Origin of the sequence: Rhodococcus sp. NPDC058639, assembly GCF_042717545.1 — a bacterium.
Taxonomy (GTDB): Bacteria; Actinomycetota; Actinomycetes; order Mycobacteriales; family Mycobacteriaceae; genus Rhodococcus.
On sequence record NZ_JBHXRF010000010.1, the window covers coordinates 1 to 115343 of the forward strand.

Here is a 115343-nt window from a genome sequence, read left to right on the forward strand (position 1 = left end):
CGGGGCAACTGTTCCAGCCTAGATCCATCACCACACAGACGCAAATCCGTGCCGCTTCCGAACCCAGGGGCAGTACGAAACCTTACCAGAAGATTCCGAACCAGATATTCAGGCGCTCTCGTCCAACCTCGTTTTCCCAGTCCCTCAGGTCCGGGTCGGTGTCCGTGTCGCTCTGACCTGGATTAAGTTACGCGAGCACCCCCACAAACACCAAATCGCCAGGTCAACGCAGATTCGGCCACGTTCAGGGCACCCAGTACTTCGCAGCGAGGCTCTGGACTACCTCGTCGTCCTCGCCGGCCTGGGCGAGCAACGCGAGATCGCCGTCGATATCCGTCAGGCGCGGGTCGTCGGCTTCCGCGGCGTCGACCGGCCGGCCTCCGTCCTCCGCACGCTGACGCATGATCTTCTCGCGGATCCGGTCCTTCAGAGAGTCACCCATACACCGAGCATGAGTGCGCCGGTTGTGGTTGTCGAGCGCTGCGGGGGTGTGTCACCGGTCGTCGCGATCGCGGAACACGCGGATCGCCATGGGGACCACCACGACGAGCGCACCGATGATCAGGATCAGGGAGAAGATTTCCATCAACATGACTCCATGGTCCATGTCCGCACGACATCGCGCGAGGACGACCGAGCCGTGGAACCAGAAGAGCCCCTCACCGGTGGGGTGAGGGGCTCTTCGTGGAGCTGCCTGTCGGAATCGAACCGACGACCTTTTCATTACGAGTGAAATGCTCTACCGACTGAGCTAAGGCAGCATGCCGTTCGGCGTCCGAAGTCTAGCGGACTACCCCCACCGTGATGCAAACCGGCACTTCAGTCACCGGAATGCGGCGCTCAAGCGCGCCGCCATGGCTGCCAGCGCGAACTTCGGCTTGACGTTCTGCGCGAGAGCCTCGCGGCACTCGAGGATTGCTTCGATGCAGTCGAGCAGGGCCTCCGGCCGGGTACGGGAGGCGAGATCGGCTGCGCGTTCGGTCATGTCCGGATGGTTGGGCGTCGCGGTGGAACCGAAGGCATGGGCGAGGGCATCCCGATACAGCCCCGCGAGGTCGATGAGTGCGCGGTCCATGATGTCGCGTTCGGTCCGGGTCTTGCGAGACTTCTGCGTGCGCTCGAGTTCTTTCAGCACGCCGGCCGAACCGCGAAGCGCGCCCGCGGCTCCCTTACCCGTACCGCCTGCACCGAGTGCCGTCCTCAGCTCTTCTGTCTCACGCTCGTCGCGTTCGACACTGATCTCTTTGGCTTCGGCCTCGGCGCTGCGTCCGAGTTCCTCGGCTGCGGAGTACGTCGTCGCAGGCCGGAGAACGGCCCCGGCGAACTCGAGTGCGCGGTTGCGGTTTTCCCGGGCGATCGTGTCGGTGGCCAGACGGCGGGCCCTGCCGACGTGGCCCGCACTCACCGACGCGGCCCACCGCGCAGTCTTCTCGTCGATGCCGTCGCTGAGCTGCAGGACCTCCGCGATCGACGCGGCGCTGGGCGTGACGAGACCGACGTGCCGGCAGCGGGACCGGAGCGTCACCGAGATGTCCTCGGGATCGGTCGACGGGGCGCACAGCAGGAACACGGTGCGTTTCGGCGGTTCTTCCACCACCTTCAACAGCGCGTTGGCCGCTCCCTCGGTGAGACGGTCTGCATCCTCGATCACCACGACCTGCCATCGGCCGGTGCTGGGCCGGCGGGAGGCGACCTGCACGATGGCGCGCATCGCCTTGACGCTGATGGTCAGGCCCTCGGGGATCACCCGCCGCACGTCGGCGTGGGTACCGGCCATCGTGGTGGTGCACGCGTGGCAGTACCCGCATCCCGGGGTCTGCTCGTCGGTGCACTGCAGCGCGGCCGCGAAGCACAACGCCGCGACGGACCTACCCGATCCGGGAGGTCCGGTGAACAGCCACGAATGCGTCATCGCCGAGCCGGTATCGCCGTTGCGCGCAGCGACTGCAGCCGCGACGAGATCGGTCTCGACATCGTGCTGGCCGACGAGACGATCGAAGACACCGGACATGCCGACCAGCGTAACCACCGGCACCGACCTGTTCCGTCCGGCTGTCCGAAACGTTCAAGACCTTCGTGCCCGGCCCGCCCTACGGTCGGGTCATGACCATTCGATTCTCTGCCATCGGTCTTGTCGTCGAGGACTTCGGGCGCTCTTTCGAGTGTTACCGCAAACTCGGCCTCGACCTGCCCACCGAAGCGCCCGGCGCGCCGCACTTCGAGGTGACGGCGGCCGACGGTGTCTGTCTCATGTGGGACACGATCGACTCCGTGAAGTCGTTCGATCCCGGTTTCGAGCCGGGGACGGGAGGGCCGAGCCTCGCATTCGAGTGCGGTTCACCGAGCGAGGTCGACGAGACGTACGCGTCACTGGTTGCCGCCGGATGCACCTCGGCGATGAAGCCGTGGGACGCGGCGTGGGGGCAGCGTTACGCGAGCCTGCTCGATCCGGACGGCCACGGCATCGACCTGTTCGCTGCCCTTTCCCAGTAGTTACGGCCCGGACGACGGACGGACGAGGTCACCGAGCGTCGATCCCGACAGTGCGCGCACCTCTCGCGCGAGGTGCGGCTGGTCGCTGTAACCGCACTCGGCCGCAATCCTGGCCGGATCTTCGCCCGCACGAGCGCGTTCGACCGCCCGCCGGAATCGCAGGACGCGGGACAATGTCTTCGGCCCGAAGCCGAACGCGTGGTGCGCGCGCCGACGGAGGGTTCGTTCACTCCAGCCGACAGCCGTCGCGGCATCGGCGACCGTCATACCGGATGCGAAAGCACGCGCGAGCCCGGACAGAGGACTTCGAGGTGCTTCGTCCAGATCGCGGCGAGCCGCATCGACGAGGCCGGACACCGGGTCGCCTTCGACGGCCGCCATGATGTCGCGGACCCGACGAGGCGCCCACATCTGGTCGAGGGAGATGCGCCGGTCGCGCAATTCGGAGGCGTCGACACCCAAGAACACGGGCCCGAGGCCCGGTGCGAACCGCACCGCGGTCAGTTTTCGCCGCGCCGCGAGGTCCGAGAACTGTGCGCGCGTGTCAGGGCCCGCAACGAGAAGACCGTCTTCGTGCCAGATCAGATCCATGCATCCGTCGGGCAGAACGGTGTTCCCGCCCGATCCGGCGGGATCGGGCGTCGACACCCAGGCGATGACCCCGGGTATCCCGGACGCCCATTCGCGGTACACACCGCAAGGGTAGGCGTCCGGGCCGGGATCAGTCTGCTGCCTTCTTCGCCGCGGCTTTCTTGGCCGGGGCCTTCTTCGCTGCAGGCTTCTTCGCGGTCTTCTTGGCGGGCGACTTCTTCGCAGCGGCCTTCTTTGTGGCCTTCTTCACCGGACCGCGCGCGCGCCGGTCGGCGAGCAACTCGGAAGCCCGCTCGTCGGTGATCGTCGGGACCTCGTCGCCCTTACGCAGGCTCGCGTTGGTCTCGCCGTCGGTGACGTACGGACCGAACCGCCCGTCCTTGATCACCATGGGCTTTTCGCTCACCGGGTCCACTCCGAGTTCGCGGAGAGGCGGCGTGGCTGCTGCCTGCCGGCCACGGCGCTTCGGCTCGGCGTAGATCTTCAGTGCCTCGTCGAGCGTGACGGTGAACATCTGCTCTTCGTTCGCCAGGGACCTCGAGTCGGTGCCCTTCTTCAGGTACGGACCGTATCGGCCGTTCTGGGCCGTGATCTCTTCACCCGACTCGGGATCGACACCCACCACGCGCGGGAGGGAGAGCAGTCGCAGTGCGTCCTCCAACGTGACCGTCGACAGATCCATCGTCTTGAGCAGCGACGCGGTGCGCGGCTTCGGACCGGTGGCCTTCTTGGCCGCCTTTTTCGCGGGTGCCTTCTTCGCAGCCTTCTTGGCGACAGCCTTCTTCGTCGCGGTCTTCGTGCCACCGCCGGTGGCCTCGACCTCCTCGACGGGGATCGGTGTCACGTCCGGTTCGGGTTCCGGCTCCGGCGTCGGCTCGGGCAGCAACTCGGTGACGTACGGACCGAAGCGGCCTTCCCGCGCGACGACCTCGTGGCCGGTTGCGGGATCGACGCCGAGCACGCGCCCTTCCTGGGGCGTGGAGAACAGCTTCTCCGCGTACTCGAGGGTCAGCTCGTCCGGCGGCAGGTCGTCGGGCAGATTCGCGCGCTGGGAAATCGGGTCGCCGTCCGGGTCGTCCGGGTTGACCACCATCCGCTCGAGATACGGGCCGAACCGCCCGACCCGCACGTGGACCTCACGGCCCTCCGCGTCGTCGAACAGGCGGATCGAGTTGATCTCCCGGGCATCGATGTCCTCGAGGTTCTCGCTGACGAGCTTCTTCAGCCCGCCCTGTCGTGCGACCGACTGCTCGCCGCCGTGCTCGCCGCCGAAGTAGAACCTCGTCAGCCAGTCGGTCCGGTGTTCGTGGCCGGAGGCGATCTCGTCGAGGTCGTCTTCCATACCCGCGGTGAAGTCGTAGTTCACGAGCTGCGAGAAGTGGGATTCGAGCAGGCCGATCACGGCGAACGCCACCCAGGACGGGACGAGCGCGCTGCCTCGCTTGTAGACGTATCCGCGATCGAGGATCGTCTTGATGATCGAGGCGTACGTCGACGGCCGGCCGATGCCGAGTTCTTCGAGCGTCTTGATGAGGCTCGCCTCGGTGTACCGCGCCGGCGGGTTCGTGGAGTGGCCGTCGGGATCGAGCTTCGTCGCGGTGACCGCGGACCCTTCGCTGAGGTTGGGCAGGCGCGACTCGGCGTCGTCGGACTGGCCGCCTGCCTCTTCGTCGACGCTCTCGACGTAGGCCTTGAGGAATCCGGCGAACGTGATGGTGCGGCCCGACGACGAGAACGTGCACTCCTCCCCCGTACCGGCGGTGCCGGTGATCCGGAGGGTGAGGGTGGTTCCGCGGACATCAGCCATCTGCGACGCGACGGTGCGCTGCCAAATCAGCTCGTAGAGCCGGAACTCGTCCGCATCGAGACGCGCATGCAACTCACCCGGCGTGGCGAACACGTCGCCGGCGGGGCGGATCGCCTCGTGCGCTTCCTGCGCGTTCTTGACCTTACGGGTGTACTGACGCGGGGTCGGGTGCACGAATTCGGCACCGTACAGCTGGGTGGCCTGAGCGCGCGCCGCACTGATCGCCGATTCCGACAGCGTCGTGGAGTCCGTACGCATGTACGTGATGTAGCCGTTCTCGTACAGACGCTGCGCGATGCGCATGGTGCGTTCCGACGAGAACCTGAGCTTGCGCCCGGCTTCCTGCTGCAGCGTCGAGGTCATGAACGGCGCATACGGCTTGCGGGTGTACGGCTTGCTCTCGGCCGACGACACCATCAGCGCGGTACCGGCAAGAGCTTCGGCCAGACGACGCGCGTAGGTCTCGTCGAGAACCACGACGCCGGTGGACTTCAGCTTGCCGTCGGCACCGAAGTCACGGCCGGAAGCGACGCGGGAGCCGTCCACTCCCACCAGACGCGCACCGAACGAGCGGGGGCTCGCAGTTTCGCCTGCGTCCATGGTCGCCGCGATGTCCCAGTATTCGGCAGACCTGAACGCCATCCGCTCGCGTTCGCGCTGCACGATGATTCGGGTCGCGACGGACTGCACGCGCCCGGCCGACAAGCGCGGCATGACCTTCTTCCACAACACCGGGCTGACTTCGTAGCCGTACAGCCGGTCGAGGATGCGCCGGGTTTCCTGCGCGTCGACAAGGTCGGTGTCGAGTTCGCGGGTGTTCTCCGCGGCCGCACGAATGGCGGATTCGGTGATCTCGTGGAACACCATGCGCCGGACCGGAACCTTGGGCTTGAGCGTCTCGAGCAGATGCCAGGCGATCGCCTCGCCCTCACGGTCGGGGTCGGTGGCGAGATAGAGCTCGTCGGCGTCCTTGAGGAGACTCTTCAGTTCGGAGACCTTGGACTTCTTCTCCGGGCTGACGACGTAGAGCGGCTCGAAATCGTGATCGACGTCGACGCCGAGGCGGGCCCACGACTCACCCTTGAATTTGGCAGGAACATCCGCGGCGCCGCGCGGCAGATCCCTGATATGGCCGACCGACGCCTCGACGACGTAGTCGCGCCCCAGGTAGGGGGCGATTTTTTTCGCCTTGGTCGGGGATTCGACGATGACCAGCCGACGTGTACCCGAGGAGCCGTCCGAAGTGCTCTTGTCTGCTGCCACCGTGCCGCCTGTGCCTTCCCTCTACCGACATGTCGCGCTTCTCGAAGACATGTATACCGACCACGTCCCCCCGACGTAGCCACACACAGGGTCGCACATCCTCGGCGAACGCCTCATCTCGTGTGGTGGTCCCACGGCCCGGCGTGAGGCCAGACCTCCCACGCCCCGGGGTCGTCGGGTGGTGCCCCGATGTTCTCGACGAGCCTGGTCAAGCGCTTGCGGCCGGTCACTCGCAAGCCCGGTGACGACCCGCGTGTCCCGATGAGAGTCGGTGCGATACCGGCCCGCAGGAATGCCTCGGCGAGGGGAGCGTGGGTCTCGGGTGTCTGCGGATCGAGGCCGAGGACGTATCGCTCCCCGTCCACTTCTTTCGTACCCGCGGCGAGAAACCACGCGCGCTGAGCGCGCGAACTCGGCACCCACTCGAAGGGCACCGTCTTCACCGTGCCGCGCATCCACAGCGAGGCCAGTGGCACCGTCTCTGCGACGAACGCCGTGCACACCGTCGTGCGGCCGTCGTCGGTGGTGCCGATCTCCGGTTCCAGCCCCGCCTCGGACATCAGGTGTGCGATCCCGGTGGCGCGCCAGGGGGCATCGACGACCGCGGAGATCCGAGCCCGGTCTCCGCGAATCGCGACTCCGCCCTGGGCTGCCAGCAGCCCGCTCAGGTCTGCGACCGCGGGCGGCCCGAGTTCCGCGCCGAAGAACGACAGCTGGCTCACGCGGTCCTCCTTCCGGTCGATCGATGCCCGAAAATGCATCGTCCCCCATCACCGGAGGTAACGGGGGACGATTCAGATGAGGAGTCGAGCCTCACCTTGCGCTCATCGGAGCAATCTCTCAGACAGCGCGCACGCCGGTGGCCTGCGGGCCCTTGGTGCCCTGACCGACCTCGAACTCCACGCGCTGGTTCTCCTCGAGGGTCCGGAAACCGGCGCCCTGGATCTCGGAGTAGTGAACGAACACGTCTGCAGAACCGTCCTCGGGAGCGATGAAGCCGAAGCCCTTCTCCGCGTTGAACCACTTCACAGTGCCCTGTGCCATGCTTTTCCTTCTCTTTCTTACCACCGGATTCGACAGACCGCCGGAAACGCGGCCCGCCCGGCCCCGGTTCCGACCGCTGTACTTCCGAACCCCCGTGGGAAGAGCAAAGCACCGCGCCCGCAACCATCGATCCTGCGAGCGTTCACTCTCTCAAGTCCACGAACACAGAAGCTGCGACCGCGTGCCAGTCAACCATGCCCGGGGCGGTCGCGACAGTAGTAATGGGCACAAACGTCCCAGAAAAATCGAAGGTCGCCGACCGTCGGTACGATTACCGATCGGTAGTTGTTTCTGCCTGCCCGCAGACGGCAGAACCGCCGCCCCTGTTCGACCCCGCAACCCCCCGGAGCGCTCCGTGCCCAGCTCACCCCCGTTCGATCCGGGTAACGGCACGGCTGCGACCTACGGACGCGAACTTCTCGACCGCCTCCTGGCCGGAACGCCCGCCGGCGAGTCCCCGCTCACCCACGTCGCCGCGCTGCCCGCCCGGCCGGCGCAACACACCGACTGGCCTCGCTGGGCGGCCGAACCGGTGGTCCGGGCCCTGCGCGACCACGGGGTACCGCAACTGTGGAGCCATCAGGCCGACGCCGCCGATCTCGCCGCCGCCGGGCAGAACGTGGTCGTCGCCACCGGAACCGCGTCCGGCAAGTCGGTGGCGTATCAACTTCCCGTGCTCACTGCCATGGCGACCGACCCCCAGGCCACCGCTCTGTATCTCTCCCCCACCAAGGCATTGGGGGCCGATCAGCTTCGCGCGGTCACCGAACTGACCATGATGGAGCCCGCACTGTCGACCGTGGCGGCGTGCGCGTACGACGGCGACACCAGCACGGAGATGCGGCAATGGGCGCGCCGGCACTCACGGTGGATCTTCACCAATCCCGACATGCTGCACGTGTCGCTGCTGCCCGGGCACGCACGGTGGGCGCGGATGCTGCGTCGGCTGAAATACGTGGTGATCGACGAATGCCACTCGTACCGAGGGGTTTTCGGCTCACACGTCGCGCTGATCCTGCGCCGGCTCCAGCGGCTGGCTCGACACTACGGTGCCGACCCCGTGTTCATCCTGGCCTCCGCGACCACCGCCGAGCCGGCCGATGCGGCGTCCAGGCTCATCGGCGCGCCGTGCCGTGCGGTGACCGAAGACGGATCACCCCACGGACCGAGGACCGTCGCGATGTGGGAACCGCCGCTGCTGCGCGAGGTCACCGGAGAACACGGGGCTCCCGTGCGACGCGCGGCCGGGACCGAAGCGGCCCGGTTGCTCGCCGACCTCGTCGTCGAAGGTGCACGGACGCTGACGTTCGTGCGGTCCCGGCACGGTGCGGAACTCACGGCCATGGGCGCGCGACGGTTGCTCGCCGCGGCAGCGCCCGACCTCGTCGACCGCGTTGCCGCCTACCGCGCCGGTTACCTCGCGGAAGATCGCCGCGACCTCGAAGCGGCGATCTCCGACGGACGTCTGCTCGGCGTGGCGAGTACGAACGCACTCGAACTCGGAGTGGACATCGCCGGTCTCGACGCGGTGGTCGTCGCGGGATTCCCCGGCACAGTGGCCTCGTTCTGGCAGCAGGGCGGCCGCGCCGGGCGGCGCGGGCAGGGGTCGCTGGTGGTGCTGGTCGCCCGCGACGACCCCCTCGACACGTATCTGGTGCACCATCCGCAGGCGTTGCTGGGCAGGCCGGTCGAGTCGACCGTGACCGACCCGGCGAACCCGTACGTCCTGGGGCCGCAGTTGCTCTGCGCGGCGTCCGAAAAGCCGCTGAGCGACACCGAAGTCGAGGAATACGAGGCGTGGGAAGTCCTCACTCGCCTCGCAGCGGACGGCCTCATACGCAGGCGTCCGCACGGCTGGTTCGTCACTCCCGGTACGCATCCGCACGCGGAGATCGACATCCGCGGCGGCATCGGCGGGCAGGTCGCGATCGTGGAGGCGGAGACCGGGCGGATGCTCGGCACCGTCGAAGGAAGCCGCGCGCCCGCGACGATGCATCCGGGTGCCGTACACCTGCATCGGGGGGAATCCTTCGTCGTCGACGAACTGCACCTCGACGACGGAATCGCACTCGTTCACGCCGAGGACCCCGAATGGTCCACCAGCGCACGCGAAATCACGGAGATCTGCTGCACGTCGATCGACGAGCATCGGGACCACGGCCCCGTCACCGTCGCGGCGGTGGGTGTCGAGGTGACCCATCAGGTGGTCGGATACCTCCGACGCCTGCCCTCCGGCGAGATCCTCGATCAGATCCCGTTGGAGATGCCCGAGCAGACCCTTGCGACCCGCGCTGTGATGTACACCGTCGATCCCGGACTGCTCTCGCAGATCGGCCTCACGGCCGAGCGGATCCCGGGTGCGCTCCATGCCGCCGAGCACGCGGCGATCGGTTTGCTCCCCCTCGTCGCGACGTGCGACCGCGGGGATATCGGCGGCGTCTCCACCGACCTGCACCCCGACACCGGTCTTCCCACGGTCTTCGTCTATGACGGCCAGCCCGGCGGTGCCGGATTCGCGGAGCGAGGATACCGCCGGATTTTCCGGTGGCTCGAGGCAACCCGAGACGCCGTCGCGGCGTGCGAGTGCGCCACGGGCTGCCCCTCCTGCGTGTACTCCCCGAAATGCGGCAACGGCAATGATCCACTCGACAAGTCGGGCGCCGTGCTCGTCCTGACCGCCGTGCTCGACGCGATCGGTAGCCAGGACTGACACCGCACTACAGCCGTCAGGCCACCGGCATGCGCTCGTCCTCGGCGCGTTCGGCGGCTAGCAGCGCCGCACGCTCTTCACGCCGCAGCGCCTGCTGTGCCGGGTCCGGAACCGGGACAGCCGCCAGCAACCGCTTGGTGTACGGATCGGACGGCGACCGCAGAATACGATCGGTCCGGTCGAACTCCACGAGTTTGCCGGCCCGCATCACGGCGATGCGACGTGCAAGCACCTCCACGACGGCAAGGTCGTGGCTGATGAACAGGCATGCGAAGCCGTATTCGCGCTGCAGTTCCTGGAACAGCTCGAGTACCTTGGCCTGCACGGAGACGTCGAGTGCCGACGTCGGTTCGTCCGCCACCAGCAGTGTCGGTTCGAGAGCCAGCGCCCGGGCGATACCCACGCGCTGACGCTGCCCGCCGGAAAGCTGATGCGGGTAGCGGTTGCGCATGTCTCGCGGCAGCTGAACCTGGTCGAGCAGTTCCTCGACCTTCTTGTCGCGCTGGGTGCGGTCCATTTCGGTGTGCAGCAGCATCGGCTCGCCGATGGACTGTCCGATGGGCCAGCGCGGGTTCAGCGACGAACCCGGATCCTGGAACACGATGCCGACCTTGCGGCGGACCGGGCGCAGATCGCGTGTCGACATCTTCGTGATGTCGGTGCCTGCCACGGACAGCGAGCCGGAGTGCAACTTGAGCAATCCCACTACGGCCTTGCCGATCGTCGACTTGCCCGAACCGGACTCTCCGACGAGTCCCACGACCTCACCGGGCTCGATGTTGAGGCTGACGCCGTCGACCGCCCGGAAGCCGCTGTTGCGACGCGCACCGGGGTACTCGATCACGCCATCGACGATTTCGAGTGCGTACCGCACGTCCGGAGTGTCATCGGTTCCGGCCTCGCCGACTCGCGAGCCGAGGTGGGGCACCGACGCCAGCAGTTCACGGGTGTAGGCGTGCTCCGGCTTGTTGAAGACCTTGTCCGACGTCCCGTGCTCGACGATGGCACCGTTGCGCATGACGAGGATGCGGTCGGCCATGTCGGCGACGACACCCATGTCGTGCGTGATGAGCACGATCGCCGCGTCCACGCGCTCGCGCAGATCCCGCATCAGCTGCAGGATCTCGGCCTGCACCGTGACGTCGAGCGCGGTGGTGGGCTCGTCGGCGATGAGCACCGCGGGTTCGGAGGCCAGGGCCTGGGCGATCATCGCTCGCTGGCGCTGACCACCGGAAAGCTGGTGTGGGTAGTACTTGACCCGCTTCTCCGGCTCCGGCATGTCGACGAGGCGAAGCAACTCGATCACGCGTTCCTTGGCTTGCGCCTTGGTCATGTCCGAGTGCGAACGAATAGCCTCGGTGATCTGCCACCCGATGGTGTACACCGGATTCAGAGCCGTCATGGGCTCCTGGAAGATCACGGCAATGTCCTTGCCGCGCACCGAGTTCAGTTCACGTTCCGACAGACCGACGAGTTCACGACCGTCGAGAGTGATGCTGCCGCGGACACGGCTGTTGTCGGCGAGCAGACCCGGTACGGCCATGGCCGTCGTCGATTTACCCGATCCGGATTCGCCGACGATCGCCAGGATCTCGCCCCGCGCCACCTCGAACGAGACGTCACGTACGGCTGTTCTCCAGGTCTTGTCCACCTCGAAGTCGATGGTCAGACCGGAGACTCCGAGGATTGCGCGGTCGGTCGTGGTCTCGTCGATCGTGTCGACACTCATTGCGTCAGCTCCGTTTCGGGTCGAGCGCATCTCGCAGCGCATCACCCATGAGAATGAAGGCCAGCACGGTCACCGACAGGAACGCGGCCGGGAACAGCACCAGGTGCGGCGACGTCGAGATGTAGTTCTGGCCCAGGTTGATCTGCAGGCCCCACGACATGGCGGGCATTTGCAGGCCGATACCGAGGTACGACAGTGCTGATTCCGCGGCAATGAACGTACCGACGGCGATGGTGGCGTAGACCAGAACAGGGGTCAGCGCGTTCGGCAGAATGTGCCGGACCAGGATGCGGAAGGTCGAGGCTCCCAGCACCTGGGCGGCCTGAACGTACTCGCTCTCCTTGATGGCGATGACCGACGAGCGCACCAGGCGCATCGCTGTCATCCAGCCGAAGGTGATCAGTGCCAGCGCCACGGTCCAGATGGTCCGCTCGGACGTCACCGTCAGCAGCACCAGCGCGCCGAGCAACAGCGGGATGCCGAAGAAGATGTCGGTGAAACGGGCGAGCACGCTGTCGAGGGCGCCACCGAAATAGCCGGCGAGCGCACCGATCAGCACACCGACGATCAGCACACCGATCACGGCGAGGAGGCCGATACTCAGGGAGACGCGGGCACCGTAGATCACGTTGGCGTAGTAATCGCACCCTTGAAGATCCGTCCCGAACCAGTGCTGCGCACTCGGTGACAGGCGGCTGTCCGACAGGTCGCATGACCGAGGGTCGATGCCACGGGCGAACAGCTGCGGCATCAGCGCCATCATCACCAGGACGATGGTGATGATCCCGCCGAACCAGAAGAACACGCTGCGGCGCAACTTCTTCCACGCGTTGCCCCACAAGCTCGCCTGGCCCACCAGTTGGACGGCTTCGCCCGTCATGACATTGCCCGGCTCGCCCTCCTCCACGGCATGTGTACGGGCGGCCTCGGCATTTTTGGAATCCATACCACTACTCGTATCTGATCCGGGGGTCGAGGAATGCGTACAGCACGTCCACGACGAGGTTGAAGAAGATGTAGAAGAAGACCATCAGCGTGACGATGCCGACGACCACCGCACCTTCCTGGTTCTGTACAGCGTCGAAGATTGCGCGGCCCAGTCCGGGAATGTTGAACACCGATTCGGTGATGATCGCGCCGCCCAGCAGTGCGCCGATATCGGCGCCGATGAAGGTCACCACGGGTATCAAGCTGTTACGCAGCGCATGCCGGACCACGATACGGCGATACCCGACGCCCTTGGCCCGCGCGGTGCGAATGTAATCGGCGGCCATCGACTCCGACACCGCGGTGCGAGTCAGCCGGGCAACGTATGCCATCGACAGCGACGCGAGCACCAGGCCCGGGAGCAGGAAGCTGTACCAGCCGTTGTTGATACCGGCGATCGGGAACAGACCCAGCTTGTATCCGAGGACGTACTGGGAGACGAAGCCGAGGACGAACACCGGCACCGACACCAGCAGTGTCGACGAGACGAGCACCAGGTTGTCGAAGAAGGAGTTGCGACGCAGGGCTGCGAGCACGCCGGCGGTGATACCGATTACGACTTCGAAGGCGACGGCCACCGCCGTCAGCTGCATGGTCACCGGCATCCGTTGCGCGATGGTGTCCAGCACCGGCCTTCCGGAGAAGTCGGAACCGAAGTCGCCCTGCAGAAGTCCGCCGACGTACTTGATGTACTGGACGAAGAACGGATCGTCGAGGTTGTACTGGGCGCGAAGCTGCGCCATGACCGCGGGCGCGAGCGGACGATCACCCGCGAGGGCACGAATGGGGTCGCCCGGGAGGGCGTAGACCATCGCAAAGATCAGAAAAGAGGCGCCGATCAGGACCGGAATGGTCAGCAGCAATCGGCGCGTGATGAAGCGACCCACTGGGTTCTCCTATACGGAACAGAACGTCCTACACAGTGGTGGGGTGCCTCGCTTGTGCGAAACACCCCACCACTTGTCACTCAGTTGACCGTGACGTCTTCGACCACGACGTCGCCGAACGCGTCGATCTTCACGTTGTCGACCCGGTCGCTGTACACGGCCTGGTTGAGGCCGTAGAACAGCGGTGCGGAAGGCATGTCGCGGAACAGGATGTCCTCGGCCTTCTGGTACTCCACCGTGGCAGCCTCGAGCGAGTCGGCGTTGTTACCGGCGGACAGGGCCGCGTCGAACTCGGGGTTGCTGTAGAAGGTGTTGTTCGAGCCCGCGGGCGGCAGTGCGCTGGTGCTGTAGATCGGTGCGAGGAAGTTGTACAGCGACGGGTAGTCCATGATCCAGGCGAAGCGGAACGGGCCGGTCATGCCCTTCTCGTCCTGCAACGGCAGGTACTGCGCGAACTGCAGATCGCCGCGGAGCACGTACTCGATACCGAGGTTGCTGCGGATCTGGTTACCGATCGCGGTCATCCACGGGTCGTGCCCGGCTCCGGCGTTGAACCACAGATCAACCGGCTGGCTGCGATCGAAGCCGGCCTCGTCGAGAAGCTTGTTGGCCTGCTCGACGTTCAGCTCGCACTTGGCGCCACAGGCGTCTTCGCGGTAACCCTCGACGACCGGGGACCCGAAGGACTTGGCCGGCGTACGAGTGTTGGTGAAGATGGCCTCGGTGATGGCCCCACGATCGATGGCCATCGAGAAGGCTTCACGGACACGCGGATCCGAGAAACGCGGATCGTAGGTGGGGAAGCTGAGCGAGGTGATGTCCGGGCGAGGACGCTCGACATAACGATCACCGAACTGATCGCGAGCGGTGGCCCACGCGTCCGGCGGCAGGTCCAGCATCACGTCGAGGCCGCCGGCCTGGACGTCCGTGTAACCGGTGGCCAGTTCGGTGTAGACCTTGAACTGCACGCCGTTCGACTGCGCGGGGTTCTCACCGGCGTAGTCCTCGTACTTGGTCACGGTGAAGCCCTGACCGTCGACGAAGTCCTCGTCGGCCTTGAACGGGCCGTTGCCGATCGGACGACGGCCGAAGGCGTCGGGATCGGAGAAGAAAGCTTCCGGCAGGGGCGAGAACGCCGAGTACCCGAGGGTGATCGGGTAGATCGCGAACGGCTCCTTCAGTTCGACCGAGATGGTGGTGTCGTCCACTGCCTCGAGGCCGGACATGGTGGTCGCGGCCGGCTCGCCGCCCTCGGCGGCCTGCAGGTCGTCGTAACCGTTCACGTTCTCGAAGAAGTACGACGCGCCGTATGCGTTGGTGCTCAGCGCGGTGTAGTTCCAGGCGTCGACGTAGGACTTGGCGGTGACGGGAGTCCCGTCGTGGAAGGTCCAGCCCGACTTCAGCTTGATCGTCCAGTTGACCTGGTCCTCGGACTCGACCGACTCTGCGACGCCGGTGTACTCGACGTCGTTGGTCTCGTCGTTGTAGTTCACCAAGGGCGTGAACAGCGCCTTGAGGACCTGATTGCCCTCACTCTCGGTGGTGTTGCCGGGAACCAGGGGGTTCTCGGGCTGTGCGATGTACAGGCTGTACGTGCCCTCACTACTGCCGGCAGAACTACTGCCGCCACATGCCGCAAGCATGCCGACGGCTACGAAGCCCACCGACACGACCGCGATCGTGCGCTTGATCCTCAAAATCAATCCTTCCTCAGCCCCAACGGGACAGCGCCGCTGTCCACGAAGTCCGCGATGATCCACGGTGTCGGTGTGAGCCACAAGAACAAGACCGTGCGGCCCGGAACGTCGGTTGACTCTAGACACACGCCTAGCGACGGAAGTGCACGCCCCGCCGGAAAGAAACCCCGGCGAACCCGACGAAATGCGTCCTTAACGCGACGAGCGGGGGTCGCACGGGCCGGGCGCGCCGAGCGAATCCACGTTCCCATCCACCGGAAGCGTTATCGCAGCACTACACCGAGTGCCGAGGCACCGTGAATCTGTCCGTCACGGAGAGCGCCGGGGCCTCCCGGAGTTGTGTGACACCCATCACATGTGATGGGTGTCACACAAGTCCCGGTGTGCCGGTCCGTACCTCATTCGGTGCCTGTTGCCGTGGCCGGACCCGCCCGCGCGACCGCCTTCGCTTCGTCCCCTCCGAAGACCGACGACACCGGAGCGGTCACCTCGAGTAGCGCGTACCAGTCGTCGATCTCGCATCGTCTCACCCGCACATGCATGCGATGTGCGATGGGTTCGGCCGCCTCGCATGCCGCCACGACGCCGCGATCGAGCGCCGACGCGACGGCCACCGCGGCGAGGTCGGCAGCGCCCTGCGCGCGGTGCCGTGCGACGACGACCGATCCGACGTGAAGCAGCGTCGCGGTGACGGCGATCAGGGCCGCCATCACGGCGCAGCCGATCACGCTCGCGCTTCCGCGATCACCTGCGTCCGAGATCACCGCAGCCCCTCCGGTTCCCGCACCGAGACGGCTTCGGCCGTCAAGGTCACCAAGGGAAACAGGGGACTCTCGGCCGTCACGACAGCCACGATCAGGTCTCCCTCCTCCCGCAGCGTGATTCCGGCGCCGGGGGGCGCGACACGGTCGGCCACCTCGACCGCCCGTGTGTGATCACCTCGTGCGGCGAGTCGCGCCGCCTCCCGCGCCGCGTCGTGACACCGCACCTGATACGCGATGCTCAGCACCGCACCGAGGCACAAGACCAGCACGGTCACCAGACTCGCGATCGCAAGCGCCGCTTCGACGGTGACGCCGCCGGGATCCGCGGCCGTGAATCCCCGGATCGCCTCGCGCCGGTCGACGCTGGATCTCCGGCGTCTCACACCGCGGTGTTGAGCGCGCGCTCGACGATGCCGGTCAACGCCGACACGATCGAGTCGCCGGTCACCACCGCGTACAGGACCGCACCGAACGCCGCTGCCGCGATGGTTCCGATCGCGTACTCCGCCGTACTCATTCCGTCGTCGTCCACGACAAGATCCGACACACGACTCCGGAGACCCCGAATATCGATGGTGCGCATAATTCCCCCTCCCTGCGGCGCGGACGGTCCGCGCCGACGTTTCACAACAGCCCTCCCCCGAGCACGTCCCTGGCCAGGCCGATCACTACCGGCACGATGCCCAGACACACGAACGCAGGCAGAAAGCACAACCCGAGCGGGCCGCTGACGAGCACACCCGCCCGCTCGATATCGGCAGCCACGCGGTCCTCCGCCTCCGTCCGGTACCGGACGGCCAGTTCGGCCACGGTCTCCGACAGGGGTGCACCGGATTTCGCCGATCGCCGCGCGGCCCTCGCAAAGTCCTGAAGGAGGTCGTCACCCGGGCCGTCCCATGCCTCGGCCGGATCGGCACCGAGAGCGAGCCTGTCGGCACCCCTGCGCAGCGCCGCGGCGAAATCCGGTGGAGCCGACTCCGCAACAGCACGGGCCGCCGACGCCGCCGGCATTCCGGCGCGCAGGCATGCGGCGAACAGGTCGAACGCAGCCGGCACAGCATTCGGGTCGGGGCGTCCGGCCGATATCGGAAGGCCAGGAACAGCTTTCGCATCTTTGAGGCGAGCGCTGCCGTCCGCGATCGGAAAGATCAGCAGGGCCGCGGCAGCGAGCGCGGCAGCGACGGACCCCGTCATGCGCTCACCCTGTCGGCGATACGGTCGGTCCACAACAACCCGGCGCATGCCAGCACCGTGCCCGCGACCAGAAGCATGCCGCCGAGGCCGTCGGAAAGCAGAATCCCCACCGGTGCCGCACCCATGAGTTGCCCGAGCCCGACTCCGAGCAACGGGAGGGCTGCGAGGACGGATGCGGTTGCGCGCGCCCCTGCCAGGCCCGCGTCCGTGCGAGAGCGAATCCGCATCCTGGCGGAGAGGTCTGTCCGGGCCGCAGCCAGGAGTTCGGCGAGCGCCAGACCGTGCCGATCCGACACGGCCCATGCGTCGGCTACCCGTGCGAGACTTCCGGCCAGTCCGTCGCGGTCCCCGGACGGAGCCGAGGAACGCAATCCGTCCGCTGCGGAGCCCCCGAGCCGCGAGCGTGCAGCCGCGACCCGGAACGCATCTGCGGCAGGTCCGGTGGTTTCGCGCGCTGCGGTATCGCAGGCATCGGCCGGATGCGCACCCACTCGCATATCGGCGATGACCGCCTCCAGGCCGGACAACAACATCCGCCGATGTGCCTCGAGCTGCGCTGAGCGGCGTTTCCGGCGGATCCGCCACAGCGTCGTCGCCGCCACTGTGGCTGCGGCCACGGCAGGCGCGACGCCGACAAGCATGGTGAGTGCGACACCGGCAGCTGCGGCGAGCACCCCCGGGTGACCGACAACGGGAAAACGATACGGAACGTGGACCCGGATTCGGTGTGCCCCCGATGAACCCGGGACGAGGAGCAACGCGGTGGCAAGGCACAGTGCCGCCCCGATCACACGACATCCCGTCGACGAAGAGCACGTTCGAGCGACGCCATTCCCGCGACCGCACCGTGGTCGTACGTCCAGGCCGGCGACACGACGACGCCGGAGACGGGATCGCGTTCGACGATGCCGATCTCGACGAGGCGGCGGGCACCACCGGGGCTGCGGTGAACATGAAGGACCACCTGGACCGCAGCAACGAGCTGACTGTGGAGGGCCGCTCGGTCGAGGCCGCCGAGCGCCGCGAGTGCCTCGAGCCGTGCCGGTACTTCGTCCGGTGAATTGGCGTGCACGGTGCCGGCGCCCCCGTCGTGGCCGGTGTTCAACGCCGTCAGGAGATCGACCACCTCCGCCCCACGAACCTCCCCGACGACGATCCGATCGGGTCTCATGCGCAACGCCTGGCGGACGAGGTCCCGCACCGTGACCTCCCCGACCCCCTCGACGTTGGGCGCACGCGCGACCAGCCGGACGACGTGGGGATGTGCGGGCACCAGTTCGGCAGCGTCTTCGACGCAGACGATCCGCTCCCGGTGGTCCACCGCTCCCAGCAGCGCCGCGAGCAGGGTGGTCTTCCCCGCACCGGTGCCGCCGACCACCAGGAAAGCGAGTCGCGCACGGATGATGCGGTGCAGCAGACGGTAGGCGTCGTCGTGCACCGCGCCGCGCTCCCGCAGGGCATCAAGCCCTTGGGTGGCGGGTCGAAGCACCCGCAGCGACAGGCACGTTCCGCCCTGCGCAACCGGCGAGAGCACCGCGTGCAGCCGGACTCCGAACTCACCGTGGCCGGGCAGCCTGCCGTCCACCCACATCTGCGCGTCGTCGAGCCTGCGTCCGGCGAACAGCGCCAGACGCTGCGCGAGGCGGCGTACCGCCGTCTCGTCGGCGAAGGTCACGTCGGTCAGGTGCAGTCCGGAGCCCCGGTCGACCCACACCCGATCGGGTGCGGTGACGAGTACGTCTGTGACCGCGGGATCACCGAGCAGCACTTCGAGCGGTCCGGCTCCGGTGAGTTCGGTCTGGAGGTGCCGAAGGGCGGAGAGAAGATCGGAGTCGCCGAGCACACCGCCGGCTTCTGCGCGTAGCGCCGCGGCTACCCGCGCGGGGGTGAGATCCCCCGGTTCGTCCGCGAGGCGGTCGCGAACCCGCTCGAGCAGGTCGGCGGCGACGGGTCCGGTCACGCGATCCACCGCGTTCGCGGGCGAGCCGGATCGACGCCGTCGAGCACGGCTTCCGCCGCGCCGACGAGCGGTGACCGCGACCGCAACCGGATACCCCCGCGTTCGAGCGTCTCGGCAAGGCCGGGTTCGGGGCGCATCGAGGCGAGCAGCGGTAGCCCGGTGACCTCCGCGACGTCGTCGGGTGTGAGCCCACCCGGGGCCGGTCCCCGGACGACGAGGCCGGCCGGCGCCCCGCGTTCGACGAGCCGATCCGCGATCCGCGCCGACGACAGCGCTGCACCGACGCGGGCCGGCACGACGACCACGGTGAGATCTGCGAGGGACACGAGTGCCTCGGTCACAGGCCCGAAGGCCCGCCCGATGTCGGCGATCACGGTCGTCCCGGACCGGTGCACCGCCTCCACGACCGCCGTCGCTGCGCCGGCGGTGAGTTGCGGCAGGGACTCCCGATCCGTGGACAGGACCCCGAGCCCCTGAGTCCAGGCGGGGACGGCGTCGCGGAGCGCGCGCGCAGAGATACGTCCGCTCTCGACGGTGAGCCCGGACCATCGCACTCCGGGCCGTTCCTCGAGTCCGGTGAGCACGTCGATACCGCACCCGTAGGGATCGGCGTCCACGAGCAGGACGTCGCGGCCGGCGTCCCGTCGCGCCGACGACCACGCCATGGCGGCAGCGAACGTCGACGCTCCTGCACCACCACAGCCTCCGACGACGGCAATCACCGTGCCGCCGGCCGCGTCGGGCTCGGCGGTCGCACCGATCACGGCGAGCAGTTCCACCTCGCTGTCGGGCAACCCGAGGACGTGTTCGGCTCCCACGACCGCAGCGGCCTGCCATTCCCGCAGGTCGGCGGCACCCGGACAGACGAGTACGACACCGGGCCGCCGCGGAAGATCGGCGGCACACGCCAGCGCCGACGCGTGGTCCACCACGACGACGGCGGCGTCGGTCCAGGAACGCCGGGACGGCGGCGCGACGGCTTCGTGGAGTTCGCGATCGGCGGCCGCAGCGACACGGCGCAACGCCGCGATCAGAGTGGGATCGTCGGTCAGCCCGAGGACGTGGGTCATGTACAGAGCGTGCGGGGTGAACGCTCCTGCGGGACCGCCGAACTGCGCGCGACGCCGAATCTGGGGATCGTCGGAATGGCTGTGGACAAACCCCGTCACCTGCGGGCTTTCGCCGGAGGGAACGAAGCAGCGACGACCGGCGGGGACCCCCGGAACGAGGACGACCCTCGCCAGGGGGGAGGAGGCGAGGGTCGTCTGTGTTCAGCCCCGGGGGGTCGGGCTGAACACAACCCGGACGGATCCGGGCATTCGCGATAGTACACCGAACGTGCACGCTGTTTGCAACTGAGAGGACCGGCGTGGCGAGGCCACGCGCGACCCCCACAGTCCGCCCTCGGGCACCTATTGTGGTGCTCGTGACTGACGCGTCCGGGAACACGAACACCGGCATCTCGACAGTGGATCATCCGGCCGGCAGCGGCCGCATCGCCGCTTTCTTCGACCTCGACAAGACCGTCATCGCGAAGTCGAGCGTTCTCGCCTTCACGCGCCCGTTCTTCAACGAAGGACTGCTCAGCCGCCGTGCCGTGCTCGAGAGCAGTTACGCCCAGTTGCTGTACGTGCTGTCCGCCGCGGATCAGGACCGAATCGAGCGGATGCGCGAGCACATCGCGCACATGTGTGAGGGCTGGGACGTCGAGCAGATCAAATCGATCGTCGACGAGACCCTTCAGGAAGTGGTCACTCCCCTCGTCTACGCGGAAGCGAAGGATCTCATCGCCGATCACCGGGCGCGTGGTCACGACGTGATCATCGTGTCGGCCTCGGGCGAGGAGGTCGTCACGCCGATCGCGCAGGCACTCGGTGCCTCCCACAGTGTCGGCAGCCGCATGCGGATCGTCGACGGACGGTACGCCGGTGAACTCGAGTTCTATTGCTTCGGGGAGGCCAAGGCCGTCGCGCTCCGGGAACTGTCGGACCGTTACGGGTACGACCTGGCACAGAGCTATGCCTATTCCGACTCGGCAACCGACCTGCCGATGCTCCTGGCAGTGGGCAATCCCCGCGTCGTCAACCCCGGTCGGGCGTTGCGCCGTGTCGCGACCGAGAACCATTGGCCGATACTGCGTTTCACTCTTCCCGTACCGCTGAAACGACGTATTCCGACATCGCCTCGCGCACTCTGGGTCGCGGGCGGGATCGCCGGCGCAGTCGCCCTGATCATCGGTATTTCGAGCAGTCTCGCGCGCCGGTCGCACGCTTCGCTGCGGTACTGATTCCGGGCGCCCCGCCGCGGATGGCGCACACCGCGTCTGCGACCCTCCGTGCCACCCGAATATCGCACTGCAGCAACGCGATTTCGCCTAACGGCACAGATGCGACGCGAAGCCGGCATGGGGCTTGCCTACCCCACGGCAAGGGGGGTAGAAAGGAACTACGGAACGACGGAAGGCCAAGAGCGAATCAGAAGAGAAGATTCGATCTCCCGACCGGAGTTCCCAGCACGGAAGCCGAGTACCCACGCGGAGCCGGTGCCACTATAAGGGCAGAAGCGTTGTGGGCTTGCGAGATGTGACTCTTCGAAGGTAAAGACCCCGCACCCGTTGCGAGGCCGAGCCGGAGATAATCGCACCGTCGCCGAGGCCGTTGAGACACAACCCATTTCAGCACGCATGGTAACGCGGTTCACCGTGTCAGCGGGTGGTACGCCGATTCCATATCGACGCGTCACCCGCTTTTCCTGTGTCCAGCGCTTGTCCGCTGCGGCCCAGCGGCATCCGTCGAATCCCCCGAATGCCGGGCCGATCAGCCGGCGAACGCCTCGGCAATCGAGGCGGCTTCGCGCGCTCCCGCCTCGAGCGACCCGCAGCAGAAGATCACCCACCCGCCGACGCCCTCGGCGGTACCACCGGCGAACCCGTCGATCCCGCTGCGGTACGCATCCAGCCGGCGCATCCAGTGGACCTCGGGCACTCCGAGGTTCCGGGTGTCGAGACCGGTCGCCACGCACACGAGCCGCGACGCCGCCCGCGCGACCACACCGTCCGCGACGCCGAACGGCTTCAATGCCTGCAGTTCGCCGTGCACGATCGCCGCGAGAACCGGCGCAGGTGCGTTCGACCCGCCTGTCACGAGTTGAGCCAAGGCGTCCAGCCGTTCTCCGACGCCGCTCCCGGTACGGGGTCGCCCGAGCTGACCCGCGTCCTCGACGAGGTCCGCCGCCGCGAGGAGATGCAATCGGGCGAGGGCCTGCAGAGGCGCGCGACGCCACGTCGACACCATGTTGCCCAGCGCGTCACCGTCGAGCGTCTGCGCGACACGCAGCGCACCGGCGAGGATCGGGTCACCGGCTTCACCGGGCTGCGGCAGTTCCATCGACCCGCCGTCGATCGCGGCAGAGGCTCGTGCCGCGCGCACCGACGCTTCGGCTGCGGTGTTCGCCCAGCCCCGCCGGTTCGTGCGATGGCGATGGACCTCCGCGAGCGCGTCACGCGCGCGGTCGGCGGCGTCGCGCACGCCGGGAAGGTCGAGGAGCGGTGCAAGCGGGTCGGTCACAGTCTCCGACGGTACCGCCGATGTTCCCGAGGACCGCCGGTGGGACCAGGCGTGCGACGCCACCGCACCACTCGTCCTGGCCGCAGACCACCCGTCGCTCGAAACCGACCGATGGGCGACTGTGGCCTGACCATATGCAGATGCAACGGTGCGATGTGCGTCACAGATGATTACGCTCTCAGGAGCCCGACGATAGACGACCCGAAAGGTGCCCCGCATCATGACGAGCGCAGCTCCGGACCACGAACAGCAGGCCTTTCCACCGAGTGCCGAGTTCACAGCCACCGCCAACGCCGGTCCGGAGTTGCAGGCTGCTGCCGACGCCGATCACCTCGGATTCTGGGCAACCCAGGCCGACCGACTCGAGTGGGCCTCCCCGTGGACCGAGGTGCTGGACTGGTCGGACGCACCCTTCGCGAAGTGGTTCGTCGGCGGGCAGCTCAACGTCGCATACAACTGCGTGGACCGGCACGTACTCGCCGGCAACGGTGACCGCGTCGCCATTCATTTCGAAGGTGAACCCGGTGACACGAGAGCGCTGACGTACAACGACCTGCTGGCAGAGGTCTCCCGCGCCGCGAACACCTTCACCGACCTGGGCCTGGTCGCCGGCGATCGCGTCGCGATCTACATGCCGATGATTCCCGAGGCGATCGTCACGATGCTCGCCTGCGCTCGTCTGGGCCTGACGCACTCCGTGGTGTTCGCAGGTTTCTCCGCGACCGCGCTCCGCTCACGAATCGACGATGCCGAGGCGAAGCTGCTGGTTACCGTGGACGGTCAGTGGCGCCGTGGCGCCGCGGCGCCGCTCAAGGCGTCGGCCGACGAGGCGACCGCCGGTGCCGCGTCGATCGAGCACGTCCTTGTCGTGCGGCGCACCGGCATCGACGTGGAGTGGACCGAGGGGCGGGATCTGTGGTGGCACGACACCGTCGAGCAGGCATCGCCCGAGCACGAGGCGCAGCCGTTCGACGCCGAGCACCCGCTGTTCATCCTCTACACCTCCGGCACCACGGGTAAGCCGAAGGGAATCGTCCACACATCGGGTGGCTACCTCACCCAGGCGTCGTACACCCACCACAACGTGTTCGACCACAAAGCGGGCGAGGACGTGTACTGGTGCACCGCCGATATCGGCTGGGTCACCGGGCACACCTACATCGTGTACGGGCCGCTGTCGAACGGCGTGACGCAGGTCGTCTACGAAGGCACCCCGAACTCGCCGACCCAGCACCGGCACTTCGAGATCATCGAGAAGTACGGGGTGAGCATCTACTACACCGCCCCCACGCTGATCCGCACCTTCATGAAGTGGGGACGTGCGATCCCCGACGCGCACGACCTCTCGTCGATCCGCCTGCTCGGCAGTGTCGGCGAGCCGATCAACCCCGAGGCGTGGCGTTGGTATCGCGACGTCATCGGCGCGGGCAAGGCTCCGATCGTGGACACGTGGTGGCAGACCGAGACGGGCGCGATCATGATTTCCCCGCTGCCCGGGATCACCGCGACCAAGCCGGGATCGGCGATGGCGCCGCTGCCGGGCATCTCCGCGAAGATCGTCGACGACGAAGCCCGTCCGCTCGGTCCCGGCGGGAACGGCTACCTGGTGCTCGACAAGCCGTGGCCTGCCATGTTGCGCGGCATCTGGGGTGATCCGCAGCGGTACCGCGAAACGTACTGGTCACGCTACGAAGACCAGGGTTGGTACTTCGCCGGCGACGGTGCACGCTACGACGAGGACGGGGATCTCTGGGTGCTCGGACGCGTCGACGACGTCATGAACGTCTCCGGCCACCGCATCTCGACCTCCGAGGTGGAGTCGGCACTGGTGAGCCACCAGACCGTCGCCGAAGCCGCCGTCGTCGGCGCGGCCGACGAGACCACCGGACAAGGCATCGTCGCCTTCGTGATTCTGCGTGAGAACGTGGAGAACACCGGTGACGCGCTGATCAAGGAACTCCGCGAGCACGTGGCGGTGGAGATCTCCCCGATCGCGAAGCCGCGTCAGATCACGGTCGTACCCGAATTGCCGAAGACTCGTTCCGGCAAGATCATGCGACGGTTGTTGCGCGACATCGCCGAAGGCCGCGAGCTCGGTGACACCTCTACCCTCGTCGATCCCGCGGTGTTCGACGCGATCCGGGGCAAGTAGCTCCACAGAGGGTGCGGCCCCTTCCGGACTTCGTGTCCCGGAGGGGCCGCACTCGTCTCCGGGCCGCGAGGGTTTCCCGTCGCGACGGATCGGTCATTCAGGGGCGGGCACTCCGGCGGGTCTACAATTTTCGACGGTGTGCCGGGAAGTCTGGTCGGCGAGCGCTCGACCCTACCGGAATCCGCCGACCCGAAAGCCGCCCGTTGTCCAACCCCGCCTGGAGCACCTCGCTCGCCCGTTTCCTCCGTACCGAAACCGTGGGCGGATCCCTTCTCCTCGTTGCCGCCGCGCTGGCCCTGATCTGGGTCAATTCCCCACTCGGCGACTCCTATGCCGCCCTCCGCGACTTCGAGATCGGCCCGGAGTCGCTGCACCTGCATCTGTCGCTGGGCACGTGGGCCAAGGACGGACTTCTGGCGGTGTTCTTCTTCGTCGCCGGACTCGAACTCAAACGCGAACTCGTGGTCGGCGAACTCGCAGACCGCAAGAAGGCCCTGCTGCCGGTGATCGCGGCATGCGGAGGCGTCGTCCTGCCCGCTGTCATTGCCGCGACTGTCGGCTGGGGCACGCCCGGAATGGATCGCGGCTGGGCGATTCCTGTCGCCACCGACATCGCCTTCGCACTGGGCGTCCTGGCTCTCACGGGTTCCCGCATTCCCACCAGTGCGCGAGTATTCCTGCTCAGTCTCGCGGTGGTCGACGACCTGATCGGTATCGCACTGATCGCGGTGTTGTTCACCTCGGGGCTCGCGTTGACGTGGCTGGTCGCCACCGTTGCCCTCGCCGCGGCGTACTGGGTTGCCCAGCAGCGCCGTATCACCACGGCATGGCTGTATGTGCCGCTCGCGCTGCTCACCTGGTACGCAATGCACCAAGCCGGGATTCACGCGACGGTCGCCGGCGTCGTTCTGGGCCTGCTCACACGCGTCCGCGCCGATCCGGGCGAGGACTATGCACCCTCCGAGCGCCTCGAGCACCGGATCCAACCCTGGTCGGCAGGATTCTGCGTTCCCGTCTTCGCGCTCTTCGCCTCCGGGGTGCCGCTCGGCGCAGAGATGATCGGGAACGTCTTCACCGACCCGGTCGGTCTTGCCATCGTCCTGGGTCTGCTCGTCGGCAAAACGGTGGGCATCTTCAGCAGTGCCTGGCTCGCGATCCGGGTGGGTATCGCGACCCGCCCGACCGGTCTGATGTGGGGAGATCTGTTCGCACTGGCGGTGCTCGGCGCGATCGGGTTCACCGTCAGCCTGCTCATCGTGGAACTTTCGCTCGGGGGTGTCGACGGTGGCGCTGCCGCCGAGATCGCCAAAGCCGCCGTCCTGGTTACCTCGTTGATCGCGTCGATACTCGGTTCGGCGCTACTGTTACGGCGTGGGCGAGCCCACCGCAAGCGGAACGAACCAACCAAAGGGGTCGACTAGTGAGCGTGACGAACGGGAACCGTCCCGGGGACGGTGTGCCGACGAGTATCTCGGGCATTCCGCTGACGAAGGTGGACGCTCCGACGCCGCGGGATGCCAGCGTCGGTGATCTTGTCCGTGACGTGGCCACTCAGGTGTCGACGCTCTTCCGCGCCGAAGTGCAGCTCGCGAAGGCCGAAGTGACCGGTGAGGTCAAGAAGGGCCTGCAGGGCAGCCTGTTCTTCGTCCTGGCGCTCGCTGTCCTCACCTTCAGCTCCTTCTTCTTTTTCTTCTTCCTCGCCGAACTCCTCGACGTCTGGGTTCCGCGCTGGCTCGCCTTCCTCATCGTCTTCCTGATCATGGTCGTGGTGACCGCGCTCCTCGCGTTGATCGGATATATGCGCGTGCGCAAGGTGCGCGCACCGAGCAAGACGATCGACTCGCTCAAGCAGACGAAGTCGATCCTGCCGAGCCACCAGGACGACCAGGCTTCCGCCGGTCGTCATCACGCAGCGCGCTGATGCGCCGAGCGATATAGAGGTGGCTCCACCCGACCCGTCCACGGCCCGCTATCCCGGGCCGTGGACGCATCGTGACATCCATGCGAACGGAATCCGATTCCACGCGGTCGAAACCGGCCCGCACGATTCGGACACCCCGCTCGTACTCTTCGTGCACGGTTTCGCGGACCTGTGGTGGTCCTGGCGTCACCAGCTCACCGCCTTCGCCGAGTCGGGCTACCGGGCCGTATCGGTGGACCTGCGAGGGTACGGCGATTCGGACAAACCCCCGCGCGGATACGACGGCTGGACCCTGTCCGACGACATCGCGGGTCTCGTCCGCGCACTCGGGCACAGCGAGGCGATCCTCGTCGGGCACGCCGACGGCGGCCTGGTCTGCTGGGCGACGGCGGTTCTGCATCCTCGGCTCGTCCGTGCGATCGCCGTCGTCGATTCACCCCACCCGATCTCTCTGCGCGACGGGGCACTGCGCGACAAGGCGCAGCGCAAGGCGCTGCTGCCGACGTTCCTGTCGTATCAGGTGCCGTGGCGTCCCGAACGTCGGCTGGTTCGCGACGAGAGTCGCGAGATCGAACGGCTCGCGCGCCTGCGTTCGGGACCGGAGTGGCAGGCCACGCCGGAATTCGCCGACGTCGTCGAGCGTCTCCGCTCGGCAATCCGCATCCCCGGGGTCGCGCACTGCACGCTGGAATACCAGCGGTGGGCGTTCCGGAGTCAGTGGCGGCCCGACGGGCGACGTTTCATGAAGGCGATGGACGTCACCCTCTCGCTGCCGGTCCTCCAGTTGCACGGCGTGCTCGATCCCTACGTACTGGCGGCGACGCTGCGCCGCTGCAAGCGGCACGCACCCGGACGCCTCCTGAGGTTCGTCGACGGCGCGGGTCACTACGCGCATCAGGAAAAGCCCGAGGTCGTGACGTCGCAATTGCTCGCCTTCGTGCGGGGTCTCTGACTCGACGGCGGGGAGACGCCGCCTGCCAACCGCACGGGCCGGGTGCCGGCGTCAGACGATGCAGACGCCGGTTTCCACGGGGTCGAACACCGACCCGGCCAGTGCGAGTTGCCGGCTGATCTCCCCGGCCGTGAGCACGAATCCCGTGTCGGAGTCGTCGATGGCCGCGCCGAACACCATGCCGAGGACGAGCCCCTGCGCATCGACGAGTGGTCCACCGGAGTTGCCCTGCTGGATCAGGCCGCGCACCGTGTAGACCTCGCGTTCGACCGTTCCACTGCGATAGATGTCGGGCCCCTGCAGATCCAGCGTTTCGCGGACCCGTGCGGCGCTCGCCGTGTACGGCCCGCCACCCGGATAGCCGAGGACGATCGCATTCTCGCCCGAATCTGCGGGCACGGGAGCGAATGCCAGCGGTGCGGCCGTGAGCCCGGGCACCGAAAGGATCGCGACGTCCACGGCCGGGTCGAACAGCACCACGGAGGCGTCGAGTGCACCCTGTTCGGTGTCGACGGTCACGGCGGCGGTTCCCGCCACGACGTGCGCGTTCGTCATGACCCGTTCCGGCGCCACGACGAAGCCCGACCCCTCGAGTGCCTTCTGGCAACTCGGCGCGAGCCCGTTGATGCGGAGCACGCTCGGATGGAGTTCTGCGGCCACGGGGCTGTCGAGCAACGAGGCGTCGGGGATTGCGACCTCGGCGATCGGGGTCCTGCCGAACGGTCCGATCACCTCGGGTAGCCCTGAGGTGTCGAGCAGAGCCGAGAATTCGTTGGGTATCGCCCGCATCCAGTCGGGGGCGAATTCGTCGACGGTGCCGAGAACCTGAGAACCCCGCACCGCTGCGGACACCGCGGGCTGAGTGGTGGCCGTCAACGGAATGGCGAGAAGCCAGGCGGCGACGAGCACCGCGACTGCCTGCAGACCTGCGCCGACAACGCTGTCGACGGCCCGGACGCCGGGGCTGTGGATGCCGCTGCGGGCAGCCCGGCCGAGGACCATCCCGGCCACCTCGCCGATCACGACGAGCACCACGATCAACGCGATGCCTGCCAGGATCCGCATACGCCCCTCTTCGACGTGCACGAGCACGTGCGGCGCGATGAGAATGCCGGCGACCGCCCCGAGCAGCACACCCAGGAACGCGAGGGCCGACGCGACCGCGCCCTGCCTCAGTCCCGACGATGCCGCGATGACGACGATCAGCACGATGATCAGGTCGAGCCAGCCGGATCCGGTCACGGTTCGACCACCTCGGTCTCCATTTCGGCGAGTACGACATCGAGGTCACGAATGTCGTGGTGATCCCATTCGATTTCCCATCCGGAGACGGCGAACAGGCCTGCGAGCACTCCCGCGGTGAAACCCCACACGAGCATCCCCTCGACCCGGAAGGCCGGGCCGCGATACCCGAGGGCGTGCCTTACCTGGAAGCGGTTCCGCGGGTCGAGCAAATCGTGCAGCGACACCCGGACCACACGGGAGGCCTCGGCGGGATTCACCACACCGACGGGGCTCGGACGCTCCCAGTACGCGATCACCGGTGTCACGTCGAAGCCCGAGGGCGGGATGAACAGTTCGGGGAGCACAGCGAGCGGACGTACGCCGGCGGGGTCCAGCCCCGTTTCCTCCTGCGCTTCGCGCAGAGCGGTGTGTTCGGGACCCTCGTCGTCGGGATCGGCGGCGCCACCGGGAAACGCAACCTGTCCGCTGTGTTGGCGCAGGCTCGCCGCACGCTGGGTGAGCAGCACATCCGCGTCGGCCGGCAGGCCGCCGCGGGCGAGCGGATCAGGCGTCGGCGAACCACCGAACAGCACCAGGACCGCCGCTTGCCGGACCGGGAGTCCGGAGGGCGCGCGCCGGTTGATGATCGGATTGTCGTCGTGTGGATCTTTAGGCTCGAGGGTCGTGACCTTCCGCAACCAGTACGGCGTCATGCCGCCACCCCCAGGTATTCGTCGACCACGGCGGCGACCTCGTCGGCGGAGCGGAAGGGCTGGGGCAGCACTTTGGCCACCGAGCCGTCGGCTCGCAGCAGGATCGTCACGGGCAGCACCGCCGGGGCTCCGACCGCGGCCTGGACTCGTCCGGAGCCGTCCTGCACTCCGGGCAGGTGCACGTCGTAGTCCGTCAGCTTGCTCAGCGCGTTGGCCTCGTTGGGATCGGTGTGCACCGTCACCACGTTCACGGCATCTCCGGCTCGTTCTGCGAACTCCTCGAGCACGGGCAGTTCCTCGGCGCACGGGCCGCACCACCACGCCCACAGATTCACCACGGCCGGCTTGCCCGCGAGTGCGGCGGCCAGATCCACCGTGGAACCGTCGCCGACGCACTCGAACGTCAACCCCGCGAGCGGGCCCTGCGCCATCGTTCCCGCTGCCGACGTTGCCCCTGCCGAAGGGCAGGGATCCAGAGCGGCGGTTTCCCGGAGGGGTGCGAGAGCCTGCGGGTTGTCCTGCGCTCGCCGGTCGACGGGTGCGGCCGAGGTCGCAGCGCCTGTCGCCGAGGGAGCCGGTGCGTCATCGTTGCCGCGCGGCCAGATGGCGACGATCAGGGCGATCACGACGACCAGTGCTGCCAGGCTCCAACGGCCTGCTGACGAAGGGTGCACCGGCGTCACCTACCGGCCAGCTCGAGCAGGTGCTCGGTCTCCGGTCCCTTCACCAGCGCGGCGGCGGTCGGCGGGTCGGTGGGTCCGATCCCGTAGGACGGGCAATCCTTGGCGAGCACGCACACTCCGCAGGCGGGTTTGCGCGCGTGGCAGACCCGACGGCCGTGGAAGATCACCCGGTGGGACAGCAGCGTCCACTCCTTGCGTTCGATGAGCGCTCCGACCGCGTGCTCGATCTTCACGGGGTCGGTTTCCGTGGTCCACTTCCAGCGTCCGACGAGCCGCGCGAGGTGCGTATCGACGGTGATTCCCGGCACATCGAAGGCATTGCCGAGAATGACGTTCGCGGTCTTGCGGCCGATGCCGGGCAGCTTCACGAGGTCGTCGAGCCGAGCCGGCACCTCGCCGTCGTACTGCTCGAGCAGAGCCTGGCCCAGACCGATGAGTGCGTTCGCCTTGTTGCGGAAGAAGCCGGTGGATCGGATGAACTCCTCGAGTTCCGTCCGATCCGCCTCGGCGTAGGCGCGGGCGTCGGGGTACCGGGCGAACAACGCGGGAGTCACCTGGTTGACGCGCACGTCCGTGCACTGAGCCGACAGGATCGTCGCGACCGCGAGTTCGAGCGGGGTCGTGAAATCGAGTTCGCAATACACGTGGGGAAAAGCCTCGGCGAGCCGCCGATTCATCCGTCGCGCCCGACGCACCAGAGCGAGCCGGGATTCGGAGCGGGGGGCCGCGCCCGAGTCGCGACGGGGAGCCTGATCGGAGCTCTCGGACGGGGTCGCATGCACCTGGACCACTGTACGTAAACCCCTCCGCGTCAATCCGCCCCCGTGTCTCATCTGAGACCTAACCCGTGTTTACTTCCCCGTATGCAAGCTCTCGCTGTGGTGCTTTTCCCAGTGCTGCTGACGCTGTTCGCACTCGCCATGGAGCGTGTCGAGTCCCGCCTGAGTCGGCTTTCCGTCCGTGAGGACGAGGTCGAGGAATTCCTCGACCAAGCCGACCAAGGCGATGTCGCCGCGCTCGCTCGCGAAGGTTTCCCCGGGGCTCTCGCCCGGTTCCACCGCCGGCGGCGCCGGGGGTCGACCGAGACGGAAGGCAGCACCTCACATCACGGTCTGGGGACGCGTCGCGCCAGCTGACCCACATACTCACCGGTAGCCTGCGAGAAGGTTTTCGGAAGCAAAACACCCGATCCGTGGTGTCAATCACTCACGCCCGACGTCGGCACAGTAGACTGGGGAGTCGTACGCCTGACAGGTGACCTCCGTCGGATGCCCGTGGACGTGCAGACGAAGCAGCAACGACGTTTTTTTCATTTCCCAAAAGGAGCGCACGTGGACGAGGTCCTGGCCAGAGCAGGCATCTTCCAAGGAGTCGAGCCCTCTGCGGTTGCGGCGCTGGTCAAAGAGCTTCAGCCGGTCGATTTCCCCCGTGGCCATGTCATCTTCAACGAAGGTGAGCCCGGTGACCGTCTGTACATCATCGTCTCCGGCAAGGTGAAGCTCGGTCGGCGTTCGCCCGACGGTCGCGAGAACCTGCTGACCATCATGGGCCCGTCCGACATGTTCGGCGAGTTGTCCATCTTCGACCCGGGCCCCCGTACGTCCACCGCGACGACCGTCACCGAGGTGCGTGCCGTGAGCATGGACCGCGAGGCACTCAAGGCGTGGATCGATCAGCGTCCCGAGATCGCCGAGCAGTTGCTCCGCGTGCTGGCCCGCCGGCTCCGCCGCACGAACAACAGCCTCGCCGACCTCATCTTCACCGATGTTCCCGGTCGCGTCGCCAAGGCTCTGCTGCAGCTCGCGCAGCGTTTCGGCACGCAGGAGGCGGGCGCGCTGCGCGTCACGCACGACCTGACGCAGGAAGAGATCGCGCAGCTCGTCGGTGCGTCGCGCGAGACCGTGAACAAGGCTCTCGCCGACTTCGCGCACCGCGGTTGGCTGCGCCTCGAAGGCAAGAGCGTCCTGATCTCCGACTCGGAGCGTCTGGCGCGTCGCGCCCGCTGACACGCGGCATCACGACACACGGGCGAGCCCGGGACGCGATACGCGTCCCGGGCTCGTCCGTTTACGGGTCGTGAGTTCCCGCCGTCAGGCGAAGCTCCTCAGGTATTCGAGTTGCACGTTCACCGACTTTTCCGCCGCGTCCCACAACGACCGGTCGACGTCCGCATACACGTGCTCGACGACGAGGCGCGCCGTCGCGTCCTCACCGAGGGTGCGCACCGCGGCACGCACCTGTTCGAGACGCTGCTCGCGATGGGCGAGGTAGCCCCGCGCGATCGTCTCCAGGTCGTCCAGTTCGGGGCCGTGCCCGGGCAACACCGTGTACCCCGGCCCCAACCCGATCAGTGCACGCAGCGAGCGGAGATAGTCGCCCAGATCGCCGTCGGTGTCGTCGAGCACCGTGGTGCCGCGTCCGAGGATGGTGTCCGCGGTCAGGACGCTGCTGTCGTCCTCCACCACGAAGGACAGCGAATCGGCGGTATGGCCCGGTGTCGCGAGTACGCGAATGCGAAGCCCGGCGGCCTCGACGACGTCACCGTCGGCAAGTTCGTTCCCGCCGCCGTGCCGGTGGTCGGCCGACGACGCATGCACGGGGCAGTGTGCGAGTTCGGCGAACCGGCCCGCACCTTCGGTGTGGTCGAAGTGCCGGTGACTGATGAGGGTCGCGGCGACGGGAACCTGCGCGACGCGCGCGAGATGCGCTTCGTCGAGCGGGCCCGGATCCACCACGACGCATTCGTCTGCACCGGGCGCACGGAGGATCCACGTGTTGGTGCCCTCCAAGGACATGACCGAGGGGTTCTCTGCCAGAACCACGGCAGCGTTCTCCGTGACCTGCCGCAGCCGGCCGTACGCGGGGTGGACCAGCGCCATGTTCTTGCCTCTCCTGACAGGGACGTCGTGGTCGATCCCACTCTACGAGGGCCGCGGATCGATGTCCCGGGCCACGACCCCCGTAGATCGGGTCACCACCGTAGGTCAGCTCACCTCGACGATGAGTTCGACCTCGACGGGAGCCCCAAGCGGCAGTTCCGCGACGCCCACGGCCGAGCGGGCGTGCGCACCGACGGCACCGAACACCTCGCCGAGGAATTCCGACGCGCCGTTGATCACGCCGGGCTGGCCGGTGAAACCCTCGGCCGAGGCCACGAATCCCACCACCTTGACGATGCTGGCGATGTTGTTCAGGCCGACGAGCCCATCGATCGCCGCCAGCGCATTGAGCGCGGCGGTACGTGCCGCCTGCTTCGCGTCCTCGGGCGAGACCTCGGCACCGACCTTGCCGGTGTGGGTGAGGGTGCCGCCGACGAGCGGCAGCTGACCCGAGGTGTAGACGATGTCACCGGAACGGACGGCGGGCACATACGCCGCCACCGGCTTGGCGATCGGCGGCAAGCTGATCCCCAACTCGGCGAGGCGTGAGGTCCACTGTTGCGCCACCGCGTCAGCCCTTCGGACGCTTGAGGTAGGCGACGTGCTGTTCGCCGGTGGGGCCCTGCAGGACGGTGACGAGTTCCCACCCGTCGGCACCCCAGGTGTCGAGAATCTGCTTGGTCGCGTGTGTGAGCAGGGGCACGGTCGCGTACTCCCACGTAGTCGTTTCACTCATGTCATGACCCTATCCGCCGCCTCAACGAGCGCACGACTTATAGGCTCGTGGTCGTGGCAACACCGACATCTCATTCCGGCGAGTGGCCGGCCGGCGCCGCACAGGCGCGACTGCACTTCGTGTCCGGCAAGGGAGGTACCGGCAAATCGACGGTCGCGGGAGCGCTTGCGCTCGCGCTCGCCGCGGGCGGCCGCAAGGTCCTGCTGGTCGAGACGGAAGGCCGGCAGGGAATCGCGCAGCTGTTCGACGTTCCGCCGTTACCGCCGGTGGAGACGAAGATCGCCTCCGCCGAGGGCGGCGGAGTCGTGTCCGCGCTTGCCATCGACATCGAGGCGGCGTTCCTCGAATACCTCGACATGTTCTACAACCTGGGGTTCGCGGGCCGTGCGATGAGGCGGATCGGTGCCGTCGAGTTCGCGACAACCCTCGCGCCGGGCCTGCGTGACGTGATTCTCACCGGCAAGATCAAGGAAACCGTGGTGCGCACCGACGCGTCGGGACGCCGCGTGTACGACGCGGTGGTGGTCGACGCGCCGCCCACGGGACGAATCAGCAGTTTCCTGGATGTCACCAAGGCGATGGCCGACCTCGCGAAGTCCGGTCCGATCCGGTCCCAGAGCGAAGGCGTGGTGCGACTGCTGCATTCCGACGAGACGGTCGTGCACTTGGTCACTCTGCTCGAGGCGCTGCCCGTTCAGGAAACCGCGGATGCGGTCGAGGAATTGCAGGCAGCAGATCTGCGCCTGGGCACCGTGTTCGTCAACCGCACCGCGCCCGAACATCTCCCCGAAGATCTCGTTGATGAATTTGCCGGCGGGCGGGTACCCGGAGAAGCGATCCGCGCCGCGTTCGGCCGGGTCGGGGTGAAGCTCTCCGACGAAGATTTCGCCGGCCTGCTCACCGAAGCCATCGAGCACGCTGCAACCTTGCAGGCACAGCAGGTCAGCGCCGCTCAACTCGACGACGTGAAGGTGGCGCGCATGTCCTTGCCCTCCATGGCCGACGGCATCGACCTCGGCGGCTTGTACGAGCTTGCCCAGGCACTGACCGACCAGGGCGTCCGATGACCGGGAAGGCCCGCGTCGCCACTCCCCTCGATGTCGGCGGAATCCTGACCGATCCGTCGTCGCGGGTGATCGTGTGTTGCGGATCCGGAGGCGTCGGGAAAACCACCACCGCTGCCGCGCTGGCGTTGCGCGCGGCCGAGAAGGGGCGCAGCGTGGTGGTCCTGACGATCGACCCGGCGCGCCGGCTCGCGCAGGCCCTCGGGGTGCAGAGTCTCGACAATTCGCCGCAGAAGGTGGAGCTCCCTGCCGGATCCACCGGCGAATTGCACGCGATGATGCTCAACATGCGTCGCACGTTCGACGACATGGTCCTCGAGCATTCGACGCCCGACAAAGCTCAGCAGATTCTGGACAATCCCTTCTATCAGACCGTCGCGTCGTCGTTCTCCGGCACGCAGGAGTACATGGCGATGGAGAAACTCGGACAGCTCGCGCAGAGCGACGAGTGGGATCTGATCATCGTCGACACACCGCCGTCCCGGAACGCGCTCGACTTCCTCGACGCTCCGCAACGGCTCGGCGCGTTCCTCGACGGCCGGATGATCCGGATCTTCACGGCGCCCGGCCGGGGTATCGGTCGTCTCGTCACCGGAGCGATGGGCATCGCTCTCAAGGCCGTGTCGACGATCGTGGGCAGCCAGATGCTGTCGGATGCGTCCGCGTTCGTGCAGTCGCTCGATTCCATGTTCGGAGGGTTCCGCGAGCGCGCCAACCGGACGTATCAGCTGCTCCAGCAGCCCGGCACCCACTTCATGGTGGTGGCGTCTGCAGAACCGGACGCGCTCAGGGAGGCCTCCTACTTCGTCGAGCGGCTCGGCGAGGACCGGATGCCGCTCGCGGGCCTGGTGCTCAACCGAACGCATCCGACCCTGTCGAAGATGCCCGCGGACCATGCGCTGACCGCGGCCGATGCGCTTGCCGAGCGGGGCGGTGACGACGCGGAGGCTGCCGAAGCCGTTCTGCGTATCCACGCGCACCGCGCGGTCACGGCCAAGCGGGAACTACGTCTGCTGCGGAGTTTCACCGCCGCGAACCCTCGCGTGCCCGTGGTGGGCGTGCCCTCGTTGCCGTTCGAGGTGTCGGACCTCGAGGCGCTGAGGGCCGTGGCCGACCAGCTCACCCGCGAGGCCTGAACCTCTGCGGGTGGGTGGTGTCAGACCGCGTTCTGGTGGTGGCGCTGCGCTGCGAAGAAGTCCGCCCAGGATTCGACCTCGGGGTGCTGCTTGAGAAGGGCTCGGCGCTGGCGCTCGGTCATGCCTCCCCAGACACCGAACTCCACTCGATTGTCGAGTGCGTCAGCGCCGCACTGGAGCATCACGGGGCAATGTCGGCAGATGACTGCGGCTTTGCGCTGTGCAGCGCCTCGCACGAACAGTTCATCGGGATCGACCTCGCGGCACCGTGCCCGGGAAACCCAGGCAATGCGTGCTTCCGCTTGGTCGACGTCGAGCCGGGCCGTCGGGGTGGTCATGTGCATTCAGTTGCCCCTCTACTCTCCGAACACCGCTACGCGGTGTCCGATTGCGTAGGCGTCGCGCCGTGGCGCTTCCCCTATAACGCAATCTCCCCTGTCAAGGTGTTACCTGCATCACACTGATGTCTCAATCTAGGTAACCTGATGCCCGGGCGCAAGGCGAGGAAAACCTTTTCTGGTACGAACGTGCAAAGCTGCACGTCGCACGGCATGCCGCCGCCCTCAATACGACCGCAGAGCATGGCTGCACGTACTGTGTACTTCGTGTCGATCCGAAGCACAGTGGCGAAGCTCGTTGGTTGTACCGCCCTCGGCGGCGTTCTCGTGGCAGGGATGCTGTTCCCGGCCGCAGGAGGTTTCGGGTACGTCTCCAACCGCGCCGCCGACACCGTGGACAACAGTTCTGCCGAGCTCGTGGAGGGTGTCGTCCCCGCGGTGACGACGATGGTGGACAACGCGGGCAACCCCATCGCCTGGCTGTACGAGCAGCGCAGGTTCGAGGTGCCCAGCGACCAGATCTCCAACGAGATGAAACTCGCGATCGTCTCGATCGAGGACAAGCGCTTCCCGGAGCACCGGGGTGTCGACTGGCAGGGCACGATGCGCGCGTTCCTCACCAACACCACGAGCGGTCAGGTCGAGCAGGGCGCGTCGACGATCGACCAGCAGTACGTGAAGAACTACATGCTGCACGTCGTCGCCAAGACCGACGCCGAGCGGCGTGCCGCCATCGAAACCACTCCGGCTCGCAAGATCCGTGAGATCCGGATGGCGCTCACTCTCGACGAGAAGCTGACCAAGGACGAGATCCTCACCCGGTATCTCAACCTGGTGCCGTTCGGCAACGGTTCCTTCGGAATCCAGGACGCTGCGCAGACGTACTTCGGCATCGACGCCAAGGACCTGAACATCCCGCAGTCCGCGATGCTCGCCGGCATGGTGCAGTCCAGTTCCGCACTGAACCCGTACACCAACTCCGAGGGCGTCCTCGAGCGTCGCAACATCGTTCTCGACACCATGATCGAGAACATCCCCGAGCGTGCCGCGGAGATCCGCGAAGCCAAGCAACTCCCCCTCGGTGTCCTCCCCGAACCCAACACGTTGCCTCGCGGTTGCATCTCCGCAGGTGATCGTGGCTTCTTCTGTGAATACGCGCTGCAGTACCTCGAGAACGCCGGGATCTCGCGCGAGCAGATCGACAAGGGCGGTTACGTCATCCGCACCACGCTCGACCCCGAGGTCCAGTCGTCGGTGAAAGCGTCGCTCGACAAGTTCACCAGCCCCACTGTCGACGACGTCGCCTCCGTGATGAATGTGATCGAACCCGGCCAGGACACGCACAAGGTCCTCGCGATGGGCTCGAGCCGCACGTACGGCCTCAACGGCGACAACAAGGAAACCGTCCAGCCGCAGCCGTACTCGCTCACCGGTCACGGTGCCGGGTCGATTTTCAAGGTCTTCACCGTCGCCGCAGCGATGGAGCGCGGCCTCGGCACGTCGGCCGTACTCGACGTTCCCAACCGGTACAACGCTCGCGGGCTGGGCGACGGTGGTGCGCGCGGTTGCCCGCCGAACTACTACTGCGTCGAGAACGCCGCCCCCTACCCTGCGAGCCTGTCGGTGAGCGACGCACTCGCCCAGTCACCGAACACCGCGTTCGTGAAGCTGATCGAGGCCACCGGCGTCGAGTCCGTCGTCGACATCTCCGTGCGACTGGGCCTGCGCTCGTACCTGCAGCCCCGCACGTCCGGATTCGGCGACCAGTCGATGTCGGATATGCAGAAGAGTCAGCACCTCGGCTCGTACACACTCGGCCCGACCTGGGTCAATCCGCTCGAACTGTCGAACGTCGCGGCCACTCTCGCGTCGCACGGCAAGTGGTGCCCCCCGTCGCCCATCGAGGGCGTGTTCGACCGCGAGGGCAAGCCCGTTCCGATCACCCAGGAGGCCTGCGAGCAGGTCGTCGAGCCCGGTCTGGCCGATACGCTGGCCAACGCGCTGAGCAAGGACACCTCGGGCGGTGGCACCGCGGCGGGTGCCGCCGGTTCCGTGGGCTGGAACCTGCCCGTCTCCGCCAAGACCGGTACCACCGAGTCCCACATGTCGTCCGCCTTCCTCGGCTTCACCAACCGGTACGCGGGCGTCGTCTACACCTACGGCGACTCCCCCACGCCCGGCCAGATCTGCTCCGGTCCCGTCCGGCCCTGCTACGACGGCAACCTCTTCGGCGGCACCGAGCCTGCGCGAACCTGGTTCTCCGCGATGCTGCCGGTGGCAACACGATTCGGCTCGATCGAACTTCCTCCGGAAGACCCGCGTTACGTACGCGGTGCCGGAAACGCCCAGGTGCCCGACGTGGCGGGGCTCCCTCGTGAGCGCGCCATGCAGCAGCTTCAGGACGCCGGATTCTCGGTGACCGAGGCGACGGTGAAAGCCGAGCAGCGCTCCGGCACCGTGACGAGCAGTTCCCCGTCGGGTTCGGCAGTCCCGGGCAGCACGGTGACGATCTTCGTCAGTGACGGTTCGGTGCGCGCCGCGCCGTCGGCCAGTGCCACCCCTGCCCGGCCCGACGGCCGGGAGGTGCCCGACACCACCAGCCGTTCCACTCCGGCGCCGATTCCGGGCCGGGAACCGGAGCAATCCGAATCGTCACCGCCGCCGGATGAGGATTCGTCGGCGACCACCACTCCGAGCAGACCCGACAACTGACCGGTCCCGATAGATCAGGGCGCGACCTCCACGAGGTCGCGCCCTGATTTCTTCGGTGGAGTCGGCGAAACTACAGCCGCGAACGGACCGCCGCCGAGAGCCGCTTGCCGTCTGCCTTCCCCGCGGCGATCGCCGTCGCAACCTTCATGACCAGTCCCATGTTCTTGGGCCCGGGACGCTCACCGATCTCCTCCGCGACCTGTCCGATCGCGGTGTCGACGACGTCGACGAGTTCCGCGTCGGTCAACGGCGTCGGAAGGTATTCGTCGATGATCCGGCCCTCGGCATGCTCTTTGGCGGCGAGCTCACCGCGGCCGTTCTCCGTGTACACCTCGGCTGCTTCGCCGCGCTTCTTCGATTCGCGCGCCAGAACCTTGAGGATGTCCTCGTCGGAGAGTTCGCGAGCTTCCTTACCCGCCACCTCTTCGGTCTGGATTGCGGACAGCATCATGCGGATCGTCGCTGTGCGCAGCTTGTCCTTGTCCTTCATTGCTGCGGTGAGGTCCGCGCGCAGTGTGGATTTGAGCGAGGGAGTGGTGTCGGTCATGGAGGAAACGCTACGCCCGAGACCACGAACACGGTGCGCGGACCGATCGCGGCGGTACCCTGGACGAGTGCCTGATGTTTCTGCTCTTCGCCGCGTCGCAGTCGGCGCCGCCGGAGCTTCTGCCCTCGGCCTCGGCTACGCGACTCTGATCGAACGCAACGCCTTCACTTTGCGAGAGGTGACGGTCCCGGTGCTTGCACCGGGCGCATCGACCCTCCGCGTTCTCCAGATCAGCGACCTGCACATGATGCCCAACCAGCGTCTCAAGCAGAACTGGCTGCGCGAACTCGATTCGCTCGAGCCTGACCTGGTGGTCGACACCGGGGACAACCTGTCCCACCCGCGGTCGGTACCGGCCGTCGTCCAGGCGCTCGGTGGCCTGCTCGCACGTCCCGGCCTGTTCGTGTTCGGGAGCAACGACTACTTCGGGCCGGTTCCGAAGAACCCGTTCGCGTATTTCGACAAAGACCACGACCGCGTCTACGGGGCGCCGCTGCCGTGGGGCGATCTGCGTGCCGCGTTCACCGAACGTGGCTGGCACGACATGACGCATGTGCGTCGTGACATCGAGGTGGGCGGCGTCCGTATCGCTGTCGCAGGTGTCGACGACCCGCACCTCGAGCGCGACCGGTACGAGACCATCGCCGGCCCGGCAGATCCGTCCGCCGACCTTCGTCTCGGTTTGACGCACTCCCCCGAACCGCGCGTGCTGGATCGCTTCGCGGCCGACAACTACGACCTGGTGCTTGCCGGACACACGCACGGTGGTCAGCTGTGCCTGCCGTTCGTCGGCGCGCTGGTGACCAACTGCGGCATCGACCGGTCGCGGGTGAAGGGCCCGTCCCGGTGGGGCTCGCACATGCAGCTTCACGTGTCCGCCGGACTCGGCACGTCGCCGTTCGTCCCCGCACGGTTCTTCTGCCGTCCGGAGGCCACGCTGCTGACGCTCGTCCCGGCTCCGCGCGAGACCCGGCATCGGGATCTCGACACTGCGGCCGAAAGCGCCCGACTTCACCGCTGACCAGCGGATTTAAACTTCGATCGAGTCGTGATGTAAGCTAACCGAGGTTCATCACGGGGTGTGGCGCAGCTTGGTAGCGCGCTTCGTTCGGGACGAAGAGGTCGTGGGTTCGAATCCCGCCACCCCGACTCGTAGAAGGACTCATCAGGGCACCTTCTCCTCACGGAGAAGGTGCCCTGAGTGCATTCCGACCCCTTCAGCGACATACCCACAGTTTGTTTTGGGGGTCTTTCAAAACTTCTGTCCTGTAATCTCGGAGTCGGATTGCAGGTGCGAGGCGCCGCTCGTCGGGACGGGGCAGGAACGGAGTCGCCGAGTATGGCGCGGATACGGTTCCCGGTTCGGGGAAGAGCGGGCAGCACCCGGCAGGACACCGGCGCCGCGCCGGTTCCCCCGCCCTCCGGGACGCCGACACGCAGAACCCGTCGACGGCGACTCGCGCTGATTGCATGCGCGCTCGCCGTGTTCGTCGTCGCAGGAGTGCCCGTCTACGTCGCGCCTCAGGTCGAGATCATGGATCTGCATCCGCAGCGCCGCGCGGACGCGATTTTCGTGCTCGGCGGCGGGGCGTACGAACGCTATCCCTACGCCCTCGAACTCGCGCTCCTGGACTTCTCACCCCGCGTCGTGCTGTCGAACCCGCGTGGCGACAAGGATGTGTGGATGACGGACCTGTGCGACACCCAGCGCTACGACTTCCCGATCACGTGTTTCGAGCCCGACCCGTCGACCACCCGCGGCGAGGCGCAGGAACTCCGCCGGCTCGCAGATCTCCACGGCTGGAAGAGCGTCATCGTGGTCACTTCGATACCGCACATCTCGCGAGCCCGATTCATACTCGACCGTTGCTTCGACGGCGAACTCATCATGGCCGCCAGTCCCGAGAACATCTCTCTCTCGTACTGGGCGTGGACCTACAGCTACCAGACCGCCGGCTACGCCCGCGCCTTCTCGCACACGGGATGCTGAGCGGACGGCACAGAGAGCCGAGGAGGACCGTGAGGGTCAGGGCAGCAGACGGTCGAGGAAGTCGTTGCTGAACACGCGATGAGGGTCGTGGCGGTCGAACGCCTCCAGCGCGGCGTCCCAGCCCTCACCGGACGACAGTCCGTCGCGATACATGGCCGGGATGGTGTCGCCGAGGAAGCCGGGGTCGCGATATCCGTCCACGTCGTCGAATGCCCATCCCTTCGACCATTCGGATCGGAAGGTCGCGTAGTCGCCCGAATAACGGTCGACCATCCACTGCTCCATCTCCCGGAAGAACGCCGAAAGTCCGGCGGTGCCGGGAATGGACACAACGTTCATCCAGATCGCGGTGTCCCAGTCCGGACGGTCGGGACGAGGACGTACCGGCGACAGGTTCGGTGCCCCGGCAGAATCGGCGAGCACCTCCGACTGGTCGTCGATGCGGCACAACCGGACCTCGAAGGGCATGTTGACCGGATACTGCCCGAGCGACGCGTAGTACGTCATCCGCTCGTGCAGCCAGGTCGTGAATTCGTGGATCACCTGCGCGATGTTGTCCCGCCGTGTCACCACCACCCCACCGCCCGCGATGACCCGCAGGGTGGTGGCGCGGAGGTAGAACATCAGATCCTTCGACCATCCCCACAGATCGTCGGTGTCGGTTGCCGCGAGTCCTGCCGCGACCGCTCCGAACTGCGAGGCCCCGAACGCCGGGGTCACGGCCTGCGTGCCGCGTGCAACCTGGGCGAGCGTGTCGGTGACCTGCTCGGGAATGCTGTCGGAGAACACGTAGTTGTACGGCCCGTACACTTCGCGGGCGCCGGCGGGTTTCTCCGGACTGACCGACCAGGTCTTGAGCCACGGCGTCTCGGTGAAGGGAAACCAGATCGCTTCGACGCGTCCGTGTTGTTCGACGTAGCTCTCGAATGTGCGCCCCGGCGCACCCGGAGGGGCGAACAGTTCGCGCCACGGTATATCGGTGGAACTCTGGCACCGCACCCGGTAATTCGCACCGGCTTGCAGCGTCACCGACGTGACGAAGCTTCGTCCGACGTGTGCGAGCAGCGGGGTGATCTCGGGTTCGGAGCGCCGGAACTCGCGCAGTTCGTAGGCTCCCGCCGAGTCGTTCCATACGACGGCGGTCAGGGCGAGCACGAGATTCGACAGCGATCCGAACGATTGGCCCGGCACGACCGTCTCACCGGCGGCGGGGTAGGTGGAACCGTGCGCTCCGATCGACAGGGCACCGGCGATCGAGATGTCCCCGATGGCCGGAGAGTTCGCCCAGCCGAGCCCCTCTTGCTGGAGGGCGCTGAGTATGGCTTCGATGCTCGCGCCGGCGCCGGCGGTGACCGTCGCAGGGCGGCCGGTGGGATCCACCGATACGGAATTCAGTTGCGACATGGTGTCCACCAGGACGACCTTCTCGACGTTCTGGCCGGCTTCGAGGGTGAGGGGGCTCCAGCTGTGCATGGAGCCGCGCGGCCGGATCCGGAAGCCGTGGACCCGTGCCCAGTCGGCCAGCCGCACGATGTCGTGGGCATCACGGGCCGTCGCGGTCCACACTGCGTCGAATTCGATCGTCTTCGCCCAGTTGACGAATCGTTGCTGCGCGAGCGGAATGTCCGCCGGGAAGTTCGGGGGCGCCGCGATCGTTGCGGCCGGATCGCCGAGCGGCACGGCACCCGCGTGGCTCCACCCTGTTCCCATCAGGAGCGCTGCTCCGGCAGCACCACCGAGAAGGCCACGACGACTGAGGATGGGGCCTGAGGCGCGAGTGCTCACGGTGGCGAGCTCCGTTCTGTCGGGACGAGCCGGTACCGGCCTAAAAATAGAACAAGTTCTCTTTTTAGGCCATAGCCCGGCCGGCCGACAGTCCCCACGACGACCCGACTTCGGACCGAGAGTCCGGACCCGCCCGGATACGAGGCGGCGCTACCTCGTCGGAACGCGAGGCTAGAACGCGAGGCCGGAAGCCTCGAGGGTTTCCATGATGTACTCGGGAGCACCGTCGATGGACCACACGGCAAAAGCCACGGTCGCGAGTGTCAGTGCGGGCCCGAGGATCGCAACTTCGAACGGTCCTCCCGCCCTGATCGCAATCATCTTCGGGAGCTTGATCTCCCACCAGCGGGAACCGCCCCACGGAACGAACGGAGCGAGGAAGGGAATCCCCTCCTTCGTGATGGCGTCGCCGACACAGTGCGTCACGCACCCCAGCGCCACCGCGACACCGAGCCCGGTCGACCCCACCTCCCCCGGGAACCACCGCCACGTGAGGATCGACAGCACCGCTGCGACGACCGTGACGGTGAACCACCCGTTCTTCTTCGCCCAGTTACCGAACAATCCCCGCAGTGCCAGGCCCAGGGTCACGAACAGGACCGCGATGACTGCCGCCCGGTCGAATCGCGCGACGAGCAGGGACACCGCTGTACCGAGCAGAGCGGCGAACAGCGCAGTGTGGGTCATCGTGCGGTGGCCCCCACGACGTTTTCTGTCGCGCCGGCCCCTGGTGATCGAGTAGTACCCCACCGACACCTTGTCGATCCCTCGCGCCGCGACCTGACTGATCGGGCCGAACGAACGCGACACGGTGGATTGCGCCGTGTCGAGGTCGGGTAACAGTGCTGCGCCGGAACAGACGGCCGCGAACGCAAAGGCCTCGGCCGTCGAGGTCGGCCCGCCCCATTCGCGGGGAAGCACATCGGCGACGATGAGGCCGACGAGCGCCCCTGACACTGCATGGGTTGGGCCCATCACCATCTCGGACAACACCTTTCGACGCACGGAATCGAGTTCGGCCCCGGTGGACGAGCCACCGGGGCCGAACTATCAACCTAGCAATCACACCCGACCCACCCGTCACACGGATGTTCGAATGCGCCGAAAGGCAGACGGGGAGCGCTTATGCTCCCGCGCGCACGCCTTCCTCGACCTTCTTGCCGAGTTCTGCGTCGACGTTGCGCCAGTATTCGAAGATGCGCTCGTAGAGTGCCTCCGCGGTCCCGCCCAGCACGTGGCCGATGATGTTGTTCGCAAGCCGGTCGCGCGCCGCGTCGTCGAGAACCTCGCGGACGAGGATGCCGGCCTGAACGAAGTCACCGTCTTCCGGGTGTTCGATGTATCCGGCGCGCACCGCTTCGGTACCGAACGTCCACAGTCCGTCGTCGCCGGCACGCTCGGGATCGGCGTGCGGCCCACCGAAACTGTTCGGCGCGTACACCGGCGTGTCCGGGTCGTTGAACCGGTACGTCATGGTGCCGTCCTGGGAGTAGGAGTCGACGGTGTTCTTCGGTGCGTTCACCGGAAGCTGGGCGTGGTTGGCGCCGATCCGGTAGCGGTGCGCATCGGCATAGGAGAACACGCGGCCGAGCAGCATCTTGTCGGGCGACAACCCGATTCCGGGGACGACGTTCGACGGCGCGAACGCCGCCTGCTCGATCTCGGCAAAGAAGTTGCGCGGGTTGCGGTTCAAGGTCCAGGTGCCGACCTTGACGAGCGGGTAGTCCTTCTGCGACCAGACCTTGGTGACATCGAACGGGTTGAAACGGTAGGTCTCCGCCTCGGCGACCGGCATGATCTGCACGTGCAACGTCCAGCTGGGGAACTCGCCCCGCTCGATCGCGGTGTAGAGGTCGGCCCGGTGGAAGTCCGGATCGGTGCCGGCAAGTGTGTCGGCTTCCGCCTGGGTCAGGAACTCGATGCCCTGGTCGGTCTTGAAGTGGTACTTCACCCAAAAGCGCTCACCGGCGGCGTTGATCCACTGGTACGTGTGCGAACCGAAACCGTCCATGTTCCGCCACGAGCGCGGGATGCCACGGTCGCCCATGAGCCAGGTCACCTGATGTGCCGACTCCGGCCGCAGGGTCCAGAAGTCCCACTGCATCGTGTGGTCGCGAAGGCCCGAGCCCCGCAACCGCTTCTGGGAGTGGATGAAGTCCGGGAACTTGATCGGATCCTTGATGAAGAAGACCGGGGTGTTGTTGCCGACGATGTCGTAGTTGCCGTCTTCGGTGTAGAACTTCACGGCGAAACCGCGGGGGTCACGCCAGGTGTCGGGACTGCCCTGCTCACCCGCAACCGTTGAAAAGCGCACCAGAGACCCGGTTTTCGCGCCCGGCTGAAAGAGTGCGGCCTTGGTGTACGCGGAAACGTCTTCCGTGACCACCAGTTCGCCGAATGCTCCGCCACCCTTGGCGTGCACGACACGCTCCGGCACGCGCTCACGGTTGAAGTGTGCGAGCTTTTCGATCAGGTAGTGATCGTGCAGGAGAATCGGCCCTTGGGTTCCCGCAGTGAGCGATTCGTTGTCGCTCGCGACGGGAATACCGACGTCGTTGGTGGTGAACCGGGTGTTCGACATATCAGTGACCTCCGAATTCGCATGCCCGTATTTCGGGTATGCGTGATCGGCACGGGTCGCGAGAAGCGAGTCCGTGCGGATGAAGCGATGAAATGATGAGTGGGACTCAGGGAACGGCTAGCGGCAGTTCGCGCACAGCCCCCAGAAGGTGACCTCTGCTTCGTCGACGACGAAACCGTGGTCGTCGGATGGGGTCAGGCACGGCGCTTCGCCGACGACGCAGTCGATGTCGACCACCGAACCGCAATTCCTGCAGACGAGGTGATGGTGGTTGTCGCCGATACGTGTCTCGTAGCGGGCCGCTGATCCGGCAGGTTCGATTCGCCGGAGCAGTCCGGCACCCACGCACGCCTTGAGAACGTCGTATACAGCCTGGGTGGACACGGATCCGAGAGTCTCGCGCACTCGGGCGGCGATGTGGTCGGCATCCGAATGAGGATGCTCGGCAACCGTTCCCAGCACGGCAACTCGCGGAGCCGTCACCCGCAATCCCGCGGAACGCAGTTGTTCCGTGGGGTCGATGTGGTGCCCGTCCATTCGTTGCATGGGACCCAGTATGCCCCTTTTCTGGAATTAGTCAAGAAAAGGGGCATACTGGTCTATTTCGCAGGTCCGGTGCTCATCCGCCCGGAGGTGATGACGATGCCGTGGTGGGTGCCCGGACGCAGCCAGCGGCTCAGCGTCGGCCCTTCTGCCTCCACCCCGACACGTGCGTATCGGAACTTGCCCCGCAGTCGTGCGGTCGCGCGAGAGCTCGAACCGTCGTCACCGGGCTGAGCGAAGGGGAGGCCACCGATGATCGGCAGTTCCGGGCCACGCGGGCGAGCCGAGGTCGCGACCTTCCATCCTCCCCCGGCGGCGGAGAAGTCACCGAGCACATCGCCCGAGAACGTCGCCAGTACCTTCGGCAACCGCCAGTGCGCCCGGCCGCCGTGCACCGAAGGTTCGGAGTCGACCGCGATGAACGGCACCGCCATCGCCGGGATCAGTCCGCGTCGTAACACCGGGCTGGCCAGGATCTCGCGGTAGGGCCCCACCGGGGAGTCCAGGTAGTCGACCATCATCGCGAGCGTGATCGGGAGGGTCGGGCCGTCGGGCCCGTATTCCGCCGCGGCAGGCGTGCTGCGGTGCCACCACAACGTCGCCCGTACCGCTGCCGGCCACGGCGGCGGAGGCGACGTCGGCCATTCGGTGCGCTCGTCTGCGCTCTCAGGCACTTTCCACAGCACGGTCTGCGTCCTTTCGTCGAATCGGATGGATCGGGAGTCGGAGCGCAGCAGGAGCGCCGGCAGGGACCGTCGGCTTCACGGGAGGAACCGCCGTCACCGGTTCGTAGGGTGCGCCGAGTGGCGGCCGGGCGTCGTTCGCGCCCTTGTTCGGCCACAACGCCATCGCCCGCTCGGCCTGCGCGGTGATCGTCAGCGACGGGTTGACCCCGAGGTTGGCACTGACGACAGACCCGTCGACGACATGCAGACCGTCGTGCCCGTACACACGCAGGTAGGGGTCGACGACGCCACGCTCGGGAGAATCACCGATCGCACAGCCGCCGAGGAAGTGCGCCGTCATCGGGATGTTGACCAGGTCGACGATCGAACCGCCCGGGTCGCCGCCGATCTTCTGGGCGATACGGCGGATTGCCTCGTGCCCGATCGGAATCCACTCCGGCGGTGGCTCCCCCGGTCCCGGCTTGCTGGTCAGCCCGCGACCGAACGGGGTGCGCCTGGTCTTCAGTTCGAGGGAGTTGTCGTCCGTCTGCATCACCAGCGCGATCACGGTCCGTTCCGACCAGTTCCGCACGGACAGGTTCCGCAGGAACGCACCGGGATTCCGGGCCGCGACACCGAAGAACTTCACCAGGCGGGGCACCCGGCCGCCACCGTCGACGAGCATCGCCTGGATCATCCCGATGAGATTGCTTCCCTTGCCGTATCGCACCGGTTCGATATGGGTGTGATCGTCGGGATGGAACGACGACGTGATCGCCACACCGCCGGTGTAGTCCACGTCGCGATTCCGGGCGGTCGCCGCGAGTACTGCCTCGGAGTTGGTACGCACAACCGTTCCGAGAGTGCTCGACAGGTTGGGCAGATCCCCGGTCTCGCGACTCGCGAGCAGCAGGCGTGCGGTTCCGTAGGTACCCGCGGCGACGACCACGTGGTGGGCGGTGAATACGGTGCGGCGCTTACGGATGCCGTTGGTGCTCCGGGTGTGGACCTCGTAGCCACCACCGGGGCGGGGAACCACCCGGGTCACCGTGGTCAGCGCATGGATCACTGCGCCCGCGCGTTCCGCGAGGTACAGGTAGTTCTTCACCAGGGTGTTCTTTGCCCCGACTCGGCACCCGGTCATGCAGCTTCCGCATTCGGTGCAGCCGGTGCGTTCGGGTCCGGCACCTCCGAAGTAGGGATCCGGCACGGTCTTGCCGGGCTCGTCGAAGAAGACGCCCACCGGCGTGGTCACGAAGGTCTCGCCGGCGCCCATCTCCTCGGCGACCTCGCGCATCACCTTGTCGGCGGGAGAGGTGGTGGGGTTCGGGCGCACGCCCAGCATCCGGGCGGCCTGATCGTAGTACGGGGAGAGCTCCGCCTCCCAGTCGTCGATGTGCCCCCACTGGGGGTCCCGGAAGAAGGGCGTGGGTGGCTTGTACAGCGTGTTCGCATAGTTGAGCGAGCCGCCGCCGACACCTGCGCCGGCCATCACCAGGACGTCGGGAAGCAGGTGCATGCGCTGCACTCCGTAACACCCCAGTGCCGGGGCCCACAGGTACTTGCGCAGCCGCCAGCTGGTCTTCGGCAGATCCTCGTCCGAGAAGCGCCGGCCCGCTTCGAGAACGCCTACCTTGTAGCCCTTTTCGGTCAGCCGCAATGCGGCAACACTGCCTCCGAATCCGGAGCCGATCACGAGAACGTCGTAGTGGGTCATGCGGTTGCTCCTGCCGCAGCGGTCCGCTGCGTGTAGTTCTCGAGATCGAACTGCTTGGTGCGCGCACGGTAATGCCATGTGAACGTCGGCCACATCACGGAGTTGCGGCCCTTCGCGTCGATGTACCAGCTACTGCAGCCTCCGGCGTTCCAGACCGTCCCCTCGAGGATCGGATCGAGTTCGTCGGTGTAGCGGCGCTGCGCGTCACCGGTCACTTCGAGGGCGGTGATCCCGCGGGATCGCATGGTGCGCAACGCATCGGCGATGTACGCAGCCTGTGATTCCAGCATGTACACGATCGAGCTGTGCCCGAGGTTGGTGTTGGGTCCGTAGACGAGGAACAGGTTGGGGAACCCGTGTACCGAGATTCCCAGGTGGGCCGCGGGGCTGCCGTCCCACGTCTCGGCGAGTGTGCGGCCGTCGGTTCCGCGGATGTGGTGGGCGACCGGAGGTTCGGTCGGTGTGAAGCCGGTACCGAAGATGATGGTGTCCACCGGGTACTCGTTGCCGTCCTTGTCGACGACGCCGTTCTCCGTCACCGCGGTCAGCCCGGACGACACCACGTTCACATCGGACCGCGTGATAGTGGGGAACCACTCGTTGGACAACAGGATTCGCTTGCAGGTGATCGCGAAATCGGGCGTGAGCCGCTCACGCAGTGTCGGGTCCTGCACCTGCTTGCGGAGCACCTGCCGGGCGCGGCGCTCGAACAACGGCAGGAGGTATTTGCGGGCGAACGGCTTCGTCATGCCCACGACGTAGATTTCCTTCTGCCCGTATACGGCGCCCCGCATGAGCTTCTGGGTGAAGGGGAAGCGGCGGTACAGCGACCGGACCGAGCGCGCGATGGCGTGGTCGTGCTTGGGCATGACCCACGACGCGGTGCGCTGGAACAGGGTGAGGTGGGCGACGCGGTCGACGATGGCGGGAACGAACTGGATGGCCGATGCCCCGGTGCCGATCACCGCGACGCGTTCACCGGTGAGATCGTGATCGTGGTCCCATTCGGCGGAGTGGAAGGTCTTGCCCCGGAACATCTCGAGTCCGGGAACCTTCGGGTAGGTGGGCGTCGAGAGGGCGCCGGTTGCGGCGATGAGCACGTCTGCGGTGAGGTCACCGCGGGACGTCGACACCGACCACACTGCGCGGGCGGCATCCCACTGTGCCTCCCGTAGTTCACATCCGAACATCGTGCGCTGGGTGACACCCTCGTCACGGGCAACGCGCCGGAGGTAGGCGTAGATCTCCTCCTGGGTGCCGTGGGCACGCGACCAATCGGGTTCGGGCGCGAAGGAGAACGAGTACAGCGCGCTCGGGACGTCACATGCCGCACCCGGGTAGGTGTTGACCCGCCACGTACCGCCTACGTCGTCTCCCCTTTCGAGGACGAGAACATCTGCGGTCGGATCCTGGCGCAGCAAAGTAGCGGCCATTCCGATTCCGCCGAAGCCGGCGCCCACAACAAGGGTGTGCACGTGGTCGGGGAGCATCGCGAGACTCATTTCGACACCAGGGCCTTCCAGACCGGGAGGAGACGCTCCCGGAACTCTCGATCGGATTCAGGGGTACGCATCAGGGCGGAGACGGCGAAACCTCGCGCCAGTTCTATGGCGAGGTCGATGATGTCGGGACTGACCCGGTCGCCCATGATTTCGAGGCAACCGGTGCGCAGCGCGTCGGACACCTTACGTTCCAGCGGGATCATCGCCGCGTGGAGCGACGGATCGGTCCGGGCCGCGACCCACAGTTCGAGTGCCGCGTCGAACAACGGGCCGGAGAACGCGTCGAACAATGCCTCGAATCCGTACTCCGGGTCGGGGTCGGATTCGAGGATCTCTTGCAGTCGCTTTTCCACCAGATGCTCGACCGCCGCCACGACCAGCGATTCCTTGGTGGGAAAGTGGTGTAACTGTGCGCCACGGGAGACACCGGCACGGGTGGCGATGCCCTGTGTACTGATGCCCGCGTACCCCTGTTCGACGAGAGATTCCACGGCTGCGTCGAGCAGTTTCGCGCGGGTGGCCGCTGTTCGTTGCGCCTGAGTTCGTGTGGCGCCGGGCACAGTGTCGTGGATCACGCTACGGATCGTAACGGTAAACCAACAAACAGTCCAGACTGTATGTAAACCTTTTTACGGACGGTTCAGCGACCGTGTCGTCTCATGGGTAGGTGGTCGATACCCGCCTCGATGAAATTCGGGCCGGTGCGCTCGAAACCCAAGCGGCCGTACCAGTCTTCGAGATATGCCTGTGCCAGGATCTCGATGGGTTGCGGATGGTCGTCGATCACCGCCTCGATCAAGCGGGCAGCGAGACCCCTGCCCCGGGCCTGCTTCGCGGTCGCGACCCGTCCGATGTGGATGACCGGTCCGTCGGCGTCGAGGACCCGGAGGGTCGCCACCACATCGTCGCCCTCCTCGATCCAGTAGTGCGTCGTGCCGGGCTCGAGGTCGAGGCCGTCGAGTTCGGGCTCGGACACGATCCCCTGTTCGTACACGAACACTTCTGTGCGCAACCGCACGATGCGGTAGAGGGTCGCCGGTGCGATGCGGTCGAGGGTCGCGGAACGAATGGACGTCACACCGGCCATCCTAGGCGGGCGCTCGTAGCGAACCTCGGACGAAAAGCAGCGAGTGGACCACCCCTGCGGGATGATCCACTCGCTCGAGTACGGAGGTGGCGGAGCTCAGACGAGCAACTCCGCGATCTGAATCGTGTTGAGCGCAGCGCCCTTGCGCAGATTGTCGCCCGAGACGAACAACGCGAGTCCACGACCCTCGGGCGCGCCCGGGTCCTGGCGGATGCGTCCCACCAGCGAGACGTCGTCACCGGCTGCCGCGAGCGGGGTCGGCACGTCGACGAGCCGGACACCCGGAGCCGCGGCGAGGATCTCCTGCGCGCGCTCGACCGACAGGGGCCGCTCGAACTCCGCGTTGATCGACAGCGAGTGGCCCGTCACGACCGGCACGCGCACGCACGTTCCGGACACGAGCAGATCCGGAAGACCCAGAATCTTGCGGGACTCGTTGCGCAGCTTCTGGTCTTCGTCGGTCTCACCGGAACCGTCGTCGACGAGCGAACCGGCGAGCGGCAGCACGTTGAACGCAATCGGTGCGACGTACTTGTCGGGTGCCGGGAAATCGACCGCGCCGCCGTCGTGTACCAGCTTCTCCGCGTCGTCGATGACCGCGCGGGCCTGGCCGAGCAGTTCTTCGACACCGGCGATACCGCTGCCCGAGACCGCCTGGTAGCTCGAGACGATCAGACGCTGAAGGCCCGCCTCGTCGTGCAGCGCCTTGAGGACCGGCATCGCGGCCATCGTGGTGCAGTTGGGGTTCGCGATGATGCCCTTGGGCGGGTTCTTCGCCTGCTCGGGGTTGACCTCGCTCACGACGAGGGGAACGTCGGGGTCCTTGCGCCATGCCGACGAGTTGTCGACAACAGTCGCGCCTGCGGCAGCGAAGCGCGGAGCCTGCGCCCGGGACAACGTCGCACCGGCCGAGAACAGGGCGATGTCGATGCCCGCAAGGTCCTCGTCGGAAGTCGCGGCAGCGTCCTCGACGACGATTTCCTCACCCCGGAAGGGAAGCTTCTTGCCGGCCGAGCGAGCCGAGGCGAAGAAACGGACCTTGTCGGCCGGGAAGTTCCGCTCCTCGAGGAGCGTGCGCATGACGATGCCCACCTGTCCGGTGGCACCCACAACAGCAATGGTGGTCATGTCTATCGCCCCGTCCCTGCGTGCACGACCGCTTCCTCGGTGCCACCGAGATCGAACGCTGCGTGCAGGGCACGCACCGCCTCGTCGAGCTCGGTGTCGTTGACGAGAACCGAGATGCGGATCTCGGAGGTCGAAATGAGATCGATGTTGATGCCGGCGTCGGCGAGTGCCTCACAGAACTTGGCGGTGACGCCGGGATGGCTCCTCATGCCTGCGCCGACGAGGGAGACCTTGCCGATGTGGTCGTCGAAGAGGACCTGCGTGAAGCCGATCTCTTCCTGCCGCTTGGTGAGCAGTTCGACCGCGCGCGGAGCGTCGGAGGTGGGCAGGGTGAAGGTGATGTCGGTCTTGCCGGTCTCGACCTTCGAGATGTTCTGCAGCACCATGTCGATGTTGATGTCGGCGTCGGCGACCGCACGGAACACCTTGGCGGCGTAGCCGGGGGTGTCCGGCAGACCGACCACGGTGATCTTCGCTTCGCCGCGATCGTGCGCAACGCCGGTGATCAGTGCCTCTTCCACAGGGATGTCCTCCATCGATCCGGACACGATGGTGCCGGGCTTGGTGGTGTACGACGAACGAACGTGCACAGGCACGTTGTAGCGGCGGGCGTATTCGACGCACCGCAGCATCAGGACTTTGGCGCCACTCGCGGCGAGCTCGAGCATCTCCTCGAAGGACACCTTCTCGAGCCGCTGCGCGTCCTTGACGATGCGCGGGTCCGCGGTGAACACACCGTCGACGTCGGTGTAGATCTCGCACACGTCCGCCTCCAGTGCGGCGGCGAGTGCGACGGCGGTCGTGTCGGAGCCACCACGACCGAGGGTCGTGATGTCCTTGCTGTCCTGGCTCACACCCTGGAACCCGGCGACCAGCACGATGCTGCCCTCATCCAGGGCCGTGCGGACACGACCGGGCGTGACGTCGATGATCTTCGCGTTGCCATGGCTGCCCGTGGTGATCACGCCGGCCTGCGAGCCGGTGAACGAGCGGGCCTCGGCACCGAGAGAATGGATAGCCATCGCGACCAGGGAGTTCGAGATTCGCTCACCCGATGTGAGGAGCATGTCCATCTCTCGCGCCGGGGGCACCGGGCACACCTGATGAGCGAGGTCGAGCAGTTCGTCTGTGGTGTCACCCATTGCGGACACCACGACCACGACGTCGTTGCCCGCCTTCTTGGTCTCGACGATCCTTTCAGCGACGCGCCGGATCCGCTCGGCCGTCGCGACCGAGGATCCTCCGTACTTCTGGACGACGAGTGCCACGCTGTCGAACCTCCGGGTCTTGGGAACAAGTCCAGGGGCCAAGCTTACCGATGGCGATGTGGGGGTCGGTCGGGCCCATCGGGAAAGTGTCGTGCGCAACAACGCAAGGTCGCCGTCGGCGTCACGAACCATCCGCCCGAACGATCGACCGGCCGACTTCCTCGAGCCGTCGTCGCAGAAACCGGGCCGTTGCCTCGTTGCCCGTGGTCTCCAGTGCAGCGCGGTACGCGTCGGCGGCGTCGGCCCAACGCCCGGCGCGCCGCAACAGATCTGCGCGGACAGGCTCGATCAACCTGCGCAATCGCGGGTCGTCGGGCAGTGCCTCGAGTGCTGAGAGCCCGGCCTCCCACCCGTCCCGGAACCCGACGGCCACCGCACGGTTGACCGCCACCACCGGAGATCCCGACAACTCCAGCAGACGGTCGTACGCACCGACGATGGTGGCCCAGTCTGTCGAGTTCCAGGTCGGAGCGCAGGCGTGGACGGCGGCGATCACCGCCTGGGGCAGGTACGGCCCCGCGGAACCATCCGCGCGGTCGAGCGCGTCGAGGCCGTCCCGGATGCGGTCCCCGTCCCACCGCCCGCGATCCTGCTCCTCGAGCGGTCGCGCCGCTCCGTCGGTGCCGACTCGTTCGTGACGCCGACTGTCGTGCAGGAGCATCAGCGCGAGGAGTGCCCACGCCTCCCGCTGGCCGGGCATCAGGCCACACAGCAGCCGCCCGAGCCGAATCGCCTCCACGCACAGGTCCTCTCGGACCGATGCATCACCGGATGTCGCGGAATAACCCTCCGTGAAGACCAGGTAGATGCAGGCCGTGACTTGCGGAACACGTTCGGGCAGAAGGTGTTCCGGAGGTGATCGGAACGGTATCCCGGCATCGCGTATCTTCGCCTTCGCGCGGCTGAGGCGCCGCGTCACGGTCGACTCGGTCTGCAAGAACGCCCGGGCGATCTCGGCGGTCGTCAGCCCACACACCAAACGGAGCGTGAGAGCGACTTGGGCGTCGGGCGCGAGCGCCGGATGGCAGCACGTGAACAGCAATCGCAATTCGTCGTCACGCACCCACGGCACCTCGTCACCGAGCACCCCCGGCGCGTCGCCGCACCGCACGGCCGCGATCTCCTTTCCGTCGCGGGCCGTCTCCCGGCGGATCCTGTCCAGGGCACGCCGACGCGCAACAGCGGTGATCCACGCGCCGGGATTCGCGGGTTCGCCCCGTTCCGGCCAGGTCCGCAATGCTTCGACGAACGCGTCCTGGACAGCGTCCTCCGCAAGGGTGAGATCGCCGGCGAATCGCGTCACCGCTGCTACTGCGCGGCCGTGCTCCGCGCGAAACACCCGGGCAACGTCCATGCGGCCACTCCGCTACTCGTCGACCATGCGGCGTAGTTCGATGCATCCCCCCGGGCCCATCGGAATCTGCAGCGCGAGTTGCACAGCGGTGGCGCGATCCGGCGCGGACAACACGTACAGGCCGTTGGCGATCTCGGTGGATTCGGAGAACGGTCCGTCCGTCAGCATCACCTCGCCGCTCTTCGTGCGAACCGTGGTCGCCGACGCCGGGGGGCGGAGTGCCCCTCCCGCGCGCACCGCCGAGCCGGCCGCTTCCGTGAACCGGGCGTGCGCGGCCGCACCCTCGTCCCACTCCGTGGTACCCGGATCGTCCGCGCCGCCGGCGGGTTCGCGCAGCAGTGCGAGCCAGCATCCGGCGGTGTGCGGCGTGGAGAACCACTCCACCATCGGCCACAACTCGATATAGCCGTTGTCCATGTCGGGGATCCGGCGCACGAGGTCGAGGGCGGCATCGAAATCGTCGGCCTCGAAGATGTAGAACCCTCCGACGACCTCGTTCGACTCGGCGAACGGACCGTCCGTCACCAGCGGGGTGCCACCGATGTTTCTCGCGGTCACCGCTTCGGCCACCGGATACAGCGCACCGCCGCCGACGATCGCCGGACCGGCGTACGCGTCGAAGACCGCATGGTGCGCCACCGATTCCTCGAACTCCGGGGTGCCCGGGATGGAGGCGGGACCGCTTTCCGGTTCCGCCAGCAACGCCAAGTACTTCATCTCGCTATCCTCTCGCCTCGGAAAGAGGCGGGAAGCCCCTTTGCAAAGACGACGAACAATCGGAGCCCTTTCGGACAAAGCGGGGGCCTGCGGTGCAATGGAGCGTCGTGGCGTTACACTGCTTGGCATGCAGCGCGCGCTTCTCCTCGGCCGCCGCGGCGGGATCTGACCAGACCGGCTTCCCGTCGCGGGGTTTCTACGCGCCGGTCGATATCCTGATCTGGACCCACCGGTCCCACCTTTTTGGAGATACGTCATGTCACCCGCCGACGCTTTCACCTCCGGTTCGCGCACCATCACCCCGCCGAGCAAGCCCGCGCCCGCCGATCAGCCCGCGTGGAACACCCAGAAGAACTCGTCGATGCCCACGTACCGGTACCGGCCGTTCGCCGAGGAAGTCGAACCGGTTTCGCTGCCCGACCGCACCTGGCCCGACAAGATCATCGACCGCGCACCCGGTTGGTGCGCCGTCGACCTGCGTGACGGCAACCAGGCGCTCATCGATCCGATGAGCCCGGCCCGCAAGCGCCGCATGTTCGACCTGCTGGTGCGCATGGGCTACAAGGAGATCGAGGTCGGCTTCCCGTCCGCGAGCCAGACCGACTTCGACTTCGTCCGGGAAATCATCGAGGACAACGCGATTCCCGACGACGTCACCATCCAGGTGCTGACGCAGTCTCGCCCCGAGCTGATCCGGCGCACCTTCGAAGCATGTGTCGGTGCACAGAACGTGATCGTGCACTTCTACAACTCCACGTCGATCCTGCAGCGCCGCGTGGTGTTCCGCGCCGACAAGGACGCCGTCAAGAAGATCGCGACCGACGCCGCGGAACTGGTGATCGAGACCGCGAAGGACTACCCCGACACCAACTGGCGGTGGGAGTACTCCCCCGAGTCCTACACCGGTACCGAACTGTCGTACGCCAAGGAAGTGTGCGACGCGGTCGTCGCGACCCTGGGCGCCACCCCCGAGCACCCGGTGATCATCAACCTGCCGGCGACCGTCGAGATGGCCACCCCGAACGTGTACGCGGACTCGATCGAGTGGATGCACCGCAATCTGGCCCAGCGCGACTCGATCATCCTGTCGCTGCACCCCCACAACGACCGCGGGACCGGTGTCGCGGCCGCCGAGCTGGGTTACCAGGCCGGCGCCGACCGTATCGAGGGTTGCCTGTTCGGGAACGGCGAACGCACCGGCAACGTATGCCTGGTGACGCTGGGCCTGAACATGTTCAGCCGCGGCGTCGACCCGCAGATCGACTTCTCGAACATCGACGAGATCCGCCGCACCGTCGAGTACTGCAACCAGCTGCCCGTCCCCGAGCGGCACCCCTACGGCGGCGACCTGGTCTACACGGCGTTCTCCGGTAGCCACCAGGACGCGATCAACAAGGGCATGGACGTCATGAAGGCCGACGCCGATGCGGCCGGTTCCGATGTCGATGACATCACGTGGGCCGTGCCGTACCTGCCGATCGATCCGAAGGACGTCGGCCGCAGCTACGAGGCCGTGATCCGCGTCAACTCGCAGTCCGGCAAGGGCGGCATCGCGTACATCATGAAGCACGACCACGGACTGAACCTGCCGCGTCGCCTGCAGATCGAGTTCTCGCAGTCCGTGCAGGCCGTCACCGACGGAGAAGGCGGCGAAGTCAGCCCCAAGGAGATGTGGGACATCTTCCACGAGGAGTACCTGGCTCCCGTCACCCCGCTCGAGCGGATCCGCCAGAAGGTCACGGCCGCGGAGACGGACGACGGCGAAGACACCATCACCGCGATCCTCAAGGTGAACGGTGTCGAGAAGGAGATCACCGGTACGGGCAACGGCCCGCTGGCCGCCTTCGTCGACGGCCTCGAGTCGCTGGGCTACCGCGTCGCCGTACGCGGATACTCCGAGCACGCCATGTCCGCCGGCGACGACGCAAATGCCGCGGCGTACGTCGAGGCCGACGTGACCCGTCCCGACGGCACCACGACTCTGGTGTGGGGCGTGGGAATCGCCTCGTCCATCACCGTGGCGTCGCTGCGGGCGGTCGTCTCGGCGGTCAACCGCGCGAGCTGATCGCTCGGCCGATTCGGCCCATGTCCCGACCTGCGCGGCGGTACTCTGCGGAAATGTTCCCGGGGTACCGCCGCGTCGTCGGTTCGGTACGCATCCCCGGACCGCTGAGCTCGTCCAACGGGTAAGGGGATCGCCGTGGAGTTCTGGGACATCATGTGGTACATCGTCGTGTGCTTCGCGTTCATCGCATATCTGATCATGCTGTGGCTGATCATCAGCGATCTGTTCGCGAACCGCGAGCAGTCCGGCTGGGTCAAGGCGATCTGGATCGTGTTCCTCTTCATCTTCCCGCTGCTCACCGGCTTGGTGTACCTGGTGGTCCACGGTCGCGGTATGGCCGAGCGGTCGGCGCGAGAGGCCGCGCAGATCAAGTCCGCTCAGGACAACTACATCCGTGAGGTCGCGGGCAAATCCCCGGCCGACCAGATCGCCGACGCGAAGGCACTGCTCGACGCCGGCACTATCACCGAGGACGAGTTCCAGGTGCTCAAGTCGCACGCCCTGCGCGTGACGGAGCCCACCCGTAGTTCCTGACACAGTTGGCAAGCCGCCGTCGGCGGCTTGCGGGCGGCTGTGGAACACTCGCCGACGTGGGAACTAGCACTGAAATCACCGCGCGCGGCCGGTTCGCCCTGCGCGCCGCGAAAGCTGCCGCCTGGGCATCCCAGAAAGCCGGACGCGGCAAGGGGTCGATGATCGGCGGGCTCATCGCCCTGAAGATCGAGCCGACGCTGATGAAGCAGGTCGGTCACGGACGCCGCACGGTGCTCGTCACCGGCACCAACGGCAAGTCGACCACGACGCGGATGACGGCCGCCGCCCTGGAAACGATCGACAAGACGGTCACGCAGGCGGACGGCGCGAATATGGATGCGGGCATCGTGGCGGCCCTCGCCTCCGATCTCGACGCGCCTCTCGCCGCGATCGAGGTCGACGAGTTGCACACCCCGCACGTGGCCGACGCCCTCGCCCCCCAAGCGATAGTGCTGCTCAATCTCAGCCGCGATCAGCTCGACCGCGTCGGCGAGATCAACATGATCGAACGCAAGCTACGCGCGGGCCTTCAGCGGCATCCCGACGCCGTGATCATCGCGAACTGCGACGATGTGCTCGTCACCTCGGCCGCGTACGACAACCCCAACGTCGTGTGGGTGGCTGCCGGCGCAGGATGGGCGAACGATTCGGTGAGCTGCCCCCGCACCGGGGAACCCATCGCCCGCGAGGGCGTCCACTGGTACAGCACAGGATCCGATTTCGCACGGCCGCAACCCGATTGGTGGGTCGACGACGACAACCTGTACGGGCCCGACGGCCTCGTGCTGCCGTTGAAGCTGACACTGCCCGGCAAGGCCAACCGCGGAAACGCCGCCCAGGCGGTCGCGGCTGCGGTCGCGTTGGGCGCCGACCCTGCCGACGCGGTCGCCGCAGCAGCAGTTGTCGACGAGGTTGCGGGCCGGTACAAGACCGTCCAGGTCGGTCCACATTCGGTCCACATGCTGCTCGCCAAGAATCCGGCGGGCTGGCAGGAAGCGTTGTCGATGATCGATCCGACCGTCGACGGACTCGTCATCGCCGTCAACGGTCAGGTGCCCGACGGCGAAGACCTGTCCTGGCTGTGGGATGTGCGCTTCGAACACTTCGAGGGAGTGCAGGTCGTCGCGGCGGGCGAGCGCGGCACCGACCTCGCGGTGCGCCTCACCTACGCGGGCGTCGACCACACTCTCGTTCCGGACCCGCTGAAGGCCATCGCCTCCTGCCCGCCCGGGCGGGTGGAGGTGCTCGCCAACTACACCGCGTTCCGGGATCTCAACACCGAAATCTCCAGGAGGACGGCCCATGTCTGACTCGACCGTTCGGATCGGGCTGGTGCTGCCCGACGTCATGGGCACCTACGGCGACGGCGGAAACGCCCTCGTGCTTCGGCAGCGCCTGCGCATGCGCGGCTACGACGCCGAGGTCATCGAGATCGGGTTGAGCGACCCGGTGCCCGAGTCGCTCGACATGTACACGCTGGGCGGAGCCGAAGACGCCGCGCAGCGACTCGCTACGCGGCATCTCCAGCGCTATCCGGGCCTGCAGCAGGCCGCCGGGCGCGGTGCGCCCGTGCTCGCGATCTGCGCTGCCATCCAGGTGCTCGGCCACTGGTACGAGACCTCGTCGGGAGAACGCGTCGACGGTGTCGGCCTCCTCGACGTGACGACGTCGCCGCAACAGGTCCGTTCGATCGGGGAGATCGTCACACAGCCTGTCGTCGACGGTCTCACCCAGCCGCTGACCGGGTTCGAAAATCACCGAGGCGGAACAACTCTCGGGTCGAGTGCGACAGGTCTGGGACGCGTGTCCCGCGGCGTCGGCAACGGTGTCGGCGACGGCCTCGAAGGCGCAGTCCAGGGTTCGGTGATCGGCACCTATCTGCACGGACCGGTGCTGGCCCGCAATCCCGAACTCGCCGACCACCTGATCGCGCAGGCACTGGGCGTGGATTCACTACCGCCGCTCGACCTTCCGGAGGTCGACCTCCTGCGGCGCGAACGTCTGCGCGCCTAGGACTCGGCCGGGAGCCCGCCTCCGTCAGCTGTGCGCGGCGGCGTGCTCGACGACGAAGCGCGCGAGTTCGTCGGGGACTTCGTCCGGGATCCAGTGGCTGACGCCGGCGAGCGTCTCGGACCGGTACGGACCGGAGACATAGCGCGGCGTGGCGTCCACCCCGGCGGGTCCGACGGCGATGTCGCCGTCGCTCCACACCATGAGCGTGGGCACGGTGACGGACTCGAGTGTCGCCTTGGGGTCGGCCCACAGCATCGCCCGGTACCAGTTCACCCCGCCGCGCACCGCGGACCGATCCGCGAGACGGGCCGCGTCGCGCGCCACCGCAGCGCCGGGCTGACCCGACCGGCTCAGAACGAAGCGTCCGACCGACTCGTTGCTCAGCAGGAGTTCCGGGATCCACGGCATCTGGAACGCGAGCATGTACCAGGACTTGAACAACTGCGTGCTCGTGGCGAACGCGCGAAGGAACGCCGCGGGGTGGGGCACCGACACCGCGGTGAGGGACCGCACGAGGTCCGGGTGCTGGGCAGCCACTCCCCACGCCACTATCGCACCCCAGTCGTGCCCGACGAGGTGGACAGGCGACCCGCCGCCGACCTGCTCGATGATCGCGACGGCGTCCCCGACGAGCAGGGGAATGCTGTAGTCGCGACGTCGCGGCGGACGCGCGCCCGGCGAATACCCTCGCTGGTCCGGCGCGAAGGTGCGATATCCGGCCTCGTGCAGCCACGACGCCACGCCGTCCCACGATCGCGAATCCTGCGGGAATCCGTGAAGCAGTACGACACGTTCCCCGTCGATCGGTCCGTCGTCCCGGATGTCGAACGTCAATCCGTTGTGGACGACGGTCGTGATGCGTTCCCCCACCCTGATCCCTTTCGTCGCAGGCCCCCCGACAGGGGTTCGGCCCGGTTTCGCTCTCGCGTGTACCGGGCCGGATCTCTGCTTCACGAGCCATTCTCTGTCGTCCGCGGACGTCTCCGGCTCGATTCGCAAGACCGATGTTACCTAGGTCACATCGGTGGGTGCAACTCCAAGGGCTTTTGCGCGAGGATCGCGGTTCCCATCCACCGGCGCAGATACCGACGCAGTTCGTCGTCGCTGCGCGGAGGATCTCCCGGGGAGACGAAGAACGACTGCATCGTCCGCAGGACGAATTCGACCAGTTCGCCGAGCGACTCGTCGTCGTAGCCGTAACTCTCCCAGTCGACGTCGAACCGTCGGATCATGGTCATGCCGAAGGCGCGCGCCTCACCCGACGCGATTACTTCCGGATGCGGGTCCGAATACGTACTCGACAGCAGGATGCCCAGATGCGGGGTGCGACGGACTTCCGCGAGCGTGAACACGACCCCGTCGACCATCGCCTCCGCTGGATCACCGATACCGCTCACCCGGTCGGCCAGTCGATCCAGGAATCCTTCGACCGACGCTATCGCCGCCGCACGCATCAGCGCGTCGGCGCTGGCGAAGTACCGGTACACCGTCTGGCGAATGACCCCGAGCGACTGAGCGACGTCGGCGATGCTGATTTCCGTTCCGGACCGGGCAATCAACTCCACCGCTGCCGCGACTATGCGCTGCGTGGCCTCCGCGTCGTCGACGGGAGGACGCCCGCCCCATCCACGTCTCCGCGCCACAATCTGCTTCCTCGGGTACCACGACCTGCAACAAGAATCCGACGGTAACACGGCGCACGTCCGCACACCGGCCTGTCTGCGCGTCGCGGGGCCTTCCGCATCGGCGCCGGGATTCCTATCATACAAGTGAGCGCATTGATGTATGGTCACGCCGAACCGAGGCCTCGTCACCCGGGGCCCCACCCGTCCGGCCTCCCCCAGGGCCGGCATGAGACGAGGTAGCGCCACGATGACGAACCTGCAGGTCCGGAAGATGCGCTTCGCATTCGCGGACTACGACGTGCCGTTTCTGTGGAACGAGGAAAACCCGGCCTTCTCGAGCATGGCCAACGCGGTGTCGTTCCTCGCGATCGGCTTCGAGAAGATGATCGTGAACATGGTCCAGGAGGTCGTGCACCGGATCGCCGACCCGAAGGTGGTCGAAGAAGCCAACGCCTTCATGTACCAGGAAGGCCAGCACTCCACCGCCCACCGGCAACACGTCAAAGGGCTGATCAAGCGGTACCCGGGACTGCAGGAAACGCTCGACGAGGTCGTCGCTGCGTTCGATCGCCTCACGGCGGAGAAATCCCTCGAGTACCGCCTCGCCTACACCGCTGACCTGGAAGCAACCTTCACCCCGGTGTTCAAGCTGATGCTCGACAACGAGTCGCATCTGTTCCGGCCCGGCGACGACCGGGTCGCATCCCTGTTCATCTGGCATTTCGTCGAGGAGGTCGAGCACCGCAGTTCCGCGCTCATCATCTTCGATGCGGTCGTCGGCAGCGACATGTACCGGATGCGCATGGCGCCTTCGGTGTTCAAGCACGTGCTCGACGTCATCGCCATCGCGTGCGACGGCTTCAACAAGCATGTCCCGATCGAGGACCGGAAGATCGACGCCATGTCGATGTTCGCCTCGTACCGGCGTAAGCAGATTCTGCGCAAACGCCTGCCGTTCCTCGACGCCGAGGACCACGGACCGATGCCGCGGGCGTTCGACGTTCTACCGTTGCGTGAGCAACTCGTCGCACTGGCGGGTGTCGTGCGCAGCCAGCTGCCCAAGCACAATCCCGATCACGAGAAGCTTCCCGCGCTCGCCGACGTCTGGTTCGAACGGTTCGACGCCGGCTACGACGTCTCGCACTGGTACACCGCCGAGACCGTGTCCGCGCGGGAGGCCGAGTGATGTCGGATCTGTGTTCCCCCACGTTCGAGGATCTCGCGACGCGGCTGGGGTTCTCGTGCGCCGAAGCCGGCGGACTCTTCGAACTGCGTAGCCCGTTCGCCCTGGAGAACTGGACCCTTCCGGTGCTCGAAGCGACGATCGTGATCGGTGCGCTTCTGGCGCTGATCTACGCGATCGTCCGGCTCCGCCGCACCGGCGATCCCACCAATCTGGTCGTGTGGCTCGGAACGCTTGCGTTCCTGTTCATCATCGAACCTCTGTTGTACTTCCCCGACGCCTTCGGCGTCGAGGAATACGTGGACACGATGTTCGCGCACAACGTGTTCACGGTCGAATTCATGTGGGGGCGTCTGCCCCTGTACATCATCGCGATCTACCCGCTGATGGCGACGATTGCGTTCGAGATCGTCCGGATGCTCGGCGTGTTCCGGCAGTACGGCGCCCTCGTCGGCGCCGCGTGCGTCGGTTTCGTCCACCACGCTTTCTACGAGATCTTCGATCATCTCGGCCCCCAATTGCGGTGGTGGGAGTGGTCGCTCGACAATCCGGTCAACCAGCCGTTCTTCGACTCGGTCCCGCTGCCGAGCGTGGTCGTCTTCGCCGCCCTGTGGCCGATGTCCCTGGCATTCTTCGTCCAGTACTTCGTCGGTCGCCACGCCGACGCGGGCCGCACCTTCGGGGGTCTCGAACTGGTCTGGCGGACAGTGGTCGTCGGGCTCCTCGCCGCGCTGGGAACGGTGATCCTCCCGGCGCCCGCGACCGTCCTCGGAATGGGCAGCACGACGGTCCGCGCGACCATCTACGCCGCCGAACTCGTCCTCGTCTCCGCCGTGGCGATCTATGTGCTCGCACGCCAGTGGCGCCGGTTGCGCACCGTGCAGGGCACGACCGGTTCACCAGCGATGCCGGCGTACTCCAACGACTTCGTCAGGTATTTCAGCATCGTGTACCTGCTGGTGATGGCGGTGTTGTGGGCGAGTGCGCTACCCGACTACTTCGCGGCCACCGACGGCGTGACCGCCAACGGCGATCCCGTCGGCAACCTCTGGTACACGGCGGCGTGCTTCGTGGCCGCGATACTCGTTGTGGCAGCGACCTTCACGATCCCACGCAGCTACTCGTCGAGCGTCGACGACGCTCGCGCGAGGACACTCTCCGGCGCGTAGTTGGCCCAGCCCGTCCCGGGCCAGTTGAACCACCCCGACGACGCGAGTGTGCCGCCGTCGGGGTGGAGAGTGGTCCCGGTGACGAACGACGACAGGCCCGACGCGAGGAACACGACGCAATGGGACACGTCGTGGACGTGACCGACCCGTCCCATCGGGATCGCGACAGCCGCGCTGCGTGGATCCGCCAGCGCGTGCTCGCCCACGGCGAGTTTTTCGAGGTTCGGTGTGGGAACGAAGTCCGGAGCGACGTTGTTCACTCGGATGCCGTGCGGTGCCACTTCGACCGCAAGGGTGCGGGCGAACTGCTCCACGGCGGCCTTCGCGGCGGAGTACACCGCGAAACCGGGTGCGGCGCGGTGCGCTTCGATGGTGGTGAGGTTGACGATGCTTCCCCCGCGCCCACCACGCTGCATACGGGGCACAGCCAGGGAACACGCGTGGAACACATGCGAGAGGTTGGTGCGGACGAGCGCGTCCCACCCCTTCGGTGTCGTGTCGACGAACGGTGACCGGAACGTGCCCCCGACGATGTTCACGAGAGTGTCGAGTCTCCCCCATCGCTCGTCTGCCGCCTCGAACAAAGCCTCGAGGGTCTCCGGATCCCGGACGTCACCGTGCCGGACGACGGCGTCGACGCCCGACTCCCGCAGCGACGAATCCAGCGCATCGACCGCGGCGCGGTCGATGTCGAGGACGGCGGGACGCACACCGTTGGCGGCGAGGTCCCGAACGATCGCCTCACCGAGACCGCCCGCCCCTCCGGTGATCACGGCGACGGTGCCGGCGAGACCGGCCCGCTCCTCGAACCATCCTCCGGCCGAGGCGTTCACGGTGGTGTTCTGCACGGCTGCGGGACCTTTCACGACAGGTACGTGGTGCCGAAGGATTCGAGGAAGTCGACGGTAGCCGACAGCCCCTCGATGGGGCAGGAGACGGTCACCCAGTCCACACCGGCCTTCTCCAGATCCGCGAAGACCTCGCGGTGCCGGTCGGGGCCGACGCCCGCCGAACCGATCTCACCGCTGTACGAGTAGACGACGTCGATGTGGTCGGTGCGGCCCGCGGCGACCGCTGCCTCGCGCACGTCGGCGATCTGACCCGCCAGCTGATCGAGAGGGCCGAGTTCCTGTGTGCGCGCGGTCGCACTGAGCTGGGCGCCACCGGACATCGGCATCCACCCCTGCGCTCGCTGCGCGACGCGACGGCGGGTCAGTGCCGAGTTGCCCCCGATCCAGATCGGGATCGGATTCTGCACCGGGCGTGGCCTCGCCACGATGTTGTGCGCACTGAAGTGACGGCCGTCGTAGCTGAAAGGTTCGCCGCTCCAATGCAGCGGGAGGACGTCGAGCGCCTCGTCGAACAGTGCGTTGCGTTCGTCGAAGTCGACGCCGAGGGCATGGAACTCGCTCTTCTGGTAGCCCGTGCCGATTCCGAGCATGAAGCGTCCCCCGGAGATCTTGTCGAGCGACGCCGCTGCCTTGGCGAGCAGGAACGGGTTCCGGTACGGCGCCACCGCGAGGTAGGTGAGCAGGCGGAGACGCTCGGTCGCGCCGGCCACATACCCGAGAGCAACGAACGGGTCGAGAGTCTGATGCCCACCGGCGGAGAGCCAGCGCGCGCCCGGAGCGGGATGCTCACTGAAGGAGAAGGCGTCGAATCCGGCACGCTCGGCGGCCACCGCGACCTCGCGGACGGGCCCGGGGTCGAGTACATCGCCCTCGGGGCCGTTGATCTCGGGGTAGTGGAAGATGAACCGCATTGTCACCTGTGCGCCTTTCCGGCGAGCTGTCTGCCGTTGCTCCACCCGCGCGTAACGGGATTCTGGTTCGTGAGAACTTGCCTATCTTGAGAAGATAGTCAGATTATCCCAGGATGCAACGGCGAGACTTCGGGTGACGGAGGGATCCGGTTACGCGGCGTCGGCGCCGTCGAGCAGCCACCGATCGTCGACACGCTTGACCGTGACGATGAACCGGGTCGCGTCGGTGCGGCCCTCGGGCACCACCGCATTCGTGACGTCCTGGTCGAGGAAGACGAGCACCGTGGCGGTCTCACCGTCGAGGTTCTCGAGTCCGGCGTGGTCGGCGCGTGCGACGGACGTGCCCTGCCCGTTCTCGACCAGTCCACGCAGATCGCCCGCCACGCCTTCGTACTTGGCTGCGAACTCGGCGGTGGAATTCGCGGTGACCGCAGCCAGCGACTCGTCGAAGGTGCGGTAGTCGTACGTGCCCAGCATGACCGCGTACTCACGCGCCTTCGTCACGGCTTCGGCGCGCAGCGCGGCAACTTCCTCCGCCTGCCACCACCGGAACCCGAGGAACGCCGCGGCGGCGAGAAGCGCAACGATCAACGCGACTACCGCCCATCGTGCAGGTCCGCCCCTCCGGGATGTGCCCCGCACATCCGGCGGCAGAACCGGGGTGCCGTCTGCCGCGTCGGCGTCCGTCGCGGTCGTGCCTTCCGAGGTTTCGGCAGGTTGCGTCATTTCAGTTGCCCAATCCTTCCAACAGCGTCTGCCAGTAGTTCAGTGCTTGCACCCCGGTCGGAATGAGCAGCGGGTCGTCGGCGATGTCGGGGCCGGTCACCGCACCCGGCGTGGTCTGGTTCTGCAGGCCGAGGTCGTTCGGTCTCGGTGCCACCCGCGCGCCACGCTGAGCGAGGCCTTCGTCCGGAGGGCAGTAGAGCGAGAGGTTCGGCTGCCGGGGGCCGTAGTCCGGGATCGTGCGGCGCGGGGTGTCGTAGTAACACACCGGCCCCTGCGTGGCCACGAGCGAAAAGTTGCCCCGGTCACCCACGACGACCCGGTCGAGATCTTTCAACGCTGCCGGAATCGACACGAGTCCGGCCTCCAGCGCCGGGGTCCGTGGTCCCAGCACCTCACCGACCGTCACCAGGTTGGTGAGCAGGATCCCGAAGTTGTCCTCGGTCGCCGCGAACAGCGCTTCGACGCGGGACAGGGCCTCCGGCGAGCGATCGAGCAGATACACGAGCGAGTCCTTGCTGCCTGCGAGTTGGTCGGATACGTCGCGCACCGCCCCGATCGTGCCGGGGAACGATTCGGAGTTGGCCGCCAGTGCGTCGACGAGACCGAGTCCCTCGTCGAGCAGCGTCGCGAGGGCCGGTGCCCGTTCTTCCACCATCTGCGACAACGCGTCGGCGTTCTCGAGCAACGCCTGCAGTTCGGGGCCTGTCCCTTCGAGGGCGGTTCCCCAGGTCTCGCCGAGGGTGACGAGCGAGTCTGCGTCCAGACTCTCGATCAGCGACGTCATCCGGATCAGCATCTGGTCCAGCCGAAGACTCTGATCCTCGACCGGTACGAGGATTTCGTCGCCGGCAACGAGGTACGGGCCTTCGTCCGTCTCGGGTTCGATGTCGAGGGTGAGAATGCCGATCGCCGTGGCGGTGACCACCCGCGCGGTGCTGCCCGCGGGAATCTGCGTCCCCGGGTCGAGGGAGAGCACCGCGTCGGACCCGCGTCCACCCGGTGCGACCTCGATGGAGTCGATTTCACCCACCGCGACGCCCCGGTAGGTCACGGACGTGCCCGGACCGATCCCCCGCGCGTCGGACAGGTGTGCCCGGATGTCGATCGCACCGCCGAGACTCTGCGGTCCCAGCACGTACCGGACACCGAAGACCGTCGCGAGGAGGCCGACGATCACGAACAAGGTGACCTGTACCTTCACCGAGCGGTTCACCGGACACCGCCTCGGAGCAGGTCCTGCAATCCCGCCGCGATGCCCGTCTGCGGCAACGGCACCGCCGGCCCGCCGTCGAGCGGTACCCCGCCTGTCACGAGCAGGTCGATGGCCGCGGGGATGTCGAAGGCACCGTCGAAGATCAAGTAGTCGCCGGGGGTGGCGCGCCGGAAACCGTCCATGAACCCGGTCATGTTGACGAGCGCCGCCTCCACGGTGTTGTTGAAATCCTTGATTCCCGAGGTGATGTCGGCGAGGTCGGAGACCGCACCATCGATCGTGCCGGAATCCTGCATCACCGCATCGACCGACGCGGACACCGCCGCGGTACTCGACACGAGCGTCGTCAGATCCTGCTGCTGCTCGGCGAGCAACGTCACCATGCGCGAGCTGTCATCGATACTCCGGTCGAGCAATTCCTGTTGCTGCGCAAGACGTCCGGACACCGACTCCACCGCGGCCAGAGTGCGCTCGAAGTGCACGCTGTTCTCGTCGGCCAGCGCCATCGTGGAGTCCAGACGGGTCAGCATGTCGCGGATCTTCTCCCCCCGGTTGCCGAACGCGGCATCGAGTTCCGTGGTGATGGTGCGGAGTTGATCGAGCCCGCTGCCGTTGACCACCTGACCCAGCATCGCGAAGGTTGCCTCGATATCCGGACCCACCTCCGTCCGCTCGATCGTGTCGCCCTCGGACAGCGGCTCCGGTGACGGCTCCTCCGGCATATCGATCTGCACGAAAGGGCTGCCCAGCGCGGACGGAAGCCGCACGGACGCGCCGACATTCGCCGGGAGTTCGGAAGACGTCGACATGCTGAGATCCAGGTACGCACGCGTGCCGTCCGTCCGCAGCGTGTGGACACGGCCCACGACGGCCTGCCCGGCACGCACCTCCACTCCCGGGTCGATCCGGTCTGCGCTCTCGAAGACCGCCGTCACCATGTATGTCTCGCCGGATGCGGTCCGGCCGAGTGGGAGTTCGTGCAGGCTGAGACCGCACCCGGTGGACAGCAGCATGATCGACGCCAGTGCCCCGGCCACGCGGAGACGCCCGATCATCGGGTGCCGCCTTCGTTCAGGGCACGGTCGAGTGCTTCGGGAACGAGATCTTCGTAGGGGTCGGAGAGATCGAACGGCACGGTGATGGGATTGGTGAATCCCGCGCCGGTGCACAGCGGTAACGGTTCCTGCGCACAGAGTTCCTGTGCGCGCGGGAACTGCCCGATCTGCGTGGAGATGTTGAGCCGGATCCGCGCCCGGCCGTCGGGCCCGATGGCGTTGTCGATGTTCTGCATGGCCAGAGGCAGCACGTCGAAGATCTCGGCGAGCCCGACCTCGTGGAGCGCAAAGGTGTCGGTGAGCGTCCGCGCATTCGCCATGATCTGTTCGATGTCGCCGCTGCGATCGGCGAGCAGGACGTCGAGTCGGTCGAGCACGACGGTGAGTTGATCGATCGGGGTTCCGACGTCGAGCTCCGCGCGCTGCAATTCCTCGCCCAGTTCGCCCATTCCCTCGACGATGGTGGCGAGATCTCCCTCCTTCGAATGGACTGCCCCGAGCGCGACCGCGAGGTCGTCGATCACCCCGCCGATGTCTTCGGACTTGGCCCCGACGACCGAGGTGGCCTGGCTCAAGGCGACGATCGCGCGGTTCATGTCCTCGCCCGTACCGGCGGTCGCGTCGGCCGCGACCTCGAGGGTCCGGCCGAGTTCGCCTCCGTCGGGGCCGAGCGCACCGGCGAGCATGTCGACGCTTTCGAGCAACTCGTCCCAGTTGATCGGAGCGTGACTGCGTTCGACGGGGATGATGTCACCGTCCTGCAGGGTGGGGCCGTCCTGATACGCCGGCCCCAGTTCGATGAAGCGGTCGCTGATCACCGACGGGTTCATGACGAAGGCCGACACGTCGGCAGGAAGGGTGACGTCGGTCGGAACCGTCATCGTGACCTCGACGACGCGTCCCGCCGGCCGCACCTCTTCGACCGTGCCGAGGGGAAGGCCGAGAACGGCCACCTTGCTCCCGGGATAGATGCCGTTCACCGACGCGAACTGCGCGACGACAGTTCTGGTGCGGTCGGGCCCCACGACGTACCACGCACCGGCCGCGCACAGACCCAGGACGACCACGATCGCGATGACGCGTATCAGCCACCTTCTTACCGTCCCGCTCAATTGCACCCCTCCATCACACCGATGGCGCACAACGCGTTGTCGGGAATCGGCCCGGCGGGAGCGTGCACGTCGACCCAGTTCCCGTTGCCGGACGCATCGGCCGCGGCGCGGAGGCCCGCGGGCAGTGTCGCGAGAATCCGGTCGATGTTCGCGACGTTGGCCGCGAGCGTCGCGGTGACCGATTCGAGGTTCACGAGCAGCGCGTCGATCTCGGAAGAGTTGTCGGTGAGGAACGCTGCCGTGGTGGCGGCGAGTCCGCGCAGATCCTCGACGAGACGGACCAGGGCCTCCTTGCGCGCGGCGAGGATGTCCACCACCGTCGTGGCATTGCGGACCAGAACCGAGACGTCCTCGCTCTGTGTGGCGACCACCGAGGTGAGCGACTTCGCGGAACGCAGCAACGACGTGATCCGCGCATCGTTGCGCACGATCATCTGCGACGTCGCTTCGACTCCTGCCAGTGCGTCGGTGATGTGCTGGGAGTCGGAGGGCATGGCGTCGGTCAGCGTCTGCATCATCGTTTCGATGGATTCGATATCGAGTCCTTCGCTCACAGCCTGTGCATCCGTGGTCAATTCGTCGAGGCTGTAGGGCACCGCGGTGCGGGACAACGGAACACGGTCGCCGGTGAGTTCGCCCGCACCCGACGGTGTCACCGAGAGATAGCGCTTACCCAGGATGGTCTTGAGTTTGATCTCCGCGGTGGTGCGGTCGCCGAGATCCTGTTGCCGGTCGATCCGGAAGTCGACCAGTATGTGGTCGCCTGCCATCTCCAGACCCTCGACGCGGCCGGCCGGGACACCGGAGACGTAGACCGGGTCGTTGGGAGCGAGGCCCGCCGCGTTGGCGAATTCGGCTGTATACGACTGTGTCCTGGCCAAGTAGGTCAACTGCGGAAGCGCCAGTGCACCGACCATCACCACCGCGACGACGACCATGCCGATCACACCGAGAAGGATCGGATTCGCATTCCGGTCGTGCCGGCCGGAGAAGATCGCCGCGAGCGCGTCCCGCGTCTCGCGTGCCGCGCTCATCGGCACACCTCCGAGTAGGCGGTGCCGAGAAGGTTCGTCTCGAAGTCTCCCGACAGGACCGTGAAGTTGCACATGTAGAGGTTGAGCCAGCCGCCGTAGTCGCCGATCCGATTGAGGCTGTCCGCGAGCGCGGGCAGGCCCGCCATCGCCTCGTCGAAGTTGTCGGTCTGCGGAATCCATGCGTCGGTCATCACCCGCAGATCCGTCACCGCGGTATCGAGTGGGGTGACGGCGCCGGACATCAGCGCTGCCGTGGCCCGTACGGCCGAACTACCACGGTCCACCAGTGCCGCGAGTTGCGCTTCATCGCCGGCAAGTGCCTGGCTCACGACCGCCATCCCGGAGATGAGGGAGGAGACCTCCTCGTTGCGCCGGTCGACGACGGTGACGAGTTGCTCGAGATTGGCGATCACGTCGTTGAAGACCTGCTCCTGTTCGACGACGTCCGCGCTGACCGAGGCGATGTGCAGGAGCAGGGATTCGAGTGTTCCGCCTTGCCCCTGGAACGCTTCCACCACGGAGACCGCGAGGGAATTGATGCGGGCGGGATCGATCGCCTCGAACAGTGGCTTGAAGCCGTTGACCAGCGCGGTGAGATCGACCGGCGGGGCGGTCTGTTCGAGGGGGATGGTCGCGTTCTCCTCGAGCACCACCCCTGTCGTGTCGGCAGGCAGGCGCAACGCGACGTAACGTACGCCGATCATGTCGCCGTAATTGACTTTCGCGGTGACGTCGGTCGTCAGTTGCCGACCGGATTCGATGTCGAAGTGCACTCGCGCACGCGAGCTTCCGTCGTCCTGTGGTGCGAACTCCACGCGCGCGACCTTGCCGACACGGACTCCGGCGAGTGTCACGTCGCTGCCGGGAGTGAGCCCCTCGACATCGGTGAACTCGGCCGAGTACTCGCGGGTGGAGCCGACGACGGGCTGGTCGAGGGTGTTCCCCACGACGACGGCGGCGAGCACTCCTATTACGCAGAACGCGCCCAGGCGCAGCATCGGTCCGGTCAGGGCACTCACGGGATGCTCACCTCCGCTCCACGAACGAACGGCGCGAGCAGCATCGACGCCGCTGCCGACGGGTCGTCACCGAACTCCGCCGCGTCGGGCGCGATACCCGCGGCGATCTGCTCGAGGTAGCGGAGCGGTGCGCGCTCGGCCGACGCAGACCGAATCGAGGAGAGGTTCGGCGCAGACGTCCGGACCGGATCACCGCAATTCGCGCCGTCCATGCCCGGGTACCTCGGGCAGTCCGCCGCTGTGTACGGCATCGGATCGGCGAAATCCGGGACTGCGGTGATGTTGAACCGGCCGGTCGAGAACACCCGGGCGCCGGCACCACCGAAGACGGACAGGTAGCGAAGGGTCTCGTCGAGGCCGGTGGTGTTGCCTGCGAACGCGCCCATCACCGGCGCCCCGTTCCGGACCACCGCGATCATGTTGTCCGTGTTCGCGGACAGCACGGCTGCACCTTCCTGCCCGAGTGACGCGCCCCCGGACAGCAGCCGGCGGATACCGCCCTCCCGGTCAAGGACGACCTGCGACAGTTCGGACGCGTTCTGCATGATGGCGACGACATCGTCGGTGGCTGCGGAGATCGCTTCGTTCACAGTCGCGAGCTGGGGCGCCGCGGCGATACCCGAGTCGACGAGCGGGCCGAGATCGGTCGTCAGCGCGGCCGTGCGGTCGATCGTCTCCCCGAGGGCTGCTCCCCGTCCTTGCAATGCCTGGCTCATGGCGTCGAGCGCGACCGAAAGCTGCTCGGGACGAAGCTGTTCCATCAATTCGGCAGCCCGGTAGTACAGGTTCGCCAGTTGCACGGACTCCGAGGAGGTGTCGACGCTCAGTTCCGCGCCTGCCTCGAGCCGTGGACCTCGCTCGGGTTCCTCCGGCGGCACCAACTCGAGGAATACGTCGCCGAACAGCGTGCGCGGCACGACGCGCACCCGTACCGACGCCGGAATCTGGGAGATCTGCGCCGTGTCGATCTGCATCGTCAGGCGGGAACTGGTGACACCGGCGTCGATTCCGGTGAGGCTTCCCACGTGCACGCCCTGGTACTGGACCCCCGCGGAACCGAAAATCAGTCCGGCGTCGGCGGGAAGTGTGGCGGTCACGCGCGGATCCCGTGACAAGGTCCCGGCACCGGACGCCACGAGCAATACTCCGGTGACGACGAGAACTACGGTCGAGACCACACCGATCAGCGCGAGGACCGGGCGGGTCGGACCCGACATCTTGTTCGTCCGGCGCGGAGCGGCGGCAGCGGACAGTGTGCGCGGGACGAGGTGTGCAGACGTCACGAGACTCCCACCCCCGGGATGGTGGGCACGAGACCCCACAGGGCGAAGGTGAGCACGACGTCGGTGATCCCGATGGCCAGGATGCTCGTACGCAACGCCCGCCCTGCGGCACGGCCCACACCCTCAGGTCCGCCCGAGGCGTAGAAACCGTACGCACAGTGGACAATCGCCACGATCATCGCGAATACGACCGCCTTGATCAACGAATACCAGAGGTCGGCCGGTGAGAGCGCGAGGTGGAAGTAGTAGTCGTAGGTGCCGGCTGAGTTGCCCTGAAAGTTGACGACGACCAGCCGGGTGGCGACGAACGAGGCCAGCAACCCCACCATGTAGATCGGGATCACGCAGACAGCGGCGGCGACGAGACGGGTACTGGCCAGAAACGGAATGGATTTCACGGCCATCGCGTCGAGCGCATCGATCTCGTCGGAGATGCGCATCGCGCCGAGTTGAGCCGTGAATCCCGTCCCGACTTTGGCGGCCAGCGCGATGGAGGCGACGACGGGTGCGAGTTCCCGGGTGTTGGCGATCGCGGACAGCATGCCCGACAAGGACGTCATGCCGATCAGCTCGAGTCCTCGCTGCGTTTCGACGCCCACCATCATCGCGGCCACCGCGGACATCGCGAACACGATTCCGATCGTGCCGCCCCCGGCGAGCAGCGACGCGTATCCGAAACTGACATCGCCGATGTGGTAGAGCACGTGACGGAAATACCGTCGCAGCGCAGTGGGGATTCCGGCGACCGTTTTCCCCGCGAACACGACCTGCCGGCCCATCGATGCGAAACCGTCGACGGTCGCGGCGATCGGACGATGCGTCATCGAGCGCGCACGGGTGAAGGTGGTGTACGAGATCATCAGTAGGTGCCTACCGCGGGAACGAGCACGGTGTACATCTGGGACAGAACGGTATTGACGACGAACACCATGACGAACGCGAGCACCACACCTTCGTTGACAGCGTCGGCGACACCGCTCGGTCCGCCCTTGGCGTGGAGGCCCTTGAAGGAAGCGATCAGCGCGGACGTGACGCCGAAGCACGCGGACTTGAACATCGCCGTCACGAAATCCGACAGTCGTCCGTATTCGCCGAGGGTGCGCAAGAACGCCCCACCGGACCCGTCGTTGAGATAGATCTCGTACAGGTAGCACGCGGTGACACCGACGAGCGTGACGAGCGAACAGAGCATGAGCGAGACGAGCACCGAGGCGAGCAGTCGAGGAACCACCAGTCGTTCGATCACGTTGAGTCCCATCACCTCCATCGCCTCGATCTCTTCCCGGATCGTGCGCGACCCGAGGTCCGCACAGATCGCGGAACCGCCGACACCGGCGAGCATGAGAGCGCACACCAGTGCGGCGGCCTGCCCGACCACGACGAACGAGACGATTGCGCCGGAGTAGGCGCCGGCACCGAGTTGTCCCGCGAGCGAACCGACCGACACCGCGATCAGTACACCGACCGGGAGCATCAGCAGTAGTGCGGGACCGCTGCAGACCTTCGCGATGAACAGCGACTGGGTGACGGTCTCACCGAGCGAGAGACGGCGGCGGAACAGGACGCGGGCCGTGGCAATCAGGGTTTCGAGGGAGAAGCCGACGAGCGCACCGACCTGGATCGCCAGATCGTGTGCCGGCCCCTTCGGTTTGGGCAGTTCGAACGTCATATGCCCCCTCTCCTTCCCTGATCCGCGGCCCGGTCCCGCACTCGACCGGGTGACCGGTGGGGAAGGTCAGCCCTGAATCACGGCAGACACTCCGCCGCGTAGCTCGCCCTTGACGACCTTGCCGCTGGCATTGCGGGGCAGCGCCTCGACGATCACCACTTCCTTGGGGTGCTTGTACCGCGCCAAGTGGTCGTCGAGGTAGGGCTGGAGTTCCCCGATGGTGAGATCGTCGATGCCGGCCGCGAGCGCGACCACCGCCACCGGAACTTCGCCCCACTTGTTGTCCGGACGGCCGATGACTGCGGCTTCGAGGACCTTCGGATGTCCGAAGAGGACGTTCTCGACCTCGGCGCAGTAGATGTTCTCACCGCCCGAGATGATCATGTCCTTCTTGCGGTCGACGACGTAGACAAAACCTTCGGAGTCGACGCGCACGAGGTCACCGGAATGGAACCATCCGCCGTAGAACGCATCCGCCGTGGAGGACGGGTTGTTCCAGTATTCGCGCATCATGGTCGGGCCGCGGTACACGATCTCCCCGACCTGACCCGGTTCGACGTCGTTCATCTCGTCGTCGACGACACGTGCCTGAATCGTGGGGATGACCCGGCCGACGGATCCGAGCTTGCGAATCGCGTCGTCTCCGTCGAGGACGCAGGTGATCGGCGACATCTCCGTCTGCCCGAACACCGCGACATTGAAGGCATCAGGGAAGGATTCGGCCATCGCGCGGAGGATGGTATCCGAACTCGGCGCCGCTCCCCAGGAGATGTTGCGCAGCTTCAGCTTTCGCGGGTTCGCCTGCTGGGCTGCGCACACGGCCTGCCACTGGACGGGAACCAGGAACAGACTGGTCACCTGCTCCGCTTCGAGTACGTCGAGGAGCACCTCCGGATCGAATGCGCCGACGGGGTGGATCACCGTCGTGGTGCCGAGCATCAGGCTCGGTGCGATCGAACCGAGCGCCGCGATGTGGAACATCGGCGACGCACAGAACCCGATGCCGGATTCGTCGAAGAGGCGGAACGCCCGGATGCACGTGAGCGACTGGGCTTCCATGTTCGAATGTGTGAGCACAGCGCCCTTCGGGCGGCCGGTGGTTCCGGAGGTGTACATGATGAGCGCCGCCGTGTCGTTCGGGATCTCCACCGGGGTGCGGGCATCGCCGCCCTCGGTGACGAGGTCGTCGTAACTCACAGCATCGCCCTCGGGTTCGGCACCGAGAGTGACGAAGAGTTCGATGCCTTCCGACTGCGCTCGCGCAGCGGCGGCGAGCGGGACGAGCGGCCCTTCGGCGACAATGGCTTTCGCACCGGAATCGGCGACGAGGAATGCCACCTCGGGCACAGTCAAGCGGAAGTTCACGGGAACCGCTATGGCTCCGAGGGCATTGGCGGCCAGTACCGTCTCGAGGTACTCGGGCCGGTTGAGCATCAGCACGATCACCCGGTCGCCGAAGCCGATGCCCCGCCGCGACAACGCATCTGCCAGCTTCTCGACTCGTGCGTCCAGCTGAGACCAGGTGATCGATTCGCCCAGGAATCGGAGCGCGGTGCGGTCGGGAATCATCAACGCGTGCCGAGAGACCTGGTTGTTCCAGTTGTTGCTACGAAAACGCATCGACTCGGTGACAGTCGATCGGGTGCCGGTCGATCCGGGAGTGGCTACGGGGGGCGCCATCGATGGGTCCTCTCGTGACGGGACAGGAAGGCGAACCGGGCGGAAGCCGAGCCTTCGATGTGTGAGGCACGTTACAGGCCGAGCGATGTTTAGACCAGAGCTTTGTTAACGGAGATTCTCTGCCGGTCGAACATGGGATCGGCCCGATATTTGCGGCGTAGCGCTGCCTCGACGTGAGCACAAGACAGCCGTGAACTGTGAATTCACCGGAGGGGAGCGCAGAGGGAAACGATGTGCCCTCCGCAACTCCCCTCCGGGAAGTGCATCTTGTGAGGGATTCATGAGCTAGGTGAAGCGTGCGGGGCGCTTCTCCAGCATCGCCATGGCCCCCTCGGCGAAATCGGCCGAAGTGAGCAGTTCCACCTGACCTTCTTTCTCTCGCGCAAGCGCGTTGTCGAGCAGTGGGAGGGTCGTGGCGTTGAGTGCTTTCTTGGTGAGGGCTTGTGCGCGCCGGGGCCCTCGCGCGGTGCGCGCGGCCACCGCGTCGACGTGTGCTGCGAGTTCGTCGTCCGGCAGTGTCCGCGCCACCAGACCGAACCGGTCGGCGTCCGCGCCACCGATGCGTTCGCCGAGCAGCGCCATCTCGGCCGCGCGAGCGCGGCCGATCGCGGCCGGAACGAGCAGGCTCGCTCCACCGTCGGGCATCAACCCGATGTTGACGAAGGACAGCAGGAAGTATGCGCTCTCTGCGGCGTACGTAAGGTCGGCGACGAGGGCGATCGACACGCCGACACCGGCGGCAGGACCGTTGACTGCCGCGATGACGGGAACGGAAACCTCGGTGATCGCCCGGATCAAACCGGTAGTGGCATCCATCGCCACGTTGGGGTCCTGCGGATTTGCCGCTCCCGCAGCGAGATCCGCTCCGGTACAGAATGCCTTGCCCTCACCGGTGATAACGATCGTGCGCACCCGGGTGTCGGTATCGGCAGCCGTCACCGCGTCGCTCAGCGCCGACAACGTCGGCAGATCGATCGCGTTCATTCGCTTGGGCCGGGAAATGGTGAGCCTGAGGATCCCGTCGGCGAGTTCGGAACGGAGCCCCTCGACGATGGACGTTGCGGTCATGCCCCCACCTCCGAGCCGGCGGCCACGAACCCCTGGAGCCGGCTGGTGATGATGTCCTCGGCTTCGGCCACCATCCGTGTGACGAGGTCCGACACCGTCGGTATGTCGTCGATCAGCCCCTGACTCTGACCCGCAGTCCAGATTCCTGCGTCGAGGTCTCCGTCCTCGAACACCTTCCGGCCTCGTGCACCCGAGACGAGATGCTGAATGTCCCCGAACTCCGCTCCGCGCGACTCGATTTCGACAACCTCGCGGCTGACGGTGTTCGAGGCGACGCGGGCCGTGTTCCGGAGCGTCCGGAAAATGAGCTTGGTGTCGAGTTCGGTGCTCCGGACGATCTGCTCCTTGACCTCCTGCGCTACGGGCGACTCGACCGTGCACATGAACCGGGTGCCCATGTTCACCCCTTCGGCACCGAGCGCGAGCGCGGCCACGAGACCACGGGCGTCGGCGATTCCACCGGATGCGATCACCGGGATCGTGAGCCGGCGGGTAGCGGCCGGGATGAGGATCAGACCCGGCACATCGTCTTCACCGGGGTGCCCGGCACATTCGAAGCCGTCGATACTCACCGCGTCCACGCCGATCCGTTCCGCTTTGACCGCGTGACGAACGCTGGTGCACTTGTGGATCACCTTGATACCGGCGTCCTTGAAGAAAGGAAGGTGGTCCGCGGGGTTGAATCCCGCTGTTTCCACGATCTCGATACCCGAGTCGGCGATGGCCTGCCGGTATTCGGCGTACGGAGGCGGGTTGATCGAGGGAAGAATGGTGAGGTTGACGCCGAACGGCTTGTCGGTGAGTTCGCGGGTCCGCTCGATCTCACGCACGAGATCCTCGGGGGTCGGCTGCGTCAGAGCCGTGATGAAGCCGAGCGCGCCGGCATTGGCGACGGCGGCGACCAGTTCGGCGCGGCCGACCCACATCATGCCGCCCTGAACGATGGGATGTTCCACCCCGAACATGTCGGTGAATCGAGTTCTCACGGGTCCCCCTCGGATCCTGGATGTGCCTGTGTCCAGCACGATTCCCTACGTCAATCCCATGAAGCACATTGAGAATCGGTGTTAACTTTGGTGTCTCCTCCGGGGTTTGTCAATACGTTCTGTACTGCGGTTTTCCGCCGCTCGAGAGGAGCATGCGCGTTCCGTTTCCAGGGGTGCGGCTGTTACCTTTGAATCCGACCATCCCCCTACGGCCCCGGTCCTGGGCCGCGCTCCACCCATCCGAGGAGGCCCGGTGCCCGAACACGCGCAGGTCGAGGCGCGCAACCGTGCGGAGGACAGCTCCGCCACTCCCGCACCGCGCCGTCGGCCCAAGAACCGGAAGGCGCAGATCGCCACCGTTGCAGCCGAGGCCTTCAGCGAACGCGGCTATCACGGAGTGAGCATCGACGAGATCGCCTCCGCAGTCGGCATCTCCGGTCCCGCGCTGTACCGGCACTTCCCGAACAAGTACGCGCTGTTCCACCACGCTGTCGCCACGCTCGCCGACGCGCTCGAAGGCGCACTGAACGAGCTCGATCCGGGGGACGACCAGGATCCGGCCGACGTTCTCGACCGGCAGCTCACCTCGCTCATCCGGACCACCATCGACAACCGGCGCACCGGGGGTCTGTATCGCTGGGAGCGGCGATATCTCACCAGCGACGACCGCAGCGAGATCCGCTCGAAGATGGTGGCGATCAACAGGCGGCTCGCGCATACCCTCTCCCGTCTGCGACCCGATCTCTCCGACTCCGACCACGTGCTGCTCAGCACGGCCATGCTCAGTGTCATCGGCTCGATCACCACCCACCGCGCACCGTTGTCCACCCGCCGCATCCAGCAGTTGCTGCTCGATGCCTGCCGCGCACTCGCAGCGGTCCCCCTCGTACCGGATCTCCCGGAAGCCGACGCGGTGTCCGCACCCCAGGGCCTCACCATGGCGAACAAACGTGAAGTGCTGCTCCACGAGGCCGTGCTGCTGTTCGATGCCCGCGGTTACCACGAGGTGAGCATCGAGGAGATCGGGGCAGCCGCGGGCATCAACGCCTCCGGGGTCTACCGGCACTTCCCCAGCAAAGCCGAGCTTCTCGCAGCCGCGTTCCGGCGCGCCGCCGACCGGGTGGCGGTGGCCGTGGGCTCGGCCCTGACCGAGTCGACGACACCGGCCCAGGCGCTCGAGACCCTCAGTGACTTCTTCATCCGGCTGTCGTTCGAGCACAGCGCGCTGATGTCGGTCTATTTCGCGGAGATCGGGAACCTTCCGGCCCATCACCGCAGCGACCTGCGGAACATCCAGCGACTCAACATCGAGGACTGGGCGCGGCTCATCGGGGAACTGCGCAGTGACTTGTCGCCGGTGGAATGCCGCTTCCTCGTGCACGCGGCCCTCAACGTCGTGCTCGACACCGGCAACCTCCTGCGATTCCGGTCCACCGCATCCACGCGGCGTCGCGTCCAGCAGTTGATGCTCGCGATACTGCTCGGCGCACATTGGCCGGAAGAACAGCACGGGTGAGGCGCACGGCGACAGCAGCGGTTCTCCGGGCGTACGGGGCCCCGTTGCAGCTCGAACCCGTCAGCGTCCCCGATCTTCGTCCCGACGAAGTTCTCGTGCGCATGCGCGGCGTCGGAATCTGTCACACCGACCTCACTGCGGCGGCAGGGGGTGTCCCCATCCCGGTGCCCGCGGTCCTCGGACACGAGGGCGCCGGCATCGTCACCGAAGTCGGCACCGCCGTGACGCGACTCGCAGTCGGAGACGCGGTGGTGCTGGGCTTCGATTCGTGTCGGCAGTGCCGCAATTGCACACGCGGCCGACCCTCGTACTGCGCGCGCTTCGCCGCGCTCAACTACGGCGGCACCCGGAGCGACGGCACGACCGTTCTTCAGGACGCGAACGGGGATCCCCTGCACGGTAACTGGTTCGGGCAATCGTCCTTCTCGTCGCTGGCGGTAGTCACCGAACGCAATGCGGTCCGGCTACCCTCCGACGTACCGATCGCTCTCGCGGGACCTCTCGGATGCGGGCTCGCCACCGGCGCGGGCACCGTTCTGCGGGTCCTCCGCCCCGAACCGGCCTCGTCGATCGTCGTGTTCGGTCTCGGTGCGGTCGGGATGGCCGCGATCATGGCCGCCCGCATCGCCGGTTGCACCACCGTCATCGGTATCGACCCCAACCGTCGCCGCCACGACCTCGCGCGTGAACTCGGGGCCACCGAGGTGGCATCACCCGACGAGCACGACGACCTCGGCCGTCATCTCCGTCGCCTCACCGACGGGGGCGCCGACTTCGCAGTCGAAGCCGTCGGGACCGAATCGGTTGTTCGACAGGCATTGTCGTCGTTGGGCAGTCCCGGCGTGTGTGCGACACTGGGTCTTCAGGCAGGCCGCAATCCCATCACGGTCGATCAAACACATCTGCTTGCCGGGCGCACACTGACCGGGGTGATCGAGGGCGACTGCGACCCGCACCGCTTCCTTCCGGAACTCGCGGATTTCTGGCGCAACGGGCGCTTTCCGGTCGAGAAACTGGTGCGCACCTTCGACTTCGCGAAACTGGACGACGCCCTCGCTGCCGTGAACTCGGGCGAGGTCGTCAAAGCAGTTCTGACCTTCGACGACTAAAGGAGACGACATGGACGTGGTTCGGCAAGTCGCAGACCTGCGGGCTCGCACCGATCTGATCGATCCGCGCGAACTGGACGCGCTGTGGCCACATCTCACGCCGGCACGGATAGACGATCTCGTCGGATATCGCTGGAAGGGATTCAGTTTCGACACGGGACACCGCACACACGGACTCCTTGCCGCTTCGCGCTGGTACGGCAAGTCGTTCGTCTCCGCGAGCGAGGTGCAACCCCTGGTGTGCCGCGGTGAGGACGGAGAACTGTTCTCCGACAAGGAGACCGGTCGAGGGGAGGCCAGCCTGTGGGAAATCGTGTTCCGGGGCGAGGTCACCGCGACAATGGTGTACGACGGCATGCCCGTCTTCGACCACTTCAAGAAGGTCGACGACGACACACTGATCGGTGTGATGAACGGGAAGGGAAAGCTCGTCTTCGACGGCGGGGAGCACTACTGGTTCGGACTCGAACGCGACGTGGCGCTCTGAGTTCTCCGTCAGATGAGGTGCCCCTGCGCTGCCATCCGGCGCCGCATGTCGCGCAGGTAGTACGTGGCGGACAACTGCCGGATCGGCCTGGGGACACGGCGATAGACCGGCGGGAAGAGCTTCCAGAAGAGATCGAACCGGCGCTGGTCGCGTCGACTCCACGGAAGACCGAACTCCTTACGCAACCGTTGCGGCAGAAGTCCGGTCGTCATGAACCGTTGCAGGGGCATCAGCGCGCGGACTGCGAGCGGGGCGTCGCCACCGGAAAGCAGGTGGCGGGCGAAGGCACGAACCTTCGCGTCCACCTCGAACGACGCGATCATCTCTTCCCAGTACGCCTCGAAGTCGGCTCGCGTGGCCGGCCACATGTGTTCCTTGACCTGAAGCGCCGTTCCGTACACCGCCGATTGGCGATACAGGTGCTCGCGGTCGTTGTCGCCGAGTTCCCCGAAGATGCGCGAGTACATCTCCGTGCCGTTGCGGTAGAGCGTGGCCGCCACCCACAGCTGAAGCTCGGGATCGAACGCGTTGTACGTCTCCGAATGCACCGGGACATGGGCCTTGTTGACCATCCGCACGATCTGCTGTTTCTCCTCGGGGGAACCGAGGGTGACCGCGTAGACGTAGGTCATGGTGGTCCGCAGCCGGTCGAGCGGCCGTTGCAACGTGGTGCTGTGCTCGGCAACACCGTGCCCGACTCCCCGCGCCGCGAGTTGCAGGAGAACAGTGGCGCCGGCTCCGAGGAGCAGCATGGACTCACCCACGAAATCGGCGAGGTCGACGGCACCGGGCGGAATCGGACGGGACTCGGGGTCGACGCGAGGTGCGCCCTCTCCGGTGCGGGTCACCATGAGGTCTCCTGACGGGGGGATGCACGGATGCAGCACGATCATTCGAATTGTGCACACCTGTGCTCAGATAGGCAAGCGCTGGTCCTACACCCCCGAACGGTCCGTCCCCACGTGCCGGCGATGCTCGACCAATCTCTCGGCCGCGTCGTCGAACTGCACCAGGGTCTGCGTGATCACCTCGTTGTGATCGCGGACCCGCATCGCCTCGATGAGCTTGGCGTGCGCCGCGACGGCCTTCGTCCCCCAGCCGGTGTGGCGCGCATAGAGGCGGTACGGGATGACACGTGCCGCATTGTTGAGGAACCAGGCGAGTTTGGGACTACCCGCGATGCGGTTGACCTCACGATGGAAGTCGAACTCCGCGTCGGCGATTCGCTCCACATCCGGCGACGCGCCACCGGGAAGTGCGACGAGCGAGCGCAACCGCTCGTTGAGTTCTGCGAGCCGCACGAGATCCTCGGCAGTGACCCGATCTACGGCGCGCAGCGCCAGCTCCACGGCGATCTGCCCCTGCAACCAGAAGATGTCGTCGATGTCGGACCTGTTCAGGGGCGAGACCCGGTATCCACGATTCGGCGCCGACTCGACCATTCCTTCGCCCCGCAGCGTGAGGAGCGCTTCGCGCACCGGCGTGACGCTGACTCCGAGTTCGGCGGCCGTCTCGTCGAGGCGGATGAAATCTCCGGGCCGGAGCGCGCCCGACATGATCGAGCCGCGCAGGTGCCCGGCGACCTCGTCGGACAACTGCGGTCGTCGTCGCATCGGCAACCCGGCCCGCGGCCGGATCCCGCCCCGCTCACTGGCCTTGTCGGTGCTCGGTGTGGGTGCCGACATATCGTCTCCTGGAGTAGTCCGGACAACTGCACACAGGGGTTGTCCAATCACCGCGACAGCGCCTAATGTGATGTCCACTACAGCTATCACATCAAATATATTTGATGCGGTCCACAGGAAGTGTCGGTCATGACCCAGAATCTCAGTCCCTCGGAGACATCGGAAGCGGGTACCGCGAAGGCGGTTGCCGCCTCGGAAAACTCCGACACGTTCGCCAGCCTCGACCCTCGCACCGGTGAGGTGATCGCCGAGTATCCGATCGCCGACGCCGCCGAGGTTGCCGCCGCCGTCGACCGCGCACGGATCGCTTCACGCTGGTGGGAGGCGCAGGGATTCCGCGGTCGCCGGGAGTGGCTGCTCGAGTTCAAGAAGGCGATCGCGTCCGATGCCACCTCGCTCGCCACCGTCGTGTCGAGGGAGACCGGAAAGCCGTACGGGGACGCGTTCCTCGAAGTCCTGCTCGCCGTCGAACACCTCGACTGGGCCGCGCGCAACGCGAAGAAGGTGCTCCGCCCGCGCAGGGTCCCGTCGGGCGTCGCGAGCTTCAACCAGGCGGCCACCCTCGAGTACAAGCCGCTCGGCGTCGTCGGTGCGATCGGGCCGTGGAACTACCCGGTCTACACACCGATGGGTTCCATCGCCTACTCGCTGGCGGCCGGAAACGCGGTCGTCTTCAAGCCGAGCGAACTCACGCCGGGCGTCGGAAAGTGGCTCGAGGACAAGTGGAATTCGATTTCCCCGTCCCAGCCGGTATTCCAGGTGATCACGGGTCTCGGGGAAACGGGTTCGGCGTTGGTCCGATCGGGTGTCGACAAGGTCGCGTTCACCGGATCCGGTCCCACCGCACGCAAAGTCATGGCCGCGTGTGCCGAGTCGCTGACCCCACTCGTCGCCGAGTGCGGCGGCAAGGACGCAATGATCGTCGCGGCCGACGCCGACATCGACAAGGCGGTGGAATTCGCTGCCTTCGGTGCGTTCGGCAACGCCGGTCAGACGTGCGCGGGTGTGGAACGGATCTACGTCGTCGAGCCTGTCTACCGGGAGTTCCTCGACAAGCTCACCGCGACCGTCTCCCGCGCGCATCCGGGCGGGGACGCCGATTCGACCTACGGTCCGATGACCCTGCCGCGTCAGGTGGACGTCGTGCGCGGCCATATCGAAGATGCGCTCGCGAGCGGCGGCAAAGCCGTGCTCGGCGGCCTCGACTCGATCCAGGGCCTCGTCATCGGACCCGTCATCCTCACCGACGTTCCCGAGACGTCCACGGCCGTGTGCGAAGAAACGTTCGGTCCCACGGTGGTGGTCAACAAGGTTCGCGATCTGGACGAGGCGGTCGATCGCGCCAACGGCACCGAATACGGTCTCGGGGCGTCGATCTTCATCGGCAACAAGTCCAAGGGACGCGAGCTCGCCGAGCGTCTGCGCAACGGCATGGTGTCGGTCAACTCGGTGCTCGGTTTCGCCGCCATCGCGTCGCTGCCGTTCGGTGGCGTCGGCGAATCGGGCTTCGGACGCATCCACGGCGCCGACGGTCTTCGCGAGTTCAGCCGCACCAAGTCGGTCACGGTCGAGAGGTTCAGTTCCCCACTGAAACTGATGAGCCTCGAGCGGCCGGCGCGTGATCTGAGGATTTCCGAACTCATGCTCAAGTACATGCACGGAAGGTGACCGGGATGACGACCACTCCCCCGCGCACCCGCAGCCGCAAGGCGGCCGTCGTGGCGAGTCCCGTGGCTCGTATCGAGAAGGCGGGAACGTTCCCGCCCCCGGACCGCGAGCCTCGCCCGCGGCGGGGTCGCATGGGCTGGGTCAAGGTCATCGAGAAGCTCGACCCGGTGACGCAGCACCAGGACATCCACCGGATCACGGCCGGGTACGAATTCCCTTGGGACTACCAGCGTTCCCTCGAGTTCGCGTTGTTCCGTACGTACTGCGTTCCCACCATTTCGGCACTTCTCGCCCGCACCGGTGAATTCGAGAAGCGCCCGCAGAAGCGTTACGACGACACAGCGCTGCTGATGGCCGAACTCGTCGAACACGGATACGACGCCGAACGCGGCCGCGAATCGCTGCGGAACATCAACCGCATGCACGGCAAGTACTCGATCGACAACGACGACATGCTGTACGTGCTGTCGACCTTCGCGTTCGACCCGCTCGACTGGATCGACAGGTACGGGTGGCGTCGCCTCCACCCGAACGAACGTCTCGCGTCGTTCCACTTCTACCGGCAGGTCGGTATCCGCATGGGTATCAAGGACATTCCGGAAACGTTCCAGGAGTTCTACCGGTTCAAGCAGGAGTACGAGCGGACGAGGTTCGTCTACAGCGACGACAACCATGCCATCGGGACCTACACGCTCCGGCTGTTCCAGTCCTGGTATCCGAAGCCGCTGCGCGGTGGAGTCGAGAAGGTCGTGTACTCCCTGATCGACGACCGGATGGCCGCGGCGTTCGGGTTCCCGAAGGGCTCGCCGCGGATGCGGGCGGTGTCCGAGGGTGCGCTGCGCGCACGCTCCGCACTGGTCCGCCGCTTCCCGAAACGACGCGCGTCGCTCTCCGCAAGCAATCCGAGCAACCGGACCTATCCGGGTTACCCGCTCGGATACCGTCCGCGTGACCTCGGCGTAGAGCAGCACTGACGTCGCATCGCCCAGGCCCCGCCCGTCGCCGTCAGACCGTCGTCGAGCGGGGCCGACGCGTATGTCGTGACGGCAGCGCGAACGCCGACGCGAAGACCACGATCGCGCATCCGGCACACACCAGATAGGCGATGACGAACCCGGCGGTGCTCACACCGCCGGCAAAGGCGTGAGCGGCGAGCACCGACGCGACCACTGCGCTGCACACTGTGCTGCCCACCGTGCGCAGCAGAACGTTGACGCCGTTGGCTGCCGCGTTCTGCTCCAGGGGTACCGCTCCGAGGATCAGCACCGGCAACGTGCAGTACACGAGCGACGTGCCGACTGCCGCGACGAAGATCGCGGCCACGACCAGCCATAGCGGTTTGTCCGGCACCGCGTGGATGCTGTAGCCGGCGAGCAGGAACAGCGCACCGATCATGATCGTCACCTTCGGGCCGAATCGCTCGGTGATCCGCGACGCCACGATCGCAAAGATCATCATGGCGAAGCTCGCAGCGAGCTGGCACGCCGCCGCCTGGAGGATCGTCAGGCCGTATCCCGCGCCCTCGCCCCTCGGCGCCTGCAGCAACTGGGTGGTGATGAGGGTATTTCCGTAGAACGCGAATCCGACGAGCAACGCCGACAGGTGCGGCGTGAGCACGGACCGCCGAGCGGCGACGCGAAGGTCGACGAGCGGGTTGCGGTTGCGCAGTTGCTGGAAGCCCCAGATGCCGAAGAGGACCACGGCGGATGCGGCCATGGACACCACAGCCGGGCTCGTCCAACCCCACGAACTGCCCTGGGTGATGGGCACCAGCAAACAGATCAGTGCTGCCGACAGTCCGGCCGCGCCCACCACGTCGAAGCGGCCGCCCGCTCGGCTGTCCGATTCCGGCACGACGAACCACGCCGCAAGCGCCACGCCGGCACCGATGGCGGCGGTCACCCAGAACAGCAGGTGCCAGTCGGCGAATTGCACGATGGCGGCGGCGAAGGGGATTCCGACCGCCGTGCCGATGCCGAGGGTCGAGCTGAGCATCGCAACCGAGCGGTCCACGCGATCGCGGGGCAGCACCTCGCGCAGGATCGCCATGCCGATCGGAAGCACCGCGGCGCCCGCTCCCTGCAAGCCGCGCGCAAAGATGAGTAGCCCGATGTTCGAGGTCATGGCGCAGATCAGCGATCCGATCGTCATCACCGTGAAGGCGATCAGGAGCATCTTCTTCTTGCCGATCATGTCGGCGAGGCGGCCGAAGATCGGTGTCATCACCGCGCCGACCAGCAGCGTCGCCGTCACCAACCACGACACCGCGGTCGGTCCGGCACCGGTGAAGCCCGGCATGCTGGGCAGCAGCGGCACCATGACGGTCTGCATGATCGCCTGGAAGACGGCTCCGACCGCGAGCACCGCGAAGACGAACCGGCGCAGGTCCGGACGACGGGCAGCGGGAACGTTGATGCGAGTTCGTTCCGCGGGACGGAACCGGCGAGGCACGGACAGCCGCAGAGGGACCGAAACAGTCAAGGAGCCCTCCTCGGCATAGGTGAATGGGTGTTCACCAGGTTAGGTGAACACCCATTCACCTCACAACACGAGTGAGACGATTCACTCCCGACTGCCGTCGAGAAGCTTCTGCACCACCGGTGCGTAGAGGGCCACGACCTCGTCCAGCGTTCCCGTGGCGTGCTCCCTCATCATGCGGCGACGCATGATCGCGAGACCCATCACCGCCGACATCGCCAGTTCGGCGCGCAACCTCGCATCGGCGCCCGGCAGCCTCGCGGCAAGGGCATCGATCATCTGCGTCGAATAGTTCTCACGCAGCAGCCGATTGCTCTCGTCGCTCGCCCCGCTCATGAACAGAATGTTCATGGACAACGGCTTGTACGGTTCGAGCGGACGGGCGAACGTCGCCACCATCCGCTCCCCCAGCGTCTCCAACGGGCCGTCGAACAGCACCTGCGCGCCGGCTTGGAAGTCCACCAGCGCTTCGTACAACTGCTCCTTCGAGCCGAAATACTTGATGATCAGCGGAGCACTCACCCCCGCGTCCACCGCGATGTCCTTGAGGGTGATGTCGCGGTACGGCCGGGTCGCGAACGCCTTGCCCGCCGCAGCGAGGATCAGCTTGCGCGTCTCGTCCGAACTCCGTCGGCGCTTCTCGGGTTCGTCCGGGGAGATGGCGTCCGCGGCTCCGCCGGTCACATTGCTCGCCGACCCGACAGCGCACGTCCGAGCGTGAGCTCGTCCGCGAACTCGAGGTCGCCGCCCATCGGCAGGCCGGACGCGAGGCGCGTCACGGTCAGCCCGGGGAAGTCGCGCAACATCCGGACCAGATACGTCGCGGTGGCCTCGCCCTCGGTGTTGGGATCGGTCGCGATGATCACCTCGGAAACGTCGACGCCGTCCTCCTGGTTGCCGATCCGGGTGAGCAGTTCCCGGATGTGCAACTGATCGGGCCCGATGCCGTTGAGCGGATCGAGCGCACCACCGAGCACGTGGTAGCGGCCGCGGAACTCGCGGGTGCGCTCGATCGCCTGCACATCCTTGGGTTCCTCGACCACGCAGATCTGTGTGCGGTCGCGCCGGAGGTCGGAGCAGATCCTGCACCGCTCCCGATCCGACACGGTGCCGCACACCTCACAGAACTGCACCCCGTCGCGCACCTTCTGCAACGCCGCCTGGAGTCGGTCGATCTCGGGAGGCTCCACCGACAACAGATGGAACGCGATGCGCTGCGCACTCTTCGGGCCGACGCCGGGAAGCTTGCCCAGCTCGTCGATGAGGTCCTGTACCGGTCCTTCGTACAACGCGAGCCTCTAGAGACCGGGCAAGCCGGGAATGCCGCCGCCGAGACCACCGGCGAGCGGGCCGAGCTTCTCGGCGGCACTCTCCTGCGCCTTCGCGGATGCGTCGGCGATCGCGCCGACCACCAGGTCCTGCAGGGTTTCGACATCGTCGGGATCGACGACCTTCGGATCGATGTGCACGGCGACGACCTCGCCCGTGCCCTTCACCGTCGCGGTCACCAGGCCTCCACCGGCCTGACCGGTGACCTCCTCCTGTGACATTTCGTTCTGAGCGGCCATCAGTTGCTGCTGCATCTGCTGGGCCTGAGCGAGGAGTTGCTGCATGTCGGGCATTCCACCGGGTTGCACGGACACGTCCTTTCTGCACGTTTGTCTGTTCAGGGTAGTCGTCCACCGTCTGCGGTGACACGACGGAGAGGTCAGTCCACTTCGTTCTTCAGGTTCTGAAGGACCTGCTGCTGGATCTTGCGCAGACCGATCGGCGCGAAGGTCTTCTCGAAGAATCCACCGATACCGCCCGCTCCGTTCCAGCCGGTGAGGACGACCACCGTCGAACCCGTGCCGTGGGGCACGACGCTCCAGGTGGTCACGAGCGACGAGTTCGCGTCCGTCTCCGTGATGGTGCTGCCGGAGACTGAGACGGTGGCCTGCACATCGCGCTGCCGCTTCTCGGTGGCCTGGAGAATCCAATGCACGACGGTGCCCTCACCCCGGCCACCCGAGATCACCCGGTAGTCGCGGTAGTGATCCGACAGGATGCGCGGGCGCACCGTCTCGTAATCGGCGAGGGCAGCAAGCACCTTGTCGGGCGCTGCTTCCAGTTGTATCGAACTGCTCGCACTGACCTGTGCCATGTCGATTTCCTCCGTAGTTGGTCGGATGCTGCTTGTGGACGAGTTCTCCGTCCATCCTGCCTTCTCATCAGTACCGGGACGGGCGCGAGCCACGGGTTTATTGTGGGTGTGCCATCAAGCAGCGCCGCAGGGGAGTCGATGCTCATGCTGGGATCGTCACGCGCCACGAGTCCGTACGGACTGCAGGTTCACCGCGAAGGTGTGGAACGACTGTTGCGCTCGTACCGCAACATTCCCGAGCGTGCGCCGGTACGGCTCGCGAAAAAAACGTCGAATCTCTTCCGTGCCCGCGCGAAAGTGGATGCGCCCGGACTGGACGTCTCCGGCCTCGGCGGTGTCGTGTCGGTCGACCCGCGTACCCGTACTGCGGATGTCGCCGGGATGTGCACCTACGAAAACCTCGTCGACGCGACATTGCCCTATGGGCTGGCTCCACTCGTGGTTCCGCAACTGAAGACCATCACCCTGGGCGGCGCCGTCACCGGCCTCGGAATCGAGTCGACCTCGTTCCGGAACGGTCTGCCCCACGAATCGGTGCTCGAGATGGACATCCTCACCGGCGCAGGTGAGATCGTCACGGCGCGGCCCGACGGCGAACACTCCGACCTGTTCCGCGGATTCCCCAATTCGTACGGGTCCCTCGGATACGCGACCCGCCTCAGGATCGAACTCGAACCGGTGAAACAGTTCGTGGCCCTGCGCCATCTGCGGTTCGATTCACTCGCCGAGATGCAGGCCGCGCTCGACCGGATCACCGCAGACCGCGTGTATGCCGGTGTCGCCGTGGACTATATCGACGGCGTGGTCTTCTCGGCCGAGGAAAGCTACCTGACGCTCGGGGCGCAGACGGACGAGCCGGGACCGGTGTCCGACTACACCGGACGCGACGTCTACTACCGGTCCATCCAGCACGCATCGGTCAACCACCCCAAAACCGATCGACTCACGATCCGCGACTACCTGTGGCGCTGGGACACCGACTGGTTCTGGTGTTCGAGGGCGTTCGGGGCACAAGATCCCAGAATCCGCCGGTTCTGGCCGAAGCGACTGCTGCGCAGCAGTTTCTACTGGAAGCTCATTGCACTCGACCACAAGTATGCGGTCGCCGATCGTATCGAGGCGCGCAAAGGCAACCCCCCTCGTGAGCGCGTCGTGCAGGACATCGAGGTGCCGGTCGAACGCACCGAGGAATTCGTGCGGTGGTTCCTCGAGGAAATCCCCATCGAGCCGATCTGGCTGTGCCCGTTGCGATTGCGCGATCACCACGGCCCGGGCGGTGCGTCGTTCGATGCGCAGCGTCCGTGGCCGCTGTATCCCCTCGAACCCAAACGCACCTACGTCAACGTCGGCTTCTGGTCCTCGGTTCCCGCCGATCCCGGCGGAGTCGCCGGTGCCGCGAACCGGCTCATCGAAAACAAGGTGGCGGAACTCGACGGTCACAAATCCCTGTACTCCGACTCGTACTACACACGCGACGAGTTCGAGAAACTGTATTACAGCGGTGGGGAATACACCGCACTCAAAAAGAAGTACGACCCGCGGTCCCGCTTACTGGACCTTTTCTCGAAGGCGGTGCAAGGAAAATGACCACATTCAAGTCCGAGCCTTCAGCCGGCGTGCGCCCGGCCGATGACAAGATCCCCCTCGCGAAGATCGTCGAAACCGTCACGGGTGGCGACATGCCGCTGCGATTCACGGCGTACGACAATTCGGCCGCGGGCCCGGAAGATTCCCCCTACGCCCTGCATCTCGCGTCACCCAAGGGCGCGACCTACATCGCGACCGCTCCCGGCGACCTCGGGATGGCGCGCGCATACATCTCCGGAGAACTCGAGATCCGCGGCGCACATCCCGGTAACCCCTACTCCCTGCTTGCCGCCCTCGGAGACATGCACTTCGAGCGGCCCCCGGCCCGCGTCCTCGCGCAGATCGCGCGGTCGCTCGGCACGGAACTGCTCAGGCCGATCGCCCCGCCGCAGCAGGAACATCTACCCCGATGGCGCCGCATCGCGGAAGGTCTCCGGCATTCCAAGAATCGCGACGCCGAGGTCATCCATCACCACTACGACGTGTCCAACACGTTCTACGAGTACGTACTCGGCCCGACGATGACGTACACCTGCGCTCTCTTCGATTCCGAGAGCCAGAAACTCGACGATGCTCAAGAGAACAAGTACCGCCTCATCTTCGAAAAGCTCCGCCTGCAACCCGGCGACCGGCTCCTCGACATCGGTTGCGGCTGGGGTGGAATGGTGCGCTTCGCCGCGCGCCGCGGGGTGAAGGCACTCGGGGTGACCCTGTCGCGTGAGCAGGCGGAGTGGGCACAGCAGGCGATCGCGGACGAAGGACTCGGCGATCTGGCCGAGGTTCGGCACTCCGACTACCGCGACGTGACAGACACCGGTTTCGACGCGATCTCGTCGATCGGCCTCACCGAGCACATCGGCGTCGGGAACTACCCGGCGTACTTCCAGTTCCTGCACGACAAGCTGCGGGTGGGCGGGCTGCTCCTCAACCACTGCATCACGCGCCCGCACAACCGTGGGCGGATGAAGGCGGGCGGATTCATCGACCGGTACGTGTTCCCCGACGGGGAACTCACCGGCTCCGGCCGCATCATCACCGAAGCGCAGAACGTCGGATTCGAAGTGGTGCACGAGGAGAACCTCCGGCAGCACTACGCGTACACCCTCGCCGGCTGGTGCGAAAACCTCGAAAAGAACTGGGATGCGTGCGTCGCCGAGGTGGGCGAGGGGACCGCGCGGTTGTGGGGCCTGTACATGGCCGGGTCCAGGCTCGGATTCGAACGCAACATCGTCCAGTTGCACCACGTGCTCGGCGTCAAGCTCGGCGCGGACCAGCGTCCGCAGGTGCCCCTGCGCCCATGGTGGGTCGCATAGGCCCGGCGCTGCCGGCCTCACACCGATGACGCCGTAGCCGGAAACGACGGAAGGGCCCCGAAGCGATTCGGGGCCCTTCCTGTCTATCGGACGTGCACGCGCAGATCAGTCGCGGAGCGACGCCGGCGGGGTGAAGCGCTCACCGTACTTCGCGGCGAGCTCCTCGGCCCGCTTCACGAAGCCGGCCTTGCCGCCCGGGTATCCCGTGATGAACTGCGAGACACCACCGGTCCACGCCGGGAAGCCGATGCCGAGGATCGAACCGATGTTGGCGTCGGCGGTGGTCTCGAGAACACCCTCGTCGAAGCACTTCTGTGTCTCGATGGCCTCGGCGAAGAGCATCCGGTCGATCAGGTCCTGCAGCGGAACGTCCAGGGTCGCGACGGTCTTGAACTGATCGCGCACGCCCTGCCAGATGCCCTGACGCTTGCCGTTCTCGTCGTACTCGTAGAAGCCGGCCTTCTCGAGACGACCCGGACGACCCTGCTCGACCATCCAGTCGATGACGTCGAGCGCGGGGTGACGGGTGGCACCCATCTTGGTGTCGCCCTGCTTGGCGGCCTCCGCGGTCTCCTTGGCGATCTTCTGCATGAGCTTCATGTTCAGCTCGTCGGTCAGCTGCAGCGGCGGAGCCGGGTAGCCCGCCTGCGAACCGGCCTGCTCGATCGTCGCGGGCTCGATGCCCTCGCCGAGCATCGCGATGGCCTCGTTGACGAACGTGCCGATGACGCGAGAGGTGAAGAAACCACGACTGTCGTTGACGACGATCGGGGTCTTGCGGATCGCGAGCGTGTAGTCGAACACGCGGGCCAGCGCCTCGTCCGAGGTCTTCTCACCCTTGATGATCTCCACCAGCGGCATCTTGTCGACCGGCGAGAAGAAGTGGATCCCGATGAAGTCCTCGGGACGCTTCACGCCCGTGGCGAGACCGGTGATCGGCAGCGTCGAGGTGTTGGAGCCGAGCAAGGCGTCGGGCTCGACGATGTCCTCGATCTCCTGGAACACCTTGTGCTTGAGCTCGGTGCTCTCGAAGACGGCCTCGATGACGAAGTCGACACCCTTGAAATCGGCCGCGTCGGCGGTCGGGTGGATGCGGCCGAGCAGTTCCTTGGACTTCTCCTCGGTGGTCTTCCCACGCGAGAGTGCCTTGGCCTCGATCTTCTCCGAGTAGTTCTTGCCGCGCTCGGCGGCCTCGATGCTGATGTCCTTGAGGACGACCTCGTACCCGGCACGCGCGGAGACGTACGCAATGCCCGCGCCCATCATGCCGGCGCCGAGCACGCCGATCTTCTTGATCTCACGCTTGGGCACATCCTTCGGCCGCGAGGCACCGGAGTTGATGGCCTGCATATCGAAGAAGAACGCCTGAATCATGTTCTTCGCGACCTGGCCGGTAGCCAGTTCCGTGAAGTAACGGGACTCGATGGTCGACGCGTTGTCGAAGTCGACCTGCGAGCCCTCGACCGCGGCGGACATGATCGCGCGCGGAGCCGGCATCGGCGCGCCCTTGATCTGCTTGCGCAGGTTCGCGGGGAACGCGGGGAGGTTCGCGGCGAGCGAGGGGGTGGACGGGGTGCCGCCGGGGATCTTGTATCCCTTGACGTCCCACGGCTGCACGCCACCCTCGGGATTGGCCTTGATCCACGCCTTCGCGGCGGGCACGAGTTCGTCGACGCTACCGACGACCTCGTGGACGAGGCCGATCTCCTTGGCCTTCACGGCGTTGTACTTGTTGCCCTGCAGCAGGACCGAGAGGAGCGCGGTCTGGATGCCGAGCAGACGCACGGTGCGGGTGATACCGCCGCCACCGGGCAGCAGGCCGAGGCTGGCCTCGGGCAGCCCGATCTGAACGCCCTTGACGTCAGCAGCGATCCGGTGATGGGTCGCGAGAGCGATCTCCAGGCCACCGCCCAGTGCCGCACCGTTGATGGCGGCGACGACGGGCTTGCCGAGGGTCTCGAGGCGACGGAGGTCTGCCTTGATGTCCTGCACCTCGTCGAACGCGGCCTGCGCGTCGTCCGGCCCGATCGCGATGATGTTGCGGAGGTCGCCTCCGGCGAAGAAGGTCTTCTTCGCGGACGTGATCACCACACCGCTGATCGAGTCCTTCTCCTCGACCAGGCGGTCGACGGTGGCTTTCATGGAGGACTTGTAGAGCGCGTTCATCGTGTTCGCGCCCTGGTTGGGGTCGTCCAGGGTGAGCACAACGATGCCGTCGGCGTCCTGATCCCAAGAAATCATGTTGTCGGTCACTGTATTTCGAATCCTTCCGGGTATCAGACGCGCTCGATGATGGTGGCCACGCCCATACCGCCACCGATGCACAAGGTGACGAGGGCGCGCTTGGCTCCGCGGCGCTCGAGCTCGTCGATCATGGTGCCGGTGATCATGGCGCCGGTAGCGCCGAGCGGGTGACCCATCGCGATGGCGCCGCCGTTGACGTTGAGCTTCTCGTCCGGGATCTTCAGATCCTTCTGGAACTTCAGGACGACGGACGCGAACGCCTCGTTGATCTCGAAGAGGTCGATGTCGTCGGCGGTGAGACCGGCGGCGGCGAGCACCTTCTCGGCGGCCGGAGTCGGGCCGGTGAGCATGATGGTCGAATCGGCACCCGAGGTGGCCGTCGCCACCACGCGGGCACGCGGGGTGAGACCGAGATCCTGGCCGGCCTGCTCGGAGCCGACGAGCACGAGAGCCGCGCCGTCGACGATGCCCGAGCTGTTACCGCCGTGGTGGACGTGGTTGATCTTCTCCACGAAGTGGTACTTCTGCAGCGCGACAGCGTCGAAGCCGCCCATCTCGCCGACCGACGCGAACGACGGCTGCAGCTTCGCCAGACCCTCGAGGGTCGTGTCGGGACGCATGTGCTCGTCCTGCTCGAGGATCGTCAGACCGTTCTGGTCCTTGACAGGCACGACCGACTTCGAGAAGTAGCCACCGGACCACGCTGCTGCTGCGAGCTGCTGCGAACGCAATGCGTAGGCGTCGACGTCCTCGCGGGAGAAGCCCTCGATGGTCGCGATCAGGTCTGCCGAGATGCCCTGGGGCACGAGGTAGCTGTCGTAGTTCGTGGCGGGGTCGAGCATCCACGCGCCGCCGTCGGAACCCATGGGCACGCGCGACATGGACTCGACACCACCGGCGAGGACCAGTTCGTCCCAGCCGGAGCGGACCTTCTGCGCAGCCATGTTGACGGCTTCGAGGCCGGACGCGCAGAAACGGTTGATCTGGACACCACCGGTGGTGGCCGGCATGTTGGCGACGGTGACGGCGGTGCGGGCGATATCGGCACCCTGATCGCCGACCGGACCCACGACGCCGAGGATGAGATCCGAGATGCGGTTCTCGTCCAGGTCGGGGAAGCGGACACGCAGTTCGTCGATCAGGCCGGTAACCAGAGAGATCGGCTTGACGGAGTGCAACGATCCCGTCTTCTTGCCTCGGCCTCGTGGTGTTCGGATGGCTTCATAGATGAATGCCTCGGTGGTCACAGTGCGCAGGTTCCTTCCCGTGCTTGCGGAGTAACAGCACCGACGGCCCCGTTCGGAGCCGTCGTGCCCAACTTCACACCACCGTAGAAGATGTGGCCCATAGCAGTAAGGACCGAAGCGATCGAGGTCCGTGACCGAACCGAGCGACCTTCCGTCAGAACACGAGCACCGCGAATACGGTCGACAGCACCAGGCCCGCCATCACCGGCAGGAAGCACTTCCGTGCCAGGTCGAGTACGGGCACCCGCGCAAATCCCGCCACCGCGATGAGCGACGACCATGCAATGATCACTCCACCGCCCGACCAGATGTTGCCCATCTGCCCGATTGCTGCCAGCGTCGCGGGATCGACGTCGACCGCGGGACCGAGCGCACCGGACAGCGCCCCGGTAAGGGGCAGACCGCTGAATCCGGATCCGTCCAATCCTGCGACGAGACCGATGAGCAGTATCCCGAACGACGTGACGAACGCGTTCTGCGGCAAGTGCGCCTGTACTGCGGTGACGAGGTCGAACAGGATCGCGGGTCCCGTTGCATCGGACGAGAGGCCGAGGATCGGCGCGGCGAAGTCGGGATTGCCGATAAAGAAGAATCCGGCGATGGGGAGCACACATCCCATGGCTTTGAAAGCAAACACCAGACCGTCGACCAGGTGGTCGGACGTGGTTTCGAGGAAGCCACCCTTGTCGGTCGATGCTGCGGCCGCGAACAAGACGAGCGACGCGATCCCGCCGACGATCGCCGCGGCCTCGCCACCTTTCAGCGGCGGCACGACATCGGTGAATTTGCCCAGCATCAGGTAGACGATGAACGCGAGATAGGCCAGCGGGACAAGCATGGCGAATGCTTTCGCGGTACCGCGCCGTTCCTTCTCCGACTGCGGGACCTCGAATGTGCCCACGTCCCGTTGGGGCGCCAGCACGACCGTCGCCGTACCCGCGGCTTCGCCGAGGGCCGGCGGTGGCCCCAACTTTTGGGGACGAACCGGACCCGTCGAACCGGTTCCACTCGGATCGGGCGATGAGGTGGGCTCACCGACGCCGCTGTCCGCTTCGGCTTCCCACTCGGTCAGTAGATCGGGAGACGGCGTCCGCCACGTCCGCTTCTGCGAGAAGTAGGTGATGAGGAGTGCGGTACCTCCGACGATCAGCGACAGCACGAGAGCTTTGTCGGCCACCGCATCGGCGTCCACGCCGGCAGCAGACGCCGAGATGCCCGGGGCGACCTTGATGATGTAATCGGACGACAGCGCCATGCCCTGACCGCAGATGGCGATGACCATGCCCACGGAGAGCGGCGACAGCCCGGCGCGAATGGCGACAGGAATCAGCACCGCGCCGACGAGCGGAACAGCAGGGGTCGGCCAGAAGAACAGTGAGATCACGTATGTCACGGCGGCGAGCACGAGGAAACTGCTCGTCCCTGCTCTCATGACTCGCCGGAACGGTGCGACCATCATCCGGTCGGCACCGAGTTGCCGCAACGCTCCGAGCATGGCGGTGACCATCGCGATGATGAGGAAGATGTTGAACAGTTCCTTCGCCGCCACCAGGCTCGCGTTGAAGATCGACGAGAGTCCGGTGACGATACTGCCGGAGAACACCAATGCGGTGAGAAATGTTGCGACGACAGCGGGAACGACGATGTTCTTCCGCAGGGCCATGGTGGCCAGGATGACGAGTATGCCGGCGAGGTAGACCCAATGGGCCGCCGCGAGTTGTACGTCCAATGCATGTCCTTCAGCAGGAGCGGAATGGAGCGGGCTTGTCTCCGTGGAACTTTCCGCGCTCGTCCAGGCACGGTCAACGCAAACCCTGCACACCGGCCGGAACGGTACTTGTGCAATGTGTTCCTTTTTTGCGATTCCGTGTCATCCGATCGCCTGTTTGTGAAAAAGTGCTACGAACATGTGTCGGAACACGGTTTCGCGGCTCTCCGGCGAGCAGCATGTGCACAGTGCCCATATCCGGCCCCTCGGGCTGTGCCTCTTGTCCTGGTGACGCTCGTGCGCGCAGTCGGGTTGTGGTGCGAGAGTGGGAACGAACGGCTCGATGATGCCGTGCAGTTCGATCGTTTCCAGGAGTTCGATGACCACACGTACCGATGCACCTCCGGAGTCACCGGAGGGTGCTGACACGGGCACGCCGCTCGCACTGTCCGCACTGCTCGCAGGGACGCTCGTCGGAACCTTGAGCAACAACATCATCAATGTTCCTCTTGCACAAATCCTTTCGTATTACGACTCGTCGCTGGAGGACGGGGCGTTGCTCGCCGTCGCCTTCCTGCTCACGTTCGCGGCATCGATGCCGCTCGCGGGGTATATCGGTGATCGCTTCGGCCGGCGCCGCGTGTACTGCGCAGCCCTGCTCGGCACCGCAGTGTGTGCCGCGGGAGCAGCGACAGCACCCAGTCTCGAGATTCTGATCGGGTGGCGTGCGCTCGGAGGTGTCGCCGCCGCGGCATTCGCACCGGCGGTGATGGGACTGCTCGCCTGGCTGTTCGGCCCGCTACGTCGCGCCCGTGCGGTGGGCGCGTGGGCGACGGTCAACGGAATCGGACAGGCAATCGGCCCCTCCCTCGGAGGACTCATCGCGGGCAACTGGGGATGGCGCTGGGTCTTCGTCCCGCTGATTCCTATCGCGCTGATCGGGCTCGCGGGAACGCTACGCTGGATTCCTGCATTCCCGGGACGTCCGATGCGGCTCGACGTGCTGGGCGCAGCCACCCTCACCATGGGTTCGGCCGGAATCATTCTGGGTCTCAGCATGTTCGGAAAATCGGGTGTTCCTGTCGGCATGGCGTGGGCGAGCCTCGCGGTGTCGGTCCTGGTGCTCGTCTGGTTCGCGGTCCATTGCCTGCGCGTGCGCGTGCCGTTCGTGGACGTACGCCTGCTTACCGAAAGCCGTTTCGCCCGAAGTTCGGTTGCCTCGTTCGCTCAGATGTTTTGTCTCGGAACAGCTCTTCTGGCGGTTCCGCTACGACTCTCGGCCACAGGCGTGTCCACAACGACGGCCGGGATGATCCTGTTCTCCCTTCCCGCAGTCATGGCCGTCCTCGCCCCGCTGATCGGCCGCATCACGGACCGGGTCGGTGCTCGGCGGGTATTGCGGTGCGGATTGACAGTCCTCGCCGTCACCCAGTGCGCTCTGGCGGCCGTTCTGGGCGCGAACGACCCGGATCCGTGGCTGGTCGTCGGCGTACTCGCGGTGACCGGAGCCGGAATCGCGGCCGTGCAGACCCCCGCAGCGGCGGGATCCACTCGATCCCCCGCCGGGGCGCAGGGAACCGGACTCGGAGTGTTCAACCTCATCCGCTTCGGTGGTTCCGCCGTCGGTGCGGCGTGGGTGACCATCGGACTCGGGTCCTGGTCGGTCAGCATCGTTTTCGTCGTCTGCGCGCTGGTTGTGGGCAGCGCGTTCGCCGCCACCTTCCTCGGACGCGACCCTGAGGACGTGGAAGACGCCGCGGTGACAGGTGTCGCGTTCAGAGATAGTTGATTTCGCGTTCCACTGCGGTGTGCAGGTGGTCGAGGAGTTCCAGACGGACGGCGAGCCACGCGGTGAACTGGTTCTCGGGGGTCCGGACATCCATCGCCATCGCCCGCGAAATCCGGTCCAGTTTCGACAACATGGTGTTCCGGTGCACGTCGAGTTCGCGCGCGGCCGCATTGACGTTTCCGCCGGCACCGAGATAGGCCACGAGCGTGTCGTAGAGATCGCTGCCGGGCCGGAGCGAACCGAGTACATCCTCGACGAAACGCCTGCTCCGCTCCGTCTCTGCGACGAGTTCGAGGACACCGTATCCACGCAGGTCGTGGTAGGAAACCGAGCCCGACATCCCCATCCGTTGCCCGATCCCGAGAGCCACACGAGCCTGCCGATAGCTCTCTCGGATCTGATCGGCACCCGCGGCGGGGGTCCCGTGTGCGACCGGCACCGGACGACCACGACGACGCGACAGGTCGGCCGAGACGGCATCGGCGAACTCGGCGATCTCGGCCTCGGTGTCGCGCGCATCGCGGTACCGAAGCGAGCGCACCACCACGAGTACGTCACCGATCACAGTGACGTACGAACGGACAGAGGGGTGCGGAAGCACGCTCGCCGCGTAGCGGGCGAGCCGAAGCAACCCGCCTGGCCCCTCGGTGCCCGAGACGGCCGGATTCTCGTCGTATCCTGCGGCGACGAATACCGCAAAGGTCGAGGTGAGGTCGATGTCGTGATACTCGGCGCGAGCTTGCATGTCGTGCCGACTGGCGAAGCTCCCGTGTACGAGTGCCTGCACGAAGTCGCCCCGCGCACGCTCCTCCGCCTCGTCGACGCTGCGCTGGCGCAACATCTCCGAACCGATGATTGCGGTCGCCTGGTCGGTCACCACTGCGTGCCGAGCGAGGTCGTGCGGGCCGGGTGTGGAACCGCCGGCCAGAACCACCACCCATCCCTCGAAGCGTTTGCCGAGCCGGATGGCGCTCGCGGTACACGTCCAGTGCACCCCGGCCACCGTCGCCTCGACCACGCGCGTGTCGTGATGCCCCCTCCCGTCCGGTGAGGTCGGCCCGCATACGGCGCGGATGCGCTCGGCGATCTCGTCGATCGACGCCGGGTCGATGCCGTGGTGTGCCACGGCATGACCACGCGCATCGAGCGCCACCGCAGGATGCTGTGCGAGCGACGACACCTCCTTGATCAGCAGGGTGAGCCCGGCGCCGCGGTGAAGCAGTCCCGCGAGCACCGAATGCACATGAGCGGAGTAGCGCATGACGTGCACTTCCTGCATCAGGCTTCGCTCGGCGAGCAACCTGTTGAGCGCGGCGAAACCGACGGGCAGGTCGAGTTCCACGACAGGCAGACCCGGCGGCCAGGAGGCGATCGCGGCGGGAAGGGCGCCGTCCACGACGAGGCATGCGGCGCCGCGTGCCGCGACAGCGGATACGGCCTGAAGATTGGCACCCAGCACCTCGGGGCGCACATACACAGCAACCCCCGCCAGCTCGTCGTACCTGCCGACCACTTCGCCGAGGGGCAGCACCCAGGTCAGTGCCCGGTCGAGTGCCTCGTCTCCCTGCACGATGCGAGCGTCCGCCATCAGCGGTTCGTCGAGAAGACCACGGACGGTCAAGCGGGGGCTCGGTTCCACGGCAACCTGCTTCCATCGAGGGTGAGGGCGCCGGACCGATTCCGACGTCATGCACTTCCTACATGAGCTACCAGAGACACACCCACCCGGAACATGTGCAGTGTGTACACCGACCACCCCGGCTTCGCGGTGATATTAACCCTCCCACTGTTCGCGGTGCGCTGTTAGAAATATGCCACGCCCCCGGCAGGGAGCCTCTCGACCCGACGCCCTTCCGCCCATTCGGGCACTCGTTCGCAACGACCGTTCCGACCTCGACCCCGAAGTGGAGAACCATGCATCGAATTCACCGAATCACTCTCGACGACGCACTGCCCCTGCTCGCCGCCGGACGCGCGAAGGCCGAAGAAATCGGCGTCAAGCAGACGTTGTGCGTATGCGACGAAAGCGCGAATGTCATCGCGCTGCACCGCCTCCCCGGAGCGCGCCTGACCGGAGTCGACATCGCCATCGCCAAAGCATTCACGGCTGCGGGGCACGAGCGCGCCACCCATTTGTTCAACGAGGCACCGGGCGGTCCGGCACTCCCGGGCAATGAAGCGTTCGGTATCAGTCACATGCTGCCCGGCAAGTTCGCGATCTTCGTCGGCGGGTTTCCTCTCGTCTACGACGGTCAGATCGTCGGTGCGGTAGGGATCAGCGGCGGAAACGGGGAGCAGGACAAGGCTGTCGGGGCCGCAATGCTCGCCGAATTCGATGCGCTGGTCGCAGCCGGCACGCACTGACAGTGCACATCGACCCGGAAAGCGGTCTCTTCCGGCCATTGTGGCCATGGCCGCATCCCTTCTTACGCCTTTAGGCTCGTCACACCGAAACTCGCTGTATCAGCCCGGTTTTCGGATCCGCAACGTCGCGGGACATTCCAGGACGGTATCGACCGTACGACCACCTGTGAAAGGCACATCTCATGACCGAACTGCTCGGACGCGACGAATTCCGCGCCGCACTCGAAAACGCCATCAAGGGACGAGAAGCCAAGAACGCGTCGTTCAGCAAGGCGTGGGCCGAGGGCAAGCTCGAGAAGCATCACTTCGCCCGCTGGGCCGAAAACCACTACCACTACGTGGGCCCCTTCGCCGACTACCTCGCGAACATCTACTCCAACACACCCGACCACTACACCGACGCGAAGGATTTCACCCTTCAGAACATGTACGAGGAGGAACTCGCCGACATCCGGCACACCGATCTCCTCATCAAGTTCGCGGAAGCCTGCGGCACCACGAAGGAACGCGTCGAAGACCCGAACAACATGAACGCCGTGACCCGCGGGCTCCAGGCGTGGTGCTACGCGGTCTCCCAGCGTGAACACTTCGTCGTCGCCACCGCGGCACTGGTCGTCGGGCTCGAGTCCCAGGTGCCGAGCATCTACAAGAAGCAGATCGTCCCGCTCCGCGAGGTCTACGGGTTCACCGAGGACGAGATCGAATTCTTCGATCTGCACATCACGTCCGACGTCGTCCACGGTGAGCGCGGCTACCAGATCGTCCTGGACTGCGCCGACACACCCCAGTTGCAGCAGCGTTGCCTGCAGCTTGTGCGGTGGGGTGCGGAGATGCGTTTTTCGTACACCAAGGGCCTGTACGACTCCTACGTCGCGCCGGACCTCGAACTGGCATCCGTCTGATCCCACTACCGGCGGGCGGCCGGTGACGCACGACCGCGAGCGGGGAGCGGGAGCCTCCACCGGACTCCCGCTCTCCGCTGCACGAGCGACAGGAGAACCATGTCCACCGACGCCACGAGCACCGGCACAGACCCACAGACGTGGGTTGCCGTCGCCACGATGAAAGAACTGACCCGCCGCCGCAAACTGCGCGTAGAAGTGGACGGCCTCGCGATCGCGCTGTTCCACACGGAGGGCCGCGTCTACGCCTTCGCCGACCTGTGCGTGCACCAGGACCGGTCCCTCGTGAAAGGCACCCTGCTCCACGGCCGGGTGATCTGCCCCGGGCATCAATGGCGGTTCGACCTCGACACCGGGTACGAGGAGGACCAGGACCTCTGCCAACCGACCTACCCGGTGCTCGTCGACGGGGACACCGTCCACATCGCCCCCGTGCCGCGACGCGGCGCCGGCACCTCCGAGAAGGAAGGCACCACATGACCGTTCGCACCGTGGTAACCGTCGGCGCCGGCCAGGTGGCCGCCGGCGCCGCACGCACCCTCCGTCGCCGGGGTTTCGACGGCCGCATCGTCCTGCTCGGCGACGAACCTCACGCGCCGTACCAGCGCCCGCCGCTGTCCAAGGAGTTCCTCGCGGGTCGCGAGGCGGCCGAGTCGCTCTCGCTGTTCACGCCGCGGTGGCTGGACGCCAACGACATCGACATCCGGACCGGTGTCACCGTGCGCCGCATCGACACCACGACCGGGGCCGTCGAATTCGACGGCGGATCCGTCGCAGCCGACGCCGTCATCCTCGCGACCGGCGGCCGGCCTCGAACCATCGAGTCGACAGGCCCCCGGCCCGACCTCGTCCACTACCTGCGCACCCTCGACGACGCCCTCGCCCTCGCCCCGCGCCTCGTCCCCGGATCCCGGTTGATCGTTGTCGGCGGCGGCTTCATCGGACTCGAGATCGCCGCGACCGCGCGGGCACTCGGGGTCGAGGTGACCGTCGTCGAGCAAAGCGCGAACCTTCTCGGCAGCGTGCTGGGCCGCCAGGTCGGCAGCTACTGCGCAGAACTGCACCGCCGCAACGGCATCGACCTGCGTACCGGTACCGGTGTCGTCACCGTGACCACGTCCGACCGAGGCGTGCGCATCGTCACGACGACCGGTGACACGATCGAGGCCGACGCCGCGGTCGTCGGCATCGGGATCGTCCCCGATACCGAGGCCGCAGCCGCAAGCGGCCTGTCCGTCGACAACGGCATCGTGGTCGATGAACACGGCCGCACCTCGATCCCGAACATCTACGCGGCAGGTGATGTCGCGAATCGCTTCTCACCCCGGGCGGGGCGACATATTCGCGTGGAACATTTCGACAACGCCAACCGCCAATCCGCTGTGGTCGCCGACACGATCGTCGGACGAACGGCGCTCTCCGACGACCCGCACTGGTTCTGGTCCGACCAGTACGACACCAACATCCAATTCGCCGGAACACCGGCGGGTACAACCGACTTCGTGTTCCGCGGCGACGTCGAGACCGGCGAGTTCTCCGTCTTCTACCTTGCCGGTGACACTCTCACCGCCGCCTTTGCCATGGACCGCGGCGAAGACATCATGGCTGCCCGCGAACTACTCGGGCGGCAGGTCGACCCCACGCGCCTCGCGGACGAAGACACCGACCTCTGGGAGATGTACGAAGAAGTGGAGCCCGCATGACGATCGCCGGACTGAACCATATCGACGGACGCTGGGTACCGGCAGCGTCGGGCGCAGTGTTCGAGCGGCGCAACCCGGCCGACGAATCCGACCTCGTCGGAGTATTTCCCGACTCGGATGCGGTCGACGTACGCAACGCTGTCGACGCGCTCGACAAAGCCGCGCCCGAGTGGGCTGCGACCGCCCCGGAGCGCCGCGCCGCGATCCTGGAGGCCGCGGCAGACCACCTCACCGCCCAGGCAAGCTCCCTCGTGGAAGAACTGATCCGCGAGGAGGGCAAGACACGGACCGAGGCCACCATGGAGGTGAGCCGCACACCGATGAATCTGCGGTTCTACGCCGGCGAGGCCACCCGCGCGACAGGTGCGACATTCCCGGCGCCGGCACCGACAACGGTGTACACCGTGCGTGAACCGATCGGGATCGTCGGTGCCATCACGCCATGGAACTTCCCGCTCAACATCCCGTCCCGCAAACTCGGTCCGGCGCTCGCAGCGGGAAACACCGTGCTGTTCAAGCCCTCCGAGATCACACCGCTGATGGGGCAGCGCCTGGTCGAGGCGTTGCTCGCAGGAGGTCTTCCTGCAGGCGCGATCGCTCTCGTCCAGGGCGGAGGGGCAGCGGGTGCTGCCGTAGCCGAAGACCCACGAGTCGCAGCAGTGACGTTCACCGGGTCCACTGCTGTCGGGCGGTCGATACACCGCAGCGTCGGCCCGGAGCGCCGGGTGCAGCTGGAGATGGGAGGCAAGAACCCGGTGGTGGTGCTCGCCGACGCCGATCTCGATGCTGCTGCGGCACTCATCGTCAAGGGCGCATTCGGTTTGTCGGGTCAGGCCTGCACCGGAACCAGCCGGGTCGTCGCCGCCGACGAAATCCATGACGTGCTGCTCGGCAAGGTCGTAGCGCGCACCGAGGCACTGACCGTCGGGATCGGTGCCGACGCCGCTATGGGGCCCCTCGCGAGTTCGTCTCAGCTGGCCAAGTTCCTCGAATACGTGAAGATCGGTGTCGACGAGGGTGCCGACCTGGTGTGCGGTGGAACGCGTTGTGAGGAGGACATGCTCCGCAACGGGTTCTTCGTCCGGCCGACGGTGTTCGCGAACACCTCCCCCGGGATGCGACTGCTGACCGACGAGATATTCGGTCCGGTACTGGCGTTCCAGCGCGCCGCATCGTTCGACGAAGCCCTCACCTTGGCGAACGACGTAGCGTTCGGGCTCAGTGCCTCGGTCGTCACCAAGAACCTCTCCGATGCTCACCGGTTCGTTGCCGGATCCCGCACGGGGTTGGTGAAGGTGAATCAGCCCACCACCGGAATGGCGATGAACGCTCCGTTCGGTGGATACAAACAGTCGAGCACCCAGACTTTCAAGGAGCAGGCGGGCCCGACCCTCATGCAGTTCTACCAATCCGAGAAGACCGTATATCTCTCGCCCGACGCCTGACGGCACAGCACGGCGTACACCACATGCCTGGAGGAAAGACCATGGAGTTCAAGCGAGTGGCCCGTTCCGGGCAGGTAACCGAAGGCATCGTTCGCCGGTTCTACGCCGACGACTACGAGTTCGCCATCTCCCGGCTCGACGGCAAGGCATACGCGACGTCCAACTACTGTTCCCACCTCGACTGCCTGTTGTCGTCCGGGAAGCTGGTTCAGGACGGAATCGGATGCTCGTGTCACGGAAGCGCCTTCGATCTCGAAACCGGTGAACCCATCTGTCCGCCGGCGACCGAGCCGATCAAGACGTACCCCTGTGAGGAACGTGACGGCGAGATCTTCGTCGGCATCGATCCCGCCGAGCCTCCGGAGGGCCCCCGCCGGCGACGGATGCGGTCGGCATGACATCGCGAAGCATCCGCCCGGCGACGCTGGCGACCGGCGGCATGGTCGCCTCGAGTCACCCGCTCGCAAGCCAGGCGGGGGCACGAGTGCTCGCCGACGGCGGCAACGCGGTCGATGCGGCTCTCGCGATGGCCGCAGTCACGTGGCTGACCTTGCCCGGGCAGTGCGGGATCGGCGGCGACGCATTCGCCGTGGTGCGTGAGCCCGACGGTTCCGTATGGACCGTCAACGGCAGCGGGTACGGACCGGACGGAGGTACGCCGGACTTCTACCGCGAGCGGGACCTCTCGGCGATTCCGCTGGACGGCGCCCTCGCCGTCGCTGTGCCCGGTGCACCCGCGACCCTTGCCACGCTCCACGAGCGCGGGGCGACCATCCCGTTGGCCGACCTGTGGGAACCCGCCGCACGGATCGCCGAACGGGGACTCCCCTGTTCCGCGAAGACCCGCGCCGACGTACAGGCCGCGCTGCAGGCTATCCGCGCCGACGCGGGACTCGCGTCGGTATATACCGCGGCAGGTGCCGCCCCACGCGTCGGTGACCGTCTGCCTCAGCAGGACCTGGCGCAGACGATCCGCGCACTTGCCCGGAACCCCGGATCTTTCTACAGCGGCGCCCTGGCCGAACAGTGCGTCGCTGCTGTCACGGATTCCGGCGCACCGTTCACCGGCGACGAATGGCAAGCATGTGCCGTGGTGCCCGCCGAAGCGTCACTGACCGGGACGTATGCGGACGCGACGGTGCACCAGACTCCGCTGCCCACTCCTGGATGGATGGTGCTGCAGCAAGCCGCGCTGTGCGACGGCGAGTTGGACCCGGAGCGCTGGCTGGGCTCCTCGGCGATCGACCGGATGGCACGGGCGGCGGCGATCTCCTTCGAAGACCGCTTGCGCTGGTGCAGTTCCGAGAACGACGGCGCCGAGAAGGCACTGGCTCCCGCGAACATCAGTGCGGGCCGGGCACGGCTCGCAGAGCGCGAACCCGCTGGTGCATTCTCCGTGTCGGACGGCGATACGACATCGTTCGTCGCCGTGGACGGCGAAGGACGAGCCGTGTCCTTCATCCATTCGCTTGCGTTCACGTTCGGGGCGAAGCTCACCGTGCCGGGAACCGGCATCGTCCTCAACAACCGGCTCGGACGCGGTGCGTATCTGATCGACGGTCATCCGAACGAGGTGTCCCCGAGACGAAAGCCTTTGCACACGCTCAATGCATGGATCGTCACCGGCAACGATGGGCGGCTGATGCACGCCGGCAATACGCCGGGTGGCGACGGCCAGGTGCAATGGAACATGCAGTTGCTCTCCCATCTGCTCGATTACGGACTCGATCCGCAGCAGGCAGTGGAGGCGCCGCGATTCACGGTGTTCCCCGGCTCCGACGCAGACACCCTCGGAAAGACTCCGGAATTGCGTATCGAAGCGCGCGTCCCCGACGAAGTTCGGCGGTCGCTGGAGAACAAGGGCCACCGGCTGAGAGTTCTCGACGCGTACGGCGCCGAAGGCAGCGCACAGATCATCTCGTTCGACGAGCAGGGAGTTCTGCACGGCGGCAGCGATCCACGGCAGGAAGGAGTTGCTCTCGGTGTCGAACGATACTGAATCGGAAGCGAGTTCGGCTCCGGCGCCGCAGGGCCGCTACGTCGCGGCGGTACTTGCCGGCGGGACCGTCCGGACGGCGGGAATGACGCCGCGCCGCAATGGAACACTGACCGTCACGGGGAGGGTCGGCACGGATCTGACAGTAGCGGAGGCACGGACTGCGGCAGCCTTGGCTTTGCGCAACGCACTTTCCGCCGTACGGTCGGTGCTGCCCTCCGGCAGCAGCTTTCGTCCGGTGGAGATGGTGGTCTACGTTGCCGCCGCCGATGGGTTCACTGCGTTGTCTGCCGTAGCCGACGGTGCGTCGGATGTCATCGCCGAGGAACTGGGCCCGGAGAATCTCCCGGCACGCAGTGCCATCGGGGTATACACCCTCCCCGGAGGCGCGCCGGTCGAAATCTCCCTCACCGCCACCGTTCGCTGACCCGCATGCAACACGAGCGTCACATTCCCTACAAGGTGCACATCAAAGCTGCCTCCCCATAGCCGATTTCGCTGTTGACGAGGGGTTTGTCGGGGATCAGTATCGTGCGACACCGGGACGACGCGTGATCGACGGGAACGTCGTTGTACGGCCCGGACTCCATTTCCTCACTCGCTGTGCGAGTTCGATAGAAGGAGCCGTACGTGACCGCTGCGCACCTCGTGTTTCTGCTGGGCCTCGCGTCCTTGATCGCGGCGATGGCGCTACGCAAGAACGTCATGATCCCAGCGATAGTCGCGACGTTGGCGACGGCCTTCGCATTCAGTGGGAGCGTCCCGAACGCGATCATGTCGGTCTTCCGGGCAACCATCACAGCCGGTACTGCACTGTTCGAGATCTTCATCGTCATCGCTGCGGTGACATCGCTCCTCGCAGCGATGCGCGCGATCGGCTCTGACGACCTGATGGTGCGTCCCGTCAGCCGGTGGATGGTGAACGGCCGCGTCGCGTACATCGTGCTGTTCGGTTTCACGTATGTCCTTTCCCTGTTCTTCTGGCCCACCCCGGCGCTGGCCCTGATCGGTGCGGTTCTCCTCCCCGCCGCGCTCAAGGTCGGCCTGCCACCGCTCGGCGCCGCGGTTGCCCTCGCGATCTCCGGACAGGGAATGTCCATCGCGTCCGATTACGTGATCGGCCTGGCACCCTCTATTTCCGCAAGTGGTGCAGGCGTTCCCGCCGACGACATCGCCGACCGTGCCCTGGTGATCTCACTTGTCGTAGGACTCACCGCCGCAGTGCTCGCGTACATACTGACCGTGCGCCCCCAGATGCGAGCGCGCGCGATTTCCGACGCCGAACCGGACGGCGAAAGCGACGACGCCGCAGGCGGCTCCGGGAATGCGCCCGCCGAAGCACCGTCCGGTGGCCGACCGGAACGAAGCCTCACCGACACGCCCGGTCCGGCCGGGTCGGCCACCTCCGCAGACGTGCTCGAGGTGGAACTTCCGGGCATGGAGGACGACGGCACAAGGATTACCGATCGCCCGCAACTCACCCGTGCGTGGGCTATCGGCGTACCGGCGGCGTTTGCAGCGGTACTTGCCTACATGCTGGTCGGGCGTTTCACCGATCTCGTGCCCTGGGAAGACGGCGCGGGTGCATCTCTCGTGGGCGGCGCAGCGCTCGTGCTGATGGCGCTCGTGACGATCACCTCCCGCCGGTCGGAGGCTCTCGAATTCTGCGCCACACATTTCATCGACGGCCTGTCCTACGCGTTCAAGGCCATGGGGATAATCCTCCCGATCGCGGGTTTCGTGTACATCGGTATTCCCGATTACTCGGGTGCCGTGCTCGGCCTGGGTGAAGACGTCACGCCGCCTGCGTTCCTCTTCGACACCGTTGAAATGGTGCAGCCGTACATCCCTGACAACGGTGCATTCGTAGCCTTCAGCATGCTCTTCATCGGCATGGCAATCGGACTCGATGGATCGGGATGGGCGGGCCTTCCGCTCACGGGTGGACTCGCTGCTGCGCTTGCCCCGCAATCGGGTATGGACACTGCGACTTTGGCAGCGATCGCGCAGAACGGCGCCACCTGGACCGGCGGAGGGACCTTGGTGATCTGGTCGTCGTTGGTCGTGGTCGCCGGATTCTGCCGGATACCGGTGACAGAACTGGTACGCCACCTCGTCGTGCCCGTCATGGCCGGCCTTCTCCTCGCGACGGGGGTCGCGGTCGTCATCTGGTAACCGAACACTTCGCACCCATAGATTTTGAGACGAAAGGCTTACCCATGGATTCCGTCCCGTTTCGCTACGATCCGGCGCGGTGCGCACTGGTCGTCATCGACATGCAGAACGACTTCTGCTCCCCCGAGGGCTCGTTGGCGCACGCGGGTTTCGACGTCACCGCTGCGGTCGCGATGACGCCGAGGCTGAACCAACTCATCACCACGGCACGGACGGCCGGGGTACGGGTGATCTTCGTACGTACCGAACACGACGAGACAACCGACACACGCCAGTGGCTCGGAAGGGTGGGGGACGGCCCCGATACGGTCCGCACAGGTATCACCTGCCGTACAGGAACCGCCGGGGCGGACTACTACGGCGTGACGCCGCGCTCAGGGGACGTGGTGATCACGAAGAACCGCTTCAGCGCATTCGTGGGCACGAATCTCGACCTCACCTTGCGTTCCCTCGGGATCGATTCGCTGCTGTTCACGGGCGTTGCTACAGAAGTCTGCGTCGAGTCGAGTCTGCGTAGCGCGCTGTTCCACGAGTACTGGGTCTCGCTCGTCGACGATTGCGCCGCCACATACAGCCGAGCGGCACACGATGCGTCCGTCTCCGTCGTCGCACAGAACTTCGGCACCGTAGTCACCGCCGAAAAGCTCGAGTCGTTCTGGAGCACGGTGTCGCCGGCGTGACATGGCCGCCCACCCTCCGGGCCGATTCGCCGCTCGTCGCTGCCCCGGTCGAGAAGTCCCGGCGAGGGCGCCGTGGGACTCGACACCAAGGCAGGTGTCTGACCCGCCGCTACTTCTCGTCGAGCCGCTTCGCTCCCAGCATGTCCTCGAGCAGTTCGATCGCGACATCTTCGGGGTCGCGCCGCGCCGAGGGATCGCCCGGGGTGGCGGCCTCGGCGAACATCTGCTCGACGTCCTCGGGTGTCACCACAGACGGGTCCGGGGGCGGGAGCGGCACGTAGCCGGGCTCGAGTCCGGGGTCGTCGGGCAGGTCGGGCGCTTCCGGCGGCGGGATGTCGTCGTCGGGCGGGGTCGCGGAGGCATTCTGCGGAGGCCCCGACGGTCCGGACGGCGCCGGGGAGGGGGCAGGTGTCTGCTTCGCTTGGCTCGGACGGGAAAAGCGCGGCTGTCCGGACTGCTTCGACTGTGCTTGTGCGGGAGCGGTTTTGACCGGGGCGGCCGGAGCGGACCCGTGCAGGCACGTGACTTCGAACGTGCCGCCGAAGACGTCGCCGAGGGCGGCGGCGATCACGGTCGCGTTGCGAGGTTCGGCCAGTCGCTTGACCAGCGGCGCAGAGTCGTGGACGAGGACGACGCGGTTACCGTCGACTTCGCGCACCGTCGCACCGGACAGCATGACCTCGACGGTGCGGCTGCGGTCTCGCACCTTCGCCCGGACCTCGGACCACACCGCGCGGATCGCGGCGGCGTCGGGTCCTGCCGCTGCCTGCGCGGGGACCTCGGAAACCTCCGGCGGCAGCGACTGTGCCGCAGCCGGTTCCGGCTCGGGAGTACGCCGGGGCTCCGGAACGACGTCGGGTTCCGGTGTGGCGGCCGGGCTGTCTCCGGCCTGGACCGCGTCTTCCGCGGGAACCGGCGGGGCCGCCTGCGCCGGCTGTCGATCCGGCACGGGGGGCGACACCGGATCAGGCTCGGACGGAACAGGCTGGGCTGCCGGGACCGTGGTGTCGGGCTGCGAAGGCGGCGTTGCCTGGCGCTGGGACGGCCGCTGGAATCGGGTCGCGGCCTCGTCCGGCGCTCCCGCAGGCTGCGGCGGGACGACGGCATCTGCCGGCGCATCTCGTTCCGGAGCGGTGCCGCGGGCGGGCGCCGCGACGGGCCGCGCCGCGACCATGCCTTGCTCGAGTCGTTCGAGTCGTTGCAGCACTGCCGAATCCGTATCGGAGGCTGCGGGAAGCAACATGCGTGCGCACATCACTTCGAGCAGCAGACGCGGCGCGGTGGCACCTCGCATCTCCCCCAGCCCGGCGTGGACGATCTCCGCGTAGCGGGTGAGCGTGGCCGGCCCGATCCGCGACGCCTCGTCGCGCATCCGCTCGAGGACGTCACCCGGAACATCGATCAGGCCGCGCTCGGGAGCATCGGGGACGGTGCGCATGAGAATCAGGTCGCGGAACCGCTCGAGAAGGTCGACGGCGAATCGCCGCGGGTCGTGACCGGCGTCCATGATCTTCTCGACGGTGCCGAACAGCGCCGCGCCGTCCCCGGCCGCGAGGGCATCGACCGCCTCGTCGATGAGCGCGACGTCGGTGACGCCGAGAAGCGACAGGGCCCGCTCGTAGGTCACGCCCTCCGGTCCGGCACCGGCCAGCAGCTGATCCATCACCGACAGCGAGTCGCGTGGGGAACCGCCTCCGGCACGAATCACCAGCGGGTAGACCGCGTCGGCAACCGGGACGTTCTCCCGCGTGCAGATCTCCTCGAGCAAGCCGCGCATGGCGGTGGGAGCGAGCAACCGGAACGGATAGTGGTGGGTACGCGACCGGATGGTCGGCAGCACCTTTTCGGGCTCGGTGGTCGCGAAGACGAAGATCAGATGCTCGGGCGGCTCTTCGACGATCTTGAGCAGGGCGTTGAAGCCCTGCGTGCTGACCATGTGCGCCTCGTCGATGATGAAGATGCGGTAGCGCGACTCGGCCGGAGCGTAGAACGCGCGGTCGCGGAGTTCGCGGGTGTCGTCCACGCCGCCGTGACTCGCGGCGTCGAGTTCGGTGACGTCGAGGTTGCCTCCCCCGCCTGGACCGAGCGCGATGCACGACCGGCATTTACCGCACGGCGTGGACGTCGGGCCCTCTTCGCAGTTGAGCGAACGCGCGAGGATGCGCGCGGACGATGTCTTGCCGCATCCGCGCGGACCCGAGAACAGGTAGGCGTGGTTGATACGGCCGGTATCGAGGGCGGTGCCGAGCGGAACGGTGACGTGCTCCTGCCCCACCACCTCGGCAAAGGTCGCGGGTCGATATTTCCGGTACAGGGCCACGCGCCGAGAGTACCGGCGCGGGCCGACACGTGAGCAGGTCGGTCTCCGTGGCTCCTGCACATCCCCTGGTCCCGGCCGCGTGGGAGCGGTGTTGCGTGGGTCAGTTCATATCCGAACCCTTGACTTAACGATATATCGCGTCCTATCTTGATCGTATCTACAGGAAGGGAGTGCACCTCATGCGCATCCACGGATTTCCCCACGGCGCGCGTCGCGCCGGACACGATCACGACTTCTTCCCCGATGGCCCGTTCCGTCCGGACGGTCCGCAGCGGGGCACGCCGCAGCACCCCGGAGGAGGGCCTCATCCCCGGCCGCATCGCGGCGGACACCCACCCCGCGGCGGACGCCGGGGGCGTGCTCAGCGCGGCGACGTGCGCGCCGCCGTCCTGATGCTGCTCACCGACGAACCGATGCACGGCTATCAGCTCATGCAGGCCATCGCCGAACGCACCGGCGGGGCATGGCGGCCCAGCCCGGGCGCCATCTACCCGACCATCGCCCAACTCGAGGACGAAGGGCTCGTCGTCGTCGACAAGGACGGCGGACGCAAGCTCGTCTCGCTGACCGACGAGGGCCGCGCTCTCGTCGAAGACCCGGAGAACGTCCCGGCAGACCCGTTCGAGAGCCACACCCGCGAAGCGGAGACACCCGACCTTCGTGCAGCCCTGCACGGGTTGCAGCACGCGGCGCAGTCTGTCGCCGTGACCGGGACCGATGCGGACGTCACAGCTGCACACAAGGTGCTCACCGACGCCAAGAAGGCGCTCTACCGGATTCTGGCGGACGACGACAGTACGACCGCGTCGCCGGAGTGACCGAGTTCGACGCGGCCCGCGCTCAATTCCCCGCGAACATCCGGATGCGCTGCTCCCGGCTGCGCTCGAGATGCGCGCGCATGTGCTCGCGGGCCGCGGTCTCGTCGCGCGCCCGGAGTGCGTCGAGGATCTGGGAGTGCTCCTCGTTGAGCAGGTCCGGCTCGCCGTAATTCGACGGCGGGCCGGAGTCGTAGATCCGCAGTTGGGTGGTCAGCCTCACCAGCAGCGCGGTAATGGTGGAGTTGTGCGCCGCCTGCCACAGCGCCTCGTGGAACCGGAAGTTTCCCGTCCGCACCGCGACCTCACCCGTCGCATGGCAACACGAGTCGTGGAGTCGCTCCAGGCGGGCCAGATCAAGGTCGGTGTGCCGGATGGCAGCGGCACCCGCAGCCTCCGACTCGAGCGCCACTCGCGCTGCATAGATCTCGATCACGTCCTCGGGCGTGCCCGAACGCACGCGGAAACCGCGATTCGCGCGTTCCAGCAGTCCGTCGTGGGCGAGCCAGTTCAGCGCTTCCCGGATCGGGGTGCGCGACGCTCCGTACGTCTCGCTGAGCTGGGTCTCGTGCAGAGCCGCGCCCCTCGGAAACTTGCCGGCGAGGATGTCCGAGCGCAGACGCAGATATTGCTTGGACGTCTGGTCGTCGCGCCCGGTCGGCGGCACTACGAGGAGCGAACTCCCCA

Annotated in this window: 108 protein-coding genes and 2 tRNA genes (1 of these 110 running past the window's edge); 40 read left to right on the forward strand and 70 right to left on the reverse strand. The window is 66.6% G+C overall.

Annotated elements, in window-relative coordinates:
* Positions 1–244: 244 nt before the first annotated feature.
* The 3 genes from ACFWU2_RS19110 to ACFWU2_RS19120 form a co-directional block, all read right to left on the reverse strand.
* A complete protein-coding gene (locus tag ACFWU2_RS19110; protein WP_378609556.1) occupies positions 245–442 on the reverse strand; it encodes a hypothetical protein in 198 nt (65 codons plus the stop codon).
* A 243-nt stretch (positions 443–685) separates the two neighbouring features.
* Positions 686–761, reverse strand: a tRNA-Thr gene (locus ACFWU2_RS19115).
* Positions 762–823: 62 nt separating this feature from the next.
* The gene (locus ACFWU2_RS19120) at positions 824–2011 is read right to left on the reverse strand and encodes a DNA polymerase III subunit delta' (RefSeq protein ID WP_378609559.1); all 1188 of its coding nucleotides are present in this window, start codon (positions 2009–2011) and stop codon (positions 824–826) included.
* A 92-nt stretch (positions 2012–2103) separates the two neighbouring features.
* Here ACFWU2_RS19120 and ACFWU2_RS19125 point away from each other — a divergent pair, with 92 nt between their 5' ends.
* Positions 2104–2493 carry a VOC family protein gene (locus tag ACFWU2_RS19125; protein WP_378609562.1) on the forward strand — a complete coding sequence of 130 codons (390 nt, stop codon included), beginning with the start codon at positions 2104–2106 and terminating at the stop codon, positions 2491–2493.
* Here ACFWU2_RS19125 and ACFWU2_RS19130 read toward each other — a convergent pair whose 3' ends face one another.
* From ACFWU2_RS19130 to ACFWU2_RS19145, 4 genes are all read right to left on the reverse strand, one after another.
* On the reverse strand, positions 2494–3186 hold the full coding sequence (locus tag ACFWU2_RS19130) for a helix-turn-helix domain-containing protein (RefSeq protein WP_378609564.1): 693 nt from the start codon (positions 3184–3186) through the stop codon (positions 2494–2496).
* A gap of 28 nt (positions 3187–3214) precedes the next feature.
* Complete coding sequence (topA, locus tag ACFWU2_RS19135; RefSeq protein WP_378609566.1) at positions 3215–6154, reverse strand: type I DNA topoisomerase; 2940 nt, start codon at positions 6152–6154, stop codon at positions 3215–3217.
* Positions 6155–6267: 113 nt separating this feature from the next.
* Positions 6268–6876 carry a hypothetical protein gene (locus ACFWU2_RS19140; RefSeq protein WP_378609568.1) on the reverse strand — a complete coding sequence of 203 codons (609 nt, stop codon included), beginning with the start codon at positions 6874–6876 and terminating at the stop codon, positions 6268–6270.
* Between the two features lie 118 nt (positions 6877–6994).
* Positions 6995–7198 (reverse strand): cold-shock protein, encoded by a 204-nt coding sequence (locus tag ACFWU2_RS19145; RefSeq protein WP_054720028.1) that lies wholly within the window; start codon positions 7196–7198, stop codon positions 6995–6997.
* 355 nt (positions 7199–7553) lie between these two features.
* Between ACFWU2_RS19145 and ACFWU2_RS19150 the strand changes: the two genes are divergently transcribed.
* Entirely contained in the window at positions 7554–9908 is a 2355-nt protein-coding gene (locus ACFWU2_RS19150) for a DEAD/DEAH box helicase (RefSeq protein WP_378609570.1), read from the forward strand.
* Between the two features lie 16 nt (positions 9909–9924).
* On the opposite strand, the gene ACFWU2_RS19155 is transcribed toward ACFWU2_RS19150, so the two are convergent.
* The 11 genes from ACFWU2_RS19155 to ssd form a co-directional block, all read right to left on the reverse strand.
* Positions 9925–11637: an ABC transporter ATP-binding protein gene (locus tag ACFWU2_RS19155; RefSeq protein ID WP_378609573.1), complete on the reverse strand. Its 1713-nt coding sequence runs from the start codon at positions 11635–11637 to the stop codon at positions 9925–9927.
* A gap of 4 nt (positions 11638–11641) precedes the next feature.
* Complete coding sequence (locus ACFWU2_RS19160) at positions 11642–12583, reverse strand: ABC transporter permease (RefSeq protein ID WP_378609576.1); 942 nt, start codon at positions 12581–12583, stop codon at positions 11642–11644.
* Between the two features lie 4 nt (positions 12584–12587).
* The gene (locus tag ACFWU2_RS19165) at positions 12588–13511 is read right to left on the reverse strand and encodes an ABC transporter permease (RefSeq protein WP_378609579.1); all 924 of its coding nucleotides are present in this window, start codon (positions 13509–13511) and stop codon (positions 12588–12590) included.
* An 80-nt stretch (positions 13512–13591) separates the two neighbouring features.
* Entirely contained in the window at positions 13592–15208 is a 1617-nt protein-coding gene (locus tag ACFWU2_RS19170; RefSeq protein WP_378609582.1) for an ABC transporter substrate-binding protein, read from the reverse strand.
* A gap of 398 nt (positions 15209–15606) precedes the next feature.
* Entirely contained in the window at positions 15607–15972 is a 366-nt protein-coding gene (locus ACFWU2_RS19175; RefSeq protein WP_378609585.1) for an Rv3654c family TadE-like protein, read from the reverse strand.
* Positions 15969–16316 carry a TadE family type IV pilus minor pilin gene (locus ACFWU2_RS19180; protein ID WP_378609988.1) on the reverse strand — a complete coding sequence of 116 codons (348 nt, stop codon included), beginning with the start codon at positions 16314–16316 and terminating at the stop codon, positions 15969–15971. Before ACFWU2_RS19180 ends, ACFWU2_RS19175 begins: the two co-directional genes overlap by 4 nt.
* A 35-nt stretch (positions 16317–16351) precedes the next feature.
* A complete protein-coding gene (locus ACFWU2_RS19185) occupies positions 16352–16555 on the reverse strand; it encodes a DUF4244 domain-containing protein (RefSeq protein ID WP_378609588.1) in 204 nt (67 codons plus the stop codon).
* A gap of 41 nt (positions 16556–16596) precedes the next feature.
* On the reverse strand, positions 16597–17166 hold the full coding sequence (locus tag ACFWU2_RS19190; protein WP_378609591.1) for a type II secretion system F family protein: 570 nt from the start codon (positions 17164–17166) through the stop codon (positions 16597–16599).
* Positions 17163–17957: a type II secretion system F family protein gene (locus tag ACFWU2_RS19195; RefSeq protein WP_378609594.1), complete on the reverse strand. Its 795-nt coding sequence runs from the start codon at positions 17955–17957 to the stop codon at positions 17163–17165. The genes ACFWU2_RS19190 and ACFWU2_RS19195 overlap by 4 nt, the downstream gene beginning before the upstream one ends.
* Positions 17954–19126 (reverse strand): TadA family conjugal transfer-associated ATPase, encoded by a 1173-nt coding sequence (locus ACFWU2_RS19200; RefSeq protein ID WP_378609597.1) that lies wholly within the window; start codon positions 19124–19126, stop codon positions 17954–17956. The genes ACFWU2_RS19195 and ACFWU2_RS19200 overlap by 4 nt, the downstream gene beginning before the upstream one ends.
* A complete protein-coding gene (gene ssd / locus ACFWU2_RS19205) occupies positions 19123–20196 on the reverse strand; it encodes a septum site-determining protein Ssd (protein ID WP_378609600.1) in 1074 nt (357 codons plus the stop codon). Before ssd ends, ACFWU2_RS19200 begins: the two co-directional genes overlap by 4 nt.
* 347 nt (positions 20197–20543) lie before the next feature.
* Here ssd and ACFWU2_RS19210 point away from each other — a divergent pair, with 347 nt between their 5' ends.
* Positions 20544–21413, forward strand: a complete 870-nt coding sequence (locus ACFWU2_RS19210) for an HAD family hydrolase (RefSeq protein WP_378609602.1) — start codon at positions 20544–20546, stop codon at positions 21411–21413.
* 529 nt (positions 21414–21942) lie between these two features.
* On the opposite strand, the gene ACFWU2_RS19215 is transcribed toward ACFWU2_RS19210, so the two are convergent.
* Positions 21943–22692: an oxidoreductase gene (locus tag ACFWU2_RS19215; RefSeq protein ID WP_378609603.1), complete on the reverse strand. Its 750-nt coding sequence runs from the start codon at positions 22690–22692 to the stop codon at positions 21943–21945.
* Positions 22693–22912: 220 nt separating this feature from the next.
* Between ACFWU2_RS19215 and acs the strand changes: the two genes are divergently transcribed.
* The 4 genes from acs to ACFWU2_RS19235 all read left to right on the forward strand — a co-directional run bounded on the left by acs (position 22913) and on the right by ACFWU2_RS19235 (position 27717).
* Positions 22913–24844, forward strand: a complete 1932-nt coding sequence (gene acs / locus ACFWU2_RS19220; RefSeq protein WP_378609604.1) for an acetate--CoA ligase — start codon at positions 22913–22915, stop codon at positions 24842–24844.
* A 203-nt stretch (positions 24845–25047) separates the two neighbouring features.
* On the forward strand, positions 25048–26265 hold the full coding sequence (gene nhaA, locus ACFWU2_RS19225) for a Na+/H+ antiporter NhaA (RefSeq protein ID WP_378609605.1): 1218 nt from the start codon (positions 25048–25050) through the stop codon (positions 26263–26265).
* Positions 26265–26765 (forward strand): phage holin family protein, encoded by a 501-nt coding sequence (locus tag ACFWU2_RS19230; protein WP_378609606.1) that lies wholly within the window; start codon positions 26265–26267, stop codon positions 26763–26765. The genes nhaA and ACFWU2_RS19230 overlap by 1 nt, the downstream gene beginning before the upstream one ends.
* 19 nt (positions 26766–26784) lie before the next feature.
* A complete protein-coding gene (locus tag ACFWU2_RS19235; RefSeq protein WP_378609609.1) occupies positions 26785–27717 on the forward strand; it encodes an alpha/beta fold hydrolase in 933 nt (310 codons plus the stop codon).
* A 51-nt stretch (positions 27718–27768) separates the two neighbouring features.
* Here ACFWU2_RS19235 and marP read toward each other — a convergent pair whose 3' ends face one another.
* From marP to nth, 4 genes are read right to left on the reverse strand one after another with little or no spacing between them, the layout of a single operon-like run.
* Positions 27769–28959: an acid resistance serine protease MarP gene (gene marP, locus ACFWU2_RS19240; protein WP_378609611.1), complete on the reverse strand. Its 1191-nt coding sequence runs from the start codon at positions 28957–28959 to the stop codon at positions 27769–27771.
* On the reverse strand, positions 28956–29654 hold the full coding sequence (locus ACFWU2_RS19245) for an NUDIX hydrolase (RefSeq protein WP_378609614.1): 699 nt from the start codon (positions 29652–29654) through the stop codon (positions 28956–28958). The genes marP and ACFWU2_RS19245 overlap by 4 nt, the downstream gene beginning before the upstream one ends.
* Complete coding sequence (locus ACFWU2_RS19250; protein ID WP_378609617.1) at positions 29651–30328, reverse strand: TlpA family protein disulfide reductase; 678 nt, start codon at positions 30326–30328, stop codon at positions 29651–29653. The genes ACFWU2_RS19245 and ACFWU2_RS19250 overlap by 4 nt, the downstream gene beginning before the upstream one ends.
* Before the next feature lie 5 nt (positions 30329–30333).
* Positions 30334–31170 (reverse strand): endonuclease III, encoded by an 837-nt coding sequence (nth, locus tag ACFWU2_RS19255; RefSeq protein WP_378609620.1) that lies wholly within the window; start codon positions 31168–31170, stop codon positions 30334–30336.
* Positions 31171–31200: 30 nt separating this feature from the next.
* Between nth and ACFWU2_RS19260 the strand changes: the two genes are divergently transcribed.
* Both ACFWU2_RS19260 and ACFWU2_RS19265 read left to right on the forward strand, forming a co-directional pair.
* Positions 31201–31473, forward strand: coding sequence for a hypothetical protein (locus ACFWU2_RS19260; protein ID WP_378609623.1), 273 nt, complete (start codon positions 31201–31203; stop codon positions 31471–31473).
* 195 nt (positions 31474–31668) lie between these two features.
* Positions 31669–32343 carry a Crp/Fnr family transcriptional regulator gene (locus tag ACFWU2_RS19265; protein WP_111731607.1) on the forward strand — a complete coding sequence of 225 codons (675 nt, stop codon included), beginning with the start codon at positions 31669–31671 and terminating at the stop codon, positions 32341–32343.
* An 84-nt stretch (positions 32344–32427) separates the two neighbouring features.
* On the opposite strand, the gene ACFWU2_RS19270 is transcribed toward ACFWU2_RS19265, so the two are convergent.
* The 3 genes from ACFWU2_RS19270 to ACFWU2_RS19280 form a co-directional block, all read right to left on the reverse strand.
* On the reverse strand, positions 32428–33216 hold the full coding sequence (locus tag ACFWU2_RS19270; RefSeq protein WP_378609648.1) for an MBL fold metallo-hydrolase: 789 nt from the start codon (positions 33214–33216) through the stop codon (positions 32428–32430).
* Positions 33217–33321: 105 nt separating this feature from the next.
* A complete protein-coding gene (locus ACFWU2_RS19275) occupies positions 33322–33783 on the reverse strand; it encodes a RidA family protein (protein WP_378609651.1) in 462 nt (153 codons plus the stop codon).
* Positions 33784–33787: 4 nt separating this feature from the next.
* Entirely contained in the window at positions 33788–33952 is a 165-nt protein-coding gene (locus tag ACFWU2_RS19280) for a DUF4177 domain-containing protein (protein WP_072704831.1), read from the reverse strand.
* A gap of 47 nt (positions 33953–33999) precedes the next feature.
* Here ACFWU2_RS19280 and ACFWU2_RS19285 point away from each other — a divergent pair, with 47 nt between their 5' ends.
* Both ACFWU2_RS19285 and ACFWU2_RS19290 read left to right on the forward strand, forming a co-directional pair.
* Positions 34000–35019 carry an ArsA-related P-loop ATPase gene (locus tag ACFWU2_RS19285; protein ID WP_378609655.1) on the forward strand — a complete coding sequence of 340 codons (1020 nt, stop codon included), beginning with the start codon at positions 34000–34002 and terminating at the stop codon, positions 35017–35019.
* Positions 35016–36152: an ArsA family ATPase gene (locus ACFWU2_RS19290; protein WP_378609658.1), complete on the forward strand. Its 1137-nt coding sequence runs from the start codon at positions 35016–35018 to the stop codon at positions 36150–36152. Before ACFWU2_RS19285 ends, ACFWU2_RS19290 begins: the two co-directional genes overlap by 4 nt.
* Before the next feature lie 20 nt (positions 36153–36172).
* Here ACFWU2_RS19290 and ACFWU2_RS19295 read toward each other — a convergent pair whose 3' ends face one another.
* Positions 36173–36496 (reverse strand): WhiB family transcriptional regulator, encoded by a 324-nt coding sequence (locus ACFWU2_RS19295; protein ID WP_169653028.1) that lies wholly within the window; start codon positions 36494–36496, stop codon positions 36173–36175.
* A gap of 279 nt (positions 36497–36775) precedes the next feature.
* Between ACFWU2_RS19295 and ACFWU2_RS19300 the strand changes: the two genes are divergently transcribed.
* Positions 36776–39202, forward strand: coding sequence for a penicillin-binding protein (locus tag ACFWU2_RS19300; protein ID WP_378609989.1), 2427 nt, complete (start codon positions 36776–36778; stop codon positions 39200–39202).
* A 70-nt stretch (positions 39203–39272) separates the two neighbouring features.
* Here ACFWU2_RS19300 and ACFWU2_RS19305 read toward each other — a convergent pair whose 3' ends face one another.
* Positions 39273–39749, reverse strand: coding sequence for a GatB/YqeY domain-containing protein (locus tag ACFWU2_RS19305; RefSeq protein ID WP_378609663.1), 477 nt, complete (start codon positions 39747–39749; stop codon positions 39273–39275).
* A gap of 67 nt (positions 39750–39816) precedes the next feature.
* Here ACFWU2_RS19305 and ACFWU2_RS19310 point away from each other — a divergent pair, with 67 nt between their 5' ends.
* From ACFWU2_RS19310 to ACFWU2_RS19320, 3 genes are all read left to right on the forward strand, one after another.
* Entirely contained in the window at positions 39817–40770 is a 954-nt protein-coding gene (locus tag ACFWU2_RS19310; RefSeq protein WP_378609667.1) for a metallophosphoesterase, read from the forward strand.
* 54 nt (positions 40771–40824) lie between these two features.
* A tRNA-Pro gene (locus ACFWU2_RS19315) sits at positions 40825–40898 on the forward strand.
* 190 nt (positions 40899–41088) lie between these two features.
* Positions 41089–41739 (forward strand): YdcF family protein, encoded by a 651-nt coding sequence (locus ACFWU2_RS19320; RefSeq protein ID WP_378609670.1) that lies wholly within the window; start codon positions 41089–41091, stop codon positions 41737–41739.
* 36 nt (positions 41740–41775) lie between these two features.
* Here ACFWU2_RS19320 and ACFWU2_RS19325 read toward each other — a convergent pair whose 3' ends face one another.
* From ACFWU2_RS19325 to ACFWU2_RS19385, 13 genes are all read right to left on the reverse strand, one after another.
* Positions 41776–43449, reverse strand: a complete 1674-nt coding sequence (locus tag ACFWU2_RS19325) for a cholesterol oxidase substrate-binding domain-containing protein (RefSeq protein WP_378609990.1) — start codon at positions 43447–43449, stop codon at positions 41776–41778.
* 246 nt (positions 43450–43695) lie between these two features.
* Entirely contained in the window at positions 43696–44505 is an 810-nt protein-coding gene (locus ACFWU2_RS19330; RefSeq protein WP_378609673.1) for a metal-dependent hydrolase, read from the reverse strand.
* 142 nt (positions 44506–44647) lie between these two features.
* Complete coding sequence (locus ACFWU2_RS19335; RefSeq protein ID WP_378609676.1) at positions 44648–46105, reverse strand: catalase; 1458 nt, start codon at positions 46103–46105, stop codon at positions 44648–44650.
* A gap of 117 nt (positions 46106–46222) precedes the next feature.
* Entirely contained in the window at positions 46223–46642 is a 420-nt protein-coding gene (locus ACFWU2_RS19340) for a Fur family transcriptional regulator (RefSeq protein WP_378609991.1), read from the reverse strand.
* Positions 46643–46704: 62 nt separating this feature from the next.
* Positions 46705–47322 (reverse strand): hypothetical protein, encoded by a 618-nt coding sequence (locus ACFWU2_RS19345; protein WP_378609679.1) that lies wholly within the window; start codon positions 47320–47322, stop codon positions 46705–46707.
* Positions 47315–49030: a GMC oxidoreductase gene (locus tag ACFWU2_RS19350; RefSeq protein WP_378609707.1), complete on the reverse strand. Its 1716-nt coding sequence runs from the start codon at positions 49028–49030 to the stop codon at positions 47315–47317. The genes ACFWU2_RS19345 and ACFWU2_RS19350 overlap by 8 nt, the downstream gene beginning before the upstream one ends.
* On the reverse strand, positions 49027–50532 hold the full coding sequence (locus ACFWU2_RS19355; RefSeq protein WP_378609710.1) for a flavin-containing monooxygenase: 1506 nt from the start codon (positions 50530–50532) through the stop codon (positions 49027–49029). Before ACFWU2_RS19355 ends, ACFWU2_RS19350 begins: the two co-directional genes overlap by 4 nt.
* On the reverse strand, positions 50529–51107 hold the full coding sequence (locus ACFWU2_RS19360; protein WP_378609713.1) for a TetR/AcrR family transcriptional regulator: 579 nt from the start codon (positions 51105–51107) through the stop codon (positions 50529–50531). Before ACFWU2_RS19360 ends, ACFWU2_RS19355 begins: the two co-directional genes overlap by 4 nt.
* Positions 51108–51172: 65 nt before the next feature.
* A complete protein-coding gene (locus ACFWU2_RS19365) occupies positions 51173–51619 on the reverse strand; it encodes a GNAT family N-acetyltransferase (RefSeq protein ID WP_378609716.1) in 447 nt (148 codons plus the stop codon).
* A 96-nt stretch (positions 51620–51715) separates the two neighbouring features.
* Positions 51716–52747 (reverse strand): aspartate-semialdehyde dehydrogenase, encoded by a 1032-nt coding sequence (locus ACFWU2_RS19370; RefSeq protein ID WP_378609719.1) that lies wholly within the window; start codon positions 52745–52747, stop codon positions 51716–51718.
* A 2-nt stretch (positions 52748–52749) separates the two neighbouring features.
* Complete coding sequence (locus tag ACFWU2_RS19375) at positions 52750–54015, reverse strand: aspartate kinase (RefSeq protein ID WP_378609722.1); 1266 nt, start codon at positions 54013–54015, stop codon at positions 52750–52752.
* A 121-nt stretch (positions 54016–54136) separates the two neighbouring features.
* The gene (locus ACFWU2_RS19380; RefSeq protein ID WP_378609725.1) at positions 54137–55369 is read right to left on the reverse strand and encodes an RNA polymerase sigma factor; all 1233 of its coding nucleotides are present in this window, start codon (positions 55367–55369) and stop codon (positions 54137–54139) included.
* A 12-nt stretch (positions 55370–55381) separates the two neighbouring features.
* Positions 55382–56086: a YciI family protein gene (locus ACFWU2_RS19385; protein ID WP_378609728.1), complete on the reverse strand. Its 705-nt coding sequence runs from the start codon at positions 56084–56086 to the stop codon at positions 55382–55384.
* Between the two features lie 256 nt (positions 56087–56342).
* On the opposite strand from ACFWU2_RS19385, the gene leuA reads away from it, so the two are divergent.
* The 4 genes from leuA to ACFWU2_RS19405 all read left to right on the forward strand — a co-directional run bounded on the left by leuA (position 56343) and on the right by ACFWU2_RS19405 (position 60698).
* Entirely contained in the window at positions 56343–58151 is a 1809-nt protein-coding gene (leuA, locus tag ACFWU2_RS19390) for a 2-isopropylmalate synthase (protein ID WP_378609731.1), read from the forward strand.
* A 135-nt stretch (positions 58152–58286) separates the two neighbouring features.
* Complete coding sequence (locus ACFWU2_RS19395) at positions 58287–58685, forward strand: SHOCT domain-containing protein (RefSeq protein WP_378609734.1); 399 nt, start codon at positions 58287–58289, stop codon at positions 58683–58685.
* A gap of 56 nt (positions 58686–58741) precedes the next feature.
* On the forward strand, positions 58742–59995 hold the full coding sequence (locus tag ACFWU2_RS19400; RefSeq protein WP_378609737.1) for a MurT ligase domain-containing protein: 1254 nt from the start codon (positions 58742–58744) through the stop codon (positions 59993–59995).
* Entirely contained in the window at positions 59988–60698 is a 711-nt protein-coding gene (locus tag ACFWU2_RS19405; RefSeq protein ID WP_378609740.1) for a type 1 glutamine amidotransferase, read from the forward strand. The genes ACFWU2_RS19400 and ACFWU2_RS19405 overlap by 8 nt, the downstream gene beginning before the upstream one ends.
* A gap of 24 nt (positions 60699–60722) precedes the next feature.
* Here the strand turns inward: ACFWU2_RS19405 and ACFWU2_RS19410 are convergent, their stop codons facing one another.
* Both ACFWU2_RS19410 and ACFWU2_RS19415 read right to left on the reverse strand, forming a co-directional pair.
* Positions 60723–61568 carry an alpha/beta fold hydrolase gene (locus ACFWU2_RS19410; RefSeq protein ID WP_378609743.1) on the reverse strand — a complete coding sequence of 282 codons (846 nt, stop codon included), beginning with the start codon at positions 61566–61568 and terminating at the stop codon, positions 60723–60725.
* A gap of 146 nt (positions 61569–61714) precedes the next feature.
* Positions 61715–62341, reverse strand: coding sequence for a TetR/AcrR family transcriptional regulator (locus tag ACFWU2_RS19415; protein WP_378609746.1), 627 nt, complete (start codon positions 62339–62341; stop codon positions 61715–61717).
* Between the two features lie 229 nt (positions 62342–62570).
* Between ACFWU2_RS19415 and ACFWU2_RS19420 the strand changes: the two genes are divergently transcribed.
* Both ACFWU2_RS19420 and ACFWU2_RS19425 read left to right on the forward strand, forming a co-directional pair.
* Positions 62571–63509 (forward strand): metal-dependent hydrolase, encoded by a 939-nt coding sequence (locus ACFWU2_RS19420; RefSeq protein ID WP_378609749.1) that lies wholly within the window; start codon positions 62571–62573, stop codon positions 63507–63509.
* Positions 63509–64675: a hypothetical protein gene (locus ACFWU2_RS19425; protein WP_378609992.1), complete on the forward strand. Its 1167-nt coding sequence runs from the start codon at positions 63509–63511 to the stop codon at positions 64673–64675. Before ACFWU2_RS19420 ends, ACFWU2_RS19425 begins: the two co-directional genes overlap by 1 nt.
* Here ACFWU2_RS19425 and ACFWU2_RS19430 read toward each other — a convergent pair.
* The 14 genes from ACFWU2_RS19430 to ACFWU2_RS19495 all read right to left on the reverse strand — a co-directional run bounded on the left by ACFWU2_RS19430 (position 64624) and on the right by ACFWU2_RS19495 (position 79282).
* On the reverse strand, positions 64624–65523 hold the full coding sequence (locus ACFWU2_RS19430; protein WP_378609752.1) for an SDR family NAD(P)-dependent oxidoreductase: 900 nt from the start codon (positions 65521–65523) through the stop codon (positions 64624–64626). The two genes, ACFWU2_RS19425 and ACFWU2_RS19430, sit on opposite strands and share 52 nt — an antisense overlap.
* 14 nt (positions 65524–65537) lie before the next feature.
* Positions 65538–66437, reverse strand: coding sequence for an LLM class F420-dependent oxidoreductase (locus ACFWU2_RS19435; protein WP_378609993.1), 900 nt, complete (start codon positions 66435–66437; stop codon positions 65538–65540).
* A gap of 150 nt (positions 66438–66587) precedes the next feature.
* Entirely contained in the window at positions 66588–67163 is a 576-nt protein-coding gene (locus ACFWU2_RS19440; RefSeq protein ID WP_378609755.1) for a hypothetical protein, read from the reverse strand.
* A gap of 1 nt (position 67164) precedes the next feature.
* Positions 67165–68376, reverse strand: coding sequence for an MlaD family protein (locus ACFWU2_RS19445; protein WP_378609758.1), 1212 nt, complete (start codon positions 68374–68376; stop codon positions 67165–67167).
* Entirely contained in the window at positions 68373–69431 is a 1059-nt protein-coding gene (locus ACFWU2_RS19450; RefSeq protein ID WP_378609761.1) for an MCE family protein, read from the reverse strand. The genes ACFWU2_RS19445 and ACFWU2_RS19450 overlap by 4 nt, the downstream gene beginning before the upstream one ends.
* Positions 69428–70549, reverse strand: a complete 1122-nt coding sequence (locus ACFWU2_RS19455) for an MCE family protein (RefSeq protein ID WP_378609764.1) — start codon at positions 70547–70549, stop codon at positions 69428–69430. The genes ACFWU2_RS19450 and ACFWU2_RS19455 overlap by 4 nt, the downstream gene beginning before the upstream one ends.
* The gene (locus ACFWU2_RS19460; RefSeq protein ID WP_378609767.1) at positions 70540–71577 is read right to left on the reverse strand and encodes an MCE family protein; all 1038 of its coding nucleotides are present in this window, start codon (positions 71575–71577) and stop codon (positions 70540–70542) included. Before ACFWU2_RS19460 ends, ACFWU2_RS19455 begins: the two co-directional genes overlap by 10 nt.
* On the reverse strand, positions 71574–72596 hold the full coding sequence (locus tag ACFWU2_RS19465) for an MCE family protein (protein WP_378609770.1): 1023 nt from the start codon (positions 72594–72596) through the stop codon (positions 71574–71576). Before ACFWU2_RS19465 ends, ACFWU2_RS19460 begins: the two co-directional genes overlap by 4 nt.
* Complete coding sequence (locus ACFWU2_RS19470) at positions 72593–73879, reverse strand: MCE family protein (RefSeq protein ID WP_378609773.1); 1287 nt, start codon at positions 73877–73879, stop codon at positions 72593–72595. Before ACFWU2_RS19470 ends, ACFWU2_RS19465 begins: the two co-directional genes overlap by 4 nt.
* The gene (locus ACFWU2_RS19475) at positions 73876–74739 is read right to left on the reverse strand and encodes an MlaE family ABC transporter permease (protein ID WP_378609776.1); all 864 of its coding nucleotides are present in this window, start codon (positions 74737–74739) and stop codon (positions 73876–73878) included. Before ACFWU2_RS19475 ends, ACFWU2_RS19470 begins: the two co-directional genes overlap by 4 nt.
* Positions 74739–75548, reverse strand: a complete 810-nt coding sequence (locus tag ACFWU2_RS19480; RefSeq protein WP_378609779.1) for an MlaE family ABC transporter permease — start codon at positions 75546–75548, stop codon at positions 74739–74741. Before ACFWU2_RS19480 ends, ACFWU2_RS19475 begins: the two co-directional genes overlap by 1 nt.
* A 66-nt stretch (positions 75549–75614) precedes the next feature.
* Positions 75615–77168, reverse strand: coding sequence for a fatty-acid--CoA ligase FadD5 (fadD5, locus tag ACFWU2_RS19485; protein WP_378609994.1), 1554 nt, complete (start codon positions 77166–77168; stop codon positions 75615–75617).
* Between the two features lie 345 nt (positions 77169–77513).
* Positions 77514–78296 carry an enoyl-CoA hydratase gene (locus ACFWU2_RS19490; protein ID WP_378609782.1) on the reverse strand — a complete coding sequence of 261 codons (783 nt, stop codon included), beginning with the start codon at positions 78294–78296 and terminating at the stop codon, positions 77514–77516.
* A complete protein-coding gene (locus ACFWU2_RS19495) occupies positions 78293–79282 on the reverse strand; it encodes an NAD(P)H-dependent flavin oxidoreductase (protein WP_378609785.1) in 990 nt (329 codons plus the stop codon). Before ACFWU2_RS19495 ends, ACFWU2_RS19490 begins: the two co-directional genes overlap by 4 nt.
* A 253-nt stretch (positions 79283–79535) precedes the next feature.
* On the opposite strand from ACFWU2_RS19495, the gene ACFWU2_RS19500 reads away from it, so the two are divergent.
* The 3 genes from ACFWU2_RS19500 to ACFWU2_RS19510 are packed head-to-tail and all read left to right on the forward strand — an operon-like array spanning position 79536 to position 82394.
* Positions 79536–80798: a TetR/AcrR family transcriptional regulator gene (locus ACFWU2_RS19500; protein WP_378609787.1), complete on the forward strand. Its 1263-nt coding sequence runs from the start codon at positions 79536–79538 to the stop codon at positions 80796–80798.
* The gene (locus ACFWU2_RS19505; protein ID WP_378609790.1) at positions 80795–81907 is read left to right on the forward strand and encodes an NAD(P)-dependent alcohol dehydrogenase; all 1113 of its coding nucleotides are present in this window, start codon (positions 80795–80797) and stop codon (positions 81905–81907) included. Before ACFWU2_RS19500 ends, ACFWU2_RS19505 begins: the two co-directional genes overlap by 4 nt.
* 10 nt (positions 81908–81917) lie before the next feature.
* Entirely contained in the window at positions 81918–82394 is a 477-nt protein-coding gene (locus ACFWU2_RS19510; protein ID WP_378609793.1) for a DUF4334 domain-containing protein, read from the forward strand.
* A gap of 8 nt (positions 82395–82402) precedes the next feature.
* Here ACFWU2_RS19510 and ACFWU2_RS19515 read toward each other — a convergent pair whose 3' ends face one another.
* Both ACFWU2_RS19515 and ACFWU2_RS19520 read right to left on the reverse strand, forming a co-directional pair.
* Positions 82403–83245: an oxygenase MpaB family protein gene (locus ACFWU2_RS19515; RefSeq protein ID WP_378609796.1), complete on the reverse strand. Its 843-nt coding sequence runs from the start codon at positions 83243–83245 to the stop codon at positions 82403–82405.
* A gap of 84 nt (positions 83246–83329) precedes the next feature.
* Positions 83330–84079: a GntR family transcriptional regulator gene (locus ACFWU2_RS19520; RefSeq protein ID WP_378609799.1), complete on the reverse strand. Its 750-nt coding sequence runs from the start codon at positions 84077–84079 to the stop codon at positions 83330–83332.
* Positions 84080–84208: 129 nt separating this feature from the next.
* Here ACFWU2_RS19520 and ACFWU2_RS19525 point away from each other — a divergent pair, with 129 nt between their 5' ends.
* Complete coding sequence (locus ACFWU2_RS19525) at positions 84209–85747, forward strand: aldehyde dehydrogenase family protein (RefSeq protein ID WP_378609802.1); 1539 nt, start codon at positions 84209–84211, stop codon at positions 85745–85747.
* A gap of 5 nt (positions 85748–85752) precedes the next feature.
* Entirely contained in the window at positions 85753–86721 is a 969-nt protein-coding gene (locus tag ACFWU2_RS19530) for an oxygenase MpaB family protein (RefSeq protein WP_378609805.1), read from the forward strand.
* Positions 86722–86752: 31 nt separating this feature from the next.
* Here the strand turns inward: ACFWU2_RS19530 and ACFWU2_RS19535 are convergent, their stop codons facing one another.
* From ACFWU2_RS19535 to ACFWU2_RS19555, 5 genes are all read right to left on the reverse strand, one after another.
* The gene (locus tag ACFWU2_RS19535; protein WP_378609995.1) at positions 86753–88162 is read right to left on the reverse strand and encodes an MFS transporter; all 1410 of its coding nucleotides are present in this window, start codon (positions 88160–88162) and stop codon (positions 86753–86755) included.
* 147 nt (positions 88163–88309) lie between these two features.
* Positions 88310–88885, reverse strand: coding sequence for a TetR family transcriptional regulator (locus ACFWU2_RS19540; RefSeq protein ID WP_378609996.1), 576 nt, complete (start codon positions 88883–88885; stop codon positions 88310–88312).
* 20 nt (positions 88886–88905) lie between these two features.
* Positions 88906–89514, reverse strand: coding sequence for a recombination mediator RecR (recR, locus tag ACFWU2_RS19545; RefSeq protein WP_169622585.1), 609 nt, complete (start codon positions 89512–89514; stop codon positions 88906–88908).
* 9 nt (positions 89515–89523) lie between these two features.
* A complete protein-coding gene (locus ACFWU2_RS19550) occupies positions 89524–89847 on the reverse strand; it encodes a YbaB/EbfC family nucleoid-associated protein (protein WP_378528584.1) in 324 nt (107 codons plus the stop codon).
* An 86-nt stretch (positions 89848–89933) separates the two neighbouring features.
* A complete protein-coding gene (locus tag ACFWU2_RS19555) occupies positions 89934–90368 on the reverse strand; it encodes an SRPBCC family protein (protein WP_169622584.1) in 435 nt (144 codons plus the stop codon).
* Between the two features lie 144 nt (positions 90369–90512).
* Between ACFWU2_RS19555 and ACFWU2_RS19560 the strand changes: the two genes are divergently transcribed.
* Positions 90513–91955 (forward strand): FAD-binding oxidoreductase, encoded by a 1443-nt coding sequence (locus ACFWU2_RS19560; protein WP_378609997.1) that lies wholly within the window; start codon positions 90513–90515, stop codon positions 91953–91955.
* The gene (locus ACFWU2_RS19565; protein ID WP_378609835.1) at positions 91952–93268 is read left to right on the forward strand and encodes a class I SAM-dependent methyltransferase; all 1317 of its coding nucleotides are present in this window, start codon (positions 91952–91954) and stop codon (positions 93266–93268) included. The genes ACFWU2_RS19560 and ACFWU2_RS19565 overlap by 4 nt, the downstream gene beginning before the upstream one ends.
* A 105-nt stretch (positions 93269–93373) precedes the next feature.
* On the opposite strand, the gene ACFWU2_RS19570 is transcribed toward ACFWU2_RS19565, so the two are convergent.
* The 3 genes from ACFWU2_RS19570 to ACFWU2_RS19580 form a co-directional block, all read right to left on the reverse strand.
* On the reverse strand, positions 93374–95509 hold the full coding sequence (locus ACFWU2_RS19570) for a 3-hydroxyacyl-CoA dehydrogenase NAD-binding domain-containing protein (RefSeq protein ID WP_378609837.1): 2136 nt from the start codon (positions 95507–95509) through the stop codon (positions 93374–93376).
* 35 nt (positions 95510–95544) lie between these two features.
* A complete protein-coding gene (locus tag ACFWU2_RS19575; RefSeq protein WP_169622581.1) occupies positions 95545–96759 on the reverse strand; it encodes an acetyl-CoA C-acetyltransferase in 1215 nt (404 codons plus the stop codon).
* 154 nt (positions 96760–96913) lie between these two features.
* A complete protein-coding gene (locus ACFWU2_RS19580) occupies positions 96914–98488 on the reverse strand; it encodes a hypothetical protein (protein WP_378609840.1) in 1575 nt (524 codons plus the stop codon).
* Positions 98489–98846: 358 nt separating this feature from the next.
* Between ACFWU2_RS19580 and ACFWU2_RS19585 the strand changes: the two genes are divergently transcribed.
* On the forward strand, positions 98847–100256 hold the full coding sequence (locus ACFWU2_RS19585; protein ID WP_378609843.1) for an MFS transporter: 1410 nt from the start codon (positions 98847–98849) through the stop codon (positions 100254–100256).
* On the opposite strand, the gene ACFWU2_RS19590 is transcribed toward ACFWU2_RS19585, so the two are convergent.
* Positions 100243–101946, reverse strand: a complete 1704-nt coding sequence (locus ACFWU2_RS19590) for a helix-turn-helix domain-containing protein (protein WP_378609846.1) — start codon at positions 101944–101946, stop codon at positions 100243–100245. The two genes, ACFWU2_RS19585 and ACFWU2_RS19590, sit on opposite strands and share 14 nt — an antisense overlap.
* Positions 101947–102170: 224 nt before the next feature.
* Between ACFWU2_RS19590 and ACFWU2_RS19595 the strand changes: the two genes are divergently transcribed.
* The 10 genes from ACFWU2_RS19595 to ACFWU2_RS19640 all read left to right on the forward strand — a co-directional run bounded on the left by ACFWU2_RS19595 (position 102171) and on the right by ACFWU2_RS19640 (position 111521).
* The gene (locus ACFWU2_RS19595) at positions 102171–102620 is read left to right on the forward strand and encodes a heme-binding protein (protein ID WP_169622578.1); all 450 of its coding nucleotides are present in this window, start codon (positions 102171–102173) and stop codon (positions 102618–102620) included.
* 182 nt (positions 102621–102802) lie between these two features.
* Positions 102803–103522 (forward strand): TenA family transcriptional regulator, encoded by a 720-nt coding sequence (locus tag ACFWU2_RS19600; protein WP_378609850.1) that lies wholly within the window; start codon positions 102803–102805, stop codon positions 103520–103522.
* Positions 103523–103621: 99 nt separating this feature from the next.
* A complete protein-coding gene (locus ACFWU2_RS19605) occupies positions 103622–104002 on the forward strand; it encodes a Rieske (2Fe-2S) protein (RefSeq protein WP_378609853.1) in 381 nt (126 codons plus the stop codon).
* A complete protein-coding gene (locus ACFWU2_RS19610; RefSeq protein WP_378609855.1) occupies positions 103999–105225 on the forward strand; it encodes an NAD(P)/FAD-dependent oxidoreductase in 1227 nt (408 codons plus the stop codon). The genes ACFWU2_RS19605 and ACFWU2_RS19610 overlap by 4 nt, the downstream gene beginning before the upstream one ends.
* Positions 105222–106670 carry an aldehyde dehydrogenase family protein gene (locus ACFWU2_RS19615; protein ID WP_378609858.1) on the forward strand — a complete coding sequence of 483 codons (1449 nt, stop codon included), beginning with the start codon at positions 105222–105224 and terminating at the stop codon, positions 106668–106670. Before ACFWU2_RS19610 ends, ACFWU2_RS19615 begins: the two co-directional genes overlap by 4 nt.
* 41 nt (positions 106671–106711) lie before the next feature.
* The gene (locus ACFWU2_RS19620; protein ID WP_169622573.1) at positions 106712–107068 is read left to right on the forward strand and encodes a non-heme iron oxygenase ferredoxin subunit; all 357 of its coding nucleotides are present in this window, start codon (positions 106712–106714) and stop codon (positions 107066–107068) included.
* Positions 107065–108669 (forward strand): gamma-glutamyltransferase family protein, encoded by a 1605-nt coding sequence (locus tag ACFWU2_RS19625; RefSeq protein WP_378609862.1) that lies wholly within the window; start codon positions 107065–107067, stop codon positions 108667–108669. Before ACFWU2_RS19620 ends, ACFWU2_RS19625 begins: the two co-directional genes overlap by 4 nt.
* On the forward strand, positions 108653–109093 hold the full coding sequence (locus tag ACFWU2_RS19630) for a RidA family protein (protein WP_378609865.1): 441 nt from the start codon (positions 108653–108655) through the stop codon (positions 109091–109093). The genes ACFWU2_RS19625 and ACFWU2_RS19630 overlap by 17 nt, the downstream gene beginning before the upstream one ends.
* Before the next feature lie 203 nt (positions 109094–109296).
* Positions 109297–110841 carry a permease gene (locus tag ACFWU2_RS19635; protein WP_378609868.1) on the forward strand — a complete coding sequence of 515 codons (1545 nt, stop codon included), beginning with the start codon at positions 109297–109299 and terminating at the stop codon, positions 110839–110841.
* Between the two features lie 44 nt (positions 110842–110885).
* Positions 110886–111521 carry a cysteine hydrolase family protein gene (locus ACFWU2_RS19640; protein ID WP_378609871.1) on the forward strand — a complete coding sequence of 212 codons (636 nt, stop codon included), beginning with the start codon at positions 110886–110888 and terminating at the stop codon, positions 111519–111521.
* Between the two features lie 109 nt (positions 111522–111630).
* On the opposite strand, the gene ACFWU2_RS19645 is transcribed toward ACFWU2_RS19640, so the two are convergent.
* Positions 111631–113841, reverse strand: coding sequence for a DNA polymerase III subunit gamma and tau (locus tag ACFWU2_RS19645; protein ID WP_378609874.1), 2211 nt, complete (start codon positions 113839–113841; stop codon positions 111631–111633).
* A gap of 179 nt (positions 113842–114020) precedes the next feature.
* Here ACFWU2_RS19645 and ACFWU2_RS19650 point away from each other — a divergent pair, with 179 nt between their 5' ends.
* Entirely contained in the window at positions 114021–114659 is a 639-nt protein-coding gene (locus ACFWU2_RS19650; RefSeq protein ID WP_378609877.1) for a PadR family transcriptional regulator, read from the forward strand.
* Between the two features lie 22 nt (positions 114660–114681).
* On the opposite strand, the gene ACFWU2_RS19655 is transcribed toward ACFWU2_RS19650, so the two are convergent.
* Positions 114682–115343: the 3' portion of a GntR family transcriptional regulator gene (locus tag ACFWU2_RS19655; RefSeq protein WP_378609880.1), read on the reverse strand. It continues 28 nt past the right edge of the window; only the last 662 of its 690 coding nucleotides appear in the window; the start codon falls outside the window, past its right edge — the gene reads right to left on this strand; its stop codon occupies positions 114682–114684.

Excerpts from the sequence above, each read along its gene's own strand:
- ACFWU2_RS19110 (WP_378609556.1), bottom strand. The coding sequence starts at position 442 with ATGGGTGACTCTCTGAAGGACCGGATCCGCGAGAAGATCATGCGTCAG.
- ACFWU2_RS19120 (WP_378609559.1), bottom strand. The coding sequence starts at position 2,011 with ATGTCCGGTGTCTTCGATCGTCTCGTCGGCCAGCACGATGTCGAGACC.
- ACFWU2_RS19125 (WP_378609562.1), top strand. The coding sequence starts at position 2,104 with ATGACCATTCGATTCTCTGCCATCGGTCTTGTCGTCGAGGACTTCGGG.
- ACFWU2_RS19145 (WP_054720028.1), bottom strand. The coding sequence starts at position 7,198 with ATGGCACAGGGCACTGTGAAGTGGTTCAACGCGGAGAAGGGCTTCGGC.
- ACFWU2_RS19155 (WP_378609573.1), bottom strand. The coding sequence starts at position 11,637 with ATGAGTGTCGACACGATCGACGAGACCACGACCGACCGCGCAATCCTC.
- ACFWU2_RS19160 (WP_378609576.1), bottom strand. The coding sequence starts at position 12,583 with ATGGATTCCAAAAATGCCGAGGCCGCCCGTACACATGCCGTGGAGGAG.
- ACFWU2_RS19185 (WP_378609588.1), bottom strand. The coding sequence starts at position 16,555 with ATGCGCACCATCGATATTCGGGGTCTCCGGAGTCGTGTGTCGGATCTT.
- ACFWU2_RS19190 (WP_378609591.1), bottom strand. The coding sequence starts at position 17,166 with ATGACGGGGTCCGTCGCTGCCGCGCTCGCTGCCGCGGCCCTGCTGATC.
- ssd (WP_378609600.1), bottom strand. The coding sequence starts at position 20,196 with ATGACCCACGTCCTCGGGCTGACCGACGATCCCACTCTGATCGCGGCG.
- acs (WP_378609604.1), top strand. The coding sequence starts at position 22,913 with ATGACGAGCGCAGCTCCGGACCACGAACAGCAGGCCTTTCCACCGAGT.
- ACFWU2_RS19245 (WP_378609614.1), bottom strand. The coding sequence starts at position 29,654 with ATGACGCCGTACTGGTTGCGGAAGGTCACGACCCTCGAGCCTAAAGAT.
- nth (WP_378609620.1), bottom strand. The coding sequence starts at position 31,170 with ATGAGACACGGGGGCGGATTGACGCGGAGGGGTTTACGTACAGTGGTC.
- ACFWU2_RS19260 (WP_378609623.1), top strand. The coding sequence starts at position 31,201 with ATGCAAGCTCTCGCTGTGGTGCTTTTCCCAGTGCTGCTGACGCTGTTC.
- ACFWU2_RS19270 (WP_378609648.1), bottom strand. The coding sequence starts at position 33,216 with ATGGCGCTGGTCCACCCCGCGTACGGCCGGCTGCGGCAGGTCACGGAG.
- ACFWU2_RS19280 (WP_072704831.1), bottom strand. The coding sequence starts at position 33,952 with ATGAGTGAAACGACTACGTGGGAGTACGCGACCGTGCCCCTGCTCACA.
- ACFWU2_RS19290 (WP_378609658.1), top strand. The coding sequence starts at position 35,016 with ATGACCGGGAAGGCCCGCGTCGCCACTCCCCTCGATGTCGGCGGAATC.
- ACFWU2_RS19295 (WP_169653028.1), bottom strand. The coding sequence starts at position 36,496 with ATGCACATGACCACCCCGACGGCCCGGCTCGACGTCGACCAAGCGGAA.
- ACFWU2_RS19305 (WP_378609663.1), bottom strand. The coding sequence starts at position 39,749 with ATGACCGACACCACTCCCTCGCTCAAATCCACACTGCGCGCGGACCTC.
- ACFWU2_RS19320 (WP_378609670.1), top strand. The coding sequence starts at position 41,089 with ATGGCGCGGATACGGTTCCCGGTTCGGGGAAGAGCGGGCAGCACCCGG.
- ACFWU2_RS19325 (WP_378609990.1), bottom strand. The coding sequence starts at position 43,449 with ATGGGAACAGGGTGGAGCCACGCGGGTGCCGTGCCGCTCGGCGATCCG.
- ACFWU2_RS19330 (WP_378609673.1), bottom strand. The coding sequence starts at position 44,505 with ATGGTGATGGGCCCAACCCATGCAGTGTCAGGGGCGCTCGTCGGCCTC.
- ACFWU2_RS19335 (WP_378609676.1), bottom strand. The coding sequence starts at position 46,105 with ATGTCGAACACCCGGTTCACCACCAACGACGTCGGTATTCCCGTCGCG.
- ACFWU2_RS19340 (WP_378609991.1), bottom strand. The coding sequence starts at position 46,642 with ATGGACGGGCACCACATCGACCCCACGGAACAACTGCGTTCCGCGGGA.
- ACFWU2_RS19350 (WP_378609707.1), bottom strand. The coding sequence starts at position 49,030 with ATGACCCACTACGACGTTCTCGTGATCGGCTCCGGATTCGGAGGCAGT.
- ACFWU2_RS19355 (WP_378609710.1), bottom strand. The coding sequence starts at position 50,532 with ATGAGTCTCGCGATGCTCCCCGACCACGTGCACACCCTTGTTGTGGGC.
- ACFWU2_RS19365 (WP_378609716.1), bottom strand. The coding sequence starts at position 51,619 with ATGGCCGGTGTGACGTCCATTCGTTCCGCGACCCTCGACCGCATCGCA.
- ACFWU2_RS19370 (WP_378609719.1), bottom strand. The coding sequence starts at position 52,747 with ATGACCACCATTGCTGTTGTGGGTGCCACCGGACAGGTGGGCATCGTC.
- ACFWU2_RS19380 (WP_378609725.1), bottom strand. The coding sequence starts at position 55,369 with ATGGACGTTGCCCGGGTGTTTCGCGCGGAGCACGGCCGCGCAGTAGCA.
- ACFWU2_RS19385 (WP_378609728.1), bottom strand. The coding sequence starts at position 56,086 with ATGAAGTACTTGGCGTTGCTGGCGGAACCGGAAAGCGGTCCCGCCTCC.
- leuA (WP_378609731.1), top strand. The coding sequence starts at position 56,343 with ATGTCACCCGCCGACGCTTTCACCTCCGGTTCGCGCACCATCACCCCG.
- ACFWU2_RS19405 (WP_378609740.1), top strand. The coding sequence starts at position 59,988 with ATGTCTGACTCGACCGTTCGGATCGGGCTGGTGCTGCCCGACGTCATG.
- ACFWU2_RS19420 (WP_378609749.1), top strand. The coding sequence starts at position 62,571 with ATGACGAACCTGCAGGTCCGGAAGATGCGCTTCGCATTCGCGGACTAC.
- ACFWU2_RS19425 (WP_378609992.1), top strand. The coding sequence starts at position 63,509 with ATGTCGGATCTGTGTTCCCCCACGTTCGAGGATCTCGCGACGCGGCTG.
- ACFWU2_RS19435 (WP_378609993.1), bottom strand. The coding sequence starts at position 66,437 with ATGCGGTTCATCTTCCACTACCCCGAGATCAACGGCCCCGAGGGCGAT.
- ACFWU2_RS19440 (WP_378609755.1), bottom strand. The coding sequence starts at position 67,163 with ATGACGCAACCTGCCGAAACCTCGGAAGGCACGACCGCGACGGACGCC.
- ACFWU2_RS19450 (WP_378609761.1), bottom strand. The coding sequence starts at position 69,431 with ATGATCGGGCGTCTCCGCGTGGCCGGGGCACTGGCGTCGATCATGCTG.
- ACFWU2_RS19460 (WP_378609767.1), bottom strand. The coding sequence starts at position 71,577 with ATGAGCGCGGCACGCGAGACGCGGGACGCGCTCGCGGCGATCTTCTCC.
- ACFWU2_RS19475 (WP_378609776.1), bottom strand. The coding sequence starts at position 74,739 with ATGATCTCGTACACCACCTTCACCCGTGCGCGCTCGATGACGCATCGT.
- ACFWU2_RS19480 (WP_378609779.1), bottom strand. The coding sequence starts at position 75,548 with ATGACGTTCGAACTGCCCAAACCGAAGGGGCCGGCACACGATCTGGCG.
- fadD5 (WP_378609994.1), bottom strand. The coding sequence starts at position 77,168 with ATGCGTTTTCGTAGCAACAACTGGAACAACCAGGTCTCTCGGCACGCG.
- ACFWU2_RS19490 (WP_378609782.1), bottom strand. The coding sequence starts at position 78,296 with ATGACCGCAACGTCCATCGTCGAGGGGCTCCGTTCCGAACTCGCCGAC.
- ACFWU2_RS19510 (WP_378609793.1), top strand. The coding sequence starts at position 81,918 with ATGGACGTGGTTCGGCAAGTCGCAGACCTGCGGGCTCGCACCGATCTG.
- ACFWU2_RS19515 (WP_378609796.1), bottom strand. The coding sequence starts at position 83,245 with ATGGTGACCCGCACCGGAGAGGGCGCACCTCGCGTCGACCCCGAGTCC.
- ACFWU2_RS19520 (WP_378609799.1), bottom strand. The coding sequence starts at position 84,079 with ATGTCGGCACCCACACCGAGCACCGACAAGGCCAGTGAGCGGGGCGGG.
- ACFWU2_RS19525 (WP_378609802.1), top strand. The coding sequence starts at position 84,209 with ATGACCCAGAATCTCAGTCCCTCGGAGACATCGGAAGCGGGTACCGCG.
- ACFWU2_RS19530 (WP_378609805.1), top strand. The coding sequence starts at position 85,753 with ATGACGACCACTCCCCCGCGCACCCGCAGCCGCAAGGCGGCCGTCGTG.
- ACFWU2_RS19550 (WP_378528584.1), bottom strand. The coding sequence starts at position 89,847 with ATGCCCGACATGCAGCAACTCCTCGCTCAGGCCCAGCAGATGCAGCAG.
- ACFWU2_RS19555 (WP_169622584.1), bottom strand. The coding sequence starts at position 90,368 with ATGGCACAGGTCAGTGCGAGCAGTTCGATACAACTGGAAGCAGCGCCC.
- ACFWU2_RS19560 (WP_378609997.1), top strand. The coding sequence starts at position 90,513 with ATGCTGGGATCGTCACGCGCCACGAGTCCGTACGGACTGCAGGTTCAC.
- ACFWU2_RS19565 (WP_378609835.1), top strand. The coding sequence starts at position 91,952 with ATGACCACATTCAAGTCCGAGCCTTCAGCCGGCGTGCGCCCGGCCGAT.
- ACFWU2_RS19570 (WP_378609837.1), bottom strand. The coding sequence starts at position 95,509 with ATGATTTCTTGGGATCAGGACGCCGACGGCATCGTTGTGCTCACCCTG.
- ACFWU2_RS19585 (WP_378609843.1), top strand. The coding sequence starts at position 98,847 with ATGACCACACGTACCGATGCACCTCCGGAGTCACCGGAGGGTGCTGAC.
- ACFWU2_RS19590 (WP_378609846.1), bottom strand. The coding sequence starts at position 101,946 with ATGACGTCGGAATCGGTCCGGCGCCCTCACCCTCGATGGAAGCAGGTT.
- ACFWU2_RS19595 (WP_169622578.1), top strand. The coding sequence starts at position 102,171 with ATGCATCGAATTCACCGAATCACTCTCGACGACGCACTGCCCCTGCTC.
- ACFWU2_RS19600 (WP_378609850.1), top strand. The coding sequence starts at position 102,803 with ATGACCGAACTGCTCGGACGCGACGAATTCCGCGCCGCACTCGAAAAC.
- ACFWU2_RS19605 (WP_378609853.1), top strand. The coding sequence starts at position 103,622 with ATGTCCACCGACGCCACGAGCACCGGCACAGACCCACAGACGTGGGTT.
- ACFWU2_RS19610 (WP_378609855.1), top strand. The coding sequence starts at position 103,999 with ATGACCGTTCGCACCGTGGTAACCGTCGGCGCCGGCCAGGTGGCCGCC.
- ACFWU2_RS19615 (WP_378609858.1), top strand. The coding sequence starts at position 105,222 with ATGACGATCGCCGGACTGAACCATATCGACGGACGCTGGGTACCGGCA.
- ACFWU2_RS19620 (WP_169622573.1), top strand. The coding sequence starts at position 106,712 with ATGGAGTTCAAGCGAGTGGCCCGTTCCGGGCAGGTAACCGAAGGCATC.
- ACFWU2_RS19625 (WP_378609862.1), top strand. The coding sequence starts at position 107,065 with ATGACATCGCGAAGCATCCGCCCGGCGACGCTGGCGACCGGCGGCATG.
- ACFWU2_RS19640 (WP_378609871.1), top strand. The coding sequence starts at position 110,886 with ATGGATTCCGTCCCGTTTCGCTACGATCCGGCGCGGTGCGCACTGGTC.
- ACFWU2_RS19650 (WP_378609877.1), top strand. The coding sequence starts at position 114,021 with ATGCGCATCCACGGATTTCCCCACGGCGCGCGTCGCGCCGGACACGAT.